Genomic DNA, 113,538 nt, shown 5'->3' on the forward strand with positions numbered 1-113,538 from the left:
TGGTGTTGTTGGTGTAGTACTTGAGCGGCAGCTGCACCGACTCCGGGGCGATGATGGCGGCCGCGAAATGCAGGACGGACTTCGCCCCGGTCTCCTTCAGCACCTCCCGGATCCTCCCCTGGTCGGAGAGGTCTCCGACGATGAGACGCTCCCCGTGCACCAGCGCGTCGGCCGAACCGGTGGAGAGGTTGTCGAACACCACCACCTCGTGCCCCGCCTCGGAAAGCTGTCGAACCACGTGACTCCCTATGTAACCGGCGCCACCCGTAACCAGTATCACACTCATAGCAGCAACCTCCATGACAAAGATAATGAAAGAGGGTCTAGCCATTGGACTAAACCCTCGATACGCGGCAACGAACCTGGCCTGATTGTCATAACTCCGCCCGGTTGTCGGCCATCACGCAGCACCGATCCTCATGCGAGTGATCGCAACAGTTATAGCACCTACCCCACCCCAGCGCAACGCCTAAATCGATGGATTCACAGAGCGCGACGCGGCAGGGGGGCATGAAACTGGACCAGGAACTGCCAAAGAAAGACCTTTTTCGCGATCCGGCTCAGTCGTTGTCCGTGAGCCCGGCACAGAAAAAGGGGGCCAAAGCCCCCCCTGACAGTGGCGTTAGGAGTCAGCGCTCGGAGCGCGATCCCGGTTCCTCCAGCCGATGCACCTTCATGAGATTGGTGGTGCCGGGGCTCGACAGCGGGCTCCCCATGGTGATCACCACGAGATCCCCCTTCTCGAGCCACGCCGTTTCGAGCACCGCCGCCTCCACCGAGATGATCTGCGACTCGGTGTCACCCTCGATGTCGACCCGCAACGCGTGCACCCCTGCGTAGAGGGCAAGCCGGCGGCGCACCTGCTGCGAGGGCGTCACCGCGAGGATGGGCTGGGCCGGGCGGTACTTGGAGACCAGCGCGGCGGTGCTGCCGGTCTGGGTGAAGGCGAGGATGGCCGAGGCCTTGACGCTTTCGGCGGCCCGGCAGGCCGCCATGCCGATGACCTCGGAGATATTGGGGAGGCTCCCCTGACCGTTGGGCGTCTTGCAGCACTGGGCCATGAGCTGGGGATCGTTCTCGATGTCGCGCGCGACCTGCACCATCATGGAAACCGCTTCCACCGGGTACTTGCCCGAGGCGGTCTCCGCGGAGAGCATGATGGCGTCGGTGCCGTCCAGGATGGCGTTGGCGACGTCCGAGGTCTCGGCGCGGGTCGGGCGCGGGTTGTTCACCATGCTCTCCAGCATCTGGGTCGCGGTGATCACGGGCTTGCCGGCGTCGTTGCAGCTGCGGATGATGCGCTTTTGAATCAGGGGCACCTTCTCGGGGTTCAGTTCAACGCCCAGATCGCCGCGGGCGACCATGATCCCGTCCGAGACCCGCAGGATGGCGGCGAAATTGAGCACCGCCTCGGGCTTCTCGATCTTGGCGATGATGCGCAGCGGGGAACCCGCCTGGTCGATGATATCCCTGAGCTCGACGACATCGGACGCCTCCCGCACGAAGGAAAGGGCGACGTAGTCGAGCTGCTGTTCCATGCAGAACCGCAGATCCTCCTTGTCCTTCTCCGTGAGCGCGGGTGCGGAAACCTTCGCGCCGGGAAGGTTGATCCCCTTGCGGTCCTTCAAGAGCCCCCCGGTCACCACCTGGCAGCGCACGTCGTCACCCGCCACGCCGAGCACCTTCAACTCCATGAGGCCGTCGTCGAGGAGGATCCGGTCCTGCGGCTTCACGTCGCGCGGCAGCCCCTGGTAGATGGTCGGGATCAGGTTCTGCTCCCCCAGCACCTCCCGGGTGGTGACCACGACCTCGCTGCCGGTCACGAGCTCCATGGAGCCTCCCGCCATGAGGCCGGTCCGGATCTTGGGTCCCTGGAGATCTCCGAGGATGGCCACCGCGTGCTCGCGTTCGTGTGACAGCTTGCGGATGCGGCTGATGGCCGCAGCCTTGGAGTCATAATCGCCGTGGGAGAAGTTGAGGCGGAAGACATCGACGCCGGCGTGGATCAGGGCGTCCAGCATCTGCTCGGAGTCGGAGGCGGGGCCGACGGTGGCTACGATCTTGGTGCGACGGAACATGGGTTCTCCTGGTCGAGCCGGACCGCCGCGGGGGACGGTTCGCCGGGAACCGTCACGGCCGGGGCTTTCCGGTTCGTGAAAGGGGGATGTACTGCTTGAGGAACGACCCTAAATAATTACCCGAAATCGGGGCGGGGCGCAATGCGTATCGGCAGGTTTTCGCTGGCGGTTTTCCCGGTCACCCGTTTTGCAGCTGGGACCAGCGGAAGCAGTCGACGGTATGGTCGTTGACCATCCCCACCGCCTGCATCAGGGCATAGCAGATGGTGCTCCCCACGAAGCGGAACCCGCGCCGTTTGAGGTCGCGGCTTAACCGGTCCGAGACGTCACTGCGGGGGGGGATCTCGGAAAGGGTGCGCCAGGCGTTTTGCACGGGGGCGCCGTCCACGAAGCGCCACAGGTAGGCGTCGAAGGAGCCGAACTCCTGCTGCACGCCCAGAAAGGCGCGCGCGTTGTCCACCGTCGAACCTATCTTCAGCCGGTTGCGGACGATGGAGGGGTCGGCCATGAGCCGGGCCAGGTCGGCTTCCGAGAAGCGGGCCACGACCTCCGGATCGAAGCAGGCGAAAGCGCGGCGGTACCCCTCGCGCTTTCTAAGGATGGTGATCCAGGAGAGCCCCGCCTGCGCCCCCTCCAGGGTCAGGAACTCGAAGAGGAGCCGGTCGTCGTGCACCGGCACTCCCCATTCGAGGTCATGGTAGGCGCAGTAAAGGGGATCGTTTCCGGCCCAGCCGCAACGGTTCACGCTAGTCGCGGCCGTGGCGGTCCCGGTCATATCCCCTCTCCTCGCCGCGTTGTTCGTGTTCGGCGCGCTTGTGCTCCTTGCGCTGCTCCTTCTCGTAGCGCTTGTCTTCTTTTCTTTGCTCCTTTTCGAAGCGCTTCTCTTCCTTTCTTTGCTCCTTTTCGAAGCGCTTCTCTTCCTTTCTTTGCTCCTTGGAATACCTCTTCTCGTCCTTTTGCTGCTCGTGGCGCGCCTTCCAGTAGCCGCGGTCGCTGCGGTGTTTCCCCTGGTAGTGCGCCCGGTCGCGCTGGTAAACGGCGTACTCGTGGGCACGGTACTCCCGGATACGCTCGATGCGGTAGCGGCGCAGCGGCGAGGGGAGCTCGCGGTACCCGACCGGGACCCAGCGGCCGCGGTTGTCAGGAGAGCGGTACCAGCGCCCGTCACGGAAGCTGAAGTAGACGTTGTTGATGTAGAAGAGGTCATAAGGGACCCCCACCGCCACGTAGAACCCCAGCGGCTGCGGGTAGATGAACTGAACGTCCTCTTCGGGCTCATCGTAATAGGGCTCCGGCTGGTACACCGGGACCGGGGCGGGCGCCACCACGACCGGACGGGGGGCGGGGGCCGGGGCCACCACCACGGGACGCGGTTCGTTGCCGAGATGGATGTTGACGTCAACGCCGACGTTCCCCGCTTGCGCCTGGGAGAGCATAAGCGGCAGGGCGACGGCCTGCAGCACGAGGGTACGCGCTATCTGTTGCATCGTTTTCATGGGTGTTCCTCCTTGGGCGGTGAGGTCAGCGTGCGACACTCAACGGTTTGGATACATCTTCAGTCGCAAAGAATCGCTTCACATAGCCGGTGAAGTCCTCCGCGGGCATCGGGGGGGCGAAGTAGAACCCCTGCGCCTCGTCGCAGCACCGGTCCACCAGGAAATCGAGTTGCGCCTCGCTCTCGACCCCCTCGGCGATCACCTTGAGTTTCAGGCTGTGCGCCATGGAGATGATGGCCTCGGCAATGGCGGCATCATCGCTGTCGGTGACGAGATCGGCGATGAAGGAGCGATCGATCTTGATGGCATCGATGGGAAAGTGTTTCAGGTAGTTGAGCGAGGAATAACCGGTGCCGAAGTCGTCGATGCTGAGCCGCACCCCCATCCACTTCAACGCCTGCAGCGCGTGGATGTTCTTCTCGGCGCGTTCCATGATGACGCTCTCGGTCAACTCGAGTTCCAGGGAACTTGCGCGGACGCCGGTCTCCTCCACGATGCGGGCGACGGTCTGCAGGAAGTCGTGCTGCCGGAACTGCCGCCCCGAGATGTTGACGGCGACCCTGAGTCCCGGGCAGAGCAGGTCCCACTCCACCGCGTGCAGGCACGCCTCCCGCAGCACCAGCTCCCCCAGATCGAAGATGAAGCCGCAGGACTCGGCGATGGGGATGAACTCATCGGGCCCCACCACGCCGAACTCGGCGCTGTGCCAGCGCAAAAGCGCCTCCGCCCCGGTCAGCCGCAGGTTTTTCAGGTCCCACTGGGGCTGGAAGTACAGGTAGAATTCCCCCCGGGCCACGCCCTGGCGCATCCCGTTTTCCAGCGCCACCCGGCGCATGTTCACCTGGTTCATCTCCTGGGAGAAGAACTGGTAGCCCGCCTTCCCCTCGCTCTTGGCCTGGTACAGCGCCTGGTCCGCGCTGCGCAGCAGGCTCTCCACGTCCTCACCGTCTCCCGGGTACATGGCGATGCCGATGCTGGTGCTGCCGTAAAGTTCCTCCCCGTCGATGAGGAAGGGCTCGCAGAAGAGGGCCTGCAGCCTCGCGGCGGTGGCAGCCACCCCCTCCTCCCCCGGCACCGCGTTGATCAAGATGACGAACTCGTCCCCCCCTAGCCGGGCCAGGGTATTGGACTCGCACACGGAGTTCGCGAGCCTCGCCGCCACCTCCTGCAGGAACTTGTCCCCCACCTCGTGTCCCCGGGAGCTGTTCAGATCCTTGAAGTTGTCCAGGTCGAGAAAGAGCAGGGCCAGCTCGCGGCGCTCGCGCAGGGCGAGGGCGAGGGCCTGGTGCAGGCGGTCCATGAGGAGGGCCCGGTTGGGGAGCTTCGTGACGCTGTCGTAGTAGGCGAGGGTTTCCAGCTGCTTCTCGCACAGCTTGCGCTGGGTCATGTCCTCGCAGGCGGTCAACATGCCCAGGTAGTCGCCGGCGGCGTTCCTGATCGGCTTGGAGGTGAGCTGGACCGGGAAGATCTGGCCGTCCTTGCGCACGTTCAGGCACTCGCGCTTCCAAAGGCCCGCGCTCCGGTAGTCGATGCTTCGCCCCCCCCCATTCCCCTGGGGCGCCAGGATGCGCGCCGGCCTGCCGAGCAGTTCTTCGGACGCGTAGCCATGCATCTCCGCCTCCGCCTGGTTCACGTAGACGATCTTGCCTTCCTTGTCGCTGATGGTGATCCCCGCGCCGATGGGAAGACAGTCGATGGCTTCCTTCAGCATCGCAAGGCGCTCCTCGTCCTGCGGCAGCCGGTTCAACAACTGCACGGAGTGGAAGCCCGGTTGCGAACCCGGTGGTGGGCCGTTAGCCGCATCGTGCATGAGGGTCTCTCCTGCCGGAGGCCCGCTGCGGCCCCGGCATGCATATAGTGTGTGATGAGGCGATGGGGAGAGGAGGAAACCGCCCCCCGGCCGCGCCTGCGGAAGGGCACAGGTTTAAAAACCACCATTAGAAACGCGCAAAAAAAAACGGGTTGCCGGTATCTTAGCTCGACCTGCGCTAGATATTTCGGCAACCCGGCTGTCTCGGGGAGACCCTTGGGCTTTCCGTCCCACCCTCGCGGATGGTTTAGTATTATCGTTTATCTATTTTCCGGTGCTGTCCGTTGTGACGCGCTTCGAGCCGGGCCCGCTCCTCCTCCCGAAGGTCTCGGCAGGCGTAACGCCCGTGCCATCGCGTAAACGGTTTAACCAGATGGGGAGGGAAATGTCAAATGAAATTAGTCTTACCACTCGGCCGCGACGGGGCGGGCGCCGGGCCGGCAAGGGTGTCAGCTGGCGGCATTTCGCTGCCGGACCGGGATGGTGACCGTCACCTCTGTCCCCTTGCCGACCGTGGAACGGACGTCTATGTCGCCTCCGTGACGCTTCACGATGCCGTAGCAGACGGTGAGCCCGAGGCCGGGCCCCCTCCCTGCGGGTTTGGTTGTGAAGAAGGGATCGAAGATCTTGGCCAGGTTCTGGGGAGGGATGCCGCAGCCGTTGTCGCGGATCACCACCGAGACCTGCAGCGGTTCGCCATACTTCTTCACCAGCGCCGTGCAAAGGTCGATGCTGCCGCCATCGGGGAGGGCGCTCTTCGCGTTTTGCAGCAGGTTCACGTAGACCTCCAGGAGCTTGACGAAATCCCCCTCGATCTGGGGCACCTCCGGGTCCAGGTCCAGCTGCACGGTGATCTTCTGCTCAGCGAATGGCCCCGACATGATCTCCAGGGTGTCCCTGAGCACCTCGTTGATGTCCATCATGCTGAAGTTGCAGCGCACCTGGGTGGTGAAGCGGACCAGGTCCTCGACGATCTTCTGGCAGCGCACCGCTGCGCTCTCGATGCTCTCGAGGACGTCGATCCCCTCCATGAGCTCCGGGTCGATGGGATGGTGCAGGGCGTTGCTGCGCAACATCTGGATGGCGCCCAGTATCCCCGCCAGGGGGTTGTTGAGCTCATGCGCGGCGCCGGCGATGACCTCTCCCAGGGTCGCCATCTTTTCCGACTGGATCAGCTTGGTCTGGGCCTCCTTCAGGTGCCGGGTCTTCTCCTCGACCATCTTCTCCAGGCGGGTGTTCAACTCCCTGCGCTGTTCCTCGACCTGCTTGCGCTCGGTGATGTCGCGGATGATGACCTGGATGGCCTGCTGCCCCTGGAACACGATCCCGGTGGCCACCGCCTCCACGTCGATGACGGTCCCGTCTTTTTGCACCATGCGCGATTCGCGCAGCGGCGAAGGCTCCCCGGTGTCGTTAATGTGCTGGATCCTCTCGACGACCATGGCGTGGTAGTCCGGATGCACGAAGGAGAAGATGGAGTGGCCGATGAGCTCCTCGGGGCTCTCCACCCCCAGGAGGTTGCATGCCTCCCTGTTGGCGCATACGTAGCGCCCCTCGTGCTGCACCAGGATCGCCTCGGGCGCATTCTCGAAGAGCTTTCTGTAACGGTCCTCGCTCTGCGTCAGTTCCGCTTCCATCTTCTTGCGCTCGGTGATGTCGCGGAATATCCCCCTGGTGCTGATCGCACGCCCGCTACTGGTGTTGCAGTTTATGCTCCCTTCGAGGATGATGCTGCGCCCGTCCTTGGCGACGAACTCCACCTCCACCCGCGGGATCCTGGCGCCGCTTTTCAGCTCATCGAACATCGTGGCGCAGTGGTTCTGGCAGCAGGGCTTGATCACGTCGAAGATGTTCATTGAGGCCACGTCCTCGTCCGAATACCCCAAGGTCCTCTTCCAGGCGTTGTTCACATAGATGAAGTTCCCCTTGGCGTCCACGCTCTGGATCAGGTCGTTGGCGTTCTCAAGGATGTCGCGGTAGCGCTCCTCGCTCTCCTTGAGCTCCTCCTCGGCCCGCTTTCTGTCGGTGATGTCCAAAAAGCTCTCGATCAGGTGGTCGCGCCCGTGCAGGTTCACCCGCGCCACCGTTTTCACGATGGTGATGGTGTCGCCGTTGGCCTTCAACAGCTGCCGCTCGGCGTTGTCGATGCGCTGCCCCTGGTCGGTGATGGGACAGTGACCGGTCTCCTCGGGGCAGATGAAGCAGTGGCAGACCGAGCCGACCATCCCCTCCCTGTCGGTGCCGATCATCTCGACCGCCTTGGGGTTGGCGTCTACGATGGCATGGGTTTCGGCGTCGATGATGACGATGCCGACCTGGACGGTATCGAATACCGCGGCCAGCCGCTTGCGGCTCTCCTCGAGCTCACCGGCGACATGGCTGAAATCGAAGCAGGCGCGGGAGGGGGAGGCATTCTCAGCATTGAAGATGTTCGGCATGGGCTACTCCTGGAAACATTCGCGTTCTTGCTGGGGACCGGCTCTTGCGGTCAGTGCCCCTCGGCCAGCTCCTTCAGGATCTTCCTGGCGTCCCGGTTCCCTTGGGCGGCCGCACGGCGGAACCATACCTCCGCCTTGTCCTGATCGGGTGCCGGTACCGCGAGCCCCTGCAGGTACATCATGCCGAGGTCGTACTGGGCGCTGTCGAAACCTGCGTCAGCCGCTTTCTGCAGCAGCCCGAAGGCCTTCTTGAAATCCTGGGGCACCACCTCCCCCCGTATGTAAGCAAAGGCGAGGTTCCACTGCCCCGGCGCGTACCCCTGGCTCGCCGACTTCTCGTACCAGGTGAGCCCCTGCTGTTTGTCCAGGGGGACCCCCACGCCGGAGGAGAGCATCACCCCGAGCTTCATCTGCGCCTCGGGGTTGCCCTGCTCGGCCAGATTCTTTATGGTCTTCAGATCGGTGCCGTCATACCCGTACCCCCGGGCGGCTATGGCGGCGACCACCATGAACATTACCAACACCACCTGCCTTAGTTTCATACCCCCACCTCTCGGTCAAATTGAAACCTCATATATGCACATTACCTGCCAACCACGCCGGTCGCGCCGCGGCGACGCTCCGGGAGGGGGACCGGCCGGGGGAGCATCCGGCGGACGGCGGACGGCACCGGAGCCTCGGCACGCATCCTGCTAGTGTGAATACCGCCGGTGGCGCATAGGCCGGCGGGAAATGAGCGGATGCGGACGGCTCACGGGATGTGGCAGCACCAGGTCGTCGATAAGACACGGGAAAATGGTTATTTGCCCGATGCTCCGTCCGCCGCCGCCGTAGCCGCCGACGAAGGAGAGCGTCCCCTCCTTGTCCCACACCGGCACGAACTACTGTTGGAAAAGCCCCACTTTCATGCGTGAAATCACACAGTGATGAGAAAAATGTGGTGTGGGGCCGCAAAACCGGAGATTCCGGCACGATCCAGCGGCACAACTGGGGCAAAAGTCGCAAAAGTGGGTGATTTGCCCCACTACCCCTGGTAAGGGTTCCGGTCCGGCACGTGAAAACGCCCGCCGGTGGCCGGCCGCGGTGGTGTAATATTCAAAAAAAACAATACACAAATTATTAAATCAATGATAAAGTTCAGCCGCCTGCTGACCGGCATGGGGCGCCGCCGCCACGACACGGCCGACACCGGTCTCAGCCCATCGAGAATCTGCGGACTCTCCCGCAGCAGGTCCAGGAAGGAACGTTCACCATGAGCAAAAACAGGATCTTGGTCGTCGACGACGAAAAGCTGATCTCCTGGTCACTCGCCGCCAGCCTCAAAAAGGACGGTTACGAGGTGGACACGGCGGCTTCCGGTGCGGAGGCCGTGCAGAAGTTCGAGAGCTTCAAGCCGGACCTGGTCATGCTGGACATCTGCCTTCCCGACACCAGCGGGCTCGAGCTTTTGAAGCGCTTCAAGGCGACCAACGAGGACCTCTACGTCATCATGATCACCGCCTACGCCAACGCGGACTCCGCCGTGCAGGCGCTCCAGGACGGCGCCGAGGACTACTTCGGCAAGCCCTTCAACCTCGAGGCGGTCAAGCACGTAGTCGAGCGGGCCTTCGAGAAGCGGCGGCTCAAGAAAGAGGTCGACTACTTCAGAAACGAGCTGCGCAGGAAAAGCGACCACGAGAAGATGGTGGGCAACAGCCCCAAGATGATCGAGGTCTTCAAGATGATCAAGATCTGCGCCGACGCCGACGCGAAGACGGTGCTGATCACCGGCGAGAGCGGGACCGGCAAGGAGCTGGTTGCCAAGGCGATCCACTACCACAGCGCGCGGGCCGACGCCCCCTTCATCGAGGTCAACTGCGCCTCCATCCCGGAGAACCTGCTGGAAAACGAGCTTTTCGGCCACGAAAAGGGCGCCTACACCGATGCCTCGCGGCGCCAGAAGGGTGTCTTCGAGCTGGCCGAGGGGGGATCGGTGTTCCTGGACGAGATCGGGGACATGCCGTACCAGATGCAGGCCAAGATCCTGAAGGCCACCGAGACCAAGCGCTTCCGCAGGCTGGGGGGCCAGGAGGATGTGGAAGCCAACGTGAGGATCATCACTGCGACCCACCAGGACCTCCCGAGGATGGTCAAGGAGGGGAAGTTCCGCGGCGACCTCTTTTTCAGGCTCAACGTGATGAACATCTGCCTCCCGAAGCTTAGAGAGCGCAAGGAGGACATCGAGTCGCTGGTGCAGTACTTCATCGAGACCCTCAACGAGGAGTACGGCAGAAGCATCACCCACGCCGCGCCGGAAACCCTCGAGTACCTGACCAGGTACGACTGGCCCGGCAACGTCCGCGAGTTGCGCAACTGCATCGAGCGCCTGATGATGCTGGAACAGGGGAAGGTCCTGACGCCGGAATTCCTGAACCCGGAGATCAAGCAGAGCCGGGTCCCCGCGGCGGATCCCGACTCCGCCGGGGTGATCAGCGCCGACTTCGCCGGGGAGCACATCGTGCTTCCCTCCACCGGCATCTCGCTGGAGGAGCTGGAAAAGATGCTCATCCAGCTCGCCTTGAAGAAATCCGGCGGCAACCAGTCCAAGGCGGCCAAGTTCCTGAAGACGAGCAGGGACACCCTGCGTTACCGGATGAAGAAGTTCGGCCTCTCCGACTCGGGGAAGGAGGGTGAAGGCGAGGCGTTCGAGGCGCCGGTAGCGGGAAATAGTGCGCCCCACCCATCCGGTGAAAGCCTGCGCTGGGTCTGAACTGACCCGGGCGGCAAACGCCCCCTCGCGGGCACCCGCAGCAAGGTCCCGGTAACGGTAAAAAAAACGGCCCGGAGGTATGTTCCCTCCGGGCCGTTCTGCGTCGGGCGCCTGCCGCTAAACCTTCTCTATCTTCGCCTTGTGGCGCAGCTCGCTCAGAAAGGCCGCCACCGCCTTGCGCGTCTGCTCCATCTTCAGGTACTGCACGATCTGGAACTTGACGTCCTCGAAGCGGTCGGTGGAGGGGGCGATCCGCTCCTGCAGCTTGATGATGTGATAGCCGAACTCCGTCTCCACCACGCCGCTGATCTCACCGTTTTTGAGGGCGAAGGCGGCCTTCTCGAAGGGCGGGGTCATCTGCCCCTTGCCGAAGATGCCGAGCTCCCCACCCTTGGCGCGGCTCGGGCAGGTCGACTCCGCCTTGGCGACCGCTGCGAACTCCTCCCCGTTGCGCACCCTTTTCAGAAGCGTTTCCGCCTTCTCGCGCGCCTTTCGCTTCTCGTCGGCGCCCCCCTTCTGGTCCACGCTCACCAGGATGTGACTAGCCCGCAGGCGCTCACCCTTCTGGAACAATTTCCCCTTGTTGTCGTCGTAGAACTTCTTCGCTTCCGCGTCCGAGCAGGTGGCCTTGGTCGAGAACTGCCTGTCCACGAAGTAGTTGACCACGATCTCCCGGCGCATCGACTCCCGCACCTCGGCCTCGGTCATCCCGGCTGCCTTGACAGCCTTTTCGAACTCCTCCTTGCTGGGGAAGGAAGCCCGGTTCTTCTGGAATTTCTCTTCGACGAGCTGGTCCAGCCCCTTGATCTCCAGCTTCTTCCCCTCCTGGTATAGAAGCTCAGCGGAGGTGAGCTGCTCCAGGGCTGCGTCGGCTGCCTTCCTCATCTGTTCCGGCGGCAGGGTCTGGGTGACCCGGTTTTGCGCCAGGAGGGTCTTCACCGCGCGGTCCAGCTCGGGCTTCGTGATGACCGTGCCGTTCACCTTGGCAACGGGCGTGCCGCCGGAACCCTTCTCAGAGCAGCCCGGAAGCGCGCAGAGGGCCAGGACTGCGACTGCCGCCGTTATCAAATTCTTCAATGCGGACATGGAATTCTCCTTTTATTGAATTGTAGGGATCACTGCCCCTGTCACAGCAAGAGCCGTACCCAGAAGAGACGCTGGAAGGACCGGGACGTAACACCGGCGCCCCACCCGGGCTGATCAAGATAATCCAGATATTTATGCCGCCTGGCCACGCCTCGCCTCGGCGGCAGCGCCCGCCGAGGCGAGGCTCCTGGAGGGAGGGGCGAAGGGGGGTGGGGCATATCACCCACCGGCTGAGGGAACTGGCGGGGCGGCCCACCTGGAGAGGGGACAAAAAGGCCGCGCCTTGCGGCGCGGCCTCAATAGCGACCGCTTGCGTACCTCCTAGCGTCCGGCGCCGCCGGTCCCTGCGCCAGTACCGCCGGCACCCTCCGTACCCGTGCCGCCGCCCGTCCCCATCGTACCGCTTGGACCTCCCAGGGCGGGGGTGCCGTAGTTGGGTTCCGTGCCGGAAACCCCGGTACCGGTGCTCCTTCTGGTATGCTTCCTGGTTTTCTTGCTGCTTTTCTTTTTTTTCTTCTTGGTCTTCTGGGTCTTGGGCTTGGCCATCTCGGCGCCGCCCTGGTCACTCTGCCCCCCGGTGGACATCCCGGTTCCAGGACCTGTAGAGGTGCCGGCGCCGGTTCCGGTCGTGTCAGCCGCCCAGACCATACCAGCGAAAGAAACCGCGACCAGGGTGGTAACGATGGTGGACAACACTTTTTTCATGATCAGCCTCCCGAGTTTGATGAACAGCCGAGACACTATAGCACATGATTAGTTTTTACCAATCTGACGTTTCTTTTTTCCTCCCGCCATCCCGCCGGCGCTTTTTCCCTGTGCCCGCTTGACAGATTAGACGTATAAAGTTATAAATCTCTAATTCAAAATTCACGCACAGGGAGAGCCGCACGTTGAAAAAGAAGAAACCTTTTGATCTGGCCCATGAGCAGTACCAGCTGCTGATGACGAAATTCAAGACCACCAAAGACCTGCGGGAAAAGAACATGCTCTTCAGAAGGCTCACCAACCTCCTTGCAGTCATGGAATTCCTCATCTCAATCCACAAGCCCAACTGAAGGCGTTTGATCCAGGGGGCGCTCCCTGCGCTCCCAGGAAGGGAACTTTGGGCGCGTTTACTGGCCTTGCCTGAACACCAGCAGTGATATCCTTCATAGAGTTCATGCTATAATGCTGTCAGTCCTGGTGAAGGCTATGAGTATTCCCGCCGATCGCACTCCTACCCTGCAACTCCATCCGGCACGCCTGTGGTTCGCCGCCTCGCACCTCCTTGCCGTGCTGCACCGGGAATTCTTTGCCCACTGGCGCGGGGCGCTACGCCGGCTCGACCTCGACGAGGTGCACGACCTGCGCGTAGCCTCGCGCCGCCTGCGCGAGGGCCTTGCCCTGTTCGCGCCCCTGCTGCCAGGGAAAAAGGTGGCGAAGATGTCACGCAGGGTGAAAAGGCTCACCACCCTCCTGGGAGAGTTGCGCAACGTCGACGAGGCACTCCGTTTCTTTTCCGGCCTGGACGGAGAGGAACCCGGCGCTCCCCCGGCCGGAACCCGCGAGTTGCTGCAGACACTGTCCAAGGAGCGGGAGACAGTCCGAAAGGAACTGGTAAGGGCGCTGGCCGGCTTTCACGTGGGGAAGCTCAAAAAGGAATTGGCGGGATTGTCTGCGCAGCCGAACCCCTTCCGACGGCGCGGGGTCGACCCCTTCACCGGGATCGGCCTCTTTGCCGCGGGAGCGTTGGCCGAGCGGGCCACGCTGGTCGAGGAACTGTTCCCGGCCGCGCTTCACGAAGAGGACACGGTGGCGCAGCACCGGCTGCGCATCGCCTTCAAGAAGCTGCGCTACCGCCTGGAGATCTTGGCACCGCTGCTGGAGGACGAGGGGGAGCAGCTGCGCCGGGTTCTCAAAAGCTACCAGGACCTCCTGGGGCAGCTGCACGACCTGGATGTCTTTGCGGACATGGTGGAGGAGCGCGTGGCGCAGGGGGGGGGACGGGAACGGTTGCTGCACGTGCTGGCGGCGCGCCGGGCCGGCCTCTTCGCCGTGTTCGCGCAGACCCGCCGTGACCAGCCGCTCGAGCCGCTGACCCGCCGGATCAGCGAGGAGCTTCGGCTTCCCCGCAGACCAGGCCCAGCAGGAATCCCGCCGTAGCCTCGCAGACGCGGACCGCGAAGCCGAGGTTCAGGGTATCGAAGGTGTCGCTTCTTTGGTGGTAGTGGGGGTTACGGAAGTTGGTGGTGTCGGTGAGCATGATGGCGGGGTAGCCGGCATCCCAGAAGGGAGCGTGGTCGGATCTGCGGGTGTCGGGGATGAGCTCACCGTTACCGGGAACGACCAGGGGAACCACCGGAAGGGGGATGTCGAAACTCTCCACCGCGAGTGCAAACCGCATCGCCAGCCCCTGTGAAAGCTGGTTCGCAATGACGGCAAGGAAATCACCGGTATCCGGCACCTGGAGCGGCAGGCCCGGGGGAGCGCCCTGGCGCACCGAGCCCCCCGCGAAGGCGACCGATTCCAGGACCAGCACGCCCTCCATCTCCCACCCCTGTAAAGCCGCGAATCCTGCGAGGGCGCGGCTTCCCCTGAGCCCTGTCCCGGAAGGTCCCTCCTCGGAGTTCTCCTCGAGGTTCACCCCCACGAACTGCAAGGTCTTTTCCGGCCGCCACTGGCTGAAGAGGGTGGCGAGTTCCAGCAGCAGCGCGACGCCGCTTGCGTTGTCATCCGCCCCGGGAGAACCGGCGACGGTGTCGAAGTGGGCGAGCACCAGGACCCGTTTGTCCGGCAGCCGCGTTCCCAGCCTGGTGGCGACGACGTTGTGGTATTCCCGGCCGCCATCGGCGAAGCCGTGCAGGTCGACGGCGTACCCAAGGGCGCGCAGGGTGTCCCCGATGTAGGAGCAGGCGCGCTCCAGGGCGGCGGGTGCCGCCACCGGATGCCTGACCCCCTCGAGGTACTTAAGGTGCCGCTCAATCCGGTCCCTGGAGACCGCGGGGAGCGCCCTCCCCTTCCCCGCCGCTTCGGGCGGGCGGTTCATTTGAGAGCCTCAAGTTCCTGCTCCAGCTGTTGCGCCCGCGCCTTGTCCTCGCGCAGCTCGGCCAGCTTCTTGTAGTACGCGGCACGAGCGGCACCCGCGAAAGAAAAGGCGCTGTTCTTATTGACGTACGGGTTCTGCGCGTCGCTGGTCTTCCCCTCGGCGAGCTCTTTCTGGAATTGCCTCGCCTCTTCCACCGTCGGGGTGCGCCCCTTGGCCACCATCCATTTGTGGTGCAGCCTCTGCAGCTCCTTCTTTTTCCCCTCCAGCTCGCCACGGATCTGGGCGAGTTCGGTGGCTAACCGGGAGCGACGCGCGCTCTTGGCTTCGGGCTCCACCGGTGCGGCGGCAGCTTCCTTCGCCGCTGGGGGGGCAGCCGCGGCACCGTTTTTTCGCTCCGTTGCCGCAGGCTCTTTCGCCGCGCTTGCCGGATCCACCTCCTGGGCGCGCTTCAAGTACTTGTCCGGGATACGGTCCGAGTCGTCGGTGAAGTGGACAGTTCCGGCGTCGTCGCGCCACTGGTAGGTGCCGCCCAAGACGAGCGCGGGTGCGGCAAGGAGAAAAACCGTGGCAACCATCGTCGTACGTCGCATGTGCCCTCCGGAAGGCAAGATCGTGCAGTGCAAGGCTGAAGATAATATGCATGTTGCGGCATTTGTCAATTTTCTTTTGCCGCGTCTCATCTTCTCCGTCTCCCTGCGCCCTCCTTACCCGCTGCGGCGCAGGCGCCGGAACGAGAAAGGGCCGGGGAACTTCCCCCGGCCCATTTGGTTGTCTTGTCCTGTAATCTGTGAAGGATTGCCCTTGTCTCCCCTCCCCCCTTGCGTGCGGGGATTAGTGGGAGGGGGAGCGCGCGTCATCGCCGTACTTGCGGCTTCGCCCACCCCGGCCCCCTCCCGTCAAGGGAGGGGGGGGACGCGGGGACTGCTTTCGTCCGAGGTTCCGGGACGCCTATCTTTCCCAGCCGGCCGGTTGCCGCTACTTTTTCCCTTCCTCACCGAAGCTGAGCGCCGCGAGTTTCGTGTAGTAGTCGAAACGGTCCGCGGCCCAGGCGCTCGCCTTCTGCATCAACTGGTCGGCCGCCTCGGGGTTCATCTTCCTGAGCACCTTGTAGCGGTTCTCCCCCCCCGCGTACTCCTCGAAGCTGGTGGTGGGCGCCTTGCTGTCCAACTGCAGCGGGTTTTTGCCTTGTGCGGAGAGTGCCGGGTTGTAGCGGTACAGCGGCCAATAGCCCGAGGAGACCGCCTTTTTCTGCTCGTCCACGCCGCGGGTCATGTCGATGCCGTGGGCGATGCAGTGTGAGTAGGCGATGATCAGCGAGGGACCGTCGTGGGCCTCGGCCTCGATGAAGGCCTTGACCACCTGTCCCGGGTTGGCAAGGGAAACCGACGCGACGTAGACGTGACCGTAGGCCATCGCCATCATCCCGAGGTCCTTCTTGGCCATGGACTTGCCGCCGGCGGCGAACTGTGCCACCGCGCCGATCGGGGTCGATTTGGATGCCTGCCCGCCGGTGTTGGAATAGACCTCGGTGTCGAGCACCAGGATGTTCACGTTCTTCCCCGAGGCGATGACGTGGTCCAGGCCGCCGTAGCCGATGTCGTAGGCCCAGCCGTCGCCCCCCACGCACCAGACCGATTTCTGCACCAGGTAATCCGCGATGGGGAGAAGCTGCGCCGCGGCCTCCTCGTCGCAGTTGGCGAGCGCATCCTTGAGCCTGGCCACCCGGGCGCGCTGCGCTTCAATGGCGGCCTGACCGGACTGACCGGCGTCGAGGATCTCCCGCATCAGCGGGGCGATGGCGACACAGCTGCCGCAGCCGCTGCCGATGAGCTGCTCCAGGAGCTCCCGTGCCGCCTGGTTGAACTTGTCCACCGCGAGCCTCATGCCGTAGCCGAACTCAGCGTTGTCCTCGAAGAGCGAGTTGGACCAGGCCGGGCCGCGCCCGTCGGCACGTTTCGCCCACGGTGTTGTGGGGAGGTTGCCGCCGTAGATCGAGGTGCAGCCGGTGGCGTTGGCGATGAGCGCCCGGTCCCCGAAGAGCTGGGAGAGAAGCTTCAGGTACGGTGTCTCGCCGCAGCCAGCGCAGGCGCCGGAGTACTCGAACAGGGGGCGCACCAGCTGGCTGCCGCGCAGGGTGTCCAGCTTCACCAGCGCCGGATCGAGGTCGGGAAGCCCCAGGAAGAAGTGGTAGTTGGCGGCCTCGGCGGCACGCAAGGGGGGCTGGAACCGCATGTCCAGCGCCTTGTGCCCCGGGTTCTCCTTGTCCTTCGCCGGGCAGTTGTGGGCGCAGGCACCGCAGCCGGTGCAATCCTCCGGGGCGACCTGGAAGGTCACCTTGTGCTCCTTCAGCTCCGCCATCTTGGAGTCGGCGCACTTGAACCCCGCGGGTGCCCCGGAAAGCGCCTCGGCCGGGTAGGCCTTGACCCGGATGGCGGCGTGCGGGCAGACGAAGGAGCAGATGGCGCACTGGATGCAGAGCTTCTCGTCCCAGACCGGGATCTCCACCGCGATGTTGCGCTTCTCGTACTGCGAGGTCGCGGTCGGGAAGGTGCCGTCGATGGGCATGGCGGAGACCGGAAGGTCGTCGCCGAAGCCGGCGATGATGCGGCCGGTGACCTCCTTCACGAAGTGCGGCGCGCCCGCCCCGACCGGCGGCGGCATAGTGATGCCGCTGGACGGTGACGCCGGGACGGCCACCTCGTGGATGTTCAAAAGCGCCTGGTCGACGGCGGCGTTGTTCATGGCCACCACCTTCTCCCCCGCCTTGCCGTAGCTCTTCTTGATGGCCCCCTTGATCTCGGCGATGGCACTCTCGAGCGGGATGATCCCGGAGATCTTGAAGAAGGCGGTCTGCATGATCACGTTGATGCGGGCGCCAAGGCCAAGCTCCTCGGCGAGCTTGATGGCGTTTATGGTGTAGACCTTGAGCTTCTTGTCGATGATCTGCTTTTGCACCTCGACCGGCATCTTGTCCCAGACCTCTTCGTGGTCGAACGGGGAGCAGAGCAGGAAGGTCGCACCCGGCTTCGCCTTGCCCAGCATGTCGTACTTCTCCAGGAAGGTGAAGTTGTGGCAGGCGACGAAGTCGGCGTTGTCGATCAGGTACGGCGCGTTGATCGGCTTCTTGCCGAAGCGCAGGTGGGAGGTGGTGATGGTCCCCGCCTTCTTGGAGTCGTAGACGAAGTAGGCCTGGGCGTAGTTGTCGGTCGCCTCGCCGATGATCTTGATGGAGTTCTTGTTGGCCCCCACGGTGCCGTCCGAGCCCAGGCCGAAGAACATCGCCTCGTAGGTCCCTTCCATCGCGGTCCTGAAGGAGCTGTCGTAGTCGAGGCTTGCGCCGGTCACGTCGTCGTTGATGCCGACCACGAAGTTGCTTTTCGGCTGGTTCTCCTTCAGGTTGTCAAACACCGCCTTGGCCATGGCCGGGGTGAACTCCTTGGAGCCCAGACCGTAGCGCCCGCCGACGATGACCGGGTAGCCGACGAAGTTGCTGAGGCCGGCCGCCATCCCCTCGCCGATCGCGGTGCGCACGTCAAGGTAGAGCGGCTCGCCCAAGGCGCCGGGCTCCTTGGTGCGGTCCAGCACCGCGATGCGGCGCACCGATGCGGGGAGCGCCTTGACGAAGGCCTCAAGTGGAAAGGGACGGTACAGGTGGATTTTCACCACCCCCACCTTCTCCCCCCGCGCGTTCAGGGCCACCACGCTCTCCTGCACCGTGTCGGCGCCCGAGCCCATGATGACGATGACCCGCTCGGCGTCCGGCGCACCGGCATACTCCACCACGCCATACCTGCGCCCGGTGAGTGCCGCGAACTTCTCCATCTCCTTTTCCACGATCTCGATCGTCGCCGGGTAGAACCGGTTGACCGTCTCGCGCCCCTGGAAGTAGACGTCCGGGTTTTGGGCACTACCGCGCAAGACCGGCCGGTCCGGGGTGAGGCAGCGGGCGCGGTGCGCGTTGACCAGCTCGTTGTCGATCATGGCGCGCATGTCGTCGCGGGAGAGCGCCTCCACCTTCTGCACCTCGTGGGAGGTGCGGAAGCCGTCGAAAAAGTGCAGGAACGGGATGCGGGAGCGCAGGGTGGCCGCCTGGGCGATCAGGGCGAAGTCCATCACCTCCTGCACGTTGTTGGAACAGAGCATGGCCCAGCCGGTGGCGCGGCAGGACATGACGTCGGAATGGTCGCCGAAGATGGACAGCGCCTGGGTGGCGATGGCCCGCGCCGAGACGTGGAACACGGTGGAGGTGAGCTCGCCGGCGATCTTGTACATGTTGGGGATCATCAGCAAAAGCCCCTGGCTCGCGGTGAAGGTCGTGGTGAGCGCCCCCGCCTGCAGCGCGCCGTGCACCGCCCCGGCCGCGCCACCCTCGGACTGCAGCTCGGAGACCAGCGGCACCGTCCCCCAGATGTTCTTCTCCCCCGCCGCGCTCTTCGCGTCGGAGATCTCCCCCATCACCGAGGACGGGGTGATCGGGTAGATCGCGATCACCTCGTTGGTGGCGTGGGCCACGTGGGCGGCCGCGGTGTTGCCGTCTATGGTTACCATTTTTCTGCTCATGCTCTCGCTCCTCTTGACTTACATACGTGAATTCTGGTGCACCCCGCCGGGCTACGACGCGCTCTGCCAGGGGACCATGTCCTGCAGGGCCTCCCGCATCAGGTCGGACACCTTCATGTTGACCTCTTTGGATATCTTCTCGATGGTCTCGCGCTCCTCGCGGCTCACCCGCACCGAGAGTACGTGATAGCGTGCGTTATCTTTCTTTTTCATCGGGGCCTCCGCCGCCACATCCCCGTGGCGCTCTTTATCTTTATTTCGGTTGGTAGACCTTGAGCAGCGCCTGGGCCATCTCGGCCGGGGTCGCCGCGACGCTGATGCCGCACTCCTTCAGCACCGCAACCTTCTCGGTCGCGGTCCCCTTGCCGCCGGAGATGATGGCGCCGGCGTGCCCCATCCTCTTGCCCGGGGGAGCGGTGACACCTGCGATATAGGCCGCAACGGGCTTGGTCATGTTCTCCTTGACGAAGCGCGCGGCCTCCTCCTCGGCGCTGCCGCCGATCTCGCCGATCATGATCACCGCCTCGGTGTCCGGGTCTTCCTCGAACAGGCGCAGGCAGTCGATGTGGCTGGTGCCGTTCACCGGGTCGCCGCCGATGCCGACGCAGGTTGACTGGCCGAGGCCGATGCAGGTCAGCTGCCACACCGCCTCGTAGGTGAGCGTGCCGGAACGGGAAACGACGCCGATCTTGCCGGGCTTGTGGATGTAGCCGGGCATGATGCCGATCTTGCACTCGCCGGGGGTAATCACGCCCGGGCAGTTGGGGCCGACCAGCCGGGTCTTCTTGCCCACCAGGTACTGCTTAACCTTGACCATGTCGAGGACCGGAATCCCCTCGGTGATGCAGCAGACGAGTTCGATGCCGGCGTCCACCGCCTCCATGATGGAGTCGGCGGCGAACGGCGGCGGGACGTAGATGACGCTCGCGGTGGCGCCGGTCGCGTGCACGGCCTCGGCGACGGTGTCGTAGACCGGGAAGCCGTCGATCACCGTCCCCCCCTTGCCGGGGGTCACCCCGCCCACCATCTGCGTGCCGTACTCGCGGGCGCCCTGCGCGTGGAAGAGGCCGGTCGCGCCGGTGATCCCCTGCGTGATGACCCTGGTATCCTTGCCGATCAGTATGCTCATGGCGTCCCTCCCTAGGCGGCAGCCGCGACGGCGGCCACGATCTTCTGCGCCCCGTCGGCCATGCCGTCGGCGGCTACTATGTTGAGGCCGCTCTCGGCCAGAAGCTTCTTGCCCAGCTCCACGTTGGTCCCCTCGAGGCGCACCACCAGCGGAACCTGGATCCCGACCTGGCGCGCCGCCTCGATGACGCCGGTGGCGATCACGTCGCACTTCATGATGCCGCCGAAGATGTTGACCAGGATCCCCTTCACGTTCTTGTCCGAGAGGATGATCTTGAAAGCCTCGGTGACGCGCTCGATGGTGGCCCCGCCGCCGACGTCCAGGAAGTTGGCCGGGTCGCCGCCGTAGTGCTTGATGATGTCCATGGTGGCCATGGCGAGCCCGGCGCCGTTCACCAGGCAGCCGATGTTGCCGTTAAGCGAGATGTAGGAGAGGTCGTGCTGGGAGGCCTCGATCTCGTTCGGGTCCTCCTCGTCGAAGTCGCGCATGTCGCCGATCTGCAGGTGCCGGAAGAGGGCGTTGTCGTCGAAGCCGAACTTCGCGTCCAGGGCGATCAGCTCCCCCTCCGCGGTGACCACCAGCGGGTTGATCTCGAGGAGAGAACAGTCGCAGGCGATGAAGGTGGCGTAGAGGTTGGTGAGGACCTTGACCGCCTTGCCGGTCAGCTTCCCCTTGAGTCCCAGGCTGAAGGCGATCTTGCGGCACTGGAACTGGGTGAGCCCGACCAGGGGGTCGACCGCCTCGGTAACGATCTTCTCCGGGGTGTTGGCCGCCACCTCCTCGATGTCCATGCCTCCTTCGGTGGAGGCCATCACCGTCACGCGGGAGGTGCCGCGGTCCACCAGGAGGCTAACGTAGAGCTCGTTGGCGATGTTGCAGCCGTTCTCCACCAGCACACGGTGCACGACCTTGCCTTCCGGCCCGGTCTGGTGCGTCCTCACGGTCATCCCCAGCATGTCGCGGGCGATCATCTGCACCTCGCTGGAAGACCGGGCCAGCTTGACGCCCCCCCCCTTGCCGCGCCCGCCGGCATGGATCTGCGCCTTCACCACCCAGGGCCCCTCGCCCAGACGCTTGGCCCATTCCCTGGCGCTCGCGCCGTTGTAGCAGACGTGGCCGTCGGGGACCGGCACGCCGAATTTTCTCAGGATCGCTTTGGCCTGGTACTCGTGGACGTTCATTTTCCCTCCTTAAAGCCTTTGTTTTAGTAAAGCCGCCAAGTGCACAACATTAACCTTTTCTTGTTTTATTTTGGCCGGATTTCAGGGGTCAACGCCGCACAACACTCATATACTCCCATGATACATTTTTGGCAAACACTTTTATAATCTCCGCATAAAAAAATTGGTAAGACCGAATATACTCCACGATACAAGCCGATCATAAATTCACTGACGCACGAAAATGATACCGAACGAATGTTTGAATTATCGACATTTACACCGGGAAACCGGAAGACGAGGCGGGTAGGAAAGTGGGAAGCCGCTGCAGTAGAACACCGCAGGCAACGTTATTTGGTTACATTGTAATACAGCCATATCCGGATGCACGACAACCGCCAAACATCAAAAACTCAAAATAGAACACACTGTAAACGAACCGCCGCTTCGGCGCAAAAAAATTCCCCGCCCCTCCTCGGCGGAGGGGACGGGGGATCGGTTAGGCGAAACGACTGCTACGGGTTTTGAGCGTCGACAACGGCGATGGCGGCCATGTTGACGATGTCATTCACATCGTCTCCCCGCTGCATCACGTGCACCGGCTTGTTCATCCCCATGAGGATCGGGCCGATCGCCTCGGCTCCCCCCAGGCGGCGCAGGAGCTTGTAGCAGATGTTGCCGGAGTTGAGGTCCGGGAAAATCAGGACGTTGGCCGGCGCCTTCAGTTTCGAGAAGGTGAAGCCGTCGAGCAACTCGGGGACCACGGCGGTATCCGCCTGCATCTCACCTTCGATGACCAGGTGCGGTGCCCGCTCCTTGACCAGCTCCACGGCACGCTTCACCTTGCTCGCGTGCGGGTGCTCCACCGAGCCGAAGTTGGAGAAGGAGAGCATGGCGATCCTCGGTTCCACGTCGAGCATGGCGACCTTCTCGGCGGCGAGGATGGCGGTCTCCGCCAGCTCCTCCGCGGTCGGATCGATGGTCACCGTGGTGTCCGCCAGGAAGTAGACCCCCTTCTTGAACACCATCATGTACAGGCCGTGGACGCTGGAAAGCCCCGCCTGCTTGCCGAGCACCTCCAGCGCGGGACGGATGGTTTCGGGATAGTGCGTGTCGATGCCGCCCAGGAGGGCGTCGGCATGTCCCTTGTGCACCATCATGGTACCGAAGTGGGTCCTGGATTTCCTGCGCATGATGCGGCTGCTCTCGGAGCTGGTGATCCCCTTTCTCTGGCGCAACCTGTACAGCTCTTCGGCGTACTCCTCGGTGTGCTCACTCTCGGTCGGGTCGACGATGGGGACGTCGAGGTCGAGGTTCAGGTCGTCCATCTTCTGCTGGATCTTCTTGCGGTCCCCCACGAGGATCGGCTGGGCGATCCCCTCTTCCACCAGGGTCTGGGCCGCGCGCAGGATCTTCTCGTTGTCACCCTCGGGGAAGACGACCTTCTTCGGGTCGCTCTTCGCCTTGTTGATGATGCTGCGCATGATCTCCTTGGAGCGACCCTGCGAGCACTCGAGCTGCTCGATGTACTTCGCCATGTCCTCGATGGGCTGGCGCGCCACGCCGCTCTCCATGGCGGCCTGGGCGATGGCCGGGGCCACGTGCAGGAGGACACGCGGGTCGAACGGTTTCGGGATGATGTAGTTCGGGCCGAAGGTGAACTTCTCGTTGCCGTACGCCTTGGAGACCGAGTCCGGCACCTCTTCCTGGGCGAGCCGCGCCAGCGCGTGCACCGCGGCGAGCTTCATCTCCTCGTTGATGGCGGTCGCACGGACGTCCAGCGCCCCGCGGAATATGAAGGGGAAACCGAGCACGTTGTTCACCTGGTTCGGATAGTCGCTTCTGCCGGTGGCGATGATCACGTCGCCGCGCACCGCGTGCGCTTCCTCCGGGGAGATCTCCGGATCGGGGTTCGCCATGGCGAAGATGATCGGGTTGGGCGCCATGGAGCGCACCATCTCGGGGGTGAAGGCCCCCTTGACGGAGAGGCCGAACAGGACGTCGGCGCCGTGGGCCGCCTCCTCCAGGGTGCGGAACGGGGTATCGGCGGCGAAGAGTTCCTTGTACTTGTTCATCCCTTCCACTCGCCCCTTGTAGATGACCCCCTTGGTGTCGCACATGATCATGTTGTTGGGCTTGACCCCCAGGGCGATGGCGAGCTTCGCGCAGGAGTTGGCCGAGGCGCCGGCGCCGTTCACGACGATCCTGATGTCCTCGATCTTCTTGCCGACGAGTTGCAGCGCGTTCAGAAGCGCCGCCGAGGAGATGATGGCGGTGCCGTGCTGGTCGTCGTGGAAGACCGGGATGTTCATGGTCTTTTTGAGCTCTTCCTCGATGTAGAAGCACTCGGGCGCCTTGATGTCCTCCAGGTTGATGCCGCCGAAGGTCGGCTCCAGGAGCTGGACCGCCTTGATGATTTCGTCCGGGTTCTCGGTGTTCAACTCGATGTCGAACACGTCGATGTCGGCGAAGCGCTTGAAGAGGATCCCTTTCCCTTCCATGACCGGCTTGCCGGCAAGCGCGCCCAGGTTGCCAAGGCCAAGGACCGCGGTGCCGTTGGAAACCACCGCCACCAGGTTCCCCTTGGCGGTGTACTTGTAGGCGTCATCAGGGTTCTGCTGGATGGCGAGGCAGGGCTCCGCGACACCGGGTGAATAGGCAAGCGACAGGTCCGCCGCGGTCTGGCACGGTTTGGTGGCGATGACTTCGATCTTCCCTTTTCTACCGTTTGAGTGGTAGTCGAGGGCTCCCAGTTTCTTGCTCATCTATGTGCTCCTCCTCTTTGCTGCCGATTTTTGGTTCAAAAAAAGAGGGCAGCAGCAACGGCGGTGCTAGCCCTCTCTCGAAAAGCCCCTCGCGGGGCAAAGATGTTAGATGCCGCTGTTCGCGCCAAGCCGCTCCCCCCTCCCCTTGCGGGAGGGGCATCCGGTGCCCCCCTCCCCTTGCGGAGGGGAAGGGGGTGGGGAAGGTGCCATCATCTCTGCACTTTGCGGCTTCACCCCCCCCCGGCCCCCTCCCGTCAAGGGAGGGGAGCAAACAGATCCGGATTGGGCGGGCATCTTGCGCAACCCCCTGCGCCTTACGCCTCTTCCGGCTCCGGCTCCAGTAGCCCCATTTCGGGTTCCTCTTCCTCGACATTCTGGTTGTTCAACACGCGGTGCATGCGTTCCATGTCGAGCTCGTTCTCCCAGCGGGACACGACCACGGTGGCGACCCCGTTGCCGACCAGGTTGGTGAGGGCGCGCGCTTCCGACATGAAGCGATCGATCCCGAGGATCAGTGCGAGCCCCGCGACCGGGATGGTGGGGATGGCGGCGAAGGTCGCGGCGAGCGTGACGAAACCGCTGCCGGTGACGCCGGCGGCACCCTTGGAGGTGAGCATGAGAACCCCCAGGATGGTGATGGTCTGGGTCATGGTGAGCGGCGTGTTGGTGGCCTGCGCCACGAAGATGGCCGCCATGGTCAGGTAGATGGAGGTGCCGTCCAGGTTGAAGGAGTAGCCGGTCGGGATAACCATGCCGACCACCGACTTGGTGCAGCCCAGGTTTTCAAGCTTGGCCATCATGCGCGGCAGCGCCGATTCGGAGGAGGAAGTCCCGAGAACGATGAGGAGCTCTTCCTTGATGTACGAGATGAACTTGAAGATGTTGAAGCCGCAGATCTTGCAGATGGTGCCGAGGACAACGAATATGAAGATCAGGCAGGTGAGGTAGAAGCTGCCCATGAGCATGCCGAGCTTGGCAAGCGACCCCAGCCCGAACTTGCCGATGGTGAAGGCCATGGCGCCGAAGGCGCCGATCGGTGCGAACTTCATGATCAGGTTGACCACCCCGAACAGGGCGTGGGAGACGTCGTCGATGAACTTGTAGACCGGCTTTCCCTTCTCGCCCAGCGCGGAAAGGGCCAGGCCGAAGAGGATGGCGAAGAAGAGCACCTGCAGGATCTCCCCCTTGGCGAACGCGTCGACGACGCTGGACGGGATGATGCTCAGGGCGAAGTCGGCGAAGCTGTGGGACTTGGCCGCGGTCGCGGTGTAGGTGGCGAGCCCCTTGGTATCGAGCTTGGTCACATCCGCGTTCATGCCGACGCCGGGCTGGATCACGTTGATGACCAACAGGCCGATCCCCAGGGCCAGGGTGGATACCAGTTCGAAGTAGAGCAGCGCCTTGCCGCCGACGCGGCCGACCTTCTTCATATCGTCCATGCCGGCGATGCCGGTAACCACGGTACAGAAGATCACCGGGGTGATGATCATCTTGATCATCTTGATGAAGCCATCGCCCAACGGCTTCATGGCGGCTCCGGTGTCGGGCAGGTAGTAACCCAGCGCGACGCCGATAGAAATCGCCAGCAGCACCTGGAAGTACAGAACCTGGTAGAACTTCTTGCTTTTCATGGTCTCTCCTTTTACGTGGCTCGTGTGAACCTGGAATATAGATCCGGCAAGGCATTAGCCGATAACACTGTTTGACACCTCATATCAGCAAGACGAATACCAACTGTCTGTATACGGATGTAAGTGGCTGTAAATAGGGTTAAAAATGTTGTTTTACGACGAAGAGGAGCATCCAAAGGTATTAACCAAAGGAAACACCTTTGTTGTTGCAATCGGGAAAGCGGCTTGTTTACGGCAGGATGGAGGGCTTAACCATGGTTAAGGAGTTAACCCAGGTTAAGACCATTGCCATTCCGGAGGAGGATCGGCGCGGCCGGGATTGGGGTTGGGGGGCAAAAGGAGTAAAAAAATTTCCCGGGTCTGGGCGGGAAGAGTGGCCTTCCCGCCCGCCGGAACTACTTGCGCGACATCTTGAGACGCTTGTTGAGCGCCGGCGCGGAGATGCCCAAAAGTCGTGCCGCGATGGCCTGGACACCGTTGGCGCGGGCGATCGCCTCTTCCACCAGGAGTTCGGCGGCCTCGACAAAGGTGGGGAGGCGCTCGAAGGTCGCAAACGGGTTTTGACTTTTGGAGGGAAGCGGTGCCGCATCACGGCTTTGCCCTATCGCCTTCAAAAAGCTTTCCATGGAAAGGATGCGCTCCTTGTGCAGGCTGACCGCGTTGTAGACCATGCCGCGCAGCTCGCGCACGTTGCCGGGGAAGCTGTAGGTGGCCAGCACCTGGGCCAGTTCCTTGGGCGGGGTCGGCTTCTTCTTCCCCAGCGACTTGGCGGCCTCGTTCAGGAAGTAGTCGAGCAGCAGGGGGATATCCCCGTCCTGTCCCTGAGCGGCGGTATGTTGATCCGGTGGGTGCAGAGACGGTAGTAGAGGTCGCGCCGGAACTGCCCCGCCGCCTCCCTGGCCGCCAGGTCGCGGTGCGTCGCCACCACGATGCGCGCGTTCATCCGCTTGGGGCGGTCCCCGCCCAGCGGGAAGTACTCACCCTCCTGCAGCAGGCGCAGCAGCTTCACCTGCGACGCGATGCTGAGGTCCCCGATCTCGTCCAGAAACAGCGTCCCGTTCCCTGCCTGCTCGATCATGCCCGGCCGCGCCTGGTCAGCGCCGGTGTAGGCGCCGCGCACGTGGCCAAAGAGCGTGTCGGCGAACACGGTATCGTCCAGTCCCGCCACGTTCACGGCCACCAGCGGCCCCGAACAGCCGCTCAGCGCGTGCACGGCGCGGGCCACCAGTTCCTTCCCCACACCGCTCTCCCCGGTGATCAATAACGGCTGGTGGCTCGGAGAGACAGCCTCCACGTAGTTGAACAGATCGTGCATGCGCGGATCGGCGGTGACGATGTCAACGAACGCCTCCGGGTGCTTCAACTCCCGCGACAGCATCCGGTCCGACATGGTGCGGAACTCCTGCTGCAGCTCGAGAATCCGGACCGCCCTCAGCACGCCACCCACCAGGCGGTCCTCCTCGTCGGTCTTGACGATGTAGTCGAAGGCCCCAAGCTTCATGCAGCGCACCGCCGTCTCCAGCTGGTTCAGACCGCTCACGATGATGGTCATGATGCCGGGGTGGCTTTCGCCGATCTGCTGCAACAGCGTTTCGCCGCACGGCTGCGGCATGGTGAGGTCCAAGAGCACGAGGCCGATCCCCCCCTGGTCCAGCATCCCCATCACCTCGCGGCTTTCCTGACAGGTGACGATGTTGTTGATCCCGGCGCAGCTCTTCAGGGTGAGCGCGAACGACTTGAGCCAGGCGGGCTCGTCATCGACCAGCAGGATGCTGAAGGCGGGGTAGAGACTTTTTTTCATGATGCCGAACTCCTGTCGGGGACGGGAAAGGAAAGGGTCACCGTGGTGCCCGCCCCCGGGGTGGACTGGAACTGCAGGGTTCCGCCGTGTTCCTTGACGATCCCCGCCGACACGGAGAGGCCGAGGCCGGTGCCCCCGCTCTCCCGCTTGGTGGTGAAGAAGGGGTCGAGCAGGTAGGGGAGGTGCTCCTCGGCCACTCCCACCCCCTGGTCGGTGACTTGAAGCAGCACCTGCCCGAGGACGGCGTCGTGACTGGTCCGGACCAACACCCCACGGTCGCGGTCGGGGAGCGCCTGGCAGGCGTTCAGGACCAGGTTGACGATGACCTGCTCGATGCGCTGACCGTTGCCCAGGATCTTTGGCAGCGAGCCGTGGAAGACGGCCTCGAAGTGGTTGGTACAGGAACGGATGGTCGGATCCACCAGGCGCAGCGCGGTCCTCGTCACCGCGTCCAGGTCGATGAGCGACTTGTTCCCCATGTCCTTGCGGGCGAAATCCTTGAGGTCGTTCACGATGCGCTTGATGCGCTGGGCGCCGTCCTGCATCTCGTCCAGGATGCGCGGGATCTCGTCCCTCATCTCCGAGTAGGGCACCCCGCCGAGCATGAAGTCGCCGTGCTCGTGGTAATGCGCCTCCAGTATCTCCTCCGCGTCGTCATGCACCCTTTTGAGCACCGGGATGTCCAAAAGGAGCAGGCCGTTGGGGTTGTTGATCTCGTGCGCCACGCCGGACACCAGGGTTCCCAGCGAGGTCATCTTGTCGGCCTGGATCAGCTTGTCCTGGTGACGCTTCAGCGCCTCCAGCGCCTTGTTGCGCTCGGCCACCTCCTGCGCCAGCGCCGTGGTCCGCTCCGCCACCCGCTTGTGCAGCGTCTTCGACCAGAGCGCGAACACGGCCAGCACGATCAAAAGGGGAACCAGGATCATGGCCCCGTACTTGAGCGCGAGTTCCCTGGTGACCCTGGGGGGATCGTTCACCCCGAGCCAGCGGTTGTAGATCTGGGCGTACTGGCCGGTCTTGATGACGATGGCGAGCCCCTCGTTGAAGCGGGACAGCAGTTCCTTGTCGCCGCGTTGCACCGCGTAGCAGTACTGCTCGCTCACCACGGCCTTGGCCACAGGAACCAGGTTGGAGAGGCGCAGCTCCCGGATCAGGTAGATGCCGGGGAGCTGCGCCACCACCGCATAGTCCCCCTGCCCCGAGGCGAGCAGGCGGAGCGCCTCGGCCGGCGTCGGGGTGAGCACCAGGTCCTTGGCGAACCCCAGCTGCTTCAGGCGCTCGTGCATGATGCCGTCCTGGAAAACGAGCACCTTCTTGCCGCGCAGCTCCTCCAGGCTCTTGACCGGTCTGGCGTCGCGCCGTGCGAAGATGGCATGATGCACGATGGTGTGCGGAGGCGAGAACTCGACCGAGTTCAGGCGCTGCGCCGAATAGGAGAGCCCCTGCAGGATGTCGATGCTGCCGTCCTGGAGCCCGGCGCGCACCTCGGACCAGTTGCCAAACCGGAAGCGGACCTTCATCCCCATCACCTCGGCGATGGCACGGGTCAGGTCCACGTTGTAGCCGGCGGGGTTGCCGTCCTTGTCGATGAATTCGTAGGGGGGATAGGCGCGGTCCCCTCCCACCACGACGGTGGCGGGTGGCCCCTGGTGCGCAGGCTCCGGTATGAAGTCGGCCGATGCAGCAAGGCACAGGGGGACCAGCAGCAGGAACAGGGCCAGGAGGGTGATGCCGGGGAGAGCCTGGGTAAGGCGAAGAAACCTTATGCCGAAGGATTGCGTTTTGCCTGTCAAGGCGCGCTGGACCACTGCTCCGTCCTTAAAGCTGGGATGCGGGCTCACCGCTGCCGGTCGGCTAAAGGGAGGCCCATCACACTATCGCACGCATGAAGCACTCAAGTCAATGAAGCTCATGAGAAACGGGGCAAAGGGGGAGGCACCTGCGGGGTAAAAAGGGGCGCAAAGGGGAGAGGCACCTGCGGAGCCAGTCCCCTTTAGCACGTTACGGCTACGCTTCGGCGCTGCTCCGCGGGAGCCGCGCGGCCACCAGCTCGGCCAGGTCGCGCGCGGCGAGGTTCCCTTCCAGGCCGCCGGTCTTGATGCCGTCCTCGAACATGGTAAGGCAGAACGGGCAGTTGGAAACCAGCATGGGGGCGCGGGTTTCGCCGGCCATCTGCACGCGGGCAGTGCTGATGCGGGTCCCCACCTTTTCCTCGGCGAGGATGCGCCCCCCTCCCCCGCCGCAGCAGAAGCTCTCCAGACGGTTTCTATCCATCTCGGCGATGTTGCCGCCCAGACGCTGCAGCATCTCGCGCGGCGGCTCGAAGATGTCGGCATAGCGGCCGATGTAGCAGGAGTCGTGGTAGGTGCAGTCGAAGCTCTCGCCCGGTTCAAGCTGCAGCCCCCCCTGCTGCACCAGGTCCGCCAGGAAGGTGGTGTAGTGGCGCACCGGGACCTCCAGGCCGAGTTCCTTGTAGTCGCGGGCCAGGGCGTTGAAGCAGTGGGGACAGGTGGTGACGATCTCCTTAACGCCGTACCCCTTGATCCTTTCGATGTTCTCCTGCGCCATGGTCTGGTACAGGTACTCGTTGCCCAGCTTCCTCGGCGGCTCCCCGCAGCACTTCTCCTCCTTGCCCAAGATGCCGAGCCTGATACCCGCCGCGGAGCAGATTTTCGCGAAGGCCCTGGCCACCTCCTTGTTGCGGCGGTCGAATGAGGCGTAGCACCCCACGAAGTACATCACGTCGAAGGGCTCGCCGCTCTCCAGGGTCACCACGTCGAGCCCTTCGGCCCAGGCGCCGCGCTCGGCCCAGGCCAGTCCGAAGGGGTTGCCGTTCACCTCGTAGTTGCCCATGGCGGTCTGCACCTCGTCACCGGGAAACTTCCCCTCCATGAGCGCCAGGTTCCTGCGCATCTCGAGGATCTTGTTGACGTGCTCTATGTCCACCGGGCAGATCTCCTGGCAGGCGCGGCAGGTGGTGCAGTCCCAGAGCACCTCCTCGGTGACGTAGCGGCACAGGTCCCCCTGCGGGTCGTTGAGCGCCATCTCCCCCACCTGCTGCACCACCCGCATCGGGGAGAGCGGCTTTTCGGTGTACCAGGCGGGGCAGCGGTCCTGGCAGCGCTTGCACAGGGTGCAGGCGTCGGCGTCGTAGATGTCCTTCCAGGCGAGATCGGTGACCTTGGCGGCGCCGAACTGCTCCGCGGTCTCGTCTTCGAGGTTGATGGTGGCGATGGCCCCCTTGGGACGCAGGTCGGTGAACAGGTAGTTGGCCGGATCGGTGAACAGGTGCCTCAGCTTCGTGAAGGGGATGGCGACGATGAAGGCCATGGCCAGGAAGAAGTGCAGCCACCACATGGCCTTGTGGGTAACCGAGATGGTGGCGGGGTTCATTGCGGCGAACAGGGGGGTCAGCAGCAGCCCGCCGGGGGAGAGCCGGGCCAGCTCCGGGTTCTGGTGCACCTCGGTGGCGGCCATCCGGAGCGCCTCCACCACGAATCCGGTGACCAGGATGGTGAAGAGGAGCGCGTGGGCCAGGTAGTCGTCACCCTTGGTAGGGAGGGCTTTGGGCCGGACCAGGAAGCGCCGCACGAAGAGCCCCGCCAGCATGAGGATGGCGATGATGCCGGCCAGGTCGAGGACGAGGGAATACCCCTTGTAGAAGGTCCCCTTCAGGAAGGTCCACCCCGCCAGCGGCGCGGTGAAGTCGGCCTGCAGCATGATGAGCAGCGTGCCGATGAACAGGAGCAGAAAACCCCAGAAGAAGAAGGCATGCAGCGTCCCCGGCACCTGGACCCGAAGCACCTTGGCCTGGGTCAGGGCGCCCCGCACCATGAGCTTCAGGCGCAGCGAGAGCCGGTCCAGCCGGTCCAGGGGCTTCCCCTGCCGGTACATCGGCAGCCGGGACCGGAACCCCCAGGCGCAACCTCCCAGGGCCAGGAAGGCGAACAGGTACATGACCCAGATCAGGGCATGGTTGACGTTCCAGTAGATCTCGCGTGTCGCTTCCATACGGCACCTCTGAGGTTGCGGAATTGGCAAACTATAGCCGAAGAGGGCGCTTCAGGATAGAGAAAATCTAATAGGCGGGTTTGGGGATGAGCAGCCGGAGACGGGCTAGACGTGGTTGCGCAGCATGAGCTCCGCCGGGTGGGGGGAGAGGTAGACCTGCTGCCGCAGGTACTCCTGCCGGTACTTGGCGACGTAATGTTTGAGCATGGTGAGGGGCACCACCAGGGGCACCACCCCGTCGTGATACTGCGCGATCAGCTGCGAAAGCTCCTGCTTCTCCTCGGTGCAGAGGTTCTTTTTAAAGTACCCCATGATGTGCATCAGCACGTTGGTCTGCTTCTTCACCGTCGCGTGCAGCTCCAGGGCCTTCATGTAGAGCTCCTGGTAGCGCTCCAGCAGTTGCGGGAACGGAAGCTCCTTCCCCCGGGCCACCAGCGCCCCGAGCTCGCGGTAGAGCTGGGTGCTGTGCGACATGACCAGCAGTTTCTGGCAGGTGTGGAACTGGACCAGCTTGCCGAGGTCGGGTTCATCCGCGAGAAAATCCTTCCAGCGCCGGAAGGCGAACACCCGCTCGATGAAGTTTTCCCGCAGCACCGGGTCGTTCAGCCTCCCCTCCTCTTCCATGGGAAGCTGCGGGAAGCGCCGCGCCACCGCGGCGGCGAAGAGGCCACGCCCGGCGACCGGCGGCATCCCCTCCCGGTACACCTTGACCCGGAACAGTCCCGAGGAAGGGGATCCCTTCTTGAAGACAAAACCGCACAGCTCCTCGTGCGCCAACTGCTCCACCTTGTTCCGGCAGAACTCCAGCATCTGGCCGGTCTTGTCGATGCGCGTCCGGTGGGTCATGAGCCGCGGCTTTTCCGGGTCGCCCTCCAGGCGCATCGCCTCGCGCGGCGTGCCCATGCCGCACTCCACCTCGGGGCAGACCGGCACGAAGCTGAAGAACCTCCCGAGGACCCCGGTGAGGTAAGGGTCGTGCTTATGGCCGCCGTCGTAGCGTACCTTCTCCCCCAGAAGGCAGGAGCTGACGCCTATCTTTATGGATGCGCCGGATCCGGACATGAGAAACCTCCGTCCCCGTGGTGGGGCGGGAGACATTGTGGCAGAAAAAGTCCCCCCGCGCCAGCGCCAAGGGGCGTTTTTTCACAACAGCGGTGCGTCCTGCGGGGAGAAAAGCCCCTCGCCCATGAAGAGCCGCACCTGCCTGGGAAGCTGCGGCATCCTCAGGTCGTGCCGGGGGATCACGGTGGCACTGCGGTCCAGCAAAGCTTGCTTTTGGGGGCGGTTCTCCCTGCGGTGAGGCGTCGGCTTGGCGATCAAGATCAAGAGGGTGCTCCTTTTTGGACAGTATCTGCAGATCATTTTCCATATGCAATAATTAAACCCATGACATAAACTCCCGATTTATCGTGGGCCTCTCTGTGTGAGGGGTGCGAAAATGATGACAATGATTCAAGATTTATTCACACTGAGCCAGGAAGTTGACAGCGGCTAATCCCACTCTGACAATCGTGACAGGCAAGTCTTCCCCGCAAAGAGGACACAGCCTCAATTGAACAATCATCTTTATCTGATATAAACACTCTCAGTGTCATTCACCATACACCCAGCATCGAAGAAGCGGAGATACTTGATGTTCGACTCGCTGGAACAATGCCGTGTCCTGTTCAACGAACTGCCTCTGGGGATGTTCATCCAGCGACCGGACGGCACGCCGTTGGACGTTAACGCCGCCGCTTTGGAGATGTTCGGGATGGAGCGGGACCAGTTCCTGCTTCACAGCACCGAACACCCCCAGTGGCACCTCTGCACACCGGACGGCGCCCCTCTCCTACCCGAGCAGCATCCAGCCCTGTCCGCCTTGCGTCTGGGGCAGGCGGCCCGCGACATCAGCCTCGCCATCCACAACCCCCGCAAGGGGAGCCCGGTGCCGGTCTGCATGGATGCCCTGCCGCTCAAGGTGGACGACGAGACCGTCCCCTCACACGTATGCGTCGTCTTCAGGGAGGCCAGGGAGGCGGAAAGGGCGCTGCACGAGAGCGAATCCCGCTACCGGGCCATGGTGCAGACCCAGGCCGAGTTCGTGGTCCGCTACCGGCGCGGCGGCTTGCTCACCTTCGCCAACGACACCTATTGCCGCTACCTGCAAAAGGAGCGGGAAGAACTGCTGGGGCAGAATTTCTACACCTTCTTTTTCCTGCAGGACCGCGAGGCACTGATCCGCGGCGTGGAGTCGATGGACGGCGAACACCAGGGGCAGGCGCTTGAGGTGAGGGCCTGGCTTCCCGACGGGCGCCTGGTGTGGCAGAAGTGGAACAGCGGCGCCATCGTCGACGGCGACGGGCAGGTGGTGGAATACCAAGCCACGGGGATGGACATCACCCGGGGCAAGCAGGCCGAGGAAGGCCTCAAGAAAAGCGAGGAACGCTACCGCTCCCTGTTCGACAACATGCTGAACGGCTTCGCCTACTGCAGGATGATCCTCGACTCCTCGCACCCCCAGGATTTCGTCTTCCTGGAGGTGAACCAGAGCTTCGAGCGGCTCACCGGGCTCAGAGGTGCGAGCGGGAAGAGGATGAGCGATGTGCTTCCGGGTGTGTGGAAGTCGGATCCCGAACTGCTCGCATCGTTCAGGCGGGTGGCCCTGAGCGGGAAACCGGAGCAGATGGAGTATTACGTCAACGCCATCAGCGAGTGGCTCTCCGTGTCGGTCTACAGTCCGGAGCCGGGGTGCTTCGTCATCGTCTTCGACGTGATCACCAAGCGCAAACGGACCGAGGAATGCCTCGCCTTCCTGGCCCAATCCAACGCGACCGCCGCCCCCGACGAACAGTTCTTCCACCGCCTGGCCCGCTACCTGGCAGGCACCCTGAACATGGACTTCATCTGCATCGACCAGCTGGAGGAAGGAAACCTCTGGGCCCGCACCGTCGCGGTCTACTACAAGGGGATCTTCGAGGAGAACGTCCGCTACGCCCTCAAGGACACCCCCTGCGGAGAGGTGGTGGGACGCAACATCTGCTGCTACCGTGAGGGGGTCCGGCAGTTGTTCCCCAACGACCAGGTCCTGCAGGACCTGAAGGCGGAGAGCTACCTCGGCGTGGTCCTCTGGGGTTCCACCGGGGTTCCCATCGGGCTGATAGCGGTCATCGGTTGCAACCCGCTGCTGAACCGGGAACTGGCGGAAGAGATCCTGCAGATGGTGAGCGGCCGGGCCGCGGCAGAGCTGGAGCGGCGCCTCCACGAGGAGGAGCGCCTGAGGCTTGAGCAGCAGCTGCTGCACGCTCAGAAGCTGGAAAGCCTGGGGATCCTCGCCGGGGGGATCGCCCACGACTTCAACAACATCCTGACCGGGATCCTCGGCAACTCGAGCCTGGGGCTCATGCGCATCGCCCCGGACTCGCCGGCGGTGGAGAACCTGCAAAACATCGAGAAGGGGGCCATCAGGGCCGCCGACCTGGCCCGGCAGATGCTCGCCTACTCAGGCAAGGGGATGTTCGTCGTCGAGCCGGTCAGCCTGAACAGCCTCCTTACCGAGATGGTCCACCTGCTCGAGGTCTCCGTCTCCAAGAAGTGCCGGCTGGTGCTGGAACTGGCTGAGGAACTCCCGCCGGTGCAGGCGGACTCGACCCAGCTGCGCCAGATCGTGATGAACCTGGTGATCAACGCATCCGAGGCGATCGGCGACCGGGGGGGGACCATCACCATTCGCAGCGGCTACCGGCATTTCGACCATCAGTTCCTGAAAAGCGCCTGGTCCGAGAGGGAACTCGCGGAGGGGGACTTCCTGTTCCTGCAGGTGGAGGACGACGGCTGCGGCATGGACGAAGCCACGCTGGCGCGCATCTTCGATCCCTTCTTCACCACCAAGTTCACCGGCCGGGGGCTCGGGATGTCCGCGGTCCTCGGGATCATCAGGGGACATAGGGGCGCCATCAAGGTGGAGAGCAGGCCCGGCCACGGGACCACCTTCACCGTGGTCCTCCCCGCCAGCGAACTTCCGGTCCAGGACCAGGTGGCGCTGCAACAGCCTGAGGAAGCCTGGCAGGGGAGCGGAACGGTGCTGCTGGTCGACGACGAGGAGATCATCTGCGAGGTGGGCGCTTCCATGCTGGAGCAGCTGGGGTACGAGGTGGTGACGGCGCTCAGCGGCAGCAGGGCCGTGGAACTGTACCGGGAGAGGGGCGACGTGCGCTTCGTGATCCTGGACCTGACCATGCCGCAGATGGACGGCGAACAGACCTTCCAGGAGCTGAGGCGGTTCGATCCGGAGGTGAAGGTTATCATCTCCAGCGGCTACAGCGAGCAGGAGGTGACCCGGAAACTCTCGGGGACCGGATACCTCGCCTTCATCCAGAAACCCTACAGCATCCAGGCGTTATCCGACGTGATGAAGCGCAGCGACACCCGGCGCAGGGGGCCCAAGCGCTGAGACCAACGGTCCTTTAGCGCAGCCCGAAGCGCTCCTGCACCTCCGCCGGGGCCTCCTCGAACCCCTGGAACTCCATGGTGTAGCTCCCCCGCCCCTTGGTCGCGCTGCGCAGTTCCGTCATGTAGCCGAACATCTCCGCCAGGGGAACGGTGGCCTTCACCAGCTCGAGCTCCCCGCGCCGGTCCAGCCCCTCCACCCTTCCTCTTTTCTGCTGCAGCCCCCCCAGAACCTTCCCCAGGTGCTCCGCCGGGGTTTCCAGTTCCAGCTTCATTATCGGCTCCAGCAACAGGGGAGCCCCCTCCCGGGCCGCCAGGACCACCCCGCGCTGGGCCGCCCCGCGCAGCGCCAGTTCCGAGGGGGCCGGCGCTCCCGGCTCCACCGGGACCTCCAGCACCCGCACCTCCAGGTCGGTCAGGGCGTACCCGGTCAGGCACCCGCCGCTGACGGCCTCCAGCAGGCTCTCCCGCACCGCCGCCAGGAGTTCCGCGGTCACCGGCGCCACCGGGGCCGGAAGCACCGCCCGGACTCCGCTCCCCCGGGGTAGCGGTGCCAGCCGCAGCACGAGTTCGGCGGGTTCCGGACGCTTGTCCCCCAGGGCCTGGAAAACCTCCCGCCGCGTCACCTCGCGCCGCAGCGCCTCGCGGTACACCACCCTCGGCCGCCCCGTCTTCACCTGCACGCCGTACTCCCGGCGCAGGCGGTCGACGATGATCTCCAGGTGCAGCTCCCCCATCCCCGTGAGGATGGTCTGCCCGGTCTCCTTGTCCTCGTGCACCCGGAAGGTCGGGTCTTCCCACTGGAAGAACTCCAGCGTCCCCAGAAGGTGCGCCCGGTCCTCCCCCCCCTTCGCTTCGACGGCCAGTGAAACCACCGGCTCCGGCACGCTCACCCCTTCCAGGAGCAGCGGATGCCCCGGGTCGCACAGCGTGTCGCCGGTGAGGGTGGACTGGCAGCCGGTCACCGCCACGATATCCCCCGCGACCGCCTCGGCGACTTCCTCACGCCGGTGGGAATGCATCCGGAACAGGTGCCTGATGCGCTCGTTGCCGCCGCGGCTTGCGTTGAGCAGGGTCGCCCCGGTCCTCACCCTGCCGGAATAGATGCGCAGGTAGGTGAGGCGTCTTCCCTCCTCCGCCATCACCTTGAATGCCAGTGCGCGCAGCGGCTGGTCCGGGTCGCAGCTGAAACTCTCCGCTTCCCCGCTGCCAGGCTGCCTACCCACCATGGCGGGAAGGTCCAGCGGCGACGGCAGGTAGAGACAGACTGCGTCGAGTACCGGCTGGACCCCCTTGTTGCGCAGGGCCGATCCCAAAAGCACCGGGAAGATCTGGCAGGAGACGGTCCCCTTGCGCAGCGCCCGGTGCAGGGCCTCCGCCGCCACCTTGCGCCCCTCAAGGAAGTCCGCCATCACCTGGTCGTCGAAGTCCGCGGCCGCCTCTGTCAGCTGCAGGCGTGCCTGCTGGACCTGCTCCAGGTACTCGGCCGGAACAGGTCCGCGCAGCACCGTCCGCCCCAGGTCCTGATCGGAAAACGAGAGCGCCTCCTCCCCGATCAGGTCTATCACGCCGGAAAATGCCCCTTCGTTCCCGATGGGGAGCTGGAGCAAGACGGCGCGGGCATCCAGGCGTTCGGCCATGTGCTCCAGCACGTGACCGTGGTCGGAACCGAGCCGGTCCATCTTGTTGATCAGGCATACTCTCGGTACCCGGTAGCGGTCCGCCTGGCGCCACACCAGTTCGCTCTGGGGCTGCACCCCTTCGACGGCGCTGAAGATGGCCACGGCCCCGTCCAGCACCCTGACGCTCCGCTCCACCTCGATGGTGAAATCTATGTGCCCCGGGGTGTCGATGAGGTTGATCCGGTGTCCCCCCCAACGGCAGGAAGTGGCGCTGGCCGTGATGGTGATACCCCGCTCCTGCTCCTGCGGCATCCAGTCCATGACCGCCTGACCGTCATGCACCTCCCCCATCTTGTGCGTCTCTCCGCTGTAGAAGAGCATACGCTCAGTGACAGTAGTCTTCCCCGCATCGATATGGGAGATGATGCCGATATTGCGGATATGTGAAACGTCGGTTGCGGAAATGGTCGTTCTCCTTCGGCTCATGGTTGTGAAACTGGTCGGAAAAGTCCAATGATATCCGACGAGCTGCAGAAGTCAAAAACAAGGGGGCAGGTACTGGCAACATCGCTTCCGGTTTCTTTCTGAGGCCGCGCTATTGACATCCCCCTTGTTGTATATTAGCTTTTGCTAATTCAAAAAGGGGTTTCCCCTTCACACCACTATCAAGGAGGTAGTATCTACGATGAAAAAGATCACAATGCTCGTTGCCGTAACACTGTCAGCCGCCGTCGCCTTCGGCGCCCCCCCCATGGTACAGGCCGCTCAGGACACCACCAGGGCGGACAACACCAGGAAGAACAAGGAAGAGAACAAGGGCTTGACCGCCGAGCAGCAAAAGGAGAACAAGTCCGACCGCGAAATCACCCGCGAGATCCGGCGCGCGGTGGTAAAGGACAAGACCCTCTCCATCAAGGCGCACAACGTGAAGATCATCACCCGGGACGGACATGTCACCCTGAAAGGGCCGGTGAAGAGTGAAGACGAGAAGATGACGGTGGAAAAGGCCGCTGCAGCCGTGGCCGGCAAGGGGAAGGTGACCAACGAACTGGAAGTCGCGCCCCCCAAGGAGAAGAGTGAGAAAAGGGATAAGAGGGAAAAGCAGGACCAGAAAGAGCAGAAATAGCAGGCCAGCGCAGGCGTCCGCGAAGACAGGACAAGGCCAGGCTGCCCCGGCAGCCTGGCCTATGTCGTTGCCGGCGCCGTCTCCGCTTTAACGGTTGCGGCGCTCCTGCTTGCGCGCCAGCAGCGCTTCCCACTGCCGCTGCACTTCCTCCGGCGCGTAACGCTTGAAAAAGCGCGGGAAAAACCTGGCGATAAGCCGGTCCTCCCAGGTGAAGGTGGCAATCCAGCGTTCCGCCTGATCCGTATCGCGTTCTTCTTTCATCGTTCTCACCTCGCCATCACCAGCGCCCGATCAGTTGCACCTGGCGCGGGGAAGCCTTCACCCAGAGCCGTCCGTTGATGAGCTCACCGGCCAACATGCCGGTCGCCGAACCCAGGCCGTCTGCAAGAAGATCGTACCAGCTGAAGTGTGTTCCCGTAAACTCGTCCCCCACTTCGATGGCGAAGCCGGGGATCATGGCAAGCCCCGTGGCGGCTATCATCCGCGCTGGCCTTTCCAGGTCCGTTGCGTGATACAAGACCGTGTCCGAGGCCAGGCCCAAGATGGCGCCGCCGCCGAAATGAGAGATCTTGTCCTTGTCCAGGGCGTGAGCCGGCAGAGCAAACAGTAATGCAAGGAGCGCGATGGCTGTTTTCATTGCGGTAACCTCCTGTAACCGTGTGCTGCGGTCGATTGCACCATGTGCCTACAGGAAAGCCGATACAGGCCACCATTTTACCGGATTGCCGCTTCCTGACTACCACCCTCCGACTTTTTTATTGGGACACGCTCATCGTTATAATAAACCCCGGTCTTGCAGCATCCTTGATTGTTGTATAATATCCGTTGTCTCAGGGATCGACACCACCGGGCATAGAAGGAGCTGCTATATGAACAAGCAAGAGATCATGGAATTTTTGAACTCAAATCCGATATTCCACATGGCGACGGCCGACGGCGACACGCCGCACGTGCGAGGCATGCTGTTATACAGGGCCGATGAGAACGGCATCGTCTTCAACACCGGCAAGATCAAGGATCTTTACCACCAGTTGACCAAGAACCCGAAGGTCGAACTCTGCTTCAGCAACGGCATCTTCGAGAACCTGATCCAGGTCCGGATCGCCGGCACCGTTGAAGCCTTGGAGGACCTGGAGCTGAAAAAGGAGATCGTAGCCAAACGCGACTTCCTGAAGCCGTGGATCGACAAGGTGGGCTACGAGCAGCTGGCCGTGTACGTGCTGAAGAAGGGAACGGCCACCGTCTGGACCATGGCGACCAACACCGACCCCAAAGAGTTCATTCAGCTCTAGAGCCAGCCCCCCCCTGAAAGTATGAAAGGCGTCTCCCCGTGAGGGAAGACGCCTTTTTTCGTGGTGCAAAACCTGTCCTGCCGTGGGCACGAAACCGGATCAACCCGGCTCGACACCTCCCGGTCACCCCATTTCAGTCATGCGGTGCACGGTCTTGTCGGCGATCTTGTCGCTGAGGGCGGCGACGTAGGCCTTGAAATGCGCGGAGTCCATGTGCTGCTCGAAAGCGGCCTGGTCCTTCCAGTTCTCGTAGAAAACGAAGACTGCGGGGTCGGTGCTGTCCTGGTGCAGGCGGTACTCGATGCACCCCTGCTCCTGGCGGGTCGGGGCGAGCATCTTGATCACTTCCGCTTTTACCGCCTCGATGCAGTCATTCTTTGCCGTCAGTTTTGCCACAATGGTTACTTTTGACATGTTGTCCCCTTTATGTACGGATATAGGTCCCCCGGCGGGCCGGAGCGGTCATACTCTGGCACGTTCGATGATCTCCACCAGCGACAGCCCGCGGTTGGCCCAGAGGGGGAGTTGGTCGACGGTGTCGAAAAAAGAAATCTCCTCGGCGAACGCTTCGTCCCAGGGGGTACCGTCGGGGGCGAACTTCCCGCACGGCACGAAGGTGACGTAGCCGGGATAGGAGTCGTCGACGTAATCGGGATCGGGCTCGCCGGGCAGTGGAGGGGGAGCGAGGTCCCCCTCCTTGATGGTCAAAGGGAAGAGCCAGCACGCGGTCGGCTTGAAGGTCCATTTGTGTACGCCCAGTACGCCGGCAAGTGACTGGAGAAGGCACATGTGGTCGCTGGTGGCGAAGACGCACCTGGTGTGGTTGAAGTGAGGAGGGAACTCTTCCGTGGTGAAGGTAAAGGGCGTGGTCGCGGTCTTCACCCCGTTGGTTCCGTCGGGCCACGTGCCGTCCACGATGTAACCGGCGGGGAGAGCCGCGAAATGCTCCGGGTAGCTTCGCACCACGCCCCGGATCAGCTCGTCTTCCCCCGGCAGCAGGTAGACGCCGTCGTAGCAACATAGTCCCTGGCATCCCGCCGGATCGCACCCTTTGACACGCATCGCCGCTGCATTCTCCATAAGCTTGAAAGGAAAAAGGGCTATGCGGTCAGCATAGCCCTTCTTGTTGGTTACCGTGGTGCCCGGAGCCGGGGTCGAACCGGCACGGCTGTGAGGCCGACGGATTTTAAGTCCGTTGCGTCTACCAATTCCGCCATCCGGGCCGATCCCGTCGTTTGCTGCTGCTAGAGGTTGTTCACGCGCTCCCGCAGGTCCTTACCGGTCTTGAAGAACGGGGTCTTCTTGCTCGGGATGCTGACGATCTCGCCGCTCTTCGGATTCCTCGCCTCACGCGGCTCGCGGTCGCGGATGGTGAAGCTGCCAAAGCCGCGGATCTCCACCTTGTCGCCGTTGGTGAGGGCCTCGCTCATGGCGTCGAACACCATGGAGACTACTGCCTCGGAGTCCTTGCGGGTCAGAGCACCGCGTACTTCCACCAGTTTGTCGATCAGTTCGCTCTTAGTCATTTAAACACCTCAAATATGAATCTATAAGATTATTCAGTCGGCGAAGTGACTGGTCTATTCTTCAGTGCTCTTCTTCAGCTTCTCCTTGAGGAGGTCGCCAAAGCTGGAGGTTGCCTCGCCCTGGCTCCCCATGTAGGACGCCATTTCGGCTTTCTCCATGGCGGTCTGCAGCGCCTTGATGGAAAGGGCGATCTTCTTCTCGACCATGTCCACGTTCAGCACTACCGCCTCGAGCTCGTCGCCGACATTGGCGAAGTCTTTCGGGGAGGCGACTTTCTCGTAGGAGATCTCGGAGACGTGGATCAGGCCCTCGATCCCTTCCTCGATCTCGACGAAGATGCCGAAGTCGGTCACGGAGGTCACTTTACCGTTGACCTTGGAGCCCGGCTTGTACTTCCTGGGGATCTCTTCCCACGGATCGGGAACCAGCTGCTTGATGCCCAGGGAGAGACGCTCGTTCTCGACGTCGATGTTGAGAACCACGGCCTGCACGGTCTGCCCCTTGCCGAACAGTTCGCCCGGGTGCTTCACGCGACGGGTCCAGGAGATGTCGGAGACGTGAACCAGGCCGTCGATGCCGTCCTCGATGCCGATGAAGACGCCGAAGTCGGTGATGTTCTTGATCTGGCCTTCGATCTTGGTGCCGACCGGGTAACGCTCGCCGATCACGGTCCAGGGGTTCACCTCGGTCTGCTTGAGACCCAGGGAGATCCTGCGGTTGCCCGGATCGACGCCCAGGATCACCGCCTCGACTTCCTCACCTACCTTGAGGATTTCGGACGGATGACGCACGCGGCGGGTCCAGGACATCTCGGAGACGTGCACCAGGCCTTCGATGCCGTCCTCGAGGGAGATGAATGCGCCGTAGTCGGTGAGGCTCACGACCTTGCCGCGTACGCGCTCGCCTTCCTGGTAGCGGTCGGCCACGTTGAGCCACGGATCGGGCACGGTCTGCTTGAGGCCCAGGGAGATCTTCCCTTTCTCGCGGTCGTACTTGAGGACCATCACCTTCAGGGTGTCGCCGACCTTGACCATCTCGGACGGGTGACCCAAACGGCCCCAGGACATGTCGGTGACGTGCAGCAGGCCGTCGACGCCGCCCAGATCCACGAACGCGCCGTACTCGGCGATGTTCTTCACCACGCCGTCGACGATGTCGCCTTCCTTGAGGGTCGCCAGGGTTTCGGTCCTTGCCTTGTCGCGCTCCTCTTCGAGCAGCACGCGGCGGGACAGCACGAGGTTGCCGCGCTTCCTGTTCAGCTTGAGGATGCGGAACTCGTAGGTCTGGCCGATGAAACGGTCCATGTTGCCGCCGGGACGCAGGTCAACCTGCGAAGCCGGGAGGAACGCCTCGACGCCCACATCGACGGTCATGCCGCCTTTCACCTTGCCGGTGATCTTGCCTTCGATGGTGCCGCCTTCGCCGGCAGCGGCGATGGCTTCCCAGGCTACCTGGGAATCGGCCTTCTTCTTGGAAAGGACCATGTGGCCGCGGATGTTCTCGCCGCGCTCGAAGTAGACGTTCACTTCGTCGCCGACTTTGACGGTCAGATCGCCGTTCTCGTCGATGAACTCGGCGATGCGGATGGCACCCTCCGACTTGTAGCCGACGTCAACCAGCACCACGTCCTGCTCGATCTGAACAACGACGGCCTTGACGACTTCGCCGCTCTGCGGCTGCCTCAGACTGTCCTGGAAAAGGTCAGCGAACTCGCCACCCATTTCTGCCTGGTCCATCTCCTCGTCATTATCGTGTAACCGCCTGATCGGCATATCTTTTTTCTTGAACGTACGTTTTTCATCACCCATTGAAACTGTTACCCCCTCGTGTAATCTCCATATAAAATCGAGCTAATTTAGCACATCGGACAAAAATATCAACCTATTTTATCTCTATCGATGGCCGAAATTCTTTCCGTCACTTCGTCAATCAACCACTTGGGTGTCGACGCCCCGGCCGTCACCCCCACCCGTTGCACCCCGTCGAACCAGGCGGGATCGATCTGTCCTGCGGTTTCGATGTGGTGGGTGCGCGGCAAAAGCTCCCGGCAGATCTGGGCCAGGCGCCTCGTGTTGGCGCTGTTGAAGCCGCCGATCACGATCATGCAGTCCACCTCGCCGGCGAGCTTCTTGGTCTCTTCCTGGCGCACGGCGGTGGCGTCGCAGATGGTGTTGTAGACCCGGGTCTCGCCGCCGCGGGCGAGGCAGGCGGCCACCACCTCGTTCAAGTGCTCGAACGATTGCGTGGTCTGCGCCACCACCCCCATCTTGGCCATCCGCGGCAGCCGCTCCACGTCCTTGCCGGAGCTGACCACGTAGACCCGACCGGTGGCATAGGAAACGATCCCCTGCACCTCCGGATGCACGGCGTCCCCCACCACGACCACGTCGTACCCTTCCCTGGAGAGTGTCGCCACGTGTTCCTGCGCCTTCTTCACGAACGGGCAGGTGGCGTCGACTATGGCCAGGTCGGCGCGGACCGCGGCTTCCAGTTCCTCGGCGGCGACGCCGTGGGAGCGGATGATCACGGTACTGCCGTTTTTGATCTCGGCCACGTCTTCGACCGACTTCACCCCCATCTCCTCGAGCCGCTGCACCACCTGCGGCGAATGGATGATCGGGCCCAGGGTGTAGGTGTCCCCCCCCTTGTCGGCCGCGTCGAAGGCGAGATGGGTGGCCCTTTTGACGCCGAAGCAAAAACCTGCGTGTTTGGCCAGTATCACTTCCATGGTTACCCCTTGGCGCCCTGCACCAGGCGCTCGCGCACGGTGTTCTCCATTACCGTCAGCACCTCGTCGATGGAGAGGTTGGTGGAGTCGATCGGGAGCGCGTCCTCGGCCTGCCTGAGCGGCGCGTGCTCGCGTCCCTCGTCCTGCCGGTCGCGCTGGATCACCTTGGCGATGGTTTCCTCGAGCGTCGCTGCATCGCCGCGCGCGGCGAGTTCGAGATAGCGGCGCCGGCCGCGCTCCTCGGCGCTGGCGGAGAGGAAGAACTTCACCTCGGCGTCCGGGAAGACCACGGTGCCGATGTCGCGTCCCTCGAGGATGACGCCCCCCTTGGCCCCCATCGCGCGCTGCATGGTCAAAAGCGCTTCGCGCACCGGTTTTCTGGCCGAGATGGCGGAGGTAAGGAGGCCGATCTCCTCGCTGCGGATCTCGGTGGAGACGTCCTCGCCGTTGGCCAGCACCCGGCAGGTCTCGCCGTCCCTCACGAAGGTGATTTCCAGCTCCCGGCACAGTTCGGCCAGTCCGGCGTCGTCATCGCTAGCGATGCCGGCACGCCGGGACATGAGGGCGACGGCGCGGAACATGGCGCCGGTATCGATGTGAATGTAACCGAGGCGCCGGGCCAAAAGCTTGGTGAGGCTGCTTTTACCCGCCCCGGATGGACCGTCGATCGCTACGATTACTCCGTTTTGCCTGACTGCACTCAACGCTGTACTACCCCCTCGAGAAGTTCACGGAAGCCGGGGAACGAGGTGGCGATGCAGTCGACGTCGGAGATCGTGGTCTCTCCCTGCGCGACCAGCCCTGCCACCATCATGGACATGGCGATCCGGTGATCGCCGAAGCTGTCGGCGGCGCACGCCTTGAGGGCGGGGACGCCGGTGATTTCCATGCCGTCCGGAGTCTCCACAACGGTGACCCCGGCTCGTCTTAAATTGTCCGCCATGGCGGTTATGCGGTCGGTCTCCTTGACCCGCAATTCCTCCGCGCCGCTCACCACGGTAGTCCCCTCGGCAAGGGCCGCCGCAACGCAGATGGCCGGGAACTCGTCGATGGCGCGCGGCACCACTTCGCCGGAGATCGCCATGGCCTTCAACTGCGCGTGACGCACCCGTATGTCCGCCACCGGCTCGCCGGTCTCGTCCCGCTCGTTCAAAAGCTCGAGGTCCGCCCCCATCCCCTTCAGGATGTCGATGATGCCGGTGCGGGTCGGGTTGACGCCGACTCCCTTGATGAGAAGCTCCGCACCCGGAACGATGGATGCCGCCACCATGAAGAAGGCAGCCGAGGAGATGTCGCCGGGGACCACGATGTCGCGTCCGGTCAGCTCGGCGCCGCCGCGAACCTTGACGCCGCCCGGAAAGGTTTCCACGTTGGCGCCGAAGGCGCGCAGCATCCGCTCCGAGTGGTCGCGGGAGAGGTGCGGCTCGCGCACCACGGTCTCGCCCTCGGCGTAGAGCCCGGCCAGCATGATGGCCGACTTCACCTGGGCGCTGGAGACCGGGGAGTCGTACTCGATCCCCTTCAGCTGGGAGCCCTGGATGGCGAGCGGCGCCTTTTCGCCGCCGGCACGGCCGCCGATGCGCGCGCCCATCCTGGAGAGCGGCCCGACCACGCGCTTCATGGGGCGGGCGCGCAGGTACTTGTCGCCGGAGAGGACCGAGAAGAAGCTCTGGCCGGCGAGAAGCCCGGTGAGGAGCCTCATCGAGGTGCCGGAGTTGCCGCAGTCGAGGACGTCGGTCGGCTCCTCCAGTCCGTGCAGCCCCTTGCCCACGATGGTGACCGTCTCGCCGTCATCGTCGATCTGCACCCCCATGGCGCGGAAGGCCTCCAGGGTAGCGAGGGCGTCCTCACCGCGCAGGAAGCCGGAGACCTTGGTCACGCCGTTGGCGATGGAGCCGAACATGATGGAGCGGTGCGATATGGACTTGTCGCCGGGGACGCGGATCTCGCCGCGCACGCTCCTGGCGGGTTGTACGGTGTAGCTTTGCATGAAGCACCTCGCTGCCGCTTTCAAATTTTTCTGTCGGACCTGTCGGACTGGTCAGACTGGGTTTGCCCCCTGCGGTTCGCTGTTAGAGAATGGCATCCCGCTTCTGCTTCGAGTTCAGGAAGAAGGCCTGCAGGCCGCCGGCATCCCCCTCCGCCACCAGGGTGCGCAGTTTCTCCAGGTACACGGAAAAGAAGTCCATCATCTCGAGGATCGCCTCGCGGTTGGTAAGCGCGATGTCGCGCCACATGACCGGGTCGGAAGATGCAATCCGGGTAAAGTCCCTGAAACCGCCGGCGGAAAAGGAAAGCAGATCGCCGCCGAAGCGGTCGTAGCCGTCCACGGCATTCACCAGCGAGTAGGCCACCATGTGCGGCAGGTGCGAGATGGCGGCCACCACCAGGTCGTGCTGCACGGGGTCCATGAGCGGCACGTTCGAACCGGCCACCTTCCAGAGCCCGACCACCTTCTCCAGCGCCGCCGGATCGGTGTTGGCGGTCGGGGTGACGATGCAGCGCCTCCCCACGTACAGGGTGGAGAAGGATGCCTCGACGCCCGAATGTTCGGTCCCGGCGATCGGGTGCCCTCCGACGAAGAAGGTTCCTTCCGGCATGAGCGGCTCGCACGCCGTCACCACGGTCTCCTTGACGGAGCCGCCGTCGGTGACGATGCACCCAGGCGCCAGGTACGGCGCTATCTCCGCGACCACCTTCGGTATGGTGCAGACCGGCGTCGCCACGAAAACGAGATCGGCTCCGGCCACCCCTTCCCTGGCATCGGTGGTGTAGCTGTCCAAAACGCCCAGCTCGACGCCGCGCTTCAGGTTCGCTTCGCCGCGGCCGACGCCGACCACCTCGTCCACGGCCCCCTTCTCGCGCAGGACCCGCGCCAGGGAACCGCCGATCAGCCCGACGCCGATCACGGCCATTTTCTTGAAGTGGACCATGCTAGTTCCCCCTCACTGACGTGCCCGGGGGTACGAGCCCAGCACCTTCACGAACTGGCAGCAGGTGGAGAGATCCTGCACCGCCTCGCCGACGGCGGGATCGGAGATGTGCCCGGAGAGGTCGAGGTAGAAGATGTATTCCCACGCCTTCTTCTTGAGCGGGCGGGACTCGATCTTGGAGAGGTTGATGCCGCGCTTGGCAAAGGGCTCCAGCATCCGGTGCAGGATCCCCGGCTCGTCGCGCACCGAGAACATGAGCGAGGTCTTGTCGTCGCCGCTGCGGTCGGCCATCTTCCGGCCGACGACCAGGAACCTGGTGAAGTTGTTCACCTGGTCCTCGATGCGGGCCTTGACGATCTTCAGGTTGTAAATGGAAGAGGCGTACTCGCTGGCGATGGCCGCCGCCGTGTAGTCCTCGGCCACGATCTGGGCGGCGAGCGTCGTGGAGGCGACGTCGACCAGGGGGACGTTGGGGAGGTTCTCGGCGAGCCACTTGCGGCACTGGGCCAGGGGCTGCGGATGCGAGTAGACCTTCTTGATGTCTTCGAAGCGTCCGGTCCTCGAAAGCAGGAAGTGGGACACCTCCAAAAGGACCTCCGCGTTGATCTTCAGTTCGCTCTCCATGAACATGTCGAGCGTGTGGGAGATCATACCCTCGGTGGTGTTCTCGACCGGCACCACGCCGTAGTACGCCTCGCCCTTTTCCACCGCCTCGAAGACGGCGGGAATGGAGCGCTCCGGCGAGAGCGAGGCCGACAGGCCGAAGTGCTGCATGGCGGCCAGGTGGCTGAAGGTGGCGTTGGGCCCCAGGAAGGCGACCTTCAAAGGCTTTTCCAGCGCCAGCGACGCCGAGATGATCTCGCGGAACACGCCGCGCACCGCCTCGGCCGGGAACGGCCCGGGGTTTGCCGCGGCGAGCCGCTCGTAGATCTCCCTCTCGCGGTTGGGCACGTGGAAGTCGCTGCGGTTTTCCGTCTTAACCGCGCCAACCTGCATCACGAGCTTGGCCCGTTCGTTGAGAAGTTCCAGGATGCGATCGTCCACCGCATCTATTTCCTGACGGAGTTTTGCCAGAGTCTGCTTTTCTTTCAAAGCTTTCGGTCACCTTTCAGGAGGGATAGTGGCTTTTTGCGGAGCTGCTATTTATAAGGCACCCGCCGCAAATATGCAACTTTTTTTCTATTTCTCAGGTCACCTCGGGGTGCGCCTCCGGGTTCATCGGGTTCATGCGGACCGCGAGCGAGAAGAGGTAGGGGTAGTCCTTCTGCAGGTGCGCCATGTAGGAGAGCCACTCCATGAGGAGGTAGGTATGCGCGCGTTTCATGTCGCCGCTCAGGTGCTCCATGTCGCTTGCGGGGAGTCCGGCAAGGGAGCGGCGGGCCTGAAGCTCCTCGATCAGGTGGAACACGGCCCAGAGGAGGTCGGTGAAGGAGTCGTGCTCCAAGAGGTTCGGGTTCTCCATGAGCGACAGCATCACCCCTTTCTTCTCGGCCAGAAAGGCCCTCAGGGCGGCGAGGTCGCCGGAGCGGGAATCGGGGCGGATTTCGTGCTCCTTGAGGAATGCCCGCGCCGCGCGGTAATCCTCCTCGCGCCAGCGCACCGTGACCCTGAGCCTCGTGGAGAGCTCCTCGCCGTCGGGATAGAAGTCGTGCAGGTCCCGAAGCAGCGGCGAGCCGACCTCGCTGAAGAAGATCCCGATGACCATGTTCAGCTTCTTGATCATAGCCTCGCGCTCGCGCTCCTTGAGCACGCGTTCGATCATCAGGGTGACGAAGAGGACGTAGACCGGGAGGAAGGCCACGTTGGACATGAAGTTGAAGCCGATCTCCTCCGCGCGGGGGAACAGGAAATAGTCGGCGAGGTACAGGATCAGGGAGATGAGCAGCAGCAGCCAGACGATGCGGTCCTTGGGCAGACGAAGAAATCTCAAAGAAGCCTCCAAGCAAAGCGCCTCACGCAAAGCCGCAAAGACGCAAAGAAAGTCAAAGACAAAAGAGGTAAAACGGGGTGGCAATCTTATATGCTTTACGGCAAAAGGCAAAGATGAAATTAAAAGCTGTCCTTTGCGCCTTTGCGGCTTTGCGTGACCCGGTTTGCGTGAGAGGGGTTACCCGATCCGTTTCAGGCCGTCGGCGATGCGGATGGTGGCGCCGCGCCAGGTGGGGAAAATGCCCGAAACGACACCGACCGAGAGGGCAGCCAGCAATTCGAGCAGCAGCGTCTCGCTGGAAACGCTGAAGTAGGGGAAAAACTGGGCGAGCTCGGTCTCGATCCAAGCCGCGGCCGGGAAGGTGGCGACGACGCCGAGGACGCCACCAAGAAAGGAGATGGCGACGGATTCCCCGAAGATCAGCCCCGCCAGGTGCCCCCCCTTGAAGCCGAGGGTCTTCAGGGTGGCGTACTCGCCGATCCGCTCGCGCGCCGTCATGGCCATGGTGTTGGCCGCCACCACCATGATGATGGCGATCACCATGTACGACACGATCTGGATGGCGATCATGATCGCCTCGGTCATGGACACGAAGCTCATGTGGAAGGCCTTCTCGGTTTCCGTCAGGGTCTCCGCCAGCGAGTTCTTGAAAAGCGAGTCGATGGCGAGGGCCACATCCGGGGCGAGTTCTGGCTTTTTCACCCCGACGACGAAGTAGCCGACCTGGTCGGCGCGCCGGGGAACGGTCTGGCGCATGGTCTCGTTCAGGTAGTTCCAGTGGAAGAGGAGGATGCGCTCCTCGGTCGCTTTCTCCTTGCCGTGGTAGATGCCGCGCAGCACGAACTCCCATTGCCCCGGGTAGATGGTCCCCTTCAGGGTGATCAGGTCGCCGACCTTCCAGCCGTAGGTGCGGGCCAGGCGTTCCCCGACGATGCACCCCTTGCGGTCCAGGAGGAAATCGTTCTTCTCCTTGGGAGAGAGGATGAACTCCGGGTAGAGCTCCATGTAGCCGCGGGGCTCGATGGCGTAGTTGGCGAAGAAGTTCTTGGGCTCCTTGTAGTAGGCGCCGAACCAGTTGCCGTAGGAGACCGTGGTGACCCCGGATACGCCCCGGATCCGTTCGAGGTAGGAGATGGGGAGCGGGAAGACGAGGGAGATGGCGTTACGGGTGACGAGCCGCGTGTCCGAGGCGTGCTCGGCGCCGGAGTACCAAAGGCCGACCAGGGTACGCAGTAGGCCGAAGGCGAGCACCGCCACGGCCACACCCACGACGGTGAGGACGGAACGGAGCCGGTGCCGGAAGAGATTCCTGAGGATGTATTTCAGGATGAACATCAAAACCCCTAAACCATTGGCCACGGAGAAAATCTGAGGAAATCTGAGAAACGCGAAAACCCAAAAGGCTTTGAGGGATAACCCAAAAGACTTCAGGTCTTCTCCGAAGTTCTCAGATTTTCTCCGGGGCTAACGGTTTTACGTGGCCCGCAGCGCCTCCACTATCTTCATCCGCGAGGCCCGGAAGGCGGGCAACACCCCGCCCACCAATCCCATGACGGCTGAAAACAACAGCGACTTCCAGACTATGCTGACGTTGAGCGTGAAGGAAAAGGCCAACTCGGAAAAAGAGGCCCAGTTCATGGTGGAAATGGTTATGAGCTGCATGAAGGAGGCGGCAAACAACCCCAGCAACCCTCCGCACAACCCGAGCAGGAGCGCCTCGACGATGAACGCGGAGAGGATGCTCTTTCTCTGAAAGCCCAGGGCCCGCAGGGTCCCGATCTCGGTGACCCGGTTGGCGACGGCGGCGTACATGGTGATGGTCGCCCCGATCACAGCGCCTATGGAGAAGACGACGGTGAGCACGAGCCCCAGGATGCGCAGAAACTTCGCCATGGCCTCGGACTGGTCCAGGTAGTAGCGGGTCTCCCGCTTCGCCTCGACGGTGAGCCGCGGGTCCGACTCTATCCGCGCCTTGTAGGCGTCAAAGGCGGTGGTGTCGCGCAACCGGAATATGATCGAGGAATACACCGGCCGCCTGAACGCCTGCATCATCTGGTCGCGGTCCCCCCAGATCTCGGAGGAGAACCCGGTGGCCCCGGCATCGAAGACGCCGACGACACGCCAGTCGCGCATCCCGAAACGAAGCGTCTCACCAAGACCGCACCCCTTGAAGCGACGCGACACGCTCTCCCCGGCGATGACCTCGGCGGAACCGGGCCGCGGCATACGCCCCTCCTTCAGGCGGACGGCAGGGCGCAACTTCAAAGAGGCCGGGTCAATGCCGCGGATGATCACGTTGGAAGGCTTGTCCCCCACCCGCTTTTTCAGGTTGATCAGGACCACCAGCTCCTTGGCCAGCAGCGGCTCCCCGTCAGCCCCCACGGCGATCTCGGGCTGGCTCTCCAGCAGGGAAGCCTGGTCCCTCTCCACCGCGCTTTGCACCTCGGAGTTGGAGGATTTCCTGAGCAGCACCACGTTGTCGCTGGATCCGGTCTGCACCAGGGTCTTTTGCAGCCCCTCGGTCAGCATGAGGGTCGCGGCAAAGACGAAGACGACGAGCCCCATGCCGCTCGCGGTGAGGACGGTGGTGAGGCGCCTGGTCCAGAGATTGCGGAAGCTGTAGGAGTAGGGAATACCCATCTAGGTCACGCTCAGTTCGCCCTTCTCCAGGTGACGGATGATGTGGGCTTTCTCGGCGGCGCGGGGGTCGTGGGTCACCATGACCACGGTCTTGCCGAACTCCCGCACCAGGCGGTCCATGAGCTGAAGGATTTCCTCGGCTGAGACACGGTCCAGGTCGCCGGTGGGCTCGTCCGCCACCAGGATCTCGGGATCGGTGACGATGGCACGGGCGATGGCGACCCGCTGCTGTTGGCCGCCGGAAAGCTGGGATGGGTAGTGGTCCATCCGGTCGGTGAGCCCGACCACGTCCAGCACCGCCTCGACGTGCTCGCGCCGCTCGCGCCGGTCCAGGTGGGTCAACAAAAGGGGAAGCTCCACGTTCTCGAAGGCGGTCAGCACCGGGATCAGGTTGTAGAACTGGAAGATGAAGCCGACGCTCCCGGCGCGCCAGCGGGCGAGATCGCTTTCACCAAGCGTCGTTATTTCGACGTCGGCAATCTGGATGGAGCCCTCATCGGCGCTGTCGATGCCGGCTATCAGGTTGAGGAGCGTGCTCTTGCCGGAGCCGGAAGGGCCCATGAGGGCGACGAATTCGCCCCGGGCGATGTCGAAGTTGATACCGGTGAGCACGGGGATGATCTGGGCGCCCCGGCGGTAGGCCTTGGAGAGGTTCCTGATACGGACGATCGGCTCGCTCGCTTCGGCCATGGCTACTTTTCCGCCGTCTTGACGCGGCTGCCGTCACGCAGCTTGTCCAGGGGCTTCGTGGCGATGCGCTCTCCGGCCTTGACGCCGGAGGCGACCTGCACCAGGTCGCCCATCTTCCCCCCAAGGACCACCGGGGTCAGCTGCACCCGGTCCTGCACCACCTTGAAGACGTAATCCCTGCCGTCGCGGCGGACCACGGCCGTCGGGGACACGGCGACGCGCGGGGTCCCCTCCCCTTGCTTCATCTCGCGCTCCAGGAAGGCGACCTTCGCGCTCATCTCGGGGAGGATGCGCGTGTCCTTGTCCAGGAAGCGGACTTTCACCATGACGCTCCCCTTGCTGCGGTCGGCCGTGGGGACGATGGTGTAGAGCGCGCCGCGGAACCGTACGTCCGGCAGGGCATCGAGGAGGATCTCGCACGGCTGCCCCACCTTGACCTTGGCCAGGTTGGTCTCGGATACGTCGGCCTCCACCTGCAGCGACCCCATGTCGGCCATGGTGACGACGGCAGCCTTGGCGTTGGCAGAGGCGGCAAGCGGCGAGACGATGTCGCCGACATCGGCGTTCTTGGTGAGCACCACGCCGTCGAAGGGGGCGCGGATCAGCGTGTAGTCAAGGGACGCCTCGGCACCCCGCAGGGCGCTCTGCGCTCCGCTGATGTTGGCCTGGGCCGCGGCGACTGCGGCGACCGCGCGCTGGTAGCGGGCCTCGGCGGTATCGTAATCCGCCTGGGCGATGATCCCCTGGCCGATCAGCTCCTTCGCCCGTGAGAGAGCCCGGGCGGCATCCTTTTGCTCCACCCTGGCCTGATCGAGGTTGTCCCGCGCAGCCGAAAGCGTCGCCGAGGCCTGCCCCTTTTCGGCAGCCACATCACGGTTTTCGAGCCGAGCCAGAAGTTGCCCCGCCCGCACAACGCTCCCCTCCTCCACCCCGAGCCATTCCAGCCGGCCGGTCGCCTTGGAGGCCACCGCCGCCTTTCTCTGGGCCACCACGTAGCCGCTCGCGTTCAAAAGGGAGATGGTCTGCGAGGGATAGATGAGGGACACGGTGGCCACTTCCACCTCGACGCTGCGCCTCGCCGCCACGGTCCAGATCGCCAGCACCAGGGCCAAAAGCACCAGCGCCGTCACGACCTGGGTGCGCCGCTTCTTGCCGGCGCCTCCGGCGGGGGTATGGCGTTGCTTGTCGATGGTCAGTCTGTTCAGGTCATCTTGTGCCATGCACGGTCACCCCGATTAGCGATTTCATAGAAGCGGAAGCTAACACATTTTCGGATGGGTGGGAAGTCACAATGAGGCTACAGCTCTTCCACCAGCAGGTCGACGATCTGCAGGTCCGGCCGCTCCGACACCAGCCAGTACTCCAGTTCCTGCAGCAGCTGCCGGGCGCGGGTGGCGCTTGGGGCTACCGTGACGAAGCAGATCTCCGCGTCGGCGGGCTGATCGTTTAGTGCGCTCTCGGAACAGGCGACATTGAACCTGTTGCGCGCCCGCGCCAGCACGCTCTTCACGATCGCCCTTTTCTCTTTGAGCGTGCGACTGGGCAGTAAAAGTCTCATCTGCAGCAATGCCACGTGCATGTTGCCCCTCCTTTGACAAAGACAATGCAGCGATTCTACCACATCGACTTGACACAGAGCACGCCATCCCGCCGCTGACGAACGCCTCCCCCCTCCCTACCCACCCCCTCCGGGGGCGGGATTCGCTCTCGGGGGCGGGATTCACTCTCGGGGGCGGGAAGTCACTCCCTCCTCTCCGCAGGGCGGGAAGCCATAAGCCCCTCCCCCCGGAGGGGGAAGTCGGGAGGGGGGAACCGGTATACGACTGACAGGGTGACACAGCGGTGTTGCATATTGTTTTGGCGCGGCAAATTGAGTACACTGACGCCGCTAAAACGGAGGTGACATGAAAAATTTGGTGCTGACTCTACTTGCCGTCCTTGTCCTCGGCGCCCTGACCGGCTGCGCCACCACCTTGCCTGCCCAGCTCCCCGCGGGGTTCCAGGTGAAACCAGTCGCCCGCGCCGATGCGGGGACCCCGTTCGATGCCTCCCGTAACGGCACCTTCGCCACCGTGAGCAACGGAAAGGTGGCGCTTACCGATACGCAGGGAAACAGCGTCAACGCGGCCGACGGCGGCGCCAGCGCGCTCAGTTTCTCCCCCGGCGGCGAAAAGCTCGCCATCGCCCTCCCCGCCGCAGACGCCACGCTGCTGCGCATCGTCAACCGTAGCGGCGGCACCCTGGGTGAAACCAGGATACCGGGGAGGGTCATCTCCGTCGCCTGGCGTTCCGACCAGGAGGTGCTGGCAGGCGTGCTCAACGTCAGAAAATTCAGCTTCGGCACACAGATGGTCTCGCGGCTCTTCCAGTGGGACGGCAGCGCCGCACCCGTCGTCAGCACATTGAACGACGTAACGCTGCGCCCGCAGGTGGCGAAACTGCCGGAACAGCTTCTGTACAACCAGCTCTTCATCGCCGTCTCCCCCTTCCGTGACGAGATCGCCTTCACCTCGTTGAAGGATCCCCCCCTCTTCATTCCCTATTTGAAGGTTCTGGTCCGCAACCTGGAAACCGGCGGCGGAAAGGAGGTGGGGCAGGCTCAGCTCGGTGCGGGAAAACTCCTCTACACCCCTGACGGCGAATCGCTGGTGATCGGCGACAAAGAGAACGTCTCGCACCGAATATCGCTGCCGGATGGAAAGGAATTGGAAAGCTTCCCGGGCGCCGCCATCAACCCCGCCCTCTCCCCGTCCGGAGAGTATCTGCTTCTGGACGGCCACCTCTACCGGAAGGGGAAGGAGATCGCCACCTTCCCTGCCGGCTCCAGGGGGAGCTTCCTCCCCGACGGCTCCGGCATCGCGGTGAGTTACCAGGGACAACTGTTCCTGGTTTCCGGGCTTCACGACGGACCCGCCCCCCCCCTTCCCGCCGACCTGGACCGGGTGCTCAAGCTGCGCCGGCTCCGCAGCCAGGGGCTGATCACGGACGAGGAATACCGCAAACAACTGGAGCGCAAGGAGCCGACACCATGATGAAGTCATTGCTCGCCGCGGCGCTCTTGTTGTCTGCGCCGGTCGCCGCCGGCGCCTCGGAGCCGTGTCTCCCCTGTCATGCCGAAAAAACGCCCGCCGCGGTGGCCCAGTGGCAGGGGAGCGCCCACGCCAGGGCCGGAGTCGGCTGTGAGAAGTGCCACGGCACCGACCACGACAAGATCGTGAAGGGGGAGGCCAAGGTTGGGATGAAGGTCTGCGCCCCTTGCCACCAGAAAGCGTACCAGGAGCATCGCGCCAGCCGTCACGGCATGGGGCTGCACTCCGGGTGGGGGTGCACCAGGAACTTGCCCGCCCGCAAGCCCGGCGAGTGCCGTTTCTGCCACCAGGAGGGGGACGAGATGCCGCGCTCGGACGTGCAGTGCGCCCGTTTCCTGAAGCAGTCGCCCGAGATGGGGGAGATCGGCTGCAATTACTGCCACAGCGTCGAGGACGCCTGCGACTCCTGCCACTCGAAGCACATGACCGATCTGAAGATCGTGCGCGATCCGAACTCCTGCGCCAAGTGCCATATGGGGCCGGACCACCCGCAGTGGGAGATGTGGCAGACCTCGCTGCACGGCACGCTGAACGCGAGCAGCGGCAGGAAGAGCGGGCCGGACTGCCAGACCTGCCACATGCCCAAGGGGACCCATAACGTCTCCATCGGCATCACCATGAATTCCGGCGGCGTCCCCTACCCCGCGGCAAAGGCGGAGACGGCCCGCACCGACATGATCGGCATCTGCAGCGACTGCCACGCCCCCGCCTTCGCCAGGCGGGAGCTGGAGCGCGGCGACCTGGTGCGCAGTCAGAGTCTCTCCATCCTGAAGGAGGCGGAGCACGTCATCTGGGACCTGAACGACCGGGGACTGCTCGACCCCATGCCGGAGAACCGTCCACCGCACCCCTTGAGCGGGCAGCGCCTGGTGACCGACAGCCAGATGCTCTACGAGGACACCTCGCACATCGAGCGGCTCTTCTTCAAGATGAAGAAGTACGACTACGCCCGGACGGTGAAGGGGGCGTACCACCAGAACCCGGCCTACACCCACTGGTACGGCAACGCCGAGCTGAAGATGGACCTCGTGGACATAAAGAGCGAGGCGAGCCGGTTGAAGGAGCGGGGTGGGAAGAAGGGAGAGAGTAGACAGGATGCGCAGCCGGGCGCCGAGGCCGAACTGAAGGCGCTGAAGAACAAGTTCGAAAGAGGCGCGCTGAGCGAAGAGGAATACGCGAAGGCGAAGGGGAAGGTCCTGGAGAAGATGAGATAAAAACCAAACCATTGGCCACGGAGAAAATCTGAGGAGTTCTGAGAGAAGCAAAGCGAAAGTGAATCAAAAGACTTTGGGGTAACCTTCAAAAGTCTTTACGGTGTTCTCCGATTTTCTCAGATTTTCTCCGTGGCCAATGGGTTTGCTTTTGGCCTTTTTAACTTGCCCCTCACGGGCAAAAGGTGTATCCATGCTGTCCCCACTCTCACGGGGAAAGAAACGCAAAACGAAGGAGAAACATCGATGGGCATCCTCGCCAACACAGTAAGCGTCTGCCACTTCAAGGTCCAGGGGGATCTCCCGCAGCAGGAAGAACTCCACGCCTGGGTCACCAAACAACTGGCGGCGAACAGGTTCAACCCGATCGACCAGGGTTCCGAGGAAACGTCGGTCGGCTGGGTGCACCTGGACGACCCCAGGATCGCCGATTTCGACTCACCCGCGGCCTGCTGCCGCGAACACTACTTCATGTTCACGCTGCGCCGCGACAAACGCGCTGTCCCTTCGGCAGTGCTGAAGGCGCACCTCGAGAAGGCCAAGGAGGAGTTCCTGGCGGAAAACCCGAACTTCACCAAGGTCCCCAAACAAAAGCGTGAGGACCTGAAGGAGGCGGTGCATGCCATGCTCCTCTCCCAGACGCTCCCCACCCCGGCCACCTACGACGCGGTATGGGACACCAAGAGCGGCATCCTCACCTTCAGCTCGCTCTCCCCGAAGGTCATCGAGCTCTTCGAGGAGATGTTCAAGAAGACCTTCGAGGGACTCAGGGTCTCCGCCTTCCATCCCTACGCCCGCGCGGAGAGCGTGCTGGACGAGGGGAACAAGGTGCTGCTCGCGCAGGCCAACAAGGCCGGCGGCGACAACTACCTGGAGCTGATCAAGGAAAACCAGTGGCTGGGGACCGATTTCATGCTCTGGCTCATGTACCAGACCATGAACGAGTCCTCCGAGTACAGCGTGAACCAGCCGGGCGTGCTGCTCGCGCAGGAACCGTTCGTCTCCTACCTGGACGACCGGGTGGTGCTCCTTGGCTCCGGCGAGAACGGCGCGCAGAAGATCACCGTGGCCGGCCCGCAGGATCACTTCAACGAGGTGAGAAGCGCCCTTTTGAACAAGAAGCAGATCACCGAGGCGACGCTGCACCTGGAGAACGGTGACGACCACTTCAAGCTGACGCTGAAGGGGGAGCTGTTCCACTTCGCGTCCTTCAAGTCTCCGGCGGTCAAGCTGGAGAAGGACAGCACGGTGGACGAGGCGATGGAGAGGGAGGCGGTCTTCTTCGAGAGGATGCTGCTGCTTGAGAAAGGGACCCAGCTCTTCGACTCGGTGTTCGCCACCTTCCTGAAGCTGAGGCTGGGGAACCAGTGGGCAGACGAATCGGCAGCCATCCAGAAATGGCTCAACGTCTGCAGCTTCTGCAACAGCCAACTGGCCTAACCGCTGCGGCGGAATGGCATCACGGGTAAAGCAAAAGGGCGCCGGGGAATCTCCCCTGCGCCCTTCGTGCATCCGGAGCGGTAGCCATGGTGCAAATCTGCGGGGCAGCGCAGGGCGAATGATTATTCGCCCCTACAGTCCCCAGATACCTGCCGAGGTCGACTACTCCCCTACACGCAGCGCTTTGACGATGCGGCCGCCGCCCACCAACTCGTCTCCCTGGTAGAACACCACCGACTGCCCCGGGGTGACCGACTTCTGCGGCTCGACAAAGAAGACCTCGCCCATCCCGTCCCCCAGGATCTTGACGCGGCACTCGATGGGCTGCTGCCGGTAGCGGATCTTGCAGGTGGTCTCCACGGTTTCCCCCGCGACGGGCACCACCCAGTTCAGATCGCAGGCCAGCAACCCGGGAGCGAACAGCCCGCCGACCTCGCCGACCACGACCCGGGCCTCGGCCGCATCGATGGCAACCACGTACAGCGGCTCCTTCCACGCGATTCCCAAGCCCCTTCTCTGCCCGATGGTGTAGCGATGGGTGCCGTTGTGGCGCCCGAGCACGGTGCCGTTCACATGAACGATCTCGCCGCTTCTCCCGTCCAGCCCGCCCCCCTTTTCCAGGAAGGCGACGTAATCGTCGCCGGGGACGAAGCAGATCTCCTGACTGTCGCTTTTTTGCGCCACGGGGATGCCGAAGCCGGCGGCGAGCCTTCTGACCTCGTCCTTGCTCGGCATCTCCCCGAGTGGGAATACCACGCGGGACAGTTGCCGCTGGGTGAGGGTGTAGAGGAAGTACGACTGGTCCTTGGCCAGGTAGGCGGCCTTGAGCAGGTGCCAGGTCCCGCTTCCGTCGACGGCGGTCCGCACATAGTGGCCGGTGGCGAGATAATCGGCGCCCAGTTCCAGCGCCTTGTCCAGCAACAGCCCGAACTTCACGTACCTGTTGCAGCGCACGCACGGGTTGGGGGTCTGCCCCGCCACGTACTGGCCCCGGAAATCCTCCATGATGAGGCGGCCGAACTCCTCCTCCAGGTGAACCTGGTGAAACTCGATGCCGAGATATTCGGCGACGATCTGGGCGTCCCCCTTGGCCTGCGGGTCTTCCCCCTCGCGCCGGAACAGTTTCATGTTGATGCCGATGACCTCAGCCCCCTGCTCTTTCAGGAGCGCCGCGACCGTCGATGAGTCCACGCCGCCGCTCATGGCGACGGCTATCTTCTTGCCTTTGTACTCTGCTGACATATCTGCTCCGTTCATGTTGCCGTTCGCTGCGCATCCATAGTTGACCGAATGGCCCGTTCAAGGCAACCTTTTTCTCCTGTCCCCGCGTCCCTCCATCTGCGCTCTGGATCAACACTTAAGTTCCACGGCCGCCAGCCGATTTCTATTGTTATGGCTTGGCTGCGTAGATTAAACTGTCTCCTGGCCAGAGCCCGTTAAAGGAGAATCGCCATGCCTTTGTCTCTCACCATCAGGCGCCTGCTGACTACCCAGCCGATCGACCTCCCGGTTTTCCACCCTATCGCGGTGAGGATCCTGCACCTGCTGCAGACACCCGACTTCACCATGACGCAGATCACCGACCTCGCCAACGAGGACCAGTCCCTGGCCGGCCAGATCCTGAAGATCGCCAACTCCCCCATGTACATCGGCCGGGTCCGGACCGAGACCATCAAGGAGGCGGTGGTCAGGCTGGGAGGGCAGGAGATCGCCAACCTCGCCATGGCGGCGTCGCAGGCAAGCCTGCACGCTTCGGACAACAAGACCATCAACCGGTTCATGCAGTCGCTTTGGCTGCACAGCCACGCCTGCGCCCTGGGGAGCCGGTGGCTGGCACGCCGGGCGGGATATCCGCAGCACGGCGACCAGGCCTACATGGCGGGCCTGCTGCACGACATCGGCAAACTCTACCTTTTGAAGGCGCTGGAGCGGCTGAACCAGATGGGGGTGGCGCACGCGGCGCTCGAGGAGGACCTGCTGCTGGAGATCTTCGCGGAGTTGCACGTCGAGCAGGGATGCCGGCTCATGGAACACTGGAACATGCCCAAGGTCTACTACAACGTGGTCGCCAACCACCATGACGAGAATTTCGACACCCAGGACATCGTGCTGACGGTGGTGAGGCTGGTGAACATGGCCTGCAAGATGAAGGGGATCGGGCTTTTGCACGACCCGGAGATCGACCTCGCCGAGCAGGCCGAGACGGCCATGCTGCAGCTAAGCCAGGAGGAGATCGACGACCTTTCCGACGTCCTGGAGGACTCGCAGGACCTGATGCTGTAAGACAGGCGCCAGGCCTTTCACTCCCCAGCCCCGTGCCCCTCCCTTTGGTACTCGAGGATGATGGGGAGGTCGGCGTCCGCCCATTCCAGCTCCAGCATCCTCCCGGGGGGGAGCCAGGTCATGGCGGAGTGCTCGTGCAGGGTGATCTCGCCGGACACGATGCTGCAGACGTAAGGGTAGAGGGTCACGTCGAAGCCGGGATACCGGTGGGTGGTCGGCGTGAGCGGGCGCCCCACCGCTATCTCCACCCCCATCTCCTCCACAAGCTCACGCTTCAGGCACTCCTCGCGCCCCTCTCCGGGCTCTATCTTCCCACCGGGAAATTCCCACCTCAAAGGGAGGTTCATGGATGCGCTGCGCCGCGCCGACAGCACCAGCCCGTCGCGCTCGATGATGGCGCAGGCTACGTGGACGTGTTTTCTGGAATCTATCGTCTGTGTCATTGTAGTGAGTCCACCCCCGGAGGATCTTTACCGTCCGTTCCGCTTCCAGGACGTGGCAGACCACCCGGGTGTTGCAGATTTTTCCTTCGGGAGCAAGCGCCGAAGAGGTCACCGGGCAGCGTTTCATGCGGCGGAGGTTTTTGAAAGGATCTTGTTCTCTAACAGCAAGGAGGGGACCTGGCCTTCGGCTTCAGCCTTGACGCTTTGAGCTTCCGGGCGTCCTTCTGCGCCATGGGGTGCTTGCACAGAAACCACTTTCATTTCCGTCACCGCCCGCAAAAGCGTACGCGACCGGGGCGATCAGGTCAAGGGATTTAGGAGCCGTCGGCTCATGAGCCACAGACGGAGTCTGACGCGTCGTCCTGGGGGAGCACCAGCGGGATCTGCAGCTGGAAAACCGAGCCGCCGCCGGGGAGGTTCTCGGCCCAGATGCCGCCGTCCATCAACTCGGTCATGCGCCGCGCCAGGGTGAGCCCGAGCCCGAGCCCGGGATACGAGCGGGTGATCGAGCCGTCGGACTGGGTGAAGTCGCTGAAGATGCGCTCGAGGTCGGCCTCGTCGATCCCGACGCCGGTATCGGTAACGGAAAACTGCAGCATCTGCTCCCCGGCGACCTCCTGCAGGCGCGCCTCCAGCCCCACCGCGCCCGAGGGGGTGAATTTGACCGCGTTGCCCAAAAGCATGGTCAGCACCTTGTGCAGCATCCCCTGGTCAGTAACCACCACTTCCGGCAGCATCGGGTCGATGCGCACGTTGAGATCGAGCCCCTTGCCATCAGCCAGGGCCCGGGCCTCCATGAGCACCATGTCCAGGAAGGTTTTCAGGTGAAACGCGGCGTTCTCCGGAGCGCCCCCCTCCCCTTCAAGCCGGCTGGTCTCGATGAGATCCTCCACGATCCCCAGCAATCTCACGGCTGATTTCTGCACCATTCCCAGGTATTTGCGCTTGTTGTCATCCTCCTCCTGGTTGAGCACGAAGTCGGTCATGCCGATGATCGGGGTGAGCGGCGTGCGCAGTTCGTGGCTTACGCTGCGCAGGAATTCCTTCTTGGCGCGGTCGGCCGCGCTCGCCAGCGTCTCCAGGAGATCGCGGTAGCGCTTCAGCTCGAGGTGGTTCTTCACCCTCGCCCGGACGATGTGCGGGCTGATCGGCTTGGTGAGGTAGTCGATCGCCCCCAGCTCGAGCCCCTTGATCTCCTGCTCCTCCTCGATCATCGCGGTGACGAAGATGATGGGGATGTCGCGCGTGGAGGGATCTCCCTTCAATATCCCGCACAGCTCGAACCCGTCCATGCCCGGCATCATGATGTCCAGCAGGATCAGGTCGGGCTTGTCGGCGCGGATCAGTTCCAGCGCGTCCAGCCCGCTGGTGGCGAAGAAGAGTTCGTAGTCGTCCCCAAGGCTTTCGCTCAGGATCTCGATGTTGGCGGGGGTGTCGTCGACTATCATAACCGTCTGGCGTTTCATGGCTACTCCCTGGTATCCGGATGGGGCTCCTGCACTGCCGGGAAAATCGCCAGCAGCTGACGTGCCTTTCTGAAGTCTAATTTTTCCAGGCAGGCCTGGAGGGCCTGCAGTTCCCCGGTGAAGCTGCCGCGCGGCACCTGCCTGCAGAACTGCTCGAACTGCCGCTTGGCGTCCAGACTGTTCCTCGCCAGCAGGCGTTCGAGCTTCGCCTTCTCGGCGGCGAAACGGTCGGGCAGGAAGGGTCCTTGGGGTGCGGACCGCACCGGCCGCGCCGGGTGCGCCGCCGCGGCTGCGGCCGGTGCCGGGTTAGCCTGATGCGCGACCGTCCGGGCCAGGGCCCGGATCATGCCGTCGACCAACAGTGAAGGGCGCACCGGAGCCGCGTAGACCGCGCTCAAGCCCCACTCATCACCCAATTGGCGCACCGCCTCCAACTGCTCCGAAGGCACCGTCGCCAGGACCGGGACCCCCTTTTGGTACCGGGTCGAGATGTTGCGGGAAAGCTCTTCGAGCCCCTCTTCTCCGGCTGTTGCGCCATCGATGACCACCATGTCGAACGGAACGTGGCCGTGAGGCGACGGCTCCTTGAGCGCCTCGCAGGCCGCTGCGAAAGTGGGGACCGCGCGAAGCTCTATGGGGAGCCCCTGCAACATCTCCGCGATCCCCTCGACGGCCGCCGGATTCCCGTCCAGCACCAGCAGCCTCAGGTTGCGCAGCTCCTCTTCCCGCGGCCCGGCGGCCGGCTTGCCGGCTGCCGCAATGGCGAACCCGACCGTGAAGATGAAACTGCTCCCCGTGCCGGGAATGCTGTGCACCTCAAGCTCACCTCCCATCAGTTCGACCAGCTGCCGGCTGATGGAGAGCCCGAGTCCGGTACCGCCGTACTGGCGCGTGGTGGAGCTGTCGGCCTGGGTGAAGGGGGTGAAGATCTTTTCCATCTGCTCGGGCGTTATGCCGATGCCGGTGTCCTGGACGCAGAAGTTCACCCTTACCACGCCCTCTTCCTGCCCGACCGGCTTCACCGTAACCACCACCTCTCCGCGGCTGGTGAACTTGAGCGCGTTGCCGATGAGGTTGTTCAGCACCTGGGTGAGACGCAGCGGGTCACCCAGGAGTTTCCTCGGGAGTTCCGGGGCGAGCCGCAGCTTGAAGTCCACCCCCTTCTCCTGCGCCTTCAGGTGGTGCATATCCGAGATGTTGCCCAGCACCTCCTGCAGGCTCAACTCGGTCTTCTCCAGCTCCAGCTTTCCCGCCTCTATCTTGGAGAAGTCGAGGATGTCGTTGATGATGTTGAGGAGGGTCCGGCTGGCGGAGCAGATCTTCTCCAGGTATTCGCGCTGCTTGGGCATGAGTTCGGTCTTCAGGGCCAGGCGGCTCAACCCCATCACCGCGTTCATGGGAGTCCTGATCTCGTGTCCCATGTTGGCCAGGAACTCGCTCTTCGCGCGGCTCGCCGCCTGCACCAGGTCGCGTTCGCGGCGCAGGTCCAGGGCCTCGCGCTTCGCGGTCACGTCTTCTATCACCCCGATCAGGTACTTGGGCTCCCCGTTGGGGCCGCAGACGAGGGACTTGGTGAGGTTCACCCACACCAGGGAACCGTCCTTTCTTATCTGGCGGATCTCGATGCTGTAGTTGTCGATCTCCCGGTTGACCAGCCGGGAGAGCTGCCCCTGCTCGGCGGCGCGGTCGTCCGGGTGGATGGTCTGCTCCAGGGTCCACCCGAGCAGCTCCTCCTGGCTGTAACCGAGTATGTCGCAAAAGCGCAGGTTGATCCGGATCAGTATGTCGCTCAAGGCGATGTGGCAGATCCCGACGGCGGCCTGCTCGAAGGTGTTGCGGAAGCGCTCCTCGCTCTCCCTCAGCCGTTCCTCGGCCTTCTTCCTGAAGGTGATGTCGGTGAGAACGCCGAGCAGGGCGTATACCCGGGCCTGTTCGTCCTTGAGCGGGATGAGGGCCTTGCTGACCCACTTGCCGTCCCTTTCGCGCTGTTCGTCCCGCTCGACGGCACTCCCCGCCGCCATCACCCTCATGTCCTCCTCCTGGCGCTTGCGGGCCAGGGGTGCCTCGAACAGATCGTAATCGGTCTTGCCGAAGACATCCGCAGGCTCGACCCCCAACGCGCGGGCAAAGCTCGAGTTGCAGGAGAGGTAGACCAGGTTGCAGTCCTTGAGGAATATGCGCTGAGGCAGGTTCTCGATCAGCCCGCGGTAGCGTTTCTCGAAGAACAGGGCGCGCTCCGCCTCCTTGCGCTCGGTGATGTCATGCACCACGCAGACCACCCGAAGCGGCGTCCCGGAGTAGTTGCGAAAAACCTCCCCGACCTCCGAGAGGTAACGCTCGCTCCCGTCGGGATGTACCAGGGAATATTCCACGGTGTAGGAATCATCGCCGGAGAGCGCTCTTTCGGCTGCGGCCGCCACCGTCTCCCGTGCCGGTTCCGGGAGCAGTGCAAGCAAGCCCGCGAAGCTGCGCGGCGCCTGCTCCAAGGGGATGGCGAGGATGCGGCAAAGTTCCTCCGAGCAATCAAGCCGGCCGCTGGCGACGTCCCAGTCCCAACTCCCGATATGGGCGATGCGCTGGGAGATGCGCAACTGCTCCTCGCTGCGCCGAAGCTCATCTTCGGACTGCCGGCGCCACTTGAGGCGCAGGGCATGAAGCCCTCCCACGAAGACCATGGCCAGGGCTCCCGCCGGCCCCGCCTGCGGCCGACAAACCGCTGCGAACACGACCAGCAGCAGGCACGCGCAGATGCCCAGCACCAGCGTGCTTCTGCTATGGGTCGCGGCTGATCTGGCGGAGGAAAACATGGAACTCCTTTGGCTGCCTGGGGGGACCTGATCACGCTGCCGCCACGTTTTTACATGGGAGATGCAGCGGTCACCCCGCCCTTTGCGGGGGCATAGCGAGATTATCGGCTCCCTGCCGAAAAACATTAATGAAATTGACGAAAAACTGCCGGAAACTATGCACAGCCCCTCTCCCCCCGGGAGGGGGCCCAACGGGCGGGTGAGGGCTCTGCCAGCTGCAGTTATTTTGGCCTTGGCAACGCCCTCACCCTGGCCCTCTCCCGGAGGGAGAGGGGATTTGGACAGATGTGGCAGAAGATCATGCCTGGTCAGGACGTTTTTGGAACGCTCTGTGCTTTTTACCTGTCAAACTGTCCGTCCGGGCAGTTCCAATCGTCGTAAAGGGGGTGAAATTCATGGGAAAAGCGGTCCTGTACATTCGCGACGAGGAGCTCCTTCAGAGCCTAAAAAACAGGCTGAGGGAGCGTGGTTTTGCTGAAATATTAGCGTACGGGAGTTCGGGCGAGCTGTTGAGCGAGTCTCTGGCCAACCATCCGGAGGTGGCTGTGATCGAATTCCGCGGCGGCGACCAGGAGATCGTCGGTACGGTCAAAAAACTCTGGAACAAGCTGAGCCTCCCGATCGTCGTGATCGCGGAAAGCCGCGACCTGGAGGATGTGCAGACCTGGGGAGAGTCGGAGGTCTCCACCGTCCTGGCCAAACCGGTCCGGGAGGAGGAGCTGGTCGCGGCCCTGGTCCTTTCCATCTCCGCGGCGCGGCGGGTGGAACGGCTCAAGGAGGAAGTCTGCTCGCTCAAGGAGAGTATCGAAAGCAGGAAGGTGATCGAGAAGGCAAAGGGGCGGCTCATGGAGCGCGACAAGCTCTCCGAGGCCGAGGCTTTCCGCAGGATGCAGCGGCTCGCCATGGACCGCAGGATCTCGATGCGGCAGCTGGCCGACGCGATCCTGCTCACCGAGAGCATCGCCGGTTGAGACTCGTCCCCCCCGCCCCGGGAGGGAAAAGAAACGGTTGACACCGGTGTCTTCGTTACCTATATTTCACGTTGGTAAAGGGGAGTAGCCAACGGTTGGCACCGCAACCGACCCGTGTTCGTCAAGACGGCCGACGAGGCCCGGACATGGGGCATGACAATCCTGTCAGAGCAGGCAAGACCTTTATCCAGTGCACGTGCGCCTGGGTAAAGGTCTTTTTATTTGACCACGCGACCGGGCAAGGAGGTACGTCATGAACCGATTCAAAACAGCGGTCCTGCTCACCACGCTCACGCTGATCATGGTGGCTCTTGGAGGCGCCATCGGCGGCCGGGGCGGCATGTACTTCGCCTTCTTCATGGCCTGCGCCATGAACCTCTTCTCCTACTGGTTCTCCGACAAAATCGTGCTGCGCATGTACGGGGCCCAGGAGATCACCGAGGCGGAGAACCCCGCCTTCTACGGCATGATCAGAAGGCTCGCCGTCCAAGGGGGGCTGCCGATGCCCAGGGTCTACATCATCCCGTCGGAGAGCCCCAACGCCTTCGCCACCGGCAGAAACCCCGATCACGCGGCAGTCGCAGCGACGGAAGGGATCCTGCGCATACTCACCCCGGAGGAGATGGAGGGGGTGATGGCGCACGAGTTAAGCCATGTCGCCAACCGGGACATCCTCATTTCCACCATCGCCGCCACCATCGCCGGCGCAATCTCGATGCTGGCGAACATGGTGCAGTGGGCCGCCATCTTCGGCAGCCGCAGCGACGACGAGGAAGGGGGGGGCTGGGGCGGCCTGGCGCTCGCCATCATCGCGCCCATCGCAGCCATGCTGATCCAGCTCGCCGTCTCCAGGAGCCGCGAGTACCTGGCCGACGAAAGCGGCGCGAGGCTGTGCGGCAAGCCGCTCTCCCTGGCCAACGCGCTAAGGAAGCTGGACCAGGCGTCCCGGGCCCTCCCCATGTATGAGGCGAGGCCGGCGACGGCGCACATGTTCATCGTGAACCCGCTCAGCGCGGGGATGCTGATGAAGCTTTTTTCCACGCACCCCCCGATGGAGGAGCGTATCGCCCGGCTTGAGCAGATGGGGCATTGACTGGAGGTAGTTTTGACCAATAGAGAGATGATGTGGATCGCCTTCGCGGGGATCATCGCCGTGATGTTCATCCTGGACCTCTTCGTGTTCAACAGGAAGAGCCACGAGATACGGTTCCGTGAGGCGCTGGCCTGGACCTTGGTGTGGGTCGGGCTGGCCATGGCGTTCAACGTCGGTGTCTGGTATTTCCTTGGTTCCGCCAAGGCGCTGGAATTCTTCACCGGTTACATCATCGAGGAGTCGCTTTCCGTCGACAACCTGTTCGTCTTCATCATGATCTTCTCGTACTTCAAGGTGGCCCGGGCGCACCAGCCCAAGATACTGAAGTGGGGGATCATCGGGGCGCTGGTGCTGCGCGGCATCTTCATCGTGGTGGGGATAGAGCTGATCGAGCGTTTCCACTGGATGGTGTACGTCTTCGGGGCGGTGCTGATCTACACGGGGTACAAGATGGCCTTCGGAGGGGACGAGGAGATACAGCCGGAGCATAACCCGCTGGTGCGGCTGGCCCGCCGCTTCATCCCCATCACCAAGAGGGCGCGCGGCGACCACTTCTTCATCAAGAGGCGCGGTATCTGGGCCGCGACCCCCCTTTTCCTGACCCTCATCGTGGTCGAATCGAGCGACCTCATCTTCGCGGTCGATTCCATTCCCGCAGTGCTCGCCGTCACCCACGACCCGTTCATCGTGTACAGCTCCAACGTCTTCGCCATCATGGGGCTGCGGTCGCTGTACTACCTGCTGGCCCACGTCATGGAGATGTTCGTCCACCTGAAGCTGGGCGTGTCGGTGATCCTCGTGTTCGTCGGCGGCAAGATGCTCCTGTCGAACCTGGTGGAGATACCGCTGCAGCTTTCCCTGGGCGTGATCCTGGGCGCGCTGACCATCTCCATCCTCACCTCGATCTTCGTGGCCGGGAAGCACAGGTGAGGCAGGCGACATCAGGACCTCATGCGGCATGATCTCCGGCCGGATACGCCCTCACCTCCCGGGGGAGTGGGCGGAGTGAAGGAATGGCCAGGGCTGCGTGACAGCCACTGGCAGAGTCCTACCCCCCCGTCGGGCACCCTCTCCGGGAGGGAGAGGGAAACTGGCGGAAGGTTCCATCCGTGTCTTGATCTCTCTTAAGCCTTGTCTCGCTCGTCCTCTCTCTTCACGATCCGCACCTGCGTGATGCCGGTGCGGGTCACTTCCTCGCAGGTAAGCTGGTACTCGCCCAACTCAACCGTCTCCCCCTGCTCCGGAAAGCGCCCGATCCGGTTCAGGATGAGCCCCGCCAGCGTGTCATAGGGAAGATCCTCCCCCAGGTCCAACTCCAGCAGGTCCTCGAGGTCCGAGATGGAAATCAGGGCGTCGACCAGGAAACTCCCGTCCGCCAGCACCTGCACCCGGCTCGGTTCCCCGACGTCATGCTCGTCCTCTATCTCGCCCACCAGCTCCTCGAGCAGGTCCTCCGTGGTCACGATGCCGCTGATGCTGCCGTACTCGTCCACGACGAACGCCATGTGCACCCTGGTCTTCTGCATCTCCTTCAAAAGCTCGCTCACCTTTTTCCCCTCGGGTACGAAAACCGGCGGGCGCACGATGGAACGGATGTCGAAGTCGGGCTCACGCACCATGCGCCCCAACAGGTCTTTGCCGTGGATGAATCCGACGGTCTCCTCGATGCTCCCCAGGTAGACCGGGTAGCGGGAGTACATGTTGTCCAGCACCCCGTTCAGGATCTCCTCGTTGGAGAGGTTGAGGTCGAAGGCGACCACGCGGGTGCGCGGCACCATCACCTCGCGCACCGCCGTGTGGGTGAAGTCGAAGAGGTTGTCGATGAAGGTATGCTCGGTTTCGCTGAAGATGCCGCTCTCATGCCCCTCGGCCACGATGTGCTGCACCTCCTCGCGGGTCATGAAGGCCTTCCCCTCACCCTTCAATCCGAACAGGGCCAGGGTGAACTTTGTGGAGAAGCTGAGAAACGACACCAGCACCCCCGCCACCCGGGCCAGGAAGGTGATGGCCTTCACCACCCGCAGTGCGACCGGTTCGGCGTACTGTAAACCCGCCGTCTTCGGAACCAGCTCGCCGAGGATCAGTTGCAGGTAGGAGATGGCGCTGACCACGATGCCGATGGCGAGCGGTTCGGCGGCGTTGCGGATCATGGCGATGGAGGAGACCTGCAGCACGGGGCGGATGTAGTCCACGGCGATGACACCGCCCACCGCCGAGGCGGTCGAGCCGACTACCGTGACCCCGATCTGCACGATGGCCAAGAGGCGGTGCGGGTCGTTTTGCAGCGACTCCACCAGCGCGGCCCGTTGGTCGCCCATGGCCACCAGTTGGGCGACCCTGCTTTTGCGAATGGAAATGATGGCGAATTCGGCGCAGGAAAAAAATCCGTTCAGCAGAATGAGGACGGCGATGACCAGCAGTTCGACAAAGACGGTGTCCAATTACCCTCCGGTTAGTACATGGCCGCCCGCAGTCGCTCCACGGGCGCCAAAGTTCAACAGTTGCTCATTTTCAACGCTAACCGGCATCTTGTCAACCTTTTGTGTCGACTAAACCTGCACAATCACGTGCGGTCCGGCTGCAAAACGGGAGCAACAAAAAAGCGGCCACCGCTGAGGTGGCCGCCGACAGGGGGAAAGCTTCGGAGAAGGGAGCTACTTGCCGATTTTGAACGAGAGCAGGAAACGCTCCTCGCCGCAAACAAAGGGCATCACCAGGGATTCCGCGCTGGAGATGCTCTCCAGGGCGTAGTCGTTGCCGTAGATGACGGTGGGAATGGAGAGGTTGATGTCGGCACCCTTGGGGGAGAAGATGTGCTTCACGTCCCCTCCCACCATGTTGGCGATCTCGCCCATGGCATCGTTGACATCATCGTCGACCTCGGTGACGTCCATCCCCAGCATGTTGGAGGTGACCAGGAGCGCCAGTTTCTTGGGGCAATGGATGGCGAGGATGCCGGAGTGGCTCCCGGCCAGACCGACCATGCTGGTCACCGTTTCGTGGAAGTTCAAGACCGGCTCCTCCAGGGGGGGCTCGTCGACCACGTCCAGCATCACCATGGTGGAAAAGACCCCCTTGGTGATGTCGGCAATGGTTTTTCTCACCTCTTCCTCGGTGGTGTTGGCCTCGCTGAGCACCGCTGCATCAAGCCCCATGTTCCGTCCTCCTCGCGCGCATCGATTAGGTAGCGTGGTCCAGCCCCTGACAAGAAAAGCAGGTCGATAAAGATGCGTATAAATGCATTCGGCACGAAGGTGCCGCTCCTTTAGCGATTTTCAACAAACCTGGTAGGCGCCCCGGGCGAGATCGAGGCAGAACCCGGCAATTGCGGAGAATTGCCGTTGCATGACCTCCCGCACCTCTGCCTCCACCTCGGCGACGCTGCGCCCGGGGTCCATGACGAGCTGGGCGTAGGCCATCTGTGGCCGGTCCACCGGGTCGCCGATGCGGCTCAGGAGCATGACGTACGCCCCCTGCACGCCCGCCACCGATTTGCAGATCTCCCGCGCCATCCGGTGCGACAGCACGTTGTAGATCTTTCCGACATGGCTTACGGGGTTCTTTCCGGCGGCGGCCTCGGTACCGATGGCGCGGGCGATGGGGATGAGGCCGTTGACCCGGTTGCCCCGCCCGACCTGGCCGGAATCGGCGTCCTCGGCGGAGGTGCCAAGGAGCGAGAGGTACACCCCGGACAGGCCGCACCCCGCCTCGTCCAGCGTGTTGTAGTGCACCCGGGCGCGCTCGAAGCCGCGGCAGCCCCTTTCCAGGAAGTGCCGCATCTCGGTCTCGATGGCGTGCTTTCTCTCGAAGTACTCCCGCTCGGAGCGGATCCGTTCCGCGAGAAGGGGCATGGCCACGGTGAGGTCCAGCTGAGCGCCGTTTCTCAGCCCCATGACCTTCACGTCCTCGCCGGTCTCCGGGAAGAGGGTCTTGAAGCGTTCGCTGTTCAGCTCCCGTTCCAGGGTGAGCACCGCCCGCTCGGTCGGGCTCAGGGGGTAATAGCCGACGGCGGCGGAGGTATCGTTGGCCCCCCTGACCGCACCGGGACGGGAGAAGATACCGGTAAGTTCCTGCGATCCGGGTGCGAGCTTGAGGCGGTAGCTCACGTGGCGCTCCGGGTCCACGTGGCGCAGGTTGCCGGAGATCCACTTTTTGGCCGCGCCGACCACGATGTCGTGCACCGGGATCTCCTTACCCGCGAGGTTGAAGGTGGCCCGGTCGCCTATGGTGAGCTCCATCGGCTCGAGCACCTCGCCGCCGCCGAAGCGCCTCTCGACGCGGCCGGCGGCAAGGAGTCCCTTGTCGATGTTGTGATGGAGGATGGTGCCGAACTCGGAGAGGTAGGCCTGGGAGAGAGCGACGGAGATGGAGTCCATGATGCAGTCGCAGATCTGGTCCGGGTGGCCGGTCCCCTTGCGCTCCACCATCTCGACCCGCTGTTTCGTTACCTGGTTGCCGTTAAACTCTTCCACTACCAGCATCGTCTTCCCCTTTCCCCGCGACGGGCCCGCAGGACGCGGCCGCGCGGCACCGGAAAATAGTAGCCGAAAAAGGTGGAGGCGCAATTGGAGCGGGCAGTAGTCCGTTACCGCATCAGCACTCCCTCTCCCCTTGGGAGAGGGGTAGGGGTGAGGGCGCAGCAATTGGCACCGCTCTCACTACGTGGCAGCTCCCTCACCCGCCCTGCGGGCACCCTCTCCCGGAGGGTGAGGGGGGTAGTTGGAAAGGGTTCTATTGTGAGCGGGATGGGAACGGATGTTGGCGTAACGGGGTTAGAAGTGGCGGCGCACCATGAAGCCGCCGCGGGAGATTTTGTTCTGCAGCCACAGGCCGAGCCAGAGCTTGATAAAGCGCCTGGTGGCCGGAACCAGGAAGAAGATGCCGAGGAAATCGGTGAAGAAGCCGGGGGTGGTGAGGAGGACGCCCCCCACGAAGATGAGGGCGCCGTCCAGAAGCTGCGCGGCGGGGAGCCTCCCCTGGGAGAGTTCGCCGCGGATCTGGGTAAGCACCCTCCCCCCCTGATGGCGGATCAGCCAGGCGCCCGAAAGGCTCATCAGCAGCAGGATGGATACCGTGGCCACCCCGCCGATCACCTGCCCGACCTTGATGATCAGGTAGATCTCGATGACCGGCACGATCAGTAAGATGAGGAACAGTCTGAAGAACATGGCGCCCCGCTACTTCTTCATGTCGATGCCGTAGCTCTTGATCTTGCGGTGCAGGTTGCTCCGCTCCAGTTCGATCGCCTCCGCGGTCTTCGAGACGTTCCAGTCGTTCTCCTCGAGCTTCTGCATGATGAACTCGCGCTCGAACTCCTCGCGCGCCTCCCTGAGGCTCGAGAGCTCCAGCACGCTGTCCAGCTTCCCGCCGCCACCCTCCCGGCCGCCGGCCGAGACGAAGTCCTCCGGGAGGTGGTTCATGGTGATGGTGCCGCCGGGGGTCATGATCACCAGCCGCTCCACGATGTTCTTCAACTCGCGCACGTTGCCGGGCCAGTCGTAGCGCTTGAGCGAATCCATCGCCTCGGGGACGATGCGTTTGTGCTCGCGCCCCTCCTGGTCGCAGAAGGCGTCCAGGAAGTAGCCGGCCAGAAGCGGGATGTCCTCGCGGCGCTCGCGAAGCGGCGGCACCTTGAAGGGGACCACGTTGAGGCGGTAGTAGAGGTCCTCGCGGAAGGTGCCGTTCTTGATCTCCTCCTCGAGGAGCTTGTTGGTGGCGGCGACGATGCGGACGTCCACCTCGAGCGTCCTCGTCCCCCCCACCCGCTCGAACTTCTTCTCCTGCAGGATGCGCAGCACCTTGGCCTGGGTCTTGAGCGACATGTCCCCGATCTCGTCGAGGAACAGGGTGCCGCCGTCGGCCAGGTCGAACTTCCCCTTCTTCTGGGCCACGGCGCCGGTGAAGGCGCCCCGCTCGTGGCCGAAGAGCTCGCTCTCGATCAGCTCCTCGGGGATCGCGGCGCAGTTGATCTCGATGAAGGGCTTGTCCCGGCGCTGGCTGTGGTAGTGGACCGAGCGGGCCACCAGCTCCTTGCCGGTGCCGTTCTCGCCGGTGATGAGGACCGAGGCGTTGGTGGGGGCGACCAGCCGGATCTGCTCGGCCAGCTGCTGCATGGCGGCCGAGTTGCCGATCATCTCGTGCCCCTGCTGCACCTGCCCCCGCAGGGCCGCGTTCTCCTCCTTCAGCCGGTTCATGGAGAGCGCGTTCTCGACGGTGACCACCACCTTCTCCAGGGAGAGCGGTTTCTCGATGAAGTCGTAGGCCCCAAGCTTGGTCGATTTCACCGCGGTCTCGATGGTGCCGTGGCCGCTCATCATGATGACGTTCAAGGCCGGGTGTTGCTCCTTCAGGCGCTTGAGCGTCTCGATGCCGTCCATCCTGGGCATCCAGATGTCCAGGAGCACGAGCCCGGGGAGCTCCTTTTGGACCAGCGCGAGCGCCTCGGCGCCGTCGGCGGCGCAGACGGTGCGGTACCCCTCGTCCTCGAGGATGCCGGCCAGGGAGGAGCGGATACCCTCCTCGTCATCGACTATCAGAATGGTCTCGGTCATGGTGGTCCCTTCTATCCGGGCAGCCCCGCCTCTTTGGCCAGCTCGCGCCAGGCCGGAATGCTCCTCTCGATCATCCCCTGGTCGACGCAGTAGGCGATGCGGAAGAAGCCGGGGGCGCCGAAACCGGCGCCCGGCACCAGGAGGATGCGGTGCTTCTGCGCCATCTTCACGAACTCCACGTCGTCGGCAAGCGGCGATTTCGGGAAGAGGTAGAAGGCGCCGTCAGGCTTCACCATGGAAAAGCCCATGGCGGTGAGGGAATCGTAGAGCAGGTCGCGCTTGACGCGGTAGGCCTCGATATCGACCGAGACGTGCTGCAGCCCGGCCACCAGGCGCTGCATCAGGGCCGGCGCGTTCACGAAACCGAGCACGCGGTTGGAGAACACCGCCCCCTCCATGAACTGGTCCACGTTCTTCATCCTGGGGCTCGCCGCCAGGTAGCCGATGCGCTCGCCGGGAAGCGCCAGGTCCTTGGAATGGGAGGTCACGATCACCGAGTTCTGGACGTAGCGGAAGATGTTGGGGACGCTCTTGCCGTCGTAGGCGATGCGGGCGTACGGCTCGTCGGAGATGACCAGGATCTGCCTCCCCAGGTCCTCTTCCTTCGCGGCGATCATGTCACCCAGGGCCTTGAGGCTTTCGGCCGGGTAGATGACGCCGGTCGGGTTGTTGGGGGAGCAGATGATGATGGCGCGGGTCTTCGCGGTGACGGCCGCCGCGATGGCCGGAATGTCGAGCTGGAAGGTCTCGCGGTCGGTCCAGACCTCGACGGGGACGCCGCCGTGGTTGTCGATGTAAAAACGGTACTCCACGAAGAACGGGGTCAGGAGGATCACCTCGTCGCCCGCATTGAGAATGGTCTTCAGCACCACGTTGAGGGCCCCGCCGGCGCCGCAGGTCATCACCACCTGGCTTCCCTGCACCGGGAGATCGGAGGCGGCGGAGAGCATGCGCGCCACGGCGTTCCTGGTCTCCTGGTAGCCGGCGTTGTTCATGTAGCGGTGCATCCCCGGGACCGGTTGCTTGGCGAGCTTCAGGAACTCGTCCTGGAACGCGGCAGGAGGCTCGACGTCGGGGTTCCCCAGGGTGAAGTCGTAGACCTTGTCGGCGCCGAACTCCTTCCTGAGCTTCTCCCCCTCCTCGAACATCTTCCTGATCCACGACGATTTCGCAATAAATCCGGCGATCTTATCTGCGACGGGCATGCATCCCCTCCTTGGTTTTGGTGACCAGTTTTATTAGCACATTACCGGAAGCGGGGCAAGGCGTATTCCCCCCCCGGATCAGGCTACCGGAGCGCCATTCTAATATTTCCCTGCAAGAGCCGAGACAATCTGCTATAGTACGCGCCTTACCTTGCTATACGACTCACGAAGGAGGGAACCATGAAGAAGAATTGGCGCATCGAAACCCAGGCGATCCAGGAGGGCTTCACCCCCAAGGACGGAGACCCGCGCATCCTGCCCATCTATCAAAGCACGACCTTCAAGTTTTCCAGCGCGGAGCACGTGGCCAAGCTGTTCGACCTCGAGGTCGGGGGGCATTTCTACACCCGGCTTTCCAACCCGACGGCGGAAGGATTCGAAATGAAGATCGCCGCCATGGAGGGGGGAATCGCGGCCATGGCGACCTCCAGCGGCCAGGCGGCCTCCACCCTCGCCGTCATGAACATCTGCCGAGCGGGACAGCACGTGGTCGCCGCCAGCACCCTGTACGGCGGCACCTACTCGCTGTTCGCCAACACCTTCCCTAAAATGGGGATCGAAGTGACGTTCGTGGACCCCGAGGCGGACGATGCGACCATCGTCGCGGCCTTCCGTCCCGAGACCCGCTGCCTCTTCGGCGAGACCATCGGCAACCCCGGGCTCAACATCCTCGATTTCGACAAGTTCTCCCGCATCGCGAAGAAGATGCAGGTGCCCCTCATCATAGACAACACCTTCCCGACCCCGTACCTGTGCCGCCCGCTCGAGCACGGCGCCGACATCGTGATCCACTCGGCGACGAAGTACATCGACGGGCACGCGACCAGCGTGGGGGGCGTCATCGTCGACAGCGGCAACTTCGACTGGGGCAACGGGAAGTACCCGGAGATGACCGAGCCTGATGAAAGCTACCACGGGCTGCAGTACCTGAAGACCTTCGGGAAGCTCGCCTACATCGTCAAGGCGCGCGTGCAGCTCATGCGCGACATCGGCCCCTGCCCGGCGCCCATGAACGCCTTCCTGTTCAACCTGGGGCTGGAGACGCTGCCGCTTCGGATGCAGCGCCACTCGGAGAACGCCCTCGCCATGGCGAAGTTCCTCGAGAAGCACGAGGCGGTCTCCTGGGTGAGCTACCCGGGGCTTGAGAGCCACAAGAGCTACGCGCGGGCGCAGAAGTACCTCCCCAAGGGGGCGAGCGGCGTGCTCACCTTCGGCATCAAGGGGGGCGCCGAGGCGGGCAAGAAGTTCATGGAGAGCTGCCAGCTGGTAGCGCTCGTCGTGCACGTGGGCGACGCCAGGAGCTGCGTGCTGCACCCGGCCAGCACCACGCACCGCCAGCTTTCCGAGGAGCAGCAGATCGCTTCCGGCGTGTCGCCGGACCTGATCCGGCTCTCGGTGGGGATCGAACATATCGACGACCTGATCGAGGACGTGAACCAGGCGCTTTTGGCCAGCCAGAAGTAGGGGGAAGGTGAAAGGCCCTCACCCGGCCTGCGGCCACCCTCTCCCGGAGGGCGAGGGTATTGGCTGCCCTTCTCCCACCGGGAGAAGGTGCCCCGAAGGGGCGGATGAGGGCGCCGGCACAAGCGGTCAGTAGCAAAAAGAAGGGGCGAGTGGATTTTTCCACTCGCCCCTTTCCTATTCCCGCCTCAGCGATTCTTGCCGCTGCGGTTTTCTACCTGCTTTACTTGCCGCAACACTTCTTGTACTTCATGCCGCTGCCGCAGCTGCAGGGATCGTTGCGCCCGATCTTCGGAGAGGTCCTCATGATCGGCTGCTGGGTCACCGGCTTGCCGTCGGTGAACAGCCACTTCTCCTTCTCCTTCTTGAACAGGGCGCGCTCGTGGTGCACACGGTCCTGCCCCTGCTCCTTCCAGCGGGCGATGAACTCCACCTCACCGGTGGTGTCATCCTTGCCGCCATCCTTGGTGGAGACGATCTCCAGTCCCTGCCAGTCGGACTTCTCGGCCCACTCGCGGGTCCCCTCGGCGTCGTACCCCTCGCGGTGCTTGGGGTGGGTACTCTCCAGTATGAACTCGGTCTCGACGTTGGCGTACGCGGCGTAACGCGCGCGCATCAGCGCCTCGGCCGTCTCAGCGCGGCGCTCCCCTTTGATGACGGGGCGGCAGCATTCGGCGTAAGCCACGCCGCTGCCACAGGCACACAGCTCCATCAGTTACTCCTCCTCTTGCTCAATGTATGTTGCTTGGATCAGACTTCGTAATCCGCGGCGACCACCGAAGCGCATACGCTCCTCATGTAGGCGGCCACTTCGTTGGCGTGGTACGGGTGCACCTGGTAGGCCTGCAGGTCCTCCAGGGAGTCGAACTTGGTGTACAGCGCGATGTCCGCGGAGCGCTCGGAACGGATCAGGTCAACCCCGACCTCGAGATGGCGCAGCAACTCGACCTTGCCGTCCATGCTCAGAAGACGCTGGCGCGCGGCCTCGACGTTCTCTGCGGTGGCCTCTTTGAGCTTGAAAAGCACTATATGCACGATCATGTGTAGCCCCCAGAATCAGTAATGTCGTTCTCCGGATACCTGTAATACATCGTGGCCCGCCCCCCTGTCAACGGTGGCAGTCCCGTTGAGAGAAAAAAGTTGTTGCGCGGCCGGAACAATGCTGTTATAAGGACCAACAGGATCAAAAAGGTCTCTTTTAAATTTTAATGCAATGGAGGATTAAATGACTGGCGCTTTGAGATTCATGAGTATAATTGTACTGGCGTTCCTAATGATGACCGCTCCCGCCATGGCCGCGGGCAAGGTCCTCTTCGACAACGGGCACGGCGAGCGCTTTCAGGTGAAGGAGCAGGGGCCGCTGCAACTCTCCGGGCTGGCGGGGCTTTTCCAGGAGGCGGGGCTCGAGGTGGACACCGTGGACCAGCCGCTCTCGGACGCCACCCTGGCCGGGGCACGCGCCCTGATCATCAGCGGCGCCTTCGCCCCGCTGCACCCCAACGAAATCGAGGCCGTGGCGCGGTTCATCGCCAACGGCGGCCACGTGGCGGTGATGCTCCACATAGCCCCCCCGGTGGCGCCACTTCTGAACCGGCTGCAGGTCAGCCACACCATGGGAGTGGTCCAGGAGCGCGAGAACGTGATCGACGGCGACCTGCTCAGGTTCCGGGTCACCAGGCTGAAGGAGCACCCGCTGTTCCGGGATCTCAAGGATTTCAGCGTCAACGGCGCGTGGGGACTGATCAACCAGACCGACAGCGCCGCGGTCATCGCGGCCACCGGCTTCCAGGCGTGGATCGACGTGGACCAGGACCAGAAGCAGGCCAAGGAGGAAACCGCCTCCTTCGGCATCGTCGTGGCCGGCACCATCGGGAAAGGGTCCTTCCTCGTCTTCGGCGACGACGCCATTTTCCAGAACAAGTTCCTGGAAGGAAACAACAGGATTCTCGCGGCGAACCTCGCCGCCTGGCTCAAATAGCCACCCCAAACCAACCAAAGAACAGCGGTACATACCAACCAACAAAAAAAGGAGGGATTAGATGGCTCAGGCTCTGGAAATCTACAAGTGCGAGATGTGCGGCAATATAGTCGAGGTGTTCCACGCAGGCGGTGGCCAACTGGTCTGCTGCGGCGAGGAGATGAAACTGCAGAAGGAAAACACGGTGGACGCGTCCAAGGAGAAGCACGTACCGGTCGTCGAGCGCGGCGAGGGGACCATCACCGTCAAGGTGGGGAGCATCCCGCACCCGATGGAGAGCGCCCACTACATCGAGTGGATCGAAGTGATCGCCGACGGCAAGGTCTACCGCGCGCAGCTCCAGCCGGGCCAGGCACCGGAAGCGACCTTCCCGGTCAGCGCAGCCGACGTCAAGGTCCGCGAGTACTGCAACCTGCACGGCCAGTGGTCCGCCTAGGACGCCGGCACGAGGCACGGATGTGAGAAGGGGGGACGGCTTGCGCCGTCCCCCCTTTTTTCGTTGCATCCGGGAAAAGTCGAATCCCCCCCCAGCGTTATCCCCCCTGCCCCAGCGTTGTCCCCCTCCCCTCGCGGGAGGGGGTTAGGGGTGGGGGAAGGTGCCACATGTGCGCTGCTGGCAGTCCCCCCCTGCCCCATCCCGTCGCGCGGGAGAGGGAGAGCCGGAAACGGTTCAGGCGAGGAGGTGGGTGGCCAGGTTGATGTTTTTCAGGAGCGGATCCACCGGGGCGATGATGGTCGCGTAGCGCCCTCCCCCCTCTTCGGCGAGGCTCACCAGCCGTGGCGTTTCCAGCGTCTCGCCCCGCGCGCCGATCAGGATCTTCACCGACGGCTCCGCGCACTCCATCGGATGCGGCTTCAGCACCACCCCGATCTCGTTGGTGTCCAGGCGCACCAGGCTCCCCACCGGATATTCCCCCATCATCGCCTCGAACTTCTCCACCAGGTCGGCGTTCAGCGAAGAGCCCCCCAGGCGGTGCATGATCTCCATCGCCTCCTTGGGAAGGGTCGGCCTCTGGTAGGTGCGCAGCGTGGTGATGGCGTCGTAGCAGTCGGCCACGGAGACGATCTCGGTGTAAAGGCCGAACTGCATCTCCCGCGCCCACTCCGGGTAGCCGGTGCGGTCATGGCGGATGTGGTGCCCGAGCACCGCTTCCGCCACCGCCGGAGGGATGTTCTTCATCTTCTTGACGATCTCCGACCCCTCCTCGGCGTGGCGCTTCATCTCCTTGAACTCGGTGTCCGAGAGCTTGCCGGGGCTGTTCAGGATGGTCTTGGCGATCCTGGTCTTGCCGATGTCGTGCAAAAGACCGGCGGTGTTGATCTCGTGCAGCGCCTCCTTCTCCAGACCCAGAAACGCGGCCAAGGTGAGCGCCAGGATGCCGACGTTGACCGAATGGCTGAAGGTGTAGTTGTCGTAGTCCTTGATCATGGCCAGGCCAAGGAGGGTGGTCGGCTCCTCCATGGTGACGGACACCATGTTCTCGACCACGCCGTTGATCCAATCGCCGCTGGGGATCCTGCCGTTGTCGATCTCGCGCATGGTGTCGCGCACGGCCTTGAGCGCGTCACGGTAGATGGCGGCCGGGAGAATGGCTTCCTTGTGCCCCTCCCCCTCGCCGGCGACCAGCTCGTCGATGCCCAGGCGGACGTTGCTGATTCCCTTTCGTTCCAGCTCGGCGGCGAACGTCTCCGGACCGACCTGCCGGTTCGCCAGCAGGGCAGCGAAACCGAAGAGGTCGTCGGGTGTGACGCCGGCGTAGATGGTGACGGCGTCCACCCCTTTTTGCAGCAGGCGATCTACCAGCTCCACCACGGCGGCGTTGGGGGTGACCAACAGGCACCCTTCGATGAAGAAGGTACCTTCCACCACGCCAAGGTGCAGTTCGTGCCGCTCCCCCATCATCTCGCCCATCAGCCCGACCAGTTCCTGCAGGGGCTGCCGCACCGCCGGGTGGGCCAGGGGATAGAGCAGCACCGACTTTATGGAAGCGGTGAAGAGCATCGCCGCGCGCTGCACATCCTGCTTGGTGATCTCACTCATGCCCCGGTTCCCTCTGCGCCATCGACTGTAACGCTGCCGCGGCGGGGTCGGCCAGCTCGCCCCTCCCCGAGGCGTACCCCTGCAGGAAGGCCCGCGCCTGGTCCCCTCCCAGGGCGGCGATCGCCTCGATGGCGGCGAGCTTGTGCTCGCGGCGGCGGGTCGTACCGACCAGGCAGCGCCTGCGGACCAGCTTGACCAGCGCCCCCAGGGCACGCCGGTCCCCGATGCGTCCTATGGCCCGCAGCGCCTCCAGCTGCAGCACGTGCAGCTTTCCCCTCAGGTCGCGCTTCCCGGCCAGCCGGAGCAGGGGTTCGAGCGCGCCCTGGTTCCTGCAGTTCCCCAGCCAGGCGATCGCCTGCAGCGCGGTCGCCTCATCCCCCTCCTGCACCAGGGAGAGCAGGACGTTGGTGGCCTCCATCCCCCCGATCCGCGCCAGCGCCCGGATGCTCTCCGTGCGCACCCGCCCGTCCGGGTGATAGACGGTCACCACCAGCCCCTTGACCGCATCCCGGGTGCCAACCTCGGCCAGGATGGCCACCGCCATCTGCACCACCTGAGCCCTGCCGTCCTTGAGCAGGGTGAGCAGCTTGGGCTGCGCCTGTGCCCCGATGCGGACCAGGGCGGTGCCGAACGCCTTGCGGGCGGACCTGCTGCCGGTCACCGTCAGGCGCCGGATCACGGCGTCCACCACCTCGGCACCGGCCAGCCGGAGCATGCGGCAGATCCCCTCCTTGTCGGGGAAGTCGACATCCTCCAGGTGGTCCAAAAGGTGCTCGGCCATATCCCCCAGGCTCAGTTGCTGCAGTACCGTGTGCGCGGTTTCGCGGCAGGCCGCGCTCCTGGCCGGGTCCGCCTGCTCTTCCACCAGGCGCGTCAGCACCACGTAGAGCCGGTCGTAGTTCCCCTCGAGCTTGAGCGGCAGGGCCTTTTTCAGCAGCAGCCGCGCCAGCTGCCGGTAACGTTCGTCATCGGTCTCGGCGGCCAGGGCAGCCAAGATCTGGTCGAGCCCCGGCTCGGCCGCCTGCCCGGCCACGCTTCCCTGCGCCTGGGCGGGCTCGGGCGGGGCCTCCTCCGGCACCTCGGCGCCGTCCCCGGTCTCATCATCGGCCTGCCCCGCCGATTTCTTGGTGTACACCGCCGTCACATCGATCTGGTTCACCATCACGGCGGAGACGCCGTTTCGGGCCAGCATCCCTGCCACGCCGCCTTCCTCCGCGATCTTCTGCGGCGACACGGCCAGCGCGGAAAGAAGGGCGGAGAGATCGGCCAGGGACAACTCGGGGAGAAAGGTGAGGCGTTGCAGTTCGCGCGTGAAGAGTTCCTGGGCCAGTGCCTTGGTCATCGGGTTGCTTTCGATGGCCTCCTTCTGACCGGCGATGGCGAAGCCGCCGCGCTGAACGATGAGGGTGACGCTGCCGTGGCGGACCATGGCTGAGACAGCCTGATAAGCGGAATTGAGTATCTGCGAACGCAGGGGATGATTGTCGGGATAGAAGGAAAAGGCCTTCAATGCCTTCGAGGTTTCGGCGAGTGCTTTCTGGCAGGCGGCGCCGAGATCTTCACCTTCTTGAAATAGATTTTGTTGGTTTTCCGGCATTTTCCATTCCCGTTGATAGGACGCCAGATTCTAGCCGATATAATGATAATTATCAAACAATTTCACAGCGGCCGAGATGACCGCCCGGCTATAGTATCTCACCGTCGCTTTTACCATGCTCCAAGGTCCGCTGCCAACTCATTTCGCAGCGCATACCGGTTGTGCATGTTTTTGTCAGCGGACAGTTGCTCTTGATGTCATGGCGGATAGAATTAGGTGACGTTTTCACCCATCCCCTCCCGCGAGGTGACATTGCCTAAAAACAGCACCGGCAGTCTTGACTCAAGGACCGTCCAGTCCGCCCTGGAGGCCCTGTCGCGCGAAACGAAAAAATCCAGACTCGCCCGCGTCTTCCCCTTCCTTGGTCCCGCCTTCATCGCCAGCGTCGCCTACGTCGATCCCGGCAATTTCGCCACCAACATCCAGGGGGGTGCGCAGTTCGGCTACCTGCTCCTTTGGGTGATCGTCTCCAGCAACCTTATCGCCATGTTGATCCAGACGCTCTCGGCAAAGCTTGGGCTCGCCACCGGCCAGAATCTCGCCGAGCACTGCCGCAACCAGTTCCCGAAGCCGGTGTCGATCACCATGTGGATCATCATGGAGGCGGTGGCCATGGCCACGGACCTGGCGGAATTCATGGGGGCGGCCCTGGGCTTCCAGCTCCTGTTCGGCATACCGCTTCTGGCCGGAGCCCTGCTCACCGCGCTGACGACCTTCGGCATCCTGGGGATGGAACGCTTCGGCTTCAGGCCCCTCGAGGCGGTGATCTCCGCCATGGTCGCCGTCATCGCCCTCTGCTACGTCGCCGAGATCTTCATCGCCGCCCCTGACTGGGGCGACATCGCAGGGCACGTGATACGCCCCGCCTTCGCGGGCAGGGAAAGCGTCCTTTTGGCCACGGGCATCATCGGCGCCACCGTGATGCCCCACGCCATCTTCCTGCACTCGTCGCTCATGCAGGGGAGGATCGTGGTGAAGGACAGGAAGAGCCTGCGCACCCTGTACCGCTACGAGATCATGGACGTGGTGATCGCCATGGGGATCGCGAGCTTCGTGAACATGTCCATGCTCATCATGGCGGCGTCCACCTTCTACGCCACCGGCAAGACCTCGGTCGCCACCATCGAGGAGGCGTACCGGACCCTGGAGCCGCTCCTTGGTCCGGCGGCGAAGTTCATTTTCGGCGTTTCGCTGCTCTTCTCCGGCCTCTCCTCCAGCAGTGTCGGTACCAGCGCGGGGCAGGTGATCATGCAGGGGTTCATCCAGCGCCACATCAAGCCGTGGATCAGGCGCCTGGTCACCATGGCCCCATCCCTGTTCGTCATCGCCATGGGGTACGACCCGACCCGGACCCTGGTGATCAGCCAGGTGGTGCTTTCCTTCGGGCTCCCCTTCGCCATCATCCCGCTGGTGCTCTTCACCCGCCGGCGCGACCTGATGGGGGACCTGGTCAACAAAACGGCTACCACGGCCTGCGCCGGGGCTGCGGCAACGCTGATCGTCGCCCTCAACGTCTACCTGATCTACGCAACCTTTTTCCCAGGATGATTACCATGTTCAAGCACATCCTCGTCCCGATGGACGGATCGAAACTCGCCGAGGCGGCCCTCCCCGCCGCCCGGTTCATGGCGGAAAAGCTGGACGCCCAGGTAACCCTCTTCCACGTGGTGGAAAAGGACGCCCCAAGCCAGGTGCACGGCCAGAAACACCTGACCGGTTCCCAAGAGGCGCACGCGTACCTGCAGGAGGTCGCGCGCACCTGGTTTCAAGGCATCCCCAAGGTCGAATGCCACGTGCACGAGAGCGAGACCACGCTGGTCTCCGAGAGCATCGTCGCCCACGCCGCGGAGCTCGGCCACGACCTGGTGGTGATGTGCTCGCACGGGCGCGGCAAGGCGTTCCACCTCCTTTTTGGCTCCATCGCCCAGAAGGTGATCGCCGGGGGGACCCTGCCGGTCCTGATCACCCATCCCGACGAAAACGGGGAGCCCCCCCCATTTTGCTGCTGCCAGATCCTGCTGCCGCTCGACACCGATCCCGAGCACGAAAAGGGGCTGCCGGTGGTGAAATCGGTGGCGCGGATCTGCAACGCCGACCTGCACATCACCACGGTGATTCCCACCTACGAATCGCTCCCCCCCGAGGAGAAGGTGACGGCGCGCACCCTGCCGGCGACCGTTGCGCGCATGCTCGACCTGGAAGCGCGGGACGCCTCCGAGCACCTGGCCGGGGTGGTACAGGAACTGGTCAGGGAAGGGATCCACGCCTCGGCCCACGTCTTGAGGGGGGACCCGGCCGAAACTATCGCCCGGGCCGCCCAGGAGGCGAAGATAGACCTCATGGTGCTCCCGACCCACGGCAAGACCGGCATGGCCGCCTTCTGGACCGGCAGCGTGGCCCACGGCATCTGCAGCCGCAGCAGGTGCCCCCTGCTCCTGGTCCCCATCTCCGAGCCCTCCCCCGCCGACTGAGTCTGCGGCAACGGTCAACATAACCATCCAAAGAACGAGCAAAGGGGGAGGCCGTTACGGCCTCCCCCTCTTTCGTTGCCCGTGACGGCGGGCGTTCATCCTGTCTCTCTTACCGCGTAATTCTATTTCCGTCCCGATCCCTTGCACATGGTGCAGGGAACTTCCTCAACGTCGTATCCTGACTGACGGGAAGCCGCCATGATTTTTCCTTTCCCGTTGCATTTGGGGCATCTCGATCCAAGCATCGCTTACCTCCTTTGACAGCAGCTATCTTCTTCTGTGACAACAATTCTATCAAAAAAGCGTAGAATAAAGTAGCTGCAACTCTACCGGCACTGTGAGGTCAATGAGACACAGTGGCTATGACTTTTCCATCAGGGAGGTGATCATCATGGCATGCAACAAAGAAGGGCACAGCGAGCACATCTGCGCCCTTACCGCGAGAGGGGAGATCGACAAGGTTCACCAACTCACGCTGCACCCCACCGTCGAATGCGGCAACTGCGGCGCGAAGGCCAAGGAGATCGATGCGGTGTGCGACCCGATACAGCTCCCCGAGGCGGGGTGGCTGGGGGACTGAAGAGCAGATAAACAAGAAGTGGGAAAGGCCGCGTGCCTTTCCCACTCTTTTTCCATTCCGGTGCGTCCGCCGCACCTCTGTTTTTGTGTGTTCCCGTGCAGAGTGCTTCATGCCGGTTATAGCTGTCACACCAGCTTCATCTGCTGTTTCAGCACCTATCCCTAAACATAAGCTTTCTTCTTCTAATTCTCCGGATCCGTCCGCACCATCGCTCGGGAATTACCTGCCGCTGCGCCGGGCGGCGTGGTTGCCGGGACGCTGCGCCCCGCTGCGCTGCCCTTCCCCCGCGCCGTGGCCGGCCGGGTGGCTGCCACCCTGGCGCTGCCCTGCCTGGTTGCGGTTGCCGCCGGGACCGCGAGAGGGACCGGAGTTGTTGCGGCTGCCGGGCTGCGACGGCTTACCGCCCGCGCCCTGGGCGGCCTTGGCCTCGGCGGGCTTCGCCTTGCCCTGTGCCGGAGCGGCCTGCTTCCTGCGCTGCGGCTCGCGGGGCGGACGGGCGAACTCCACCTCTTTCTTCGGCGCAGGCACGGTATAGTCGAACCCTTCCACCCGGCGCCGCTCGATCTTGGCGCCGAGCACGCGCTCGATGCTGCGCACCATCGCCTCGTCCTCGCCGGTCACCATGGTGAAGGCGTCGCCGGTCTTGGCGGCGCGCCCGGTGCGGCCGATGCGGTGCGTGTACGCCTCAGGGGTGTCGGGAATGTCGTAGTTGATGACGTGCGAGATCAGGGAGACGTCAATGCCGCGGGCGGCGATGTCGGTCGCCACCATGATCTGGTAGGTGCCGTCCCTGAAGCCGTCCAGCGCCGCCTGCCTGCGGTTCTGGGACAGGTTCCCCTGCAGCGAGGTGGCCTTGTACCCCCCCTTTTCAAGCTGCTCCCCCACCCTTTTGGCGCGGTGCTTGGTCTTGGTGAAGATCAGCACGCTCTCGGTGTCGGTGTGCTTCAAAAGCTCGAAGAGGAGCGGGGTCTTCAGGTGCTGCCCCACCGGGTAGAGCGCGTGGGAGACGGTCGCCGCGGGGGCGGTGCGGCTCACCTGCACGGTGACCGGACGGCACAGGATCTCGTGCGCCAGCCGGCGGATGTCGTCAGGCATGGTGGCGGAGAACATGAGGTTCTGCCGCTTGCCGGGGAGCGCGCGCAGGATCTTTCTCACATCGGGGAGAAAGCCCATGTCGAACATCTGGTCCGCCTCGTCCAAAACCAGGACCTCGACGCCGGAAAGATCGACGGTCCCCTGGGAGATGTGGTCCAGAAGGCGCCCCGGGCAGGCGACCACGATATCGGCCCCTTCTTTGAGCCTCTTGATCTGGGTGTTGATGTTGACGCCGCCGTAGACGGTGATGCATTTCAACCGGGTCTGCTGGGCCAGCGCGTTGAGCGATTCGTTGATCTGCTCGGCCAGTTCCCGGGTGGGTGCGAGTACGAGACCGCGCACCTTGCCGCGAGTCCCCTCCACCAGGCGGTGCAGCAAGGGAAGGCCGAAGGCGGCGGTCTTGCCGGTGCCGGTCTGGGCCAGCCCCAGCACGTCCTGCCCCGCTATCACGGAGGGAATGGCCTGAATCTGGATGGGGGTCGGGGTCTGGTACCCCACGGCCACTACGCCGGCCTGGACCTTGGGGTGCAAGTTAAACTGTTCGAAATCCACTGGTACTCCTGTTTCTTGGTGTGACGCCACAAAAAACCCCAGAAGCCTGAAAGGCCCATGGGGTCCGTGACTCATTAGATGCAGGACTATAACATGAAACGGGAGAAAAGAGGGGTCAAATTTATCTAATGCTGAGCGTTGCCGCCGGAAAGGCTTCCCCCTCCCGCCCCTGCCCCTCCGGGAGAAGGAGGAGAGCCCGGAAATTCAGACGCGGGAGGAGGTTGCCAGCTGTCGGATGGGTGACGGTCCCATCCTTTTTCCAGCATCAGTGACGGTCCCTGTCCCCCCGGTGATCATCCCTGCGATCATCCCTGCGATCATCCCTGTACCCGTTGCGGTACGCGTCGCGGTAGTAATCCCTGCGTTCGCCCCAGCGTCCGTCGCGGCGCTCGGCGACCGGGCGGTACCAGTTGCCGCGGTAGCGCTCGCGGTCGCTCAGGTAGGTGCGGTATTCGTGATCACGGTAGTAACGGATCTGCTCGTAGCGGTGCTGGTGCAGGCCGTACGGGAGCCGGCGCGGGGCCACGTAGGTCCACGGTCCGCGGTAGCTGTTGGCCATGTACCAGTACCCGTCCCGGTTCTGGTAGTAGCAGTTGTCCATGTACACCACGTCGTAGGGGAGCCCCACCGAGACGTAGAACCCAAGGGCGGGCGAGTAGATGAAGCTTGGCGGCTCGGCGTAGGCGACCGGGGCCGGAGGAGCCGGGTATGCGACCGGTGCCGGGTACACGACCGGTGCCGGGGCCACGGCGACCGGCACCCCGATGTTGACGCTGAAGTCCACCCTTGCCTGGGCCGTGGCGGCCGCGGCAAGCACGATAACGAATGCCAGTGCGATGAGCTTTTTCATGATCTTCTCCTTGCGGCCTTAGCCGTCTTGCTTCCTGCTGACTGTTCCTCTGTTTGCCGTTGGCTGCGGTCGCATCTTCGCGACCGGGTTCATTCATTCTTTGAGGTCCAAGCTAACAGCACAATAAGGAACAATTGTGGAGCAAATGTGGAATTTGGATCTGCGCCAAAGATGCAATGGCACATTGCCGGCAACTATGTTAATAACAAAGCTGTACGCTGACTTAAACGGTGGATCACATGAAGTTAAAGATCAAATACAGGCTTTTGTTCACCATGCTCGCGGCAACCGGCGTGGTGGTTGTCTCCATGTTCCTCATCATGCAGTGGAGCGTGGGGCACGGCTTTTTGGCCTACGTGAACACCATGGAGAAGGACCGCCTGCTGCGGCTGGCCCACGTGCTGGAGCAGTCCTACAGCCGCAACGGGAGCTGGGACTTCCTGCGGCAGGAGCCGTCCACCTGGCCCGAGATGGTCGCCGCCACGCGGGAAGGGCGCGAGGGTGGCGACAACGACGCCGCGCAGCGCAGGATGGGTCGGCGCGGCTTCCCCAACCTCAGCAGCCAGGGACAGCCCCCCCCGCCCCGTTTCGCCTTCCGTTTCGAGGGGCGCGTGGTGCTGCTCGACGCGGGCAAGCGCCCCGTCCAGGGGATCCCGGGGAACCTGGACACGGCGCAGGTCAGGAAACTCACCAGCGACGGCGAGGTGGTCGGGTACCTGGCGCTCCGCCCGCGACAGCGGCTCACCGACACCTACCAGCTCCTCTTCGTGCAACAGCAAAAGCTCACCATGGGGCTGGTGGCGATCGTGATGCTGCTCGTGTCGGCGGCGCTCTCGCTCCCCTTGGCGCACCGCCTGGTCGAGCCGATCAAGAGGCTCGCCGCCTCCATGCACCGGCTCGCCTCGGGCGAGTACGAAACCAGGGTCCCGGTCGGAAGCAACGATGAGCTCGGGCAGCTGGCCCGCGACTTTAACACCCTGGCGCTCTCCCTGGAGAACAACGAGCGCGCGCGGCGGCGCTACCTGGCCGACATCTCCCACGAACTGCGCACGCCGCTCTCCATCCTGCGCGGCGAGATCGAGGCGCTGCAGGACGGGGTGCGCCCCATGGGGCCCGAGTCGATGCGTTCGCTGCACGCCGAGGTGATGCATCTGAGCCGGCTGGTGGAAGACCTGTACCAGATCTCCATGTCCGACATCGGCGCGCTCAACTACCGGAAGGAACTGATCGACCTGACCGAGCTCATCGAGGACACCCTGGAGCCGTTCGCCGCCAGGTTCAGCCAGAAGAACATCACGCTGCGGCAGCGACTACCCGACGAAGATCTCACCGTCTTCGCCGATGGTGTTCGCCTGAACCAGCTTTTCAGCAACCTTTTGGACAACTCGCTCAAGTACACGGACCAGGGGGGCGAGCTGTCGGTGCGGCTCGCGCGCGAGGGGGGCCGGGCCGTGGCGGAGTTCGCCGACTCGGCGCCGGGGGTGAAACCCGAGGAGCTGCCCCAGCTCTTCGACCGGCTGTTCCGCGTGGAAAACTCCAGGAACCGGGCCCTTGGCGGCGCCGGGCTTGGCCTCGCCATCTGCAAGAACATCGTTGAGGCGCACGAAGGGACCATCGTGGCGCTCCCCTCCCCGAAGGGGGGGGTGCTGATCAGGATAGAACTGCCGCTTACCGGGAGCAGGACATGACACAGACCATCATGATCGTAGAGGACGAGGAAAAACTGGCGAGCCTTCTGGGTGATTACCTGAAGCAGTCCGGATTCGAAACCGAGTGGATCGCAAACGGCACCGAGGTGGTGCCGCGGGTGCGGGAGAAGCAGCCCGATCTCATGCTGCTCGACCTGATGCTCCCCGGGCGCGACGGCCTGGAGATCTGCAAGGAGATACGCACCTTCTCGAAGCTCCCCATCATCATGATCACCGCCCGCGTGGAGGAGATCGACCGGCTGCTCGGCCTGGAGCTTGGGGCCGACGACTACGTCTGCAAGCCCTTCAGCCCCCGGGAGGTGGTGGCCCGGGTGAAAACCGTGCTGCGCCGCAGCGTGGAACAGCCGGCGCCGTCGGCCGGCGGCCTCACCCTGGACCAGGACCGCTACTCCGCGCAATGGCAGGGGCACGACCTCGACCTCACCGTGGTCGAATTCAAGCTTTTGCACTTTCTCTACCAGACCCCCGGGCGCATCTATTCCAGGACGCAGCTCATGGACCGGATCTACCCGGACCAGCGCATCGTGAGCGACCGGACCATCGACAGCCACATCAAGAAGCTGCGCAAGAAGATCTCCGCCGTGGCCCCCGACCAGGAGCTCATCCACTCCATCTACGGCGCGGGCTACAAGTACGAGCCCCCCAGCCACAACTGAGATCAGCGGCGTTCACTGTCATCGTTTCTGACCTTCCCCCTGTTCCTCTCTCAAAGCCAATCCGCCAGACACTCTTGACTGGATCTGTGCCTGGGCGTGCATCAGTACGCTTGGGCCGTTTCCCTCTTTGTCAAATCTTTACTTAAGAAAAACCCACCACCGCCGATATCCACATTAGCACATGGAAAATGCGAATACGGTCTTACCCACCAGCACACGCCCCGCGGGAGTTTTGGAAAGCAGCATTTCCAACATGACCATACTGTGAGTGCAACCGTGGTCGATACGTGATTTAGCGTACAGTCAAAGATAGGCGTTCAGCCTAAGGAGGATAAAAATGCTAATGAACATGAAGATTGGTACCAGGTTGATGCTCAGTTTCGGGCTCGTATTGCTGCTGCTGATAGCTGTGGCCGGAACAGGTTACTGGGGAGTCAAGGAAGGGGAGAACACGATTGACCACATGCTCGAAACGGAGGGGAGGCTTTCGGAGCACTCGTCGCGGGCAAGGGCCAACATCCTGGGTATGAGGCGGTACGAGAAGGATATTTTCCTCAACATAAACGATCAAGGAAAGGTCGCTGAATACTACGGGAAATGGACGGAGGAGGCAAATAAGACCACGGAGCGCGTCGCGGACCTGGAAAAGGCCGCCGTACATCAAGATGACAAGGAAGACATAAAGACCATCAAGGACAACATGCAGGGCTATAAAGCCGGGTTCAGCAAACTCGTCGCTGCCATTCAGAGCGGTCGCATCAAAACTCCAGGTGAGGCGAATAGCGCCATGGCGGAGTTCAAGGGCGAGACCCACAAAATGGAGGAAACCGCCGTCAAGCTGTCACAGGAAGCAACCAAGGCGATGCATGATGCAAAAACGGTCATCGACCGCGCCACCGCCAAGGTGGAAAAGTTGCTGCTCGGGGCAACGCTGCTGGCGGTGCTGCTCTGCGTTTTTCTGAGCGTCATGGTGACCCGCAGCATAAAAAGGCCGCTGCAAAGGGGAGTTGAGACTGCGGATCGGCTGGCAGCAGGGGATCTAGCCTTCGAAATCGGAGCGACATCCAAGGATGAGACGGGCCTGCTACTGGCCGCAATGGAAAAGATGCTGAACAAGCTTAAAGAGGTGGTAACCGAGGTGAAGGCCGCCAGCGACTACGTGGCGCAGGGAAGCCAGGAGCTATCCTCCAGCTCCGAGGAGATGTCGCAGGGGGCAAGCGAGCAGGCGGCAGCAGCCGAGGAAGCCTCATCCAGCATGGAGCAGATGACCTCCAACATCCGTCAGAACGCCGACAATGCGATCCAGACGGAAAAGATCGCGGTCAAGTCGGCCGACGACGCCAAAGAAGGAGGCAAGGCGGTACTGGAGACCGTCCACGCCATGAAGGAGATAGCCAGCAAGATCAACATCATCGAGGAGATCGCGCGCCAGACCAACCTCCTGGCCCTGAACGCCGCCATCGAGGCTGCCCGCGCCGGCGAGCACGGCAAAGGTTTCGCAGTGGTTGCAAGCGAGGTGAGGAAGCTCGCGGAGCGGAGCCAAAAGGCCGCCGGCGAGATTTCTGAGCTCTCCGCCAACAGCGTGAACATCGCCGAGAAGGCGGGCGAGCTGCTGGCCAAGATGGTCCCGGACATCCAGAAGACCGCTGAGCTGGTCCAGGAGATCAGCGCAGCCAGCCGCGAACAGGACACCGGCGCCGAACAGATCAACAAGGCGATCCAGCAGCTCGACCAGGTCATCCAGCAAAACGCCAGCGCCTCCGAGGAGATGTCCTCCACCGCCGAGGAGCTCGCCTCGCAGGCCGAGCAGTTGCAGAGCACCATCGCCTTCTTCAAGATCGGGGACGATGGGAGGATCAGGTCCAAAGCGGTCAGGTCCGCGAAACCGGCGGGGAAACCCGGCTCCAAGCAGATGACCGCGGCCAAAGCGGCGGCTCATAGCGGCGCGGCGCACAACGGCGCGGCTCATCTGGGCAAGGCCGTCGGCGCCGACCTGGAGATGGACGAGGAGTTCGAGCGCTTCTAAGAATCATTCCGACTCGACAAAAAAAGCCGGGTGCCCGGGTGACCATCATGGTCGCCCGCGGCACCCGGCTTTTTCGTTGTCTAAAACCTGTCTTTACTTACAGGAGCTCAACCTTGCTCGCCCTGACGATGAGCAGCGCCTGCCGGAAGTCGGCCGTCAACTGCAGCCGGTACTTTCTCCACCAGGCGCGGTCCAGCTCCTTGGTCATCACCTCGTAGATGACGATGTCATCGTGGACCGTGGTTTCCTTGGTCTCCTTCCACAGCCCCCGCGCTGGAGAACGCATATACGTGGTGATGCCGCCAAAGCGCTCCGACAGCCCGTCGCGCACCTTTAAAAACTCGTCCTGGGTGAACTGGTTCCCGTCGTTGTCGTAGAGCGGCAGCAGGATCTGGATCAGGTGCATGTCAACTCCCCCGCAGTTAAGAGGTCTCGCGCACGTCCATGATCTCGCGCACGTGCGGCCGGATCGCCTCCACCAGCTTCTCCTTGGGCACCCCCTGCACCTTGAAGGTGTTGACCCAGGTGTCGGCCTTGTCGCCGTCCACCTCGCTGAAGCCAAGCCCCACGATGTTGCCGCCCGCCTCGTAAATGGTCTTGGTGACGTCGGCGAGGGTCCCCTTGGCGCCGGTGGTGGCGACGGTGAGGCGTACCCCCTGGCGGCGGCCGCCCAAAAGCTCGAGCAGGATGTTGAATAGGTCGGACTCGGTGATGATGCCCACCAGTTTGCCCGCGTTCACTACCGGCAGGCCGCCGATCCTGCGGTCCACCATGATGCGGGCCGCCTCCTCGAGCGGGGTGTCCTCGGAGACGGTGATGACGTCTTTCGCCATGCACTTCTCCACGGTGAGCTTGGCCAGGAGGTCATGGATCTCCCAGATGGCCAGCGAGGTCGCCGGAGACGGGGAGGCCTGGAGCAGGTCGCGGTCTGAGACGATGCCCACCAGCTGCCCGGAGCGGTCCACCACGGGAAGGCGCCGGATCTTCTTCTCGCTCATCAGACGCAACGCCTCGGTCACCGAGATGTCGGGAATGATGGTTATCGGGTTTTGAGTCATCCTGTCTCGTACAAGCATTGTGGCACCCTCCTAGTTTTGTTGTGCTGCAGCCGGCGTCACGGCCGGTTCATCGAATCAGAGGCTGGCATCGGTACCGCCGAAGCCCCGTTCGGGGCGGTGGCGGCGGGGTCGGGCATCTCGCGGTTGGAGGATTTCTTCATCATGGTGATCGCGCGCTCCTTGATCTTCATGGAACTCTCCACCATGTAGTCCACGTAGGTCTTGTAGAGGAAGACCATGACGCCGACGAAAAAGGAGATGTAGATCACCCTGGAAAGCATGGGCGAGGAGAGCCAGGAGGCGAGTTTGCCTGCACCCACGAAGAGGGCGGCGATGGCGGCTACCGCCAGCAACGGCTTGAGCCAGAGGTGGCTCGACGCGAGTTGGGCGAAGCGCCCCGGCGGGGGCTCTGGCGCCTCCTGCTGCACCGACGGGCTTTCCGGGGCCTGCTGGGAGGCGCCGGCAGGCTGCCCGGCGGGCTGCTTTTTCGGCTCTTCGCGGATCACCTTCATGCTGTCACGGTACTGAGCCGGAACAGCCTGCAGCTTGTTGGTCATGTGGACGACGCCGCGGTTGTCGGTGTAGCGGTAATAGTCGGCGAGAAGCCGAGCGGGAAGCGCGCAGACGATGAGCGCGCCGAGCAGCAGGAAAAGCAGTGACTTGTTCACCTTCCCCCCATGCAGCGGCCGGTGGCCGCCGATCTCAAAGTAATTGCATCACAGTTCTTGCAGCGTCAGCCCTTGCACCAGGTCGAGCACCGCCTGGTCCCGGTTCAACGTGTAGATGTGCACCCCGGGAACGCCCGCGGCGAGCAGTTCCTCTGCCTGCCTCCGTGCGTGCGCCACCCCGACCTCCTGGACCGCGGGCGCCCCCCCCTTCCGGTCGGCCTCCTCCAGTTCGGCCAGGTAGGCCGCCGGGAGGGACGCTCCGCAAAGGGAGACGATGCGCTGGATCACCTTGAGGCTCACCACCGGGATGATACCGGGGATGACAGGCTTGTCAATGCCGATGGAACGGGCCTTGGCGACGAAATCGAAGTACAGCGCGTTGTCGAAAAAGAGCTGGGTGATGGCGAAGTCGCCCCCCTGGTCCAGCTTCAGTTTGAGGTAGCGGAGGTCGTGTTCGGCGTCGACCGCCTCGGGGTGCACCTCGGGATACCCCGCCACGCCGATCCCCATGCCGGGGTGGGACTCCCTGATGAAGGCGGCGAGGTCGGAAGCGTGCAAGAGCGTCCGGCACACGGAGAACTCCGGGGGGGCGTCCTTGGGAAGGTCCCCCCGCAGGGCGAGGACATCGTTCACCCCGGCCTCGGCCAGGCTGTCCAGGAAGAGCTGCAGGTCGCCGCGGTAGGCGCCGATGCAGGTGAGGTGCGCCATGGTGTCCAGGCCATGCTCGTTCTTGAGCCGGCTCACGATCTCGAGGGTGTCCCCCTTGGTGCTGCCGCCGGCGCCGTAGGTGACCGAGGCGAAGAGCGGCTTTATCTGCGCCAGGCGATCGACCACCTGGAAGAAGCCGGGCCACTCGCTCTTGTCTTTGGGTGGAAAAAACTCCAAAGAGATGAACTGCCGGGAGCGGTCCATCTTGTCGATTATCTTCATGTATGCTCCAAGGCTGCCCGGTCGCGCGGCGGTGCCATGGCAGCGGCCGCGACGACTGAGACAGGCATCTTTGTCTCCTCGACAGGGGTGGACGTGACTTTAGCATTTTTTTATAAGAAAAGCGACAGCGCCGTACCTCTGTCAGGGGAGCGTTAAAATCCTTCCAGAACAGAAAAAAGACGTTGCCCTGCCAGTTGCCGGGATGCTATAAGTACAAGATTCGTGACCACAGGCTATCCTGTGGTTTTTTCATTTTTCGCAGAAGGAGCAAGCATGATCAGCGCATCAAACGTCACCCTTTCCTACGGCAAGAGGGTACTGTTCAAGGACGTAAATATAAAGTTCACCCCGGGCAACTGCTACGGTCTGATCGGGGCCAACGGCGCCGGCAAGTCGACCTTTCTGAAGATCCTCGCCGGCGACATCGAGCCGGACAAGGGTGAGATCTCGGTCGGCAAGGGGCGCATCGCGGTGCTAAAGCAGGACCAGTTCGCCTACGACGAGCACACCGTCTTCAACACCGTCATCATGGGGCACAAGAAGCTCCACGAGGTGATGGCCGAGCGCGATGCGATCTACTCGAAACCGGAGTTCAGCGAGGAGGACGGCATCCGTTCCGCGGAGCTCGAGGCCGATTTCGCAGAGATGAACGGCTACGAGGCGGAGAGCGAGGCCGCCGTGCTTCTGAACGGCCTGGGCATCCCCGAGGAGCTGCGCGGCAAGCTGATGAAGGAACTGGAGGCGGGCGACAAGGTGCGCGTGCTCCTGGCGCAGGCGCTTTTCGGCAACCCCGACGTGCTTCTCCTGGACGAGCCGACCAACCACCTGGACCTGAAATCTATCTCGTGGCTGGAGGACTTCCTGTACCGCTTCCAGAACACGGTCATCGTCGTGTCCCACGACCGTCACTTCCTGAACCAGGTCTGCACGCACATAGCCGATATCGACTTCAGCCGCATCCAGGTCTACGTCGGCAACTACGACTTCTGGTACCAGGCGAGCCAGCTGAACCTGAAGCAGCGCCAGGACGAGAACCGCAAGGTTCAGGACAAGGCCGCCGAGCTGAAGGAGTTCATCCAGCGCTTCTCCTCCAACGCATCGAAGGCGAAGCAGGCGACCTCCAGGAAGAAGCTCCTCGAGAAGCTCACCATCGAGGACATGCCGGTCTCCTCCCGCAAGTACCCGTGGGTGGTGTTCAAACCGGAGCGCCCCTGCGGCGACATCATCCTCGAGGTGAAAGGGCTTACCAAGACGGTGGACGGCGTGCAGGTGTTCAAGGACCTGGACCTGATCGTGAGAAAGGGAGACAAGATCGCCTTCGTGGGGAGCAGCTCGCTGGCGAAGACCACCCTGTTCCAGATCCTCGCAGGCGAAATGGAGCCGGACGAGGGGACCTTCCGCTGGGGCGTCACCATCACCAACGCCTACTTCCCCAAGGAGAACGGCGACTACTTCAAGGGGGACCTGAACCTGATCGAGTGGCTGGGGCAGTACTCCCCGCCGACCGAGGGGGAGAGCTTCGCGCGCGGCTTCCTGGGGAGGATGCTCTTCTCCGGCGACGAGGCGACCAAGAAGACCAGCGTACTATCCGGCGGCGAGCGTGTGCGCTGCATGCTCTCCAGGATGATGCTCACCGGCGCCAACGCCCTGATCCTGGACGAGCCGACCAACCACCTGGACCTCGAGTCGATTACCGCGCTCAATAACGGGCTCATCTCCTTCACCGAGGTGGTGCTGTTCGCCTCCCACGACCACGAGTTCGTCTCCACCGTGGCCAACAGGATCATCGAAATCACCCCGGGCGGCATCATCGACCGCGACATGAACTTCGACGACTACCTGGAGGATGCCGACGTCATCGCCGAGCGCGAAAGGCTCTGCAACGGGCACGCGGAGCTCAGCCTGTAACAGGGATAAAAGGGATAACAGGGATAGGGAAAGAGGTAAAGGGGGCTCCGGGTTGGAGTCCCCTTTTTTGTTGTGCCATCCCCTCGCCCTCCGGGAGAGGGGCAGGGGTGAGGGCGCCGCGACAGTCTGGACCTCTTCGCCCCGCCCTCGCCCCCCTGGGGGTCACCGCAACCCCGCCACTTCCCGCAGCCGGGCTATCTTCGGCTCCAGGTCGGCCCGAGGGGCAAGGGCATAGGCGGTTTCGTATGCGGCAAGCGCCTCGGCATGCCTGCGCTCCCGGACGCAGAGCAGCGCCAGGAAAAGATGCGCATACTGGGCGGAGGGATCGACGGCAATGGCTTCCTGGTACTTGCGGCGCGCACCCGCCAGATCCCCCTGCGCCTCCAGGATCTGTCCCATGAACGCGTGGGGACGGGCGTCCTGCGGTTCCAGGCGGACGGCGGTGGCCAGCGCGTCGGCCGCCTCGCGGTACCTTCTCTGAACCAGGAGCGCCCCCCCCAGGAAGGTGTAGGCAGCGCCGGAGCGCGGGTCGAGCCTGATGGCGGTCTCGAATTCGCGCACCACCTCGCCGAGCACCTCGTTTTGCCTGGCGTCCATCGGCTGCAGCATGACGTTCACATCGTCGGTGTGCCAGGGGGGAAGGGTATTGGCCAAGGCGACCCCCAGCGAGAAGTGGGGGCGATGCTTCGCCGGGCTCTTGCGTACCGCATCGCGCCAGAGGGAAACCGGCGTCTCCCATACCGTGTTCCTCATGTACGCGGCCGCCGCACTTGCCGTGACCAACAGAACCAGGACGGCGATAGCCGGTCGCGAGGTACCCAGCGGCTCACCGGCACGCCGCGGCAAAAGAGAGAAAGCGCCGGAGACTGCGGCCATGAAGAAACCGACCGAGGGGAGATAGGCGCGGTGCTCAAAAATCAGATCGTCGATCGGTACCACGCTGGACTCGACGCTCAGGGTGATGAAGAACCACCAGATACCAAAGCCGGCAAGCGCGAGCGGGGCGCAGCGGGGATCGCGGCGCGACCGGAACAAAAGCCATGCGCCCACCGCCGCAAGTGCCAGGAGAAGGGCCAGCGGGAGCAGTACGGCCGGGGCCAGCAACACCTTCTGCAGCGGGTAGTCGTAGTCGAAGTTCTGCCCCACCGGTAGCAGCAGAAGCCTCAGATAGGTGGCGACGACGCCGAACTGGGTCATCAGGTACTCCCAGGACGAGACCTGCTTGAAATTGACTAGGTTCACCGCCCCCGCCACCTTCCCCCCCTGGGCCGTGGAAGCCATCGCCGAAAGCTGCATCAGCTTGACAGGGATTATCGCCATGGTCAGCGCGAAGGGAAGCAGACGGAGCAGGCGGGCGCCGGTGAAGGCGCCCCGGAAAAAGACCCATTCGTAGAGCAGTATCAAAGCCGGCAGGGTGAAGGCGTTCTCCTTGGTTTTCATGGCCAGCACGCAGGCGAGCAGGGAAGCCAGGTACAATCCGTTGCGGGCCGCGCTGCCCCGGGCCAGCCGGCCGGCCACGTAGAGCACCAGCGTCCCGATACAGAAAAAAGCGACCAGCGGGACGAAGCGCTGGATGACGTAGGTGACCGCCTGGGTCTGCAGCGGGTGGCAGACGAACAACAAAGAGCAGGCGAGGGGTAGATAGCAGAAACGCTCCGCGGGCTGGTCGGCCTCCCCTCCCTCGGCCACACGAAGCAGCGGCGTCCTCAGGGTGAGCCATAAGAGCAGGTACACGAGCAGGGCGTCGACCAGGTGCAACAGGAGGTTGACCACGTGATACCCCCCGACGTCCAGGCCGTGGAGGGCGTAGTTGAGCGCGAAGGTGAAGTAGGCGACCGGGCGCAGCATGAAATTGTTCTTGAGGTCGGGGTTGATCGGGAGCGCGAACACCCGTTGCGGGTCCGTGAAGGCCCCGAAATCCTTGATCAGGGGGTTGCCAGCCAGAAACGGCTGGTCATCGAACACGAAGGGGGCCCAGATGATGTTGGAGTAGACGGCGATCCCCACCGTCAGGATGAGCAGGATATGGACCAGGGGGTCGCGCCACAGGTTCAGCTCCTCCTCCGCGGCCGGCGCCGCCGGAACGGGCTGTACCTCCCCCGTACCTGCCGCTTTTTTTCGCTTCTTCATAGTGCCTCCTGTCCCGCGCCACCCTTTCTGGCGACGCAAAATAACGATGACCCGACCGGCAGCGTGCCCCTTCGCAGCAAGGCGTTCTCCGCCCGCATGACCCGCAAAAGGAGCGTGTTCACCAGAGGTGACGGGAGCGCCACGTCCGACTCGCCCCCCTTGCGGCGCCCCCACGCCCCCCGCAGCAGCCGGTACGTCGCTATGAGCGGGAACAAAAGGCCCACCCGGAAGGTGAGCTTTTCGGCAATGAAACCCGCGGCTGTGAGCCTGTTGCTAAGGGTAGGCACGTGGTAGCGCTCACGGGTGTGGACCGCGACGTCGTGGGAGCTGCGCAGCCATTCCAGGGCGACCAGGTTCAGTACCAGCATCCCCCCCGGCCGCAGCGCCGTACGGAACGCCTTCATCACCTCCACGTCGCTGCGGACCCCCGTGTGGTAGAGAACATCGATGCAGGTGATCACGTCGTACGACTCCGGCTCAAGCACCAGAGTGTTCAGGTCCCTCCGTTTCGCCACGGCGCCGCGTCGGCGGCAGTAGCGGATCGCCTCCGGTGACGCATCCACCCCCTCCACCTCCCCCAAGGGGGCCAGAAGCTGGCACAACCTTCCGGTGCCGCAGCCGGCGTCGAGGATGCGCAAAGGCCTCCCCAGGCGCCCTTGCTCCCGCGTCACGTGCGCAAGGATCAGTTCATGCAGCCCCACGTACCACCAGTGCGTCTCCTCCGCCTCGAACATGACCCGGTACTCCGCGGGGTTCATCGTCCCCCCCGGAAAAAGCGCCGCACCGTCTCGACCACCCTTTCCGCGTGGCGTGTGGGCAGCTCCGGGTAGATGGGAAGAGAGAGGATGCTGCGGGCCAGCCGCTCGGTGACAGGCAGGTCCCCCTCCCGGTTTCCCAGGCCGGAGTAGCCACGCATCAGGTGCACCGGGTGCGGGTAGTTGATCTTGGTCTCGATTCCCTCCTTGTCCAGGAACTCCATCAGCCGGTCGCGGTGCTGCGTGCGCACCGTGTACAGGTAGTACTGGTGCCGGCGCCCCGGGCGGACGGCCGGGCGTGCAATATCCCCCACCCCGGCGAGCCCCTCGTCGTATATCCGCGCGATGTCGCGCCGTGCTGATGCGGCTGCCTCGATCCCGGGAAGCTTCAGGTTCAGGATCGCCGCCTGAACCTCGTCCAGGCGGGAATTAAAGCCCTCCTCCTCGGCGTGGTACCCCTCCGCGATGCCGTAAAAGCGCAGCCTCCTGAGCCGCGCCGCGAGATCCGGGTCTGACGTGGTCATGGCACCCGCGTCGCCGAACGCCCCGAGGATCTTGGTCGGGTAAAAGGAGAAGGCGCCCACGTCACCGAAGCTGCCGGCCCGCTCCCCCCCGTAGGCGGCGCCCATGGCCTGGGCGCAATCCTCGATCACCCACCCTCCCCGCCGCCGCGCTATCTCCTGCAGCGGCGCCATATCCGCCATCTGCCCGCACAGGTGCACCGGCAGCAGGCAACGGGTGCGCGGGGTGACGGCGGCCTCGACGCGGGAGACATCCATCAGGTAGGTGTCCTCCTCGACGTCGACGAAGACGGGGGTCGCTCCGCTGGCGCGGATCGCGGCCACGGTCGGGACGGCGGTGTTGGAGACGGTGATCACCTCGTCTCCCGCCCCTATCCCCAAAGCCTTCAAGGCCAGGAGGATGGCATCCGTTCCGGAATTAACGCCAACGGCGAACGCGGCCCCGCAATACGCCGCCAACCCCTTCTCGAACTCCGCCACCTCCCGCCCCAGCACCAGCCGGCCGGATGAAAACACGCGGTCCACCGCGGCCAGATACTCCGCGCGGCGCGGTGTGTATGCTCCCAGATAGTCCCAGTAGCGGACGGTGTCATTCAGACCTGGCATCACTTCCCCCTTCCCCGGCAACTTCCGCTGCGTGCGCCCCCCGGTGCGTCATCACAGAAGGCATGAGATGATGCTCCGCGCGCAGGAATTGACCTGCTCACCCAGGTGCACCAGCACGAGCACCTGCTGCATGGTCAACCAGCGGTAGTCGGGGGGAAGCGCCAGTTCGACCCCCTCGGGAAGCCTCAGGATACGGTGCAGGTTGTATTCGCGGTAAAAACGCGCCCCTTCCTCGGCCTGGCGGCTCTCGTGGACCAGCGGAAAGCGGCCGGGTGCGGAAAACTCCCCGAACAGGAACGGCTTTTCCAGCTTCTGGTTCCCTTCGTAGTTCCCTTGCGTGAACTGGGCCGTGGGGGCGAGTTGCACCGTGGTGCGGTTGCCGGCCTCCGCCTTGGCCTGCATCAGAAGTTCCGTCCCGTCGGGCCCCTCGCGGAGCAGCAACCCGATGATCCCGGGGGCGGGATTTTCGATGATCGGCTGTCCCCATGAGCCCACCTCCCTGGTTTGCGAGGAGACCGTTAGCCCCACGATCCGGAAAAAGGCCCCGGATACGTGGGAGAAGTACCCCTTTTCGTCCAGGCGCCACTCCGTAAGATCGTGGAGGCCGATGCGCCTGGTCAGCATATGCGTCACGGCCCTGCAGTCGTCCAGCCACTGCAGCGTATCCCGCAGCCCCTCCCGCCCGGCTGTGGAAACCGTTCCCCCCGCGCTCCCGTCGCTGACGAGGCAGGCCAGGATGCTGCGCGTGCAGGCGTTTACCAGGTTGTCGCGGCGGATGAGGGTCGCGATCTGGCGCAGGGTCAGCCAGATGAACCCCTCGGGAAGTTCGACCGGCACCTCATCCCCCGCCACGATGATCATGTTGCGATTGGACTTGTACAGGAACCTACCGCCATCCTCGGTTTGCAGGCGGGCAAACAGCCGCCGGGCAGGGTCCGGCTCGATGAAGCGTTCGATGAAGAGCGGCCTCCCCCCGCCATGAGCTCTGGTGTAGTTGCTGTAGGTGGCCTGGACGGTCGGGGAGAGCTGGACCCCTCCCACGTTGCCCGGTTCTTCCTTGGCCTGGAGGCAGAAGTGGAGAGTGCCGTCGATGTATTTGGCCAGGATCCCGAGAATCCCGATTTCCGGCTGCTCGATGATCGGCTGGTCCCATTCCAGTTGGTGGTGCCTCACCCGGTGCCGGACGTGCACCCCCATCACGCTGAAGAAGCGACCGCTGTCATGCCGGATGTTTCCGCTCGCCGGTTCCCTGTGCCACCCCTGCACCGCGTCCAGTGGGACCTGCATGTTACAGAGCGAACATCTCTCGCGCGACGCGGCGACCCACCGGTCGACGAAGGCATCGTCGTGCAGGGCAAAGCCGCCGCTTCTCGAACCGGCGACCCCGGCTGCGTGGCCGGGCGAAAGGGTGACGCCTGCCGCGAGTATCGCGGCGCTCATATTAGCCGCCATTGCGGTCCCTCCTCGCGGCCCAGGTCTCCCTGACGATGAATTGCGGCTCCTGGTTCAGCTTGAGATAGATGCGCCCCACGTACTCGCCCACGACCCCCGTCGCCAGCAGCTGGACTCCCCGGAAGAACATGGTGATGGAGTTCAGCGATTGGATGTCGCTTGGGTCGTTCAGCATGGGTAGCCATCCCCGGATCAGCATGACGGAGACGGAGTAGATCCCCGAGAGGGTCAGGATCGCTCCCGCGATGGCCAGCAGGCGCAGCGGGATCAGCGAATAGCTCACGAAGACGTTGCCCCAGAGATCGATGAGCTTCTTGACTGTGTAACCGGACCTCCCTTCGCGGCGCGCGTCATGCCGCACCTCGACCGTGCCGATATTGCGGGTGCTGCGCAAGACGAGGGCATCGAGGTAGACGTTCGGGCTTTTGTGTGCGACGAGCTGGTCCACCAGGAAGCGGTTCATCACCTTGAAGCTCGACAGGTAGAGGTTGGCCGGCTTGTCGAGGGTGACGCGGGCAACCGTACCGTTGAGGTAGCTCCCGAGGTTGCGGAACCAGCTGTCGCTTTTTTTCGGGTATTGGCAGTAGACCACGTCGTACCCCTTGGCTATCTCGGCCAGCAGCTTGGGCACCTCCGCGGGCGGGTTCTGGAAGTCGTCGTCCATGACGACCACGTAGTCGCCGCGCGCCTGGTTCAGCCCGGCCATCACCGCGTTGTGTTCACCGAAATTGCGGGACAGGGAGAGATAGGTCACCGTCTCCGGCGATGCGACGTGAAGCTGACGACAGACGGCATCGGAGCCGTCGCGGCTGTAATCATTCACCAGCACGATCTCGAGCCGGTAATGGTCCTTTAGGTGAGAGACCAGGGCCTGGCACAGGGGCGCGATGGTCGTCTCGGCGTTGAAGACAGGGATGACGATAGATATGAGGGGCATGGCACTCTTTCACGCTGGTGTCCACGGGGGACGTGGCAAGACTTCCGGCACGCGCGACAAGGCACGACGGCTCGACCGCGCAGCTTCAAGCAGGCGGGACGGGGCGCACCGTGGGCGCAGGTATGACGCGACCCGGCCTTGTGACGGATGCCACAGGCGAAGGTGCAGTACACCGGCCGGTTTGGAAACGAGTCAGGGGATCAGCAGGAGGGTGGGGAACGACCGGGAAGGGTCGGCGTGCAGGGGCTCTCGGTATGAGCTGCCAGGAGCCCGGTCAATGCGACGAGGCGTCCGATCGGTTCGTTGAGGTTGTGGTGGTGGAATTCACCGTCGATGGCGTGGAGGGGGAAAGTATCGCTGCAATTGGATGCGGATGCCTGCTTCTGGACGCACAGGTTGAGGACGGCCCGCGGCTTGGGCTTGGGCCCCGGGGAACGGTCGAGGAGCGCGATCCTCATGCCTGCGAAGACCAGGAAGAAGATCACGGCGAACGCCGCCGCAACTTTTACCTTTCTGCTGTTCACCATCGGTCCCAGGGCTGGCTCCACAAGATCACGCCCCACCGGAATTTGGCTGACAGTTTCAACTGCAGAACAGGTAAGGCGACGCGAAACATAACGTGAAACGGGTCGACAAGTCAACACCAAATTAGACGAGACACATTCAAAAAAGTAGAACCCGCGCACACGGAGCGAGCCTGCAAAGCGAACAGGGATGAAGGGGATAAAAGGGATAAGGAAAGTGGTAAAGGGGGCTCCGGGTCGGATCCCCTTTTTTGTTGTGCCATCCCTTCGCCCCCCGGGAGAGGGGCAGGGGTGAGGGCGCCGCCACGAGGAGGATCTACCTTCGCGGCACCTCCCTCCACTGGGGGCACCCTCTCCCGGGGGAAGAGGGGTATCCAGGTAGGGCGGAGGATCTTACGCGCCGATCTTCAGAAAGTTCCTTACCCCGGTGAAGACGATCTGGGCGGCGAGGGCGGCGACGAAGAGGCCGGTCAACTTGCTCAGGATGGTGATCCCCTTCTTGCCGACGATGTGCTCGATGAACGAGGCGCAGACCAGCAGTATCCCGACGCAGAGAACCGCCATGGCGAGGGCGGCAAGCCCCACGAACACCTGCCAGTTGTGCTGCACCTCGGCGCCCATGACCAAAAGCGCGCCGGTGGTCCCGGGACCGACCGTCACCGGTATCGCCAGGGGCACCACGGAGATGGCGCCGCGCTTTTCGCTCGGAGGCGCGCTGTCGTCGCCGTGCACCATGTGCACCGCAGAGAGGAAGAGGAGGCTTCCCGCACCGATCCTGAAGGAGTCGAGCGTGATGCCGAACAGGGAGAAGAGGGTGTTGCCGAAGGAGTACAGGACGAAGCAGGCGACCAGGACGGCGAGGGTCACCCGCAGGGCCGTGGCGCGCCGCTCACCGGCGGTCAACTCGGGGGTCATGGCCAGGAAGGTGGAGAGCACGAAGAAAGGGGTGAGCAGGAAGAAGAACCTGATCCACACGGTGAAGAAAAAATCCGAATAAGCTTCCATCCTGTTACTGGTTCTCCTTTATTCGGACCTCCACGGTGGCAGCGTGAGTAGTCGGCATGGTCAAAGTTGTAGGGGCGAATAATTATTCGCCCCTACCGACACCCGCACGCTTACCCCCACAGGGAAGGTCCAGTTATTGCGCTATCTTGAGCACGATCTTGCCGAAGTGCTTGTCTTCTTCCATCATCCGGTGCGCCTCGACCACCTGGTCGAGGGGGAACACCTTCTCTATGATCGGCACGATGGTGCGGTCCGCAAACTTGGGCATCGCGCGGCGCACGAACTCGGCGGCGATCTCACCCTTCTCGGAAACCGGACGGGAGCGGAGCACGCTGCCGATGATCTGCTGACGCTTCACCATCATGAGCGCGAGGTTCAGCTCGGCCTTGATGCCGGAGATGACGCCGATGACGACCAGCCTCCCCTTGTACCCCAGGGAGTTCATGTTGGGGGCCAGGTACTTGGCGCCGACATGGTCCAGGATCACGTCGACACCTTTCTTGTTGGTGAATTCCTTGACCGCCTCGCTGAAATCGGGGGTCTCGCGGAAATTGATCACCAGGTCCGCGCCCAGTTCCTTGACGCGCTCGATCTTCTCCGGGGACGCGGTGACGATCAGCTTGGCGTTGGGCACCAGGGCCTTGCAGAGCTGGACCGCCGCGGTGTTGACCCCCCCGCCGCCGCCATGAAGGATCGCCGTCTGGCCGTCCTCCAGCCCGCCGATCATGAATACGTTGAGAAACGCGGTGATGTAGGACTCGCAGATGCAGGCGGCCTCTTCGAAGCTGACCGTATCCGGGATCGGCATCAGGTGGTTGGCGTAGGCCACGGCGTACTCGGCGTAACCGCCCCCCCCCACCAGCGACACGACCCGGTCACCCACCTTCCAGCCGCTGACGCCCGCTCCCAGTGCCTCGACGACGCCGGCCACTTCGAGTCCCAGGATCTCGGAGTCGCCGGGCGGGGGGGGATATTTCCCTTCGCGCTGCACCAGGTCGGGGCGGTTTATCGAGGTGGCGTGAACCTTGATCAGCACCTCGTTTTCCTTGGGAGCGGGCTTGTCCACCTCGCCCACCTTGAGCACCTCGACGCCGCCGAAACCTTCCATCAGTACCGCTTTCATGGCCTTCCTCCTGTATCGATTGAATTCATGGCGGCCGGGTGAACCGGCCGCGATAGTGTATACGCGCGCACACTATCTCAAAAATGTGCGCCGTTTATCAACGGAATTCTCTCAACGGGAGGGAAAAAATCAGCGGAACTTTATGGCGGTCCCCCGCGCGGTCATCTCGCTCTTGGGGAAGAAGATGAAGGTGTCCATCTCCACTTTCACTTCGGGAAGGATGACGGCATCGGCGCCGATCTTGGCCGCCTCCGCACGCAAGGCGTCGTTGGCCCAGTTGTAATCGGCGGGAGTGAGGTCCTCCCTGGCGCCGTAACGCACCCGGTGCACCTCGATGGTCCCCACTTTCTGATAGGGTCGCAGGAGTTCCTCCTGGGTCAGGATGGGGGGGGCGTCGCGCCTGTAAGCGACGTGGGTGCAACCGCCGCAAAGCACGGCGCTGAGCAGCAAAAGCAGAGCGAGGTGGTTTTTCAGTAGCCGCTTGGTCGCGTTCATGCACTCTCCCTATCAGGGGACGTCCCCCTTCAGCATTGTTCCAGGGTCACAGTTTAACTGCCATTTTCCCACTTTACAACACTCTTTTGGGCATGATAGTATTTCGCGTTTCATTCATAAACTGATCGGAAAGGAAGCAGATCATGTCAGGCCATAATAAATGGAGTACCATCAAGCACAAGAAAGGCGCCGCGGATGCCAAACGCGGCAAAATATTCACCAAGCTGATCAAGGAAATCACCGTTGCCGCGAAGCTCGGCGGTGGCGACCCGGATGGGAACCCGCGCCTGAGGACTGCTATCGATAAGGCAAAAGGCGAGAACATGCCCAAGGACAACGTCGAGCGCGCCATCAAGAAGGGCGTGGGCGGGATGGAAGGGGTGAACTACGAGGAGACCACCTACGAAGGGTACGGCCCGGGCGGCACCGCGGTGCTGGTCGAAGTCATGACCGACAACCGCAACCGCACCGTCTCCGACGTGAGGAGCACCTTCTCCAAGTGCAACGGCAACATGGGCGAGACCGGCTGCGTCTCCTGGCTCTTCGACAAGAAGGGGCTCCTCGTGTACCCGAAGAGCACCGACTTCGACAAGCTGTTCGAGGCTTCCATCGAGGCCGGCGCCGACGACGTGGTCGATGAAGAAGAGCAGTACGAGGTACTGACCGACCCGACCGCGTTCCACCAGGTAAAGACCGCGCTCGAGGCGGCAGGGTTCAAGCCCGAGTCCGCCGAGATCACCATGATCCCGCAGACCATGGTCAAGCTTGAAGGGAAGAACGCCGAGAACATGCTGAAGCTCATGGACCGTCTCGAGGACAACGACGACGTCCAGAACGTCTACGCCAACTTCGACATCTCCGCCGAGGACATGGAAAAGATGATGTAGCAAAAGCGTGTTGTTTTGTGGTACTAAGAGCGCGGGCATCCCCCGCGCTTTTTTATTTGAACCAAAGACAAAACTATTTGCCACAGAGAAAATCTGAGAACTTCTGAGAGAACCTAAAGCTGAGAGAGCCAACGGCTTTTGTCTCTACTCAAAGTCTTTGCCTTTCTCAGATTTCCTCTGATTTTCTCCGTGGCTAACGGTTTTAAGGTTTTGACCATGATCATTCTCGGCATAGACCCAGGCTCCCGCAAGACCGGCTACGGCCTCATCTCCAAACAGGGAAACCGCCTGATCCACATCGACAACGGCGCCATCTTCACCCAGAGCGCCAAGGACTTCCCGCAGCGGCTGGAAAAGATCTTCACCGGTCTTTCCGCCATCATCGCCGAGTTCCAGCCGGAAGTGGTGGCGGTGGAGAACGTCTTTCTCGCCAAGAACGCAATGAGCGCGCTGAAGCTCGGACAGGCGCGCGGAGCCGCCATCGTCGCCGCGGTCAACGTGGGGCTCCCCGTCCACGAGTACACCGCGATGCAGGTGAAACAGGCGGTGGTGGGGACCGGCCGCGCCGAGAAGACCCAGGTGCAGCAGATGATCAAGGCGCTCTTGAACCTCCCCGAGGTGGCCCAGGAGGACGCCTCCGACGCCCTCGCCGTCGCCATCTGCCACGCCCACTCCGCCGGCATCGGGAGTCTGTTGAAAAGCATGAGGTAGAGCCCGATTTTTCATTGTCAGTCCCGATTGGCGATGTTCTCCGTTAGTCCCCTCTCCCGCCGGGGGAGGGTGCCCGAAGGGCGGGTGAGGGAGGATTCGCTCGCTAATCCCCTCACCCTAGCCCTCCCCCAAAGGGAGAGGGGATGCTATCAGTTGTCCATTGAGGTTTAAATGATCGCCCTTCTCACCGGCAAGATCGCACACAAGGCCCCCGACTACGTCATCCTGGACGTGAACGGCGTGGGCTACCAGGTATTCATCCCCTTCTCCACCTACTACGCCCTTCCCGCCGAGGGGAGCACCGCGACGCTGCAGATCCACACCTCGGTCAAAGAGGACGCAATAAACCTGTACGGCTTCCGTACCCAGCAGGAGAAGGAACTGTTCCAGCTGCTGATCGGCGTCTCAGGGGTCGGCCCCAAGCTCGCAAACGGCATCCTCTCCAACAGCGAACCGGCGGAGCTTTCCGAATCGCTGGTGAGCGGCAACATCGCGAGGCTTTCCGCCATCCCCGGCATCGGCAAGAAAACCGCGGAGCGTCTCGTGCTGGAACTGAAGGAAAAGATGAAGAAGCTGGGGTTGGCGCCCTCCACGCCCGGCACCGCTGCGGCGCCGCCCAAACCGGAGGTCCGCGAGGATGTCCTCTCCGCGTTGATCAACCTGGGCTACAAGGAGAATGTAGTACAAAAAGCACTGGCTGAGCTGAAATTCCCCGAAGATGCCACAGTGGAGTCAGGTCTCAAACTGGCCCTGAAGAAACTGATGAAATAGTCACCTGCCGGAGCCCGCAGAACGTGCTCCGGCACTGGCATTTCCCTCCTCTAGATCCCATCCCCCCCCGTCAGAAAGAACCTCCCTTGTCTGCGCACTCTTTTTCACTTTTTTATGAGTGCCGCATTCCGCCATGCGATTGAATGTAATCCTCGATAGGATACAATTACCGTGATCTTTTGTTGACTTAGCATAAACTTGATCCTGGAAGGAAAAAACTATGCGTACGACAATGAGGACGGTGATGGTTTTCCTGATGGTTCTGGCTGTGCCTATGACAGGCATCTGTGCCCCAGCAAAGGAGCGTAGCGGATCGGTAACCTTTTCCATAACGCTCGACTCCCCCCAGCAGGCACAGAACGTCAAGATGTGGTTCCCCTACCCCACCTCGGACCTCAACCAGAAGATCGAGAACCTCCACTTCGACGGCAACTATGCCACCTTCACGCTATCCCGCGAGCCGCAAAGCGGTGCGCTTTACCTGTACACCGAATGGCGCGGGCCGCAGAAAGAGAGGCACCTGAACGTGACCTTCGACGCCACGGCGCAGGAGCGCAAGGTGTCGAGGCTGGTGGAGCGCCCCGCCCCCATCCCGGCGGAAGTCGCCAAGTACGTGAAATCGGAATTCTGGATTCCCTCCGACGACAAGAAGGTCAAGGCACTCTCGCACCGGATCACCGCCGGCAAGAAGGGGATCCTCAACAAGTCCCGCGCCGTCTATGACTGGGTGGTCGACAACACCAAGCGCGACCCGAAGGTGCCGGGGTGCGGCGTCGGCAACGTGCAGGCCACCCTGGCCGCCCGCAGCGGCAAGTGCGCCGACATCAGCACCCTCTTCGTCGCCCTGGCGCGCGCCTCCGGCGTTCCCGCCCGCGAGGTCTTCGGCCTGAGGCTTGGGCGCCCGGGACAGACCGACATCTCCAACGGGCACCACTGCTGGGCCGAATTCTACCTCCCCGGCACCGGCTGGGTGCCGGTGGACCCGGCCGACGTCAGCAAGGCGGTCCTGGAGAAGAACCTCAGCGTGGCGGCGGCCAAGCCGTATCGCGAATACTACTTCGGCGCGGTGGACGAATTCCGCATCGTGCTGCAAAAGGGGGAGCGTGGCATCGTCTTCACCGAGGGGAACAAGGAAAAGGTGAACTACTTCATGTACCCCTACGCCGAGGTGGACGGCAAGAGCCTCGACTACTGCCGCCCTGACACCTTCGCCTATACCGTGAAGTTCCGGGAACGCTGATCTCCCGTGCCGCGCGCCTGCCTTCCACACGACCGGGGACCACTCCCCGCCACCGCCCCAAAAGGGGAGCCCCGGGAGCCTTCATGCGCCTGAGCCTCAACATCTCCATCAACCTGATACTCCTACTGGTCATCCTGGCGCTCGGCAGTACCATCGGTTTTTTCTTCGTTTCCCAGCAAAGGGCGATCCTGCATGAAAACCTGTCACACCGGGTGGAGATGATAGGACGCCAGGTCACCAGCGACGTCTACACGCCACTGGTGGAGGGGGAACTGGGGCATGTCGCCCGCGTGCTCGAGTCGGCGACCGTTGACCCGGAAGTCGCCTTCGTCATGGTGAAGTCCCTGGACGGGGAGGTACTGGCGGCACGCTGGATGAAAGAGGTTACCGGAGGTGTGCAGGAATTCGATTTCCCGGTGCGGGCGCAGTCCAGGGAGAGCATGGCCCGCAGCGAGATGACGTTCGGCACGATAACCTCCATCGCCAGCGGGGGACCGGTCGCCATGATCGCCGTGGGGATCGACCTGGAACCGATCACCCAAAGGGAGCGGGCCCTGGTGATCAGGACCGCGTTGGCCGTGGTGCTCGGTTCGCTCATCGCCCTGTTCCTGGGCCTCGTCATCGTCCGCAGGCTGCTGAACCGCTCCATCACGCCGCTTCTGGACGGCATCCGGGAGATCACCTCGGGAGACTTCTCGAGCCGCGTCCATCAGGACCGCCACCGGGAAATCGCCGAAATCGGCGCGGCTTTCAACGAGATGGCGGAACGCTTCTCCACCACGCTGATCACCAAGCACGAACTGGAAGAGACCGTGGCCAGGCGAACCGTGCAGTTGCGGCAGGCCCTGGAGGATCAGATCAGGATTCGGGAAGCGCTCGCGGAGCGCGAGGAGCATATCCGGCTGCTGTTCAACTCGACGGCGGAGGCCATCTTCGCCATCGACCGCGGCGGGACCTGTACCTTCTGCAACCCCGCCTGTGTCAGGCTTTTGGGTTACGAAACAGCCGAGGAAATCATCGGCAACCACATGCACACCTTTCTTGGGCATGCCGCCTCCGATGGAACCGCAATGGAGGAGTACGAATGTCCCATCTGCCGGATGCTGGCCGCCGGTCACGGCAGCCATAACCTGAACGAGAACTTCCGCAAGCAAGATGGCACCGCCATCCCCGTGGAGTACTGGTCCCATCCCATCATGCGTGACGGGGAACTGGTCGGAGGCGTGGTCACCTTCCTCGACATCTCCCAGCGCAATATGCTGGAGAGACAACTGCTCCAGGCGCAGAAACTGGAGGGGATCGGCGTCCTGGCTGGGGGGATCGCGCACGACTTCAACAACCTGCTCACCGCGATCATCGGCGGCGCCGAAATAGCGCTCATCGACATCCCCGCCGAGACCAAGGGGGCCAGGGCCATCCACGGCGTGCTCGACGCGGCCACCCGGGCCGCCGACCTCACCCGGCAGATCCTCGCCTTCAGCCGGAAGCAGGTTCTCTCCATGAAGGAGTTGAACCTCAACGACGAGGTGCTGTCACAATCGAAGATGCTGCGCCGCCTGATCAGCGAGGACATAAAATTCCAGGTAAACCTCGCCTCCGACGATCTGTGCATCAGGGCCGACGCCGCGCAGCTGCAGCAGGTCCTTTTAAACCTGGCGGTCAACGCCCGTGATGCCATGGCACCCGGTGGGACCATCACCATAGAAACCACGGGGGTCGTGCTGCAGAAGTCGGACCGCTGGATCGAGGAGGGGATGCCTCCCGGGCGCTATGCCGTGATCTCGGTGAGCGACACGGGTTCGGGTATGGATGAGACGACCAGGTCCCGCATCTTCGAGCCCTTCTTCACCACCAAGGGGCCCGGCGAGGGGACCGGTCTCGGCCTCTCGACGGTGCATGGCGTGGTCAAGCAGCACCAGGGGAGCATCTCCGTGTATAGCGAGCCGGGCAGGGGTACCACCTTCCGAATCTACCTCCCCCGCATCGACAGGATAGAGGCTGCCCAACCGGCACCCGAGGCGGCCGCCATTCCGCGTGGGGAGGGGAAAATCCTGGTGGTCGAGGACGAAAAGGCGGTGCGCGACTTCCTGGAAAGCGCGCTGCAGGATCACGGCTACAGCGTGACCAGCGTGGCGAGCGGTCCCGAGGCGATGGAGGCGTGCGCCGGCACCAGCTTCGACCTGATGGTCTCCGACGTGGTGATGCCCGGGATGAGTGGCCCGGAGCTGTACCAGGCCATCAGGGAGCGGCAACCGCAGCTCAAGGTGATGTTCATTTCCGGCTACCCCGCGAAGTCCGTTTCGTTGCAGGACATACTCCAGTGGGACGCCCCCTTTCTAGCCAAGCCATTCTCCGCGAAGGTGCTTCTCGCCAAGACACACGAGCTGATGTCCTCCCCCGCGCCCGCCGGGCATGCCCCTTGACCTTTACCCTCAACTGTTATAATTTGGCTCCCTGCATTCGGGCGGCATGAGCCGCCGGCAAGGAGAGGTATGAGCCGCTTTATCAGCGCCGAGAGGTCCGAAGACGACCTTCTAGAAGCATCACTGCGCCCCCGAGCGCTGGCGGACTACGTGGGACAGGAGAAGGCGAAGGGGAACCTCGGGCTCTTCATCGACGCCGCGCGCGGCAGGGGCGAGGCGCTGGACCACGTGCTTTTGTACGGCCCGCCGGGACTGGGGAAGACCACCCTGGCCAACATCATCGCCTGCGAGATGGGGGTGAACATCAAGTCCACCTCAGGGCCCGTGATCGAGCGCCCCGGCGACCTGGCCGCCATCCTGACCAACCTGGAGCCGCACGACGTCCTCTTCATCGACGAGATCCACCGCCTCTCCCACGTGGTGGAGGAGATCCTCTACCCCGCCATGGAGGACTTCCAGCTCGACATCATCATCGGCCAGGGACCGAGCGCGCGCACCATCAAGCTCGACCTCCCCAAGTTCACCCTGGTGGGCGCCACCACCCGCGCCGGTCTCCTCTCCTCGCCGCTCAGGGACCGCTTCGGCGTCATCTCCCGGCTCGAGTTCTACACCCACGACGAGCTCGCCTTCATCATCACCCGCTCCGCGCGCATCTTCGGCATGGAGATCGCGCCGGACGGCGCGCTGGAACTGGCGCGCAGAAGCCGCGGCACACCGAGGATCGCCAACCGTCTGCTGCGCCGCGTGCGCGACTTCGCCCAGGTGCGTGCCGACGGCGTGATCACCCGCGCGGTAGCGGACCAGGCGCTGGCGCTTCTCGAGATCGACGACATGGGTTTCGACACCATGGACCGGGCCATCCTTTTGACCATCATCGACAAGTTCGGGGGGGGGCCGGTGGGGCTCGACACCATCGCGGCGGCCATCAGCGAGGAGAGCGACACCATCGAGGACGTCTACGAGCCCTTCCTGATCCAGAACGGTTTCCTGAACCGCACCCCGCGTGGACGCGTCGCCACCGCCGCGGCCTACAGCCATTTCGGCAGGATCGCCCCTGAGCCGCCGCAGGGAAGGTTGTTCTAGAATGCAGATGATCTTCGACTTTCCCGTCGTCCCGCGCTTTTGCTTCGAGAACTTCGTGGTCTGCGGCGGCAACAAGACCGC

98 protein-coding genes, 1 tRNA gene, 1 pseudogene and 1 riboswitch (2 of these 101 only partly in view) are annotated in these 113,538 nt (G+C 63.3%); of the genes and pseudogenes, 30 read left to right on the top strand and 70 right to left on the bottom strand.

What is annotated here, in order from left to right; translation table 11 throughout:
- The 7 genes from galE to KP001_RS11015 all read right to left on the bottom strand — a co-directional run.
- Window positions 1–286, bottom strand: the 5' portion of a protein-coding gene (galE, locus tag KP001_RS10985; protein WP_217285690.1) for a UDP-glucose 4-epimerase GalE. It extends 701 nt beyond the left edge of the window; 286 of the gene's 987 nt are visible here — the first part of the coding sequence; it begins with the start codon at window positions 284–286; its stop codon lies off the left edge, out of view.
- 343 nt (window positions 287–629) lie between these two features.
- Complete coding sequence (gene pyk / locus KP001_RS10990) at window positions 630–2,078, bottom strand: pyruvate kinase (RefSeq protein WP_217285691.1); 1,449 nt, start codon at window positions 2,076–2,078, stop codon at window positions 630–632.
- A gap of 178 nt (window positions 2,079–2,256) precedes the next feature.
- A complete protein-coding gene (locus tag KP001_RS10995) occupies window positions 2,257–2,853 on the bottom strand; it encodes a DNA-3-methyladenine glycosylase I (protein WP_217285692.1) in 597 nt (198 codons plus the stop codon).
- Window positions 2,825–3,574, bottom strand: coding sequence for a hypothetical protein (locus KP001_RS11000; RefSeq protein ID WP_217285693.1), 750 nt, complete (start codon window positions 3,572–3,574; stop codon window positions 2,825–2,827). Before KP001_RS11000 ends, KP001_RS10995 begins: the two co-directional genes overlap by 29 nt.
- A 25-nt stretch (window positions 3,575–3,599) precedes the next feature.
- Window positions 3,600–5,384, bottom strand: coding sequence for a sensor domain-containing protein (locus tag KP001_RS11005; protein ID WP_217285694.1), 1,785 nt, complete (start codon window positions 5,382–5,384; stop codon window positions 3,600–3,602).
- A 186-nt stretch (window positions 5,385–5,570) separates the two neighbouring features.
- Window positions 5,571–5,646: riboswitch (cyclic di-GMP riboswitch) on the bottom strand.
- 187 nt (window positions 5,647–5,833) lie between these two features.
- Window positions 5,834–7,822, bottom strand: coding sequence for a PAS domain-containing protein (locus tag KP001_RS11010; RefSeq protein ID WP_217285695.1), 1,989 nt, complete (start codon window positions 7,820–7,822; stop codon window positions 5,834–5,836).
- 50 nt (window positions 7,823–7,872) lie between these two features.
- Window positions 7,873–8,364 carry a tetratricopeptide repeat protein gene (locus KP001_RS11015; RefSeq protein ID WP_217285696.1) on the bottom strand — a complete coding sequence of 164 codons (492 nt, stop codon included), beginning with the start codon at window positions 8,362–8,364 and terminating at the stop codon, window positions 7,873–7,875.
- 710 nt (window positions 8,365–9,074) lie between these two features.
- On the opposite strand from KP001_RS11015, the gene KP001_RS11020 reads away from it, so the two are divergent.
- Complete coding sequence (locus tag KP001_RS11020; RefSeq protein WP_217285697.1) at window positions 9,075–10,571, top strand: sigma-54-dependent transcriptional regulator; 1,497 nt, start codon at window positions 9,075–9,077, stop codon at window positions 10,569–10,571.
- 117 nt (window positions 10,572–10,688) lie between these two features.
- On the opposite strand, the gene KP001_RS11025 is transcribed toward KP001_RS11020, so the two are convergent.
- Window positions 10,689–11,657 carry a peptidylprolyl isomerase gene (locus KP001_RS11025; protein ID WP_217285698.1) on the bottom strand — a complete coding sequence of 323 codons (969 nt, stop codon included), beginning with the start codon at window positions 11,655–11,657 and terminating at the stop codon, window positions 10,689–10,691.
- 321 nt (window positions 11,658–11,978) lie between these two features.
- Window positions 11,979–12,362, bottom strand: coding sequence for a hypothetical protein (locus KP001_RS11030; RefSeq protein ID WP_217285699.1), 384 nt, complete (start codon window positions 12,360–12,362; stop codon window positions 11,979–11,981).
- A 185-nt stretch (window positions 12,363–12,547) separates the two neighbouring features.
- Between KP001_RS11030 and KP001_RS11035 the strand changes: the two genes are divergently transcribed.
- Both KP001_RS11035 and KP001_RS11040 read left to right on the top strand, forming a co-directional pair.
- On the top strand, window positions 12,548–12,712 hold the full coding sequence (locus KP001_RS11035; RefSeq protein ID WP_217285700.1) for a hypothetical protein: 165 nt from the start codon (window positions 12,548–12,550) through the stop codon (window positions 12,710–12,712).
- A gap of 136 nt (window positions 12,713–12,848) precedes the next feature.
- Complete coding sequence (locus tag KP001_RS11040; protein ID WP_217285701.1) at window positions 12,849–13,799, top strand: CHAD domain-containing protein; 951 nt, start codon at window positions 12,849–12,851, stop codon at window positions 13,797–13,799.
- On the opposite strand, the gene KP001_RS11045 is transcribed toward KP001_RS11040, so the two are convergent.
- From KP001_RS11045 to KP001_RS11105, 13 genes and pseudogenes are all read right to left on the bottom strand, one after another.
- On the bottom strand, window positions 13,744–14,682 hold the full coding sequence (locus KP001_RS11045) for a M28 family peptidase (RefSeq protein ID WP_217285702.1): 939 nt from the start codon (window positions 14,680–14,682) through the stop codon (window positions 13,744–13,746). The two genes, KP001_RS11040 and KP001_RS11045, sit on opposite strands and share 56 nt — an antisense overlap.
- Entirely contained in the window at window positions 14,679–15,272 is a 594-nt protein-coding gene (locus KP001_RS11050; protein WP_217285703.1) for a DUF4124 domain-containing protein, read from the bottom strand. The genes KP001_RS11045 and KP001_RS11050 overlap by 4 nt, the downstream gene beginning before the upstream one ends.
- A gap of 385 nt (window positions 15,273–15,657) precedes the next feature.
- Entirely contained in the window at window positions 15,658–19,242 is a 3,585-nt protein-coding gene (nifJ, locus tag KP001_RS11055) for a pyruvate:ferredoxin (flavodoxin) oxidoreductase (RefSeq protein WP_217285704.1), read from the bottom strand.
- 51 nt (window positions 19,243–19,293) lie between these two features.
- Window positions 19,294–19,455: a DUF6290 family protein gene (locus KP001_RS11060; RefSeq protein ID WP_217285705.1), complete on the bottom strand. Its 162-nt coding sequence runs from the start codon at window positions 19,453–19,455 to the stop codon at window positions 19,294–19,296.
- A gap of 40 nt (window positions 19,456–19,495) precedes the next feature.
- On the bottom strand, window positions 19,496–20,371 hold the full coding sequence (sucD, locus tag KP001_RS11065) for a succinate--CoA ligase subunit alpha (RefSeq protein ID WP_217285706.1): 876 nt from the start codon (window positions 20,369–20,371) through the stop codon (window positions 19,496–19,498).
- Window positions 20,372–20,382: 11 nt separating this feature from the next.
- Window positions 20,383–21,552, bottom strand: a complete 1,170-nt coding sequence (gene sucC, locus KP001_RS11070; protein WP_217285707.1) for an ADP-forming succinate--CoA ligase subunit beta — start codon at window positions 21,550–21,552, stop codon at window positions 20,383–20,385.
- A 494-nt stretch (window positions 21,553–22,046) separates the two neighbouring features.
- Entirely contained in the window at window positions 22,047–24,296 is a 2,250-nt protein-coding gene (locus KP001_RS11075) for an NADP-dependent malic enzyme (RefSeq protein ID WP_217285708.1), read from the bottom strand.
- Window positions 24,297–24,610: 314 nt separating this feature from the next.
- Entirely contained in the window at window positions 24,611–25,927 is a 1,317-nt protein-coding gene (locus tag KP001_RS11080; protein ID WP_217285709.1) for a dicarboxylate/amino acid:cation symporter, read from the bottom strand.
- Window positions 25,928–26,322: 395 nt separating this feature from the next.
- Window positions 26,323–27,728 (bottom strand): annotated as a pseudogene (locus tag KP001_RS11085) (sigma-54-dependent transcriptional regulator).
- Complete coding sequence (locus KP001_RS11090) at window positions 27,725–29,536, bottom strand: transporter substrate-binding domain-containing protein (protein ID WP_217285710.1); 1,812 nt, start codon at window positions 29,534–29,536, stop codon at window positions 27,725–27,727. The pseudogene KP001_RS11085 and the gene KP001_RS11090 overlap by 4 nt, the downstream one beginning before the upstream one ends.
- 199 nt (window positions 29,537–29,735) lie before the next feature.
- On the bottom strand, window positions 29,736–31,739 hold the full coding sequence (locus KP001_RS11095) for a heterodisulfide reductase-related iron-sulfur binding cluster (RefSeq protein ID WP_217285711.1): 2,004 nt from the start codon (window positions 31,737–31,739) through the stop codon (window positions 29,736–29,738).
- Between the two features lie 105 nt (window positions 31,740–31,844).
- Window positions 31,845–32,801, bottom strand: coding sequence for a YbgA family protein (locus KP001_RS11100; protein ID WP_217285712.1), 957 nt, complete (start codon window positions 32,799–32,801; stop codon window positions 31,845–31,847).
- Window positions 32,802–32,882: 81 nt separating this feature from the next.
- Complete coding sequence (locus KP001_RS11105; protein WP_217285713.1) at window positions 32,883–33,065, bottom strand: hypothetical protein; 183 nt, start codon at window positions 33,063–33,065, stop codon at window positions 32,883–32,885.
- A 307-nt stretch (window positions 33,066–33,372) separates the two neighbouring features.
- Between KP001_RS11105 and KP001_RS11110 the strand changes: the two genes are divergently transcribed.
- Window positions 33,373–36,171, top strand: coding sequence for a hybrid sensor histidine kinase/response regulator (locus tag KP001_RS11110; protein WP_217285714.1), 2,799 nt, complete (start codon window positions 33,373–33,375; stop codon window positions 36,169–36,171).
- Window positions 36,172–36,184: 13 nt separating this feature from the next.
- Here the strand turns inward: KP001_RS11110 and fusA are convergent, their stop codons facing one another.
- A complete protein-coding gene (gene fusA, locus KP001_RS11115) occupies window positions 36,185–38,275 on the bottom strand; it encodes an elongation factor G (protein WP_217285715.1) in 2,091 nt (696 codons plus the stop codon).
- Window positions 38,276–38,474: 199 nt separating this feature from the next.
- On the opposite strand from fusA, the gene KP001_RS11120 reads away from it, so the two are divergent.
- The gene (locus tag KP001_RS11120; RefSeq protein ID WP_217285716.1) at window positions 38,475–38,915 is read left to right on the top strand and encodes a BON domain-containing protein; all 441 of its coding nucleotides are present in this window, start codon (window positions 38,475–38,477) and stop codon (window positions 38,913–38,915) included.
- An 87-nt stretch (window positions 38,916–39,002) separates the two neighbouring features.
- Here KP001_RS11120 and KP001_RS11125 read toward each other — a convergent pair whose 3' ends face one another.
- Window positions 39,003–39,176 (bottom strand): hypothetical protein, encoded by a 174-nt coding sequence (locus KP001_RS11125; protein ID WP_217285717.1) that lies wholly within the window; start codon window positions 39,174–39,176, stop codon window positions 39,003–39,005.
- Between the two features lie 16 nt (window positions 39,177–39,192).
- Complete coding sequence (locus KP001_RS11130; protein WP_217285718.1) at window positions 39,193–39,552, bottom strand: VanZ family protein; 360 nt, start codon at window positions 39,550–39,552, stop codon at window positions 39,193–39,195.
- A gap of 232 nt (window positions 39,553–39,784) precedes the next feature.
- Between KP001_RS11130 and KP001_RS11135 the strand changes: the two genes are divergently transcribed.
- Entirely contained in the window at window positions 39,785–40,207 is a 423-nt protein-coding gene (locus tag KP001_RS11135; protein WP_217285719.1) for a pyridoxamine 5'-phosphate oxidase family protein, read from the top strand.
- A 123-nt stretch (window positions 40,208–40,330) separates the two neighbouring features.
- Here the strand turns inward: KP001_RS11135 and KP001_RS11140 are convergent, their stop codons facing one another.
- The 16 genes from KP001_RS11140 to KP001_RS11215 form a co-directional block, all read right to left on the bottom strand.
- A complete protein-coding gene (locus tag KP001_RS11140; RefSeq protein WP_217285720.1) occupies window positions 40,331–40,621 on the bottom strand; it encodes a putative quinol monooxygenase in 291 nt (96 codons plus the stop codon).
- A 48-nt stretch (window positions 40,622–40,669) separates the two neighbouring features.
- Window positions 40,670–41,269 carry a DUF3109 family protein gene (locus KP001_RS11145; RefSeq protein ID WP_217285721.1) on the bottom strand — a complete coding sequence of 200 codons (600 nt, stop codon included), beginning with the start codon at window positions 41,267–41,269 and terminating at the stop codon, window positions 40,670–40,672.
- A gap of 74 nt (window positions 41,270–41,343) precedes the next feature.
- Window positions 41,344–41,430 (bottom strand) — tRNA-Leu (locus KP001_RS11150).
- 21 nt (window positions 41,431–41,451) lie between these two features.
- Window positions 41,452–41,733 (bottom strand): integration host factor subunit beta, encoded by a 282-nt coding sequence (locus tag KP001_RS11155; protein WP_015721554.1) that lies wholly within the window; start codon window positions 41,731–41,733, stop codon window positions 41,452–41,454.
- Window positions 41,734–41,787: 54 nt separating this feature from the next.
- On the bottom strand, window positions 41,788–43,542 hold the full coding sequence (locus tag KP001_RS11160; RefSeq protein WP_217285722.1) for a 30S ribosomal protein S1: 1,755 nt from the start codon (window positions 43,540–43,542) through the stop codon (window positions 41,788–41,790).
- Window positions 43,543–43,610: 68 nt separating this feature from the next.
- The gene (gene ispH / locus KP001_RS11165) at window positions 43,611–44,462 is read right to left on the bottom strand and encodes a 4-hydroxy-3-methylbut-2-enyl diphosphate reductase (protein WP_217285723.1); all 852 of its coding nucleotides are present in this window, start codon (window positions 44,460–44,462) and stop codon (window positions 43,611–43,613) included.
- Window positions 44,463–44,464: 2 nt separating this feature from the next.
- A complete protein-coding gene (gene cmk, locus KP001_RS11170) occupies window positions 44,465–45,166 on the bottom strand; it encodes a (d)CMP kinase (RefSeq protein WP_217285724.1) in 702 nt (233 codons plus the stop codon).
- Complete coding sequence (gene aroA, locus KP001_RS11175; RefSeq protein WP_217285725.1) at window positions 45,163–46,452, bottom strand: 3-phosphoshikimate 1-carboxyvinyltransferase; 1,290 nt, start codon at window positions 46,450–46,452, stop codon at window positions 45,163–45,165. The genes cmk and aroA overlap by 4 nt, the downstream gene beginning before the upstream one ends.
- Window positions 46,453–46,534: 82 nt before the next feature.
- Entirely contained in the window at window positions 46,535–47,395 is an 861-nt protein-coding gene (locus KP001_RS11180) for a prephenate dehydrogenase (RefSeq protein WP_217285726.1), read from the bottom strand.
- A 12-nt stretch (window positions 47,396–47,407) separates the two neighbouring features.
- Entirely contained in the window at window positions 47,408–48,487 is a 1,080-nt protein-coding gene (gene pheA / locus KP001_RS11185; protein WP_217285727.1) for a prephenate dehydratase, read from the bottom strand.
- Between the two features lie 94 nt (window positions 48,488–48,581).
- A complete protein-coding gene (locus tag KP001_RS11190) occupies window positions 48,582–49,325 on the bottom strand; it encodes an MJ1433 family protein (protein ID WP_217285728.1) in 744 nt (247 codons plus the stop codon).
- A gap of 177 nt (window positions 49,326–49,502) precedes the next feature.
- Entirely contained in the window at window positions 49,503–50,660 is a 1,158-nt protein-coding gene (locus KP001_RS11195) for an ABC transporter permease (protein WP_217285729.1), read from the bottom strand.
- Between the two features lie 138 nt (window positions 50,661–50,798).
- A complete protein-coding gene (locus tag KP001_RS11200; RefSeq protein ID WP_217285730.1) occupies window positions 50,799–51,965 on the bottom strand; it encodes an ABC transporter permease in 1,167 nt (388 codons plus the stop codon).
- On the bottom strand, window positions 51,966–52,655 hold the full coding sequence (locus tag KP001_RS11205) for an ABC transporter ATP-binding protein (protein WP_217285731.1): 690 nt from the start codon (window positions 52,653–52,655) through the stop codon (window positions 51,966–51,968). It lies immediately after the preceding gene.
- Window positions 52,656–52,657: 2 nt separating this feature from the next.
- Entirely contained in the window at window positions 52,658–53,875 is a 1,218-nt protein-coding gene (locus KP001_RS11210; protein ID WP_217285732.1) for an efflux RND transporter periplasmic adaptor subunit, read from the bottom strand.
- A 77-nt stretch (window positions 53,876–53,952) separates the two neighbouring features.
- A complete protein-coding gene (locus KP001_RS11215; RefSeq protein ID WP_217285733.1) occupies window positions 53,953–54,234 on the bottom strand; it encodes a DUF503 domain-containing protein in 282 nt (93 codons plus the stop codon).
- A 325-nt stretch (window positions 54,235–54,559) separates the two neighbouring features.
- On the opposite strand from KP001_RS11215, the gene KP001_RS11220 reads away from it, so the two are divergent.
- The 3 genes from KP001_RS11220 to rdgC all read left to right on the top strand — a co-directional run bounded on the left by KP001_RS11220 (window position 54,560) and on the right by rdgC (window position 58,395).
- Window positions 54,560–55,687 carry a hypothetical protein gene (locus KP001_RS11220; protein WP_217285734.1) on the top strand — a complete coding sequence of 376 codons (1,128 nt, stop codon included), beginning with the start codon at window positions 54,560–54,562 and terminating at the stop codon, window positions 55,685–55,687.
- Window positions 55,684–56,958, top strand: coding sequence for a multiheme c-type cytochrome (locus tag KP001_RS11225; protein ID WP_239027759.1), 1,275 nt, complete (start codon window positions 55,684–55,686; stop codon window positions 56,956–56,958). The genes KP001_RS11220 and KP001_RS11225 overlap by 4 nt, the downstream gene beginning before the upstream one ends.
- A gap of 243 nt (window positions 56,959–57,201) precedes the next feature.
- Window positions 57,202–58,395: a recombination-associated protein RdgC gene (rdgC, locus tag KP001_RS11230; protein ID WP_217285735.1), complete on the top strand. Its 1,194-nt coding sequence runs from the start codon at window positions 57,202–57,204 to the stop codon at window positions 58,393–58,395.
- Window positions 58,396–58,557: 162 nt separating this feature from the next.
- On the opposite strand, the gene mnmA is transcribed toward rdgC, so the two are convergent.
- Entirely contained in the window at window positions 58,558–59,637 is a 1,080-nt protein-coding gene (mnmA, locus tag KP001_RS11235; protein WP_217285736.1) for a tRNA 2-thiouridine(34) synthase MnmA, read from the bottom strand.
- Window positions 59,638–59,847: 210 nt separating this feature from the next.
- On the opposite strand from mnmA, the gene KP001_RS11240 reads away from it, so the two are divergent.
- Window positions 59,848–60,678, top strand: coding sequence for an HDOD domain-containing protein (locus tag KP001_RS11240; RefSeq protein ID WP_217285737.1), 831 nt, complete (start codon window positions 59,848–59,850; stop codon window positions 60,676–60,678).
- Between the two features lie 17 nt (window positions 60,679–60,695).
- On the opposite strand, the gene KP001_RS11245 is transcribed toward KP001_RS11240, so the two are convergent.
- From KP001_RS11245 to KP001_RS11255, 3 genes are all read right to left on the bottom strand, one after another.
- Window positions 60,696–61,121, bottom strand: a complete 426-nt coding sequence (locus KP001_RS11245) for a (deoxy)nucleoside triphosphate pyrophosphohydrolase (RefSeq protein ID WP_217285738.1) — start codon at window positions 61,119–61,121, stop codon at window positions 60,696–60,698.
- A 329-nt stretch (window positions 61,122–61,450) separates the two neighbouring features.
- Window positions 61,451–62,587, bottom strand: coding sequence for a hybrid sensor histidine kinase/response regulator (locus KP001_RS11250; RefSeq protein ID WP_217285739.1), 1,137 nt, complete (start codon window positions 62,585–62,587; stop codon window positions 61,451–61,453).
- Between the two features lie 2 nt (window positions 62,588–62,589).
- A complete protein-coding gene (locus KP001_RS11255; protein ID WP_217285740.1) occupies window positions 62,590–65,394 on the bottom strand; it encodes a PAS domain-containing hybrid sensor histidine kinase/response regulator in 2,805 nt (934 codons plus the stop codon).
- A gap of 395 nt (window positions 65,395–65,789) precedes the next feature.
- On the opposite strand from KP001_RS11255, the gene KP001_RS11260 reads away from it, so the two are divergent.
- From KP001_RS11260 to KP001_RS11270, 3 genes are all read left to right on the top strand, one after another.
- Complete coding sequence (locus KP001_RS11260; RefSeq protein ID WP_217285741.1) at window positions 65,790–66,365, top strand: ANTAR domain-containing response regulator; 576 nt, start codon at window positions 65,790–65,792, stop codon at window positions 66,363–66,365.
- Window positions 66,366–66,618: 253 nt separating this feature from the next.
- Complete coding sequence (gene htpX, locus KP001_RS11265) at window positions 66,619–67,458, top strand: zinc metalloprotease HtpX (protein ID WP_217285742.1); 840 nt, start codon at window positions 66,619–66,621, stop codon at window positions 67,456–67,458.
- A 12-nt stretch (window positions 67,459–67,470) separates the two neighbouring features.
- Window positions 67,471–68,388: a TerC family protein gene (locus KP001_RS11270; RefSeq protein WP_217285743.1), complete on the top strand. Its 918-nt coding sequence runs from the start codon at window positions 67,471–67,473 to the stop codon at window positions 68,386–68,388.
- A gap of 194 nt (window positions 68,389–68,582) precedes the next feature.
- Here the strand turns inward: KP001_RS11270 and KP001_RS11275 are convergent, their stop codons facing one another.
- The 6 genes from KP001_RS11275 to KP001_RS11300 all read right to left on the bottom strand — a co-directional run bounded on the left by KP001_RS11275 (window position 68,583) and on the right by KP001_RS11300 (window position 75,214).
- A complete protein-coding gene (locus tag KP001_RS11275) occupies window positions 68,583–69,899 on the bottom strand; it encodes a hemolysin family protein (RefSeq protein WP_217285744.1) in 1,317 nt (438 codons plus the stop codon).
- A 213-nt stretch (window positions 69,900–70,112) separates the two neighbouring features.
- Complete coding sequence (locus KP001_RS11280) at window positions 70,113–70,613, bottom strand: chemotaxis protein CheX (protein WP_217285745.1); 501 nt, start codon at window positions 70,611–70,613, stop codon at window positions 70,113–70,115.
- Window positions 70,614–70,733: 120 nt separating this feature from the next.
- Entirely contained in the window at window positions 70,734–71,939 is a 1,206-nt protein-coding gene (locus KP001_RS11285; RefSeq protein ID WP_217285746.1) for a methionine adenosyltransferase, read from the bottom strand.
- Window positions 71,940–72,230: 291 nt separating this feature from the next.
- The gene (locus KP001_RS11290; RefSeq protein ID WP_217285747.1) at window positions 72,231–72,626 is read right to left on the bottom strand and encodes an FxsA family protein; all 396 of its coding nucleotides are present in this window, start codon (window positions 72,624–72,626) and stop codon (window positions 72,231–72,233) included.
- Between the two features lie 9 nt (window positions 72,627–72,635).
- Window positions 72,636–74,009, bottom strand: a complete 1,374-nt coding sequence (locus KP001_RS11295; RefSeq protein WP_217285748.1) for a sigma-54-dependent transcriptional regulator — start codon at window positions 74,007–74,009, stop codon at window positions 72,636–72,638.
- 11 nt (window positions 74,010–74,020) lie between these two features.
- The gene (locus tag KP001_RS11300) at window positions 74,021–75,214 is read right to left on the bottom strand and encodes a pyridoxal phosphate-dependent aminotransferase (RefSeq protein ID WP_217285749.1); all 1,194 of its coding nucleotides are present in this window, start codon (window positions 75,212–75,214) and stop codon (window positions 74,021–74,023) included.
- 180 nt (window positions 75,215–75,394) lie between these two features.
- Here KP001_RS11300 and KP001_RS11305 point away from each other — a divergent pair, with 180 nt between their 5' ends.
- Complete coding sequence (locus KP001_RS11305; protein WP_217285750.1) at window positions 75,395–76,678, top strand: O-acetylhomoserine aminocarboxypropyltransferase/cysteine synthase family protein; 1,284 nt, start codon at window positions 75,395–75,397, stop codon at window positions 76,676–76,678.
- Between the two features lie 220 nt (window positions 76,679–76,898).
- Here KP001_RS11305 and KP001_RS11310 read toward each other — a convergent pair whose 3' ends face one another.
- On the bottom strand, window positions 76,899–77,390 hold the full coding sequence (locus tag KP001_RS11310; protein ID WP_217289596.1) for a YchJ family protein: 492 nt from the start codon (window positions 77,388–77,390) through the stop codon (window positions 76,899–76,901).
- A gap of 35 nt (window positions 77,391–77,425) precedes the next feature.
- Window positions 77,426–77,716 (bottom strand): Dabb family protein, encoded by a 291-nt coding sequence (locus tag KP001_RS11315; RefSeq protein ID WP_217285751.1) that lies wholly within the window; start codon window positions 77,714–77,716, stop codon window positions 77,426–77,428.
- A gap of 205 nt (window positions 77,717–77,921) precedes the next feature.
- On the opposite strand from KP001_RS11315, the gene KP001_RS11320 reads away from it, so the two are divergent.
- Together KP001_RS11320 and KP001_RS11325 are read left to right on the top strand one after the other, a co-directional pair.
- Window positions 77,922–78,653: a DUF4350 domain-containing protein gene (locus KP001_RS11320; protein WP_224960310.1), complete on the top strand. Its 732-nt coding sequence runs from the start codon at window positions 77,922–77,924 to the stop codon at window positions 78,651–78,653.
- A gap of 61 nt (window positions 78,654–78,714) precedes the next feature.
- Window positions 78,715–79,089, top strand: coding sequence for a desulfoferrodoxin (locus KP001_RS11325; protein WP_217285753.1), 375 nt, complete (start codon window positions 78,715–78,717; stop codon window positions 79,087–79,089).
- Between the two features lie 234 nt (window positions 79,090–79,323).
- On the opposite strand, the gene KP001_RS11330 is transcribed toward KP001_RS11325, so the two are convergent.
- Complete coding sequence (locus KP001_RS11330; RefSeq protein WP_217285754.1) at window positions 79,324–80,694, bottom strand: HD-GYP domain-containing protein; 1,371 nt, start codon at window positions 80,692–80,694, stop codon at window positions 79,324–79,326.
- Window positions 80,687–82,291, bottom strand: coding sequence for a HEAT repeat domain-containing protein (locus tag KP001_RS11335; RefSeq protein WP_217285755.1), 1,605 nt, complete (start codon window positions 82,289–82,291; stop codon window positions 80,687–80,689). Before KP001_RS11335 ends, KP001_RS11330 begins: the two co-directional genes overlap by 8 nt.
- Before the next feature lie 252 nt (window positions 82,292–82,543).
- Here KP001_RS11335 and KP001_RS11340 point away from each other — a divergent pair, with 252 nt between their 5' ends.
- From KP001_RS11340 to KP001_RS11350, 3 genes are all read left to right on the top strand, one after another.
- The gene (locus KP001_RS11340) at window positions 82,544–83,839 is read left to right on the top strand and encodes an Nramp family divalent metal transporter (RefSeq protein WP_239027760.1); all 1,296 of its coding nucleotides are present in this window, start codon (window positions 82,544–82,546) and stop codon (window positions 83,837–83,839) included.
- A gap of 5 nt (window positions 83,840–83,844) precedes the next feature.
- A complete protein-coding gene (locus KP001_RS11345; RefSeq protein ID WP_217285756.1) occupies window positions 83,845–84,762 on the top strand; it encodes a universal stress protein in 918 nt (305 codons plus the stop codon).
- A 391-nt stretch (window positions 84,763–85,153) separates the two neighbouring features.
- Window positions 85,154–85,342, top strand: coding sequence for a hypothetical protein (locus tag KP001_RS11350; protein ID WP_217285757.1), 189 nt, complete (start codon window positions 85,154–85,156; stop codon window positions 85,340–85,342).
- A gap of 219 nt (window positions 85,343–85,561) precedes the next feature.
- Here KP001_RS11350 and KP001_RS11355 read toward each other — a convergent pair whose 3' ends face one another.
- Window positions 85,562–86,989, bottom strand: coding sequence for a DEAD/DEAH box helicase (locus tag KP001_RS11355; RefSeq protein ID WP_217285758.1), 1,428 nt, complete (start codon window positions 86,987–86,989; stop codon window positions 85,562–85,564).
- A 265-nt stretch (window positions 86,990–87,254) separates the two neighbouring features.
- Window positions 87,255–87,839, bottom strand: coding sequence for a hypothetical protein (locus KP001_RS11360; RefSeq protein WP_217285759.1), 585 nt, complete (start codon window positions 87,837–87,839; stop codon window positions 87,255–87,257).
- Between the two features lie 239 nt (window positions 87,840–88,078).
- Between KP001_RS11360 and KP001_RS11365 the strand changes: the two genes are divergently transcribed.
- The 3 genes from KP001_RS11365 to KP001_RS11375 all read left to right on the top strand — a co-directional run bounded on the left by KP001_RS11365 (window position 88,079) and on the right by KP001_RS11375 (window position 92,230).
- Complete coding sequence (locus KP001_RS11365; RefSeq protein WP_217285760.1) at window positions 88,079–89,527, top strand: ATP-binding protein; 1,449 nt, start codon at window positions 88,079–88,081, stop codon at window positions 89,525–89,527.
- The gene (locus KP001_RS11370) at window positions 89,524–90,204 is read left to right on the top strand and encodes a response regulator (RefSeq protein ID WP_217285761.1); all 681 of its coding nucleotides are present in this window, start codon (window positions 89,524–89,526) and stop codon (window positions 90,202–90,204) included. The genes KP001_RS11365 and KP001_RS11370 overlap by 4 nt, the downstream gene beginning before the upstream one ends.
- Before the next feature lie 337 nt (window positions 90,205–90,541).
- Window positions 90,542–92,230 carry a methyl-accepting chemotaxis protein gene (locus KP001_RS11375; RefSeq protein WP_217285762.1) on the top strand — a complete coding sequence of 563 codons (1,689 nt, stop codon included), beginning with the start codon at window positions 90,542–90,544 and terminating at the stop codon, window positions 92,228–92,230.
- Between the two features lie 97 nt (window positions 92,231–92,327).
- Here the strand turns inward: KP001_RS11375 and KP001_RS11380 are convergent, their stop codons facing one another.
- Genes KP001_RS11380 through KP001_RS11395 form a run of 4 tightly spaced genes read right to left on the bottom strand, consistent with a single transcriptional unit; the run spans window position 92,328 to window position 94,886 of the window.
- The gene (locus KP001_RS11380) at window positions 92,328–92,636 is read right to left on the bottom strand and encodes a hypothetical protein (protein ID WP_217285763.1); all 309 of its coding nucleotides are present in this window, start codon (window positions 92,634–92,636) and stop codon (window positions 92,328–92,330) included.
- Between the two features lie 16 nt (window positions 92,637–92,652).
- A complete protein-coding gene (locus KP001_RS11385; RefSeq protein ID WP_217285764.1) occupies window positions 92,653–93,306 on the bottom strand; it encodes a CBS and ACT domain-containing protein in 654 nt (217 codons plus the stop codon).
- Window positions 93,307–93,344: 38 nt separating this feature from the next.
- Window positions 93,345–93,956 carry a DUF4124 domain-containing protein gene (locus KP001_RS11390; RefSeq protein WP_217285765.1) on the bottom strand — a complete coding sequence of 204 codons (612 nt, stop codon included), beginning with the start codon at window positions 93,954–93,956 and terminating at the stop codon, window positions 93,345–93,347.
- A 48-nt stretch (window positions 93,957–94,004) separates the two neighbouring features.
- On the bottom strand, window positions 94,005–94,886 hold the full coding sequence (locus KP001_RS11395) for a methylenetetrahydrofolate reductase (protein ID WP_217285766.1): 882 nt from the start codon (window positions 94,884–94,886) through the stop codon (window positions 94,005–94,007).
- 273 nt (window positions 94,887–95,159) lie between these two features.
- On the opposite strand from KP001_RS11395, the gene KP001_RS11400 reads away from it, so the two are divergent.
- Window positions 95,160–96,794 carry an ABC-F family ATP-binding cassette domain-containing protein gene (locus KP001_RS11400; protein ID WP_217285767.1) on the top strand — a complete coding sequence of 545 codons (1,635 nt, stop codon included), beginning with the start codon at window positions 95,160–95,162 and terminating at the stop codon, window positions 96,792–96,794.
- A 162-nt stretch (window positions 96,795–96,956) separates the two neighbouring features.
- Here the strand turns inward: KP001_RS11400 and KP001_RS11405 are convergent, their stop codons facing one another.
- The 9 genes from KP001_RS11405 to KP001_RS11445 form a co-directional block, all read right to left on the bottom strand.
- Entirely contained in the window at window positions 96,957–98,924 is a 1,968-nt protein-coding gene (locus KP001_RS11405) for a tetratricopeptide repeat protein (RefSeq protein ID WP_217285768.1), read from the bottom strand.
- Window positions 98,921–99,682: a class I SAM-dependent methyltransferase gene (locus KP001_RS11410; RefSeq protein ID WP_217285769.1), complete on the bottom strand. Its 762-nt coding sequence runs from the start codon at window positions 99,680–99,682 to the stop codon at window positions 98,921–98,923. Before KP001_RS11410 ends, KP001_RS11405 begins: the two co-directional genes overlap by 4 nt.
- Window positions 99,679–100,806, bottom strand: coding sequence for a DegT/DnrJ/EryC1/StrS family aminotransferase (locus KP001_RS11415; protein WP_217285770.1), 1,128 nt, complete (start codon window positions 100,804–100,806; stop codon window positions 99,679–99,681). The genes KP001_RS11410 and KP001_RS11415 overlap by 4 nt, the downstream gene beginning before the upstream one ends.
- A gap of 51 nt (window positions 100,807–100,857) precedes the next feature.
- The gene (locus tag KP001_RS11420; RefSeq protein ID WP_217285771.1) at window positions 100,858–102,258 is read right to left on the bottom strand and encodes an NDP-hexose 2,3-dehydratase family protein; all 1,401 of its coding nucleotides are present in this window, start codon (window positions 102,256–102,258) and stop codon (window positions 100,858–100,860) included.
- Entirely contained in the window at window positions 102,248–103,195 is a 948-nt protein-coding gene (locus KP001_RS11425; protein ID WP_217285772.1) for a glycosyltransferase family 2 protein, read from the bottom strand. The genes KP001_RS11420 and KP001_RS11425 overlap by 11 nt, the downstream gene beginning before the upstream one ends.
- A 200-nt stretch (window positions 103,196–103,395) precedes the next feature.
- Window positions 103,396–103,722, bottom strand: coding sequence for a hypothetical protein (locus KP001_RS11430; protein ID WP_217285773.1), 327 nt, complete (start codon window positions 103,720–103,722; stop codon window positions 103,396–103,398).
- Between the two features lie 390 nt (window positions 103,723–104,112).
- Window positions 104,113–104,724, bottom strand: coding sequence for a MarC family protein (locus tag KP001_RS11435; protein WP_217285774.1), 612 nt, complete (start codon window positions 104,722–104,724; stop codon window positions 104,113–104,115).
- 133 nt (window positions 104,725–104,857) lie between these two features.
- Complete coding sequence (locus tag KP001_RS11440) at window positions 104,858–105,847, bottom strand: NAD(P)H-quinone oxidoreductase (protein WP_217285775.1); 990 nt, start codon at window positions 105,845–105,847, stop codon at window positions 104,858–104,860.
- Window positions 105,848–105,976: 129 nt separating this feature from the next.
- The gene (locus tag KP001_RS11445; RefSeq protein ID WP_217285776.1) at window positions 105,977–106,342 is read right to left on the bottom strand and encodes a hypothetical protein; all 366 of its coding nucleotides are present in this window, start codon (window positions 106,340–106,342) and stop codon (window positions 105,977–105,979) included.
- 143 nt (window positions 106,343–106,485) lie between these two features.
- Between KP001_RS11445 and KP001_RS11450 the strand changes: the two genes are divergently transcribed.
- The 7 genes from KP001_RS11450 to KP001_RS11480 form a co-directional block, all read left to right on the top strand.
- A complete protein-coding gene (locus tag KP001_RS11450; RefSeq protein WP_217285777.1) occupies window positions 106,486–107,229 on the top strand; it encodes a YebC/PmpR family DNA-binding transcriptional regulator in 744 nt (247 codons plus the stop codon).
- A gap of 216 nt (window positions 107,230–107,445) precedes the next feature.
- Window positions 107,446–107,940 (top strand): crossover junction endodeoxyribonuclease RuvC, encoded by a 495-nt coding sequence (gene ruvC, locus KP001_RS11455; RefSeq protein ID WP_217285778.1) that lies wholly within the window; start codon window positions 107,446–107,448, stop codon window positions 107,938–107,940.
- A 171-nt stretch (window positions 107,941–108,111) separates the two neighbouring features.
- Window positions 108,112–108,711, top strand: a complete 600-nt coding sequence (ruvA, locus tag KP001_RS11460; protein WP_217285779.1) for a Holliday junction branch migration protein RuvA — start codon at window positions 108,112–108,114, stop codon at window positions 108,709–108,711.
- 220 nt (window positions 108,712–108,931) lie between these two features.
- On the top strand, window positions 108,932–109,951 hold the full coding sequence (locus KP001_RS11465; RefSeq protein ID WP_217285780.1) for a transglutaminase-like domain-containing protein: 1,020 nt from the start codon (window positions 108,932–108,934) through the stop codon (window positions 109,949–109,951).
- 83 nt (window positions 109,952–110,034) lie between these two features.
- Window positions 110,035–112,374, top strand: a complete 2,340-nt coding sequence (locus KP001_RS11470; RefSeq protein ID WP_217285781.1) for an ATP-binding protein — start codon at window positions 110,035–110,037, stop codon at window positions 112,372–112,374.
- Window positions 112,375–112,443: 69 nt separating this feature from the next.
- The gene (gene ruvB, locus KP001_RS11475; RefSeq protein ID WP_217285782.1) at window positions 112,444–113,457 is read left to right on the top strand and encodes a Holliday junction branch migration DNA helicase RuvB; all 1,014 of its coding nucleotides are present in this window, start codon (window positions 112,444–112,446) and stop codon (window positions 113,455–113,457) included.
- Window position 113,458: 1 nt separating this feature from the next.
- Window positions 113,459–113,538: the start of a DnaA/Hda family protein gene (locus KP001_RS11480; RefSeq protein ID WP_217285783.1), read on the top strand. 628 nt of this gene lie beyond the right edge of the window; 80 of the gene's 708 nt are visible here — the first part of the coding sequence; the start codon lies at window positions 113,459–113,461; the stop codon falls past the right edge of the window.

The organism is Geomonas subterranea (assembly GCF_019063845.1).
In the GTDB taxonomy this organism is placed as follows: domain Bacteria; phylum Desulfobacterota; class Desulfuromonadia; order Geobacterales; family Geobacteraceae; genus Geomonas; species Geomonas subterranea.

What these genes read in the sequence shown, in the direction of transcription:
- sucC (WP_217285707.1), bottom strand. Translation starts at nt 21,552, where the DNA reads ATGAACGTCCACGAGTACCAGGCCAAAGCGATCCTGAGAAAATTCGGC.
- KP001_RS11125 (WP_217285717.1), bottom strand. Translation starts at nt 39,176, where the DNA reads ATGAAAGAAGAACGCGATACGGATCAGGCGGAACGCTGGATTGCCACC.
- htpX (WP_217285742.1), top strand. Translation starts at nt 66,619, where the DNA reads ATGAACCGATTCAAAACAGCGGTCCTGCTCACCACGCTCACGCTGATC.
- ruvB (WP_217285782.1), top strand. Translation starts at nt 112,444, where the DNA reads ATGAGCCGCTTTATCAGCGCCGAGAGGTCCGAAGACGACCTTCTAGAA.
- KP001_RS11470 (WP_217285781.1), top strand. Translation starts at nt 110,035, where the DNA reads ATGCGCCTGAGCCTCAACATCTCCATCAACCTGATACTCCTACTGGTC.
- KP001_RS11120 (WP_217285716.1), top strand. Translation starts at nt 38,475, where the DNA reads ATGAAAAAGATCACAATGCTCGTTGCCGTAACACTGTCAGCCGCCGTC.
- KP001_RS11380 (WP_217285763.1), bottom strand. Translation starts at nt 92,636, where the DNA reads ATGCACCTGATCCAGATCCTGCTGCCGCTCTACGACAACGACGGGAAC.
- KP001_RS11260 (WP_217285741.1), top strand. Translation starts at nt 65,790, where the DNA reads ATGGGAAAAGCGGTCCTGTACATTCGCGACGAGGAGCTCCTTCAGAGC.
- KP001_RS11060 (WP_217285705.1), bottom strand. Translation starts at nt 19,455, where the DNA reads ATGAAAAAGAAAGATAACGCACGCTATCACGTACTCTCGGTGCGGGTG.
- ruvA (WP_217285779.1), top strand. Translation starts at nt 108,112, where the DNA reads ATGATCGCCCTTCTCACCGGCAAGATCGCACACAAGGCCCCCGACTAC.
- KP001_RS11045 (WP_217285702.1), bottom strand. Translation starts at nt 14,682, where the DNA reads ATGAACCGCCCGCCCGAAGCGGCGGGGAAGGGGAGGGCGCTCCCCGCG.
- KP001_RS11445 (WP_217285776.1), bottom strand. Translation starts at nt 106,342, where the DNA reads ATGAACGCGACCAAGCGGCTACTGAAAAACCACCTCGCTCTGCTTTTG.
- KP001_RS11140 (WP_217285720.1), bottom strand. Translation starts at nt 40,621, where the DNA reads ATGTCAAAAGTAACCATTGTGGCAAAACTGACGGCAAAGAATGACTGC.
- KP001_RS11040 (WP_217285701.1), top strand. Translation starts at nt 12,849, where the DNA reads ATGAGTATTCCCGCCGATCGCACTCCTACCCTGCAACTCCATCCGGCA.
- KP001_RS11450 (WP_217285777.1), top strand. Translation starts at nt 106,486, where the DNA reads ATGTCAGGCCATAATAAATGGAGTACCATCAAGCACAAGAAAGGCGCC.
- KP001_RS11145 (WP_217285721.1), bottom strand. Translation starts at nt 41,269, where the DNA reads ATGCGTGTCAAAGGGTGCGATCCGGCGGGATGCCAGGGACTATGTTGC.
- KP001_RS11320 (WP_224960310.1), top strand. Translation starts at nt 77,922, where the DNA reads ATGAGTATAATTGTACTGGCGTTCCTAATGATGACCGCTCCCGCCATG.
- KP001_RS11195 (WP_217285729.1), bottom strand. Translation starts at nt 50,660, where the DNA reads ATGTTCATCCTGAAATACATCCTCAGGAATCTCTTCCGGCACCGGCTC.
- KP001_RS11005 (WP_217285694.1), bottom strand. Translation starts at nt 5,384, where the DNA reads ATGCACGATGCGGCTAACGGCCCACCACCGGGTTCGCAACCGGGCTTC.
- KP001_RS11425 (WP_217285772.1), bottom strand. Translation starts at nt 103,195, where the DNA reads ATGCCCCTCATATCTATCGTCATCCCTGTCTTCAACGCCGAGACGACC.
- KP001_RS11160 (WP_217285722.1), bottom strand. Translation starts at nt 43,542, where the DNA reads ATGGGTGATGAAAAACGTACGTTCAAGAAAAAAGATATGCCGATCAGG.
- KP001_RS11015 (WP_217285696.1), bottom strand. Translation starts at nt 8,364, where the DNA reads ATGAAACTAAGGCAGGTGGTGTTGGTAATGTTCATGGTGGTCGCCGCC.
- KP001_RS11095 (WP_217285711.1), bottom strand. Translation starts at nt 31,739, where the DNA reads ATGGAAGCGACACGCGAGATCTACTGGAACGTCAACCATGCCCTGATC.
- KP001_RS11225 (WP_239027759.1), top strand. Translation starts at nt 55,684, where the DNA reads ATGATGAAGTCATTGCTCGCCGCGGCGCTCTTGTTGTCTGCGCCGGTC.
- KP001_RS11415 (WP_217285770.1), bottom strand. Translation starts at nt 100,806, where the DNA reads ATGCCAGGTCTGAATGACACCGTCCGCTACTGGGACTATCTGGGAGCA.
- KP001_RS10995 (WP_217285692.1), bottom strand. Translation starts at nt 2,853, where the DNA reads ATGACCGGGACCGCCACGGCCGCGACTAGCGTGAACCGTTGCGGCTGG.
- ruvC (WP_217285778.1), top strand. Translation starts at nt 107,446, where the DNA reads ATGATCATTCTCGGCATAGACCCAGGCTCCCGCAAGACCGGCTACGGC.
- KP001_RS11335 (WP_217285755.1), bottom strand. Translation starts at nt 82,291, where the DNA reads ATGCCGGAAAACCAACAAAATCTATTTCAAGAAGGTGAAGATCTCGGC.
- KP001_RS11370 (WP_217285761.1), top strand. Translation starts at nt 89,524, where the DNA reads ATGACACAGACCATCATGATCGTAGAGGACGAGGAAAAACTGGCGAGC.
- KP001_RS11080 (WP_217285709.1), bottom strand. Translation starts at nt 25,927, where the DNA reads ATGAAAAGCAAGAAGTTCTACCAGGTTCTGTACTTCCAGGTGCTGCTG.
- KP001_RS11075 (WP_217285708.1), bottom strand. Translation starts at nt 24,296, where the DNA reads ATGAGCAAGAAACTGGGAGCCCTCGACTACCACTCAAACGGTAGAAAA.
- KP001_RS11420 (WP_217285771.1), bottom strand. Translation starts at nt 102,258, where the DNA reads ATGGCGGCTAATATGAGCGCCGCGATACTCGCGGCAGGCGTCACCCTT.
- KP001_RS11205 (WP_217285731.1), bottom strand. Translation starts at nt 52,655, where the DNA reads ATGGCCGAAGCGAGCGAGCCGATCGTCCGTATCAGGAACCTCTCCAAG.
- KP001_RS11285 (WP_217285746.1), bottom strand. Translation starts at nt 71,939, where the DNA reads ATGCTGGTAGTGGAAGAGTTTAACGGCAACCAGGTAACGAAACAGCGG.
- KP001_RS11365 (WP_217285760.1), top strand. Translation starts at nt 88,079, where the DNA reads ATGAAGTTAAAGATCAAATACAGGCTTTTGTTCACCATGCTCGCGGCA.
- KP001_RS11395 (WP_217285766.1), bottom strand. Translation starts at nt 94,886, where the DNA reads ATGAAGATAATCGACAAGATGGACCGCTCCCGGCAGTTCATCTCTTTG.
- KP001_RS11410 (WP_217285769.1), bottom strand. Translation starts at nt 99,682, where the DNA reads ATGAACCCCGCGGAGTACCGGGTCATGTTCGAGGCGGAGGAGACGCAC.
- KP001_RS11440 (WP_217285775.1), bottom strand. Translation starts at nt 105,847, where the DNA reads ATGAAAGCGGTACTGATGGAAGGTTTCGGCGGCGTCGAGGTGCTCAAG.
- KP001_RS11180 (WP_217285726.1), bottom strand. Translation starts at nt 47,395, where the DNA reads ATGGTCCACTTCAAGAAAATGGCCGTGATCGGCGTCGGGCTGATCGGC.
- KP001_RS11110 (WP_217285714.1), top strand. Translation starts at nt 33,373, where the DNA reads ATGTTCGACTCGCTGGAACAATGCCGTGTCCTGTTCAACGAACTGCCT.
- KP001_RS11010 (WP_217285695.1), bottom strand. Translation starts at nt 7,822, where the DNA reads ATGCCGAACATCTTCAATGCTGAGAATGCCTCCCCCTCCCGCGCCTGC.
- KP001_RS11100 (WP_217285712.1), bottom strand. Translation starts at nt 32,801, where the DNA reads ATGTCCGGATCCGGCGCATCCATAAAGATAGGCGTCAGCTCCTGCCTT.
- KP001_RS11155 (WP_015721554.1), bottom strand. Translation starts at nt 41,733, where the DNA reads ATGACTAAGAGCGAACTGATCGACAAACTGGTGGAAGTACGCGGTGCT.
- nifJ (WP_217285704.1), bottom strand. Translation starts at nt 19,242, where the DNA reads ATGAGCAGAAAAATGGTAACCATAGACGGCAACACCGCGGCCGCCCAC.
- mnmA (WP_217285736.1), bottom strand. Translation starts at nt 59,637, where the DNA reads ATGTCAGCAGAGTACAAAGGCAAGAAGATAGCCGTCGCCATGAGCGGC.
- KP001_RS11280 (WP_217285745.1), bottom strand. Translation starts at nt 70,613, where the DNA reads ATGGGGCTTGATGCAGCGGTGCTCAGCGAGGCCAACACCACCGAGGAA.
- KP001_RS11240 (WP_217285737.1), top strand. Translation starts at nt 59,848, where the DNA reads ATGCCTTTGTCTCTCACCATCAGGCGCCTGCTGACTACCCAGCCGATC.
- KP001_RS11000 (WP_217285693.1), bottom strand. Translation starts at nt 3,574, where the DNA reads ATGAAAACGATGCAACAGATAGCGCGTACCCTCGTGCTGCAGGCCGTC.
- KP001_RS11025 (WP_217285698.1), bottom strand. Translation starts at nt 11,657, where the DNA reads ATGTCCGCATTGAAGAATTTGATAACGGCGGCAGTCGCAGTCCTGGCC.
- KP001_RS11295 (WP_217285748.1), bottom strand. Translation starts at nt 74,009, where the DNA reads ATGACCGAGACCATTCTGATAGTCGATGACGAGGAGGGTATCCGCTCC.
- fusA (WP_217285715.1), bottom strand. Translation starts at nt 38,275, where the DNA reads ATGAGCCGAAGGAGAACGACCATTTCCGCAACCGACGTTTCACATATC.
- KP001_RS11400 (WP_217285767.1), top strand. Translation starts at nt 95,160, where the DNA reads ATGATCAGCGCATCAAACGTCACCCTTTCCTACGGCAAGAGGGTACTG.
- KP001_RS11050 (WP_217285703.1), bottom strand. Translation starts at nt 15,272, where the DNA reads ATGCGACGTACGACGATGGTTGCCACGGTTTTTCTCCTTGCCGCACCC.
- KP001_RS11465 (WP_217285780.1), top strand. Translation starts at nt 108,932, where the DNA reads ATGCGTACGACAATGAGGACGGTGATGGTTTTCCTGATGGTTCTGGCT.
- ispH (WP_217285723.1), bottom strand. Translation starts at nt 44,462, where the DNA reads ATGGAAGTGATACTGGCCAAACACGCAGGTTTTTGCTTCGGCGTCAAA.
- KP001_RS11385 (WP_217285764.1), bottom strand. Translation starts at nt 93,306, where the DNA reads ATGCTTGTACGAGACAGGATGACTCAAAACCCGATAACCATCATTCCC.
- KP001_RS11130 (WP_217285718.1), bottom strand. Translation starts at nt 39,552, where the DNA reads ATGAAAACAGCCATCGCGCTCCTTGCATTACTGTTTGCTCTGCCGGCT.
- KP001_RS11330 (WP_217285754.1), bottom strand. Translation starts at nt 80,694, where the DNA reads ATGAGTGAGATCACCAAGCAGGATGTGCAGCGCGCGGCGATGCTCTTC.
- KP001_RS11405 (WP_217285768.1), bottom strand. Translation starts at nt 98,924, where the DNA reads ATGAAGAAGCGAAAAAAAGCGGCAGGTACGGGGGAGGTACAGCCCGTT.
- KP001_RS11375 (WP_217285762.1), top strand. Translation starts at nt 90,542, where the DNA reads ATGCTAATGAACATGAAGATTGGTACCAGGTTGATGCTCAGTTTCGGG.
- KP001_RS11360 (WP_217285759.1), bottom strand. Translation starts at nt 87,839, where the DNA reads ATGAAAAAGCTCATCGCACTGGCATTCGTTATCGTGCTTGCCGCGGCC.
- KP001_RS11245 (WP_217285738.1), bottom strand. Translation starts at nt 61,121, where the DNA reads ATGACACAGACGATAGATTCCAGAAAACACGTCCACGTAGCCTGCGCC.
- KP001_RS11250 (WP_217285739.1), bottom strand. Translation starts at nt 62,587, where the DNA reads ATGAAACGCCAGACGGTTATGATAGTCGACGACACCCCCGCCAACATC.
- KP001_RS11020 (WP_217285697.1), top strand. Translation starts at nt 9,075, where the DNA reads ATGAGCAAAAACAGGATCTTGGTCGTCGACGACGAAAAGCTGATCTCC.
- KP001_RS11325 (WP_217285753.1), top strand. Translation starts at nt 78,715, where the DNA reads ATGGCTCAGGCTCTGGAAATCTACAAGTGCGAGATGTGCGGCAATATA.
- sucD (WP_217285706.1), bottom strand. Translation starts at nt 20,371, where the DNA reads ATGAGCATACTGATCGGCAAGGATACCAGGGTCATCACGCAGGGGATC.
- KP001_RS11430 (WP_217285773.1), bottom strand. Translation starts at nt 103,722, where the DNA reads ATGGTGAACAGCAGAAAGGTAAAAGTTGCGGCGGCGTTCGCCGTGATC.
- KP001_RS11030 (WP_217285699.1), bottom strand. Translation starts at nt 12,362, where the DNA reads ATGAAAAAAGTGTTGTCCACCATCGTTACCACCCTGGTCGCGGTTTCT.
- KP001_RS11350 (WP_217285757.1), top strand. Translation starts at nt 85,154, where the DNA reads ATGGCATGCAACAAAGAAGGGCACAGCGAGCACATCTGCGCCCTTACC.
- KP001_RS11345 (WP_217285756.1), top strand. Translation starts at nt 83,845, where the DNA reads ATGTTCAAGCACATCCTCGTCCCGATGGACGGATCGAAACTCGCCGAG.
- KP001_RS11200 (WP_217285730.1), bottom strand. Translation starts at nt 51,965, where the DNA reads ATGGGTATTCCCTACTCCTACAGCTTCCGCAATCTCTGGACCAGGCGC.
- KP001_RS11135 (WP_217285719.1), top strand. Translation starts at nt 39,785, where the DNA reads ATGAACAAGCAAGAGATCATGGAATTTTTGAACTCAAATCCGATATTC.
- KP001_RS11300 (WP_217285749.1), bottom strand. Translation starts at nt 75,214, where the DNA reads ATGCCCGTCGCAGATAAGATCGCCGGATTTATTGCGAAATCGTCGTGG.
- KP001_RS11215 (WP_217285733.1), bottom strand. Translation starts at nt 54,234, where the DNA reads ATGCACGTGGCATTGCTGCAGATGAGACTTTTACTGCCCAGTCGCACG.
- KP001_RS11220 (WP_217285734.1), top strand. Translation starts at nt 54,560, where the DNA reads ATGAAAAATTTGGTGCTGACTCTACTTGCCGTCCTTGTCCTCGGCGCC.
- KP001_RS11305 (WP_217285750.1), top strand. Translation starts at nt 75,395, where the DNA reads ATGAAGAAGAATTGGCGCATCGAAACCCAGGCGATCCAGGAGGGCTTC.
- aroA (WP_217285725.1), bottom strand. Translation starts at nt 46,452, where the DNA reads ATGCAAAGCTACACCGTACAACCCGCCAGGAGCGTGCGCGGCGAGATC.
- KP001_RS11210 (WP_217285732.1), bottom strand. Translation starts at nt 53,875, where the DNA reads ATGGCACAAGATGACCTGAACAGACTGACCATCGACAAGCAACGCCAT.
- KP001_RS11290 (WP_217285747.1), bottom strand. Translation starts at nt 72,626, where the DNA reads ATGTTCTTCAGACTGTTCCTCATCTTACTGATCGTGCCGGTCATCGAG.
- KP001_RS11435 (WP_217285774.1), bottom strand. Translation starts at nt 104,724, where the DNA reads ATGGAAGCTTATTCGGATTTTTTCTTCACCGTGTGGATCAGGTTCTTC.
- pyk (WP_217285691.1), bottom strand. Translation starts at nt 2,078, where the DNA reads ATGTTCCGTCGCACCAAGATCGTAGCCACCGTCGGCCCCGCCTCCGAC.
- KP001_RS11315 (WP_217285751.1), bottom strand. Translation starts at nt 77,716, where the DNA reads ATGATCGTGCATATAGTGCTTTTCAAGCTCAAAGAGGCCACCGCAGAG.
- KP001_RS11255 (WP_217285740.1), bottom strand. Translation starts at nt 65,394, where the DNA reads ATGTTTTCCTCCGCCAGATCAGCCGCGACCCATAGCAGAAGCACGCTG.
- rdgC (WP_217285735.1), top strand. Translation starts at nt 57,202, where the DNA reads ATGGGCATCCTCGCCAACACAGTAAGCGTCTGCCACTTCAAGGTCCAG.